This is a genomic window from Bacillus sp. FSL L8-0167, assembly GCF_038630295.1.
Classification (GTDB): domain Bacteria; phylum Bacillota; class Bacilli; order Bacillales; family Bacillaceae; genus Bacillus; species Bacillus safensis.
Genome location: NZ_CP152027.1, coordinates 3,455,003 through 3,570,345 on the forward strand (window position 1 = coordinate 3,455,003; position 115,343 = coordinate 3,570,345).

Annotated in this window: 110 protein-coding genes, 1 pseudogene and 3 riboswitches (1 of these 114 cut by a window edge); of the genes and pseudogenes, 26 read left to right on the forward strand and 85 right to left on the reverse strand. The window is 42.6% G+C overall.

The genetic code is table 11. From position 1 onward, the window contains the following. Positions 1–467 precede the first annotated feature (467 nt). Positions 468–1,553, forward strand: coding sequence for a Rap family tetratricopeptide repeat protein (locus MHB66_RS17890; protein ID WP_046312813.1), 1,086 nt, complete (start codon positions 468–470; stop codon positions 1,551–1,553). Positions 1,554–1,572: 19 nt separating this feature from the next. Then, positions 1,573–1,713 (forward strand): hypothetical protein, encoded by a 141-nt coding sequence (locus tag MHB66_RS17895; RefSeq protein ID WP_162860197.1) that lies wholly within the window; start codon positions 1,573–1,575, stop codon positions 1,711–1,713. A 45-nt stretch (positions 1,714–1,758) separates the two neighbouring features. Here MHB66_RS17895 and MHB66_RS17900 read toward each other — a convergent pair whose 3' ends face one another. From MHB66_RS17900 to MHB66_RS17920, 5 genes are all read right to left on the reverse strand, one after another. After that, a complete protein-coding gene (locus tag MHB66_RS17900) occupies positions 1,759–2,391 on the reverse strand; it encodes a GTP pyrophosphokinase family protein (protein WP_025093809.1) in 633 nt (210 codons plus the stop codon). Between the two features lie 95 nt (positions 2,392–2,486). Then, complete coding sequence (locus tag MHB66_RS17905; RefSeq protein WP_046312811.1) at positions 2,487–3,500, reverse strand: ABC transporter permease; 1,014 nt, start codon at positions 3,498–3,500, stop codon at positions 2,487–2,489. Continuing rightward, entirely contained in the window at positions 3,497–4,993 is a 1,497-nt protein-coding gene (locus MHB66_RS17910; RefSeq protein WP_046312809.1) for a sugar ABC transporter ATP-binding protein, read from the reverse strand. The genes MHB66_RS17905 and MHB66_RS17910 overlap by 4 nt, the downstream gene beginning before the upstream one ends. Positions 4,994–5,062: 69 nt before the next feature. Beyond that, positions 5,063–6,181 carry a sugar ABC transporter substrate-binding protein gene (locus tag MHB66_RS17915; protein ID WP_034281327.1) on the reverse strand — a complete coding sequence of 373 codons (1,119 nt, stop codon included), beginning with the start codon at positions 6,179–6,181 and terminating at the stop codon, positions 5,063–5,065. 170 nt (positions 6,182–6,351) lie between these two features. Then, positions 6,352–6,461, reverse strand: a riboswitch (SAM riboswitch). 97 nt (positions 6,462–6,558) lie between these two features. Continuing rightward, the gene (locus MHB66_RS17920; RefSeq protein WP_046312807.1) at positions 6,559–7,986 is read right to left on the reverse strand and encodes a right-handed parallel beta-helix repeat-containing protein; all 1,428 of its coding nucleotides are present in this window, start codon (positions 7,984–7,986) and stop codon (positions 6,559–6,561) included. Positions 7,987–8,352: 366 nt separating this feature from the next. Between MHB66_RS17920 and MHB66_RS17925 the strand changes: the two genes are divergently transcribed. Next, on the forward strand, positions 8,353–9,444 hold the full coding sequence (locus MHB66_RS17925) for a branched-chain amino acid aminotransferase (RefSeq protein ID WP_024426445.1): 1,092 nt from the start codon (positions 8,353–8,355) through the stop codon (positions 9,442–9,444). Between the two features lie 317 nt (positions 9,445–9,761). Here the strand turns inward: MHB66_RS17925 and MHB66_RS17930 are convergent, their stop codons facing one another. The 13 genes from MHB66_RS17930 to sigY all read right to left on the reverse strand — a co-directional run bounded on the left by MHB66_RS17930 (position 9,762) and on the right by sigY (position 21,043). Next, positions 9,762–10,160, reverse strand: a complete 399-nt coding sequence (locus MHB66_RS17930; protein ID WP_034281330.1) for a hypothetical protein — start codon at positions 10,158–10,160, stop codon at positions 9,762–9,764. A gap of 118 nt (positions 10,161–10,278) precedes the next feature. Next, positions 10,279–11,607 (reverse strand): 6-phospho-beta-glucosidase, encoded by a 1,329-nt coding sequence (locus tag MHB66_RS17935; RefSeq protein ID WP_041118210.1) that lies wholly within the window; start codon positions 11,605–11,607, stop codon positions 10,279–10,281. After that, positions 11,604–11,930 carry a PTS lactose/cellobiose transporter subunit IIA gene (locus MHB66_RS17940; RefSeq protein ID WP_024427495.1) on the reverse strand — a complete coding sequence of 109 codons (327 nt, stop codon included), beginning with the start codon at positions 11,928–11,930 and terminating at the stop codon, positions 11,604–11,606. The genes MHB66_RS17935 and MHB66_RS17940 overlap by 4 nt, the downstream gene beginning before the upstream one ends. A 26-nt stretch (positions 11,931–11,956) precedes the next feature. Further along, entirely contained in the window at positions 11,957–13,306 is a 1,350-nt protein-coding gene (gene celB, locus MHB66_RS17945) for a PTS cellobiose transporter subunit IIC (protein ID WP_024423868.1), read from the reverse strand. Positions 13,307–13,320: 14 nt separating this feature from the next. After that, on the reverse strand, positions 13,321–13,626 hold the full coding sequence (locus MHB66_RS17950; RefSeq protein ID WP_024423869.1) for a PTS sugar transporter subunit IIB: 306 nt from the start codon (positions 13,624–13,626) through the stop codon (positions 13,321–13,323). A 122-nt stretch (positions 13,627–13,748) separates the two neighbouring features. After that, complete coding sequence (locus MHB66_RS17955; protein WP_046312804.1) at positions 13,749–15,692, reverse strand: BglG family transcription antiterminator; 1,944 nt, start codon at positions 15,690–15,692, stop codon at positions 13,749–13,751. A gap of 237 nt (positions 15,693–15,929) precedes the next feature. Further along, a complete protein-coding gene (locus tag MHB66_RS17960; protein ID WP_041118214.1) occupies positions 15,930–16,544 on the reverse strand; it encodes a class F sortase in 615 nt (204 codons plus the stop codon). Between the two features lie 59 nt (positions 16,545–16,603). Beyond that, positions 16,604–17,986 (reverse strand): hypothetical protein, encoded by a 1,383-nt coding sequence (locus MHB66_RS17965; RefSeq protein ID WP_046312802.1) that lies wholly within the window; start codon positions 17,984–17,986, stop codon positions 16,604–16,606. Between the two features lie 125 nt (positions 17,987–18,111). Then, positions 18,112–18,225, reverse strand: a complete 114-nt coding sequence (locus tag MHB66_RS17970) for a hypothetical protein (protein ID WP_223250414.1) — start codon at positions 18,223–18,225, stop codon at positions 18,112–18,114. Between the two features lie 82 nt (positions 18,226–18,307). After that, a complete protein-coding gene (gene gdhA, locus MHB66_RS17975; RefSeq protein ID WP_046312800.1) occupies positions 18,308–19,678 on the reverse strand; it encodes an NADP-specific glutamate dehydrogenase in 1,371 nt (456 codons plus the stop codon). A 311-nt stretch (positions 19,679–19,989) separates the two neighbouring features. Beyond that, a complete protein-coding gene (locus MHB66_RS17980) occupies positions 19,990–20,205 on the reverse strand; it encodes a hypothetical protein (RefSeq protein WP_046312798.1) in 216 nt (71 codons plus the stop codon). After that, complete coding sequence (locus MHB66_RS17985) at positions 20,202–20,513, reverse strand: YxlC family protein (protein ID WP_034281336.1); 312 nt, start codon at positions 20,511–20,513, stop codon at positions 20,202–20,204. Before MHB66_RS17985 ends, MHB66_RS17980 begins: the two co-directional genes overlap by 4 nt. Beyond that, a complete protein-coding gene (gene sigY / locus MHB66_RS17990; RefSeq protein ID WP_041118218.1) occupies positions 20,510–21,043 on the reverse strand; it encodes an RNA polymerase sigma factor SigY in 534 nt (177 codons plus the stop codon). Before sigY ends, MHB66_RS17985 begins: the two co-directional genes overlap by 4 nt. A gap of 461 nt (positions 21,044–21,504) precedes the next feature. On the opposite strand from sigY, the gene MHB66_RS17995 reads away from it, so the two are divergent. Then, on the forward strand, positions 21,505–22,542 hold the full coding sequence (locus MHB66_RS17995) for a pectate lyase (RefSeq protein ID WP_046313459.1): 1,038 nt from the start codon (positions 21,505–21,507) through the stop codon (positions 22,540–22,542). 57 nt (positions 22,543–22,599) lie between these two features. Here MHB66_RS17995 and cydC read toward each other — a convergent pair whose 3' ends face one another. The 15 genes from cydC to MHB66_RS18070 all read right to left on the reverse strand — a co-directional run bounded on the left by cydC (position 22,600) and on the right by MHB66_RS18070 (position 39,073). Further along, a complete protein-coding gene (gene cydC, locus MHB66_RS18000; RefSeq protein WP_046312795.1) occupies positions 22,600–24,333 on the reverse strand; it encodes a thiol reductant ABC exporter subunit CydC in 1,734 nt (577 codons plus the stop codon). Next, positions 24,323–26,059: a thiol reductant ABC exporter subunit CydD gene (gene cydD, locus MHB66_RS18005; protein WP_046312793.1), complete on the reverse strand. Its 1,737-nt coding sequence runs from the start codon at positions 26,057–26,059 to the stop codon at positions 24,323–24,325. Before cydD ends, cydC begins: the two co-directional genes overlap by 11 nt. Further along, entirely contained in the window at positions 26,059–27,075 is a 1,017-nt protein-coding gene (gene cydB, locus MHB66_RS18010) for a cytochrome d ubiquinol oxidase subunit II (RefSeq protein WP_041108365.1), read from the reverse strand. The genes cydD and cydB overlap by 1 nt, the downstream gene beginning before the upstream one ends. Next, positions 27,062–28,477, reverse strand: coding sequence for a cytochrome ubiquinol oxidase subunit I (locus tag MHB66_RS18015; RefSeq protein ID WP_034281341.1), 1,416 nt, complete (start codon positions 28,475–28,477; stop codon positions 27,062–27,064). Before MHB66_RS18015 ends, cydB begins: the two co-directional genes overlap by 14 nt. A 321-nt stretch (positions 28,478–28,798) precedes the next feature. Further along, a complete protein-coding gene (gene isdG, locus MHB66_RS18020) occupies positions 28,799–29,920 on the reverse strand; it encodes a heme oxygenase (protein WP_046312790.1) in 1,122 nt (373 codons plus the stop codon). 1 nt (position 29,921) lies between these two features. Continuing rightward, positions 29,922–30,935 carry an iron ABC transporter permease gene (locus MHB66_RS18025; RefSeq protein WP_046312788.1) on the reverse strand — a complete coding sequence of 338 codons (1,014 nt, stop codon included), beginning with the start codon at positions 30,933–30,935 and terminating at the stop codon, positions 29,922–29,924. After that, on the reverse strand, positions 30,932–31,870 hold the full coding sequence (locus MHB66_RS18030; RefSeq protein ID WP_046312786.1) for an ABC transporter substrate-binding protein: 939 nt from the start codon (positions 31,868–31,870) through the stop codon (positions 30,932–30,934). Before MHB66_RS18030 ends, MHB66_RS18025 begins: the two co-directional genes overlap by 4 nt. A gap of 18 nt (positions 31,871–31,888) precedes the next feature. Beyond that, a complete protein-coding gene (gene srtB / locus MHB66_RS18035) occupies positions 31,889–32,641 on the reverse strand; it encodes a class B sortase (protein WP_046312784.1) in 753 nt (250 codons plus the stop codon). Positions 32,642–32,667: 26 nt separating this feature from the next. Next, positions 32,668–33,438, reverse strand: a complete 771-nt coding sequence (locus MHB66_RS18040) for an ABC transporter ATP-binding protein (RefSeq protein WP_046312781.1) — start codon at positions 33,436–33,438, stop codon at positions 32,668–32,670. Beyond that, a complete protein-coding gene (locus tag MHB66_RS18045; protein WP_046312779.1) occupies positions 33,425–34,411 on the reverse strand; it encodes an iron ABC transporter permease in 987 nt (328 codons plus the stop codon). Before MHB66_RS18045 ends, MHB66_RS18040 begins: the two co-directional genes overlap by 14 nt. Positions 34,412–34,444: 33 nt before the next feature. Further along, positions 34,445–35,332 carry a heme ABC transporter substrate-binding protein IsdE gene (gene isdE / locus MHB66_RS18050; protein WP_046312776.1) on the reverse strand — a complete coding sequence of 296 codons (888 nt, stop codon included), beginning with the start codon at positions 35,330–35,332 and terminating at the stop codon, positions 34,445–34,447. 75 nt (positions 35,333–35,407) lie between these two features. Further along, positions 35,408–37,219, reverse strand: coding sequence for an NEAT domain-containing protein (locus tag MHB66_RS18055; protein WP_046312774.1), 1,812 nt, complete (start codon positions 37,217–37,219; stop codon positions 35,408–35,410). Positions 37,220–37,238: 19 nt separating this feature from the next. Further along, the gene (isdC, locus tag MHB66_RS18060; RefSeq protein ID WP_046312772.1) at positions 37,239–37,892 is read right to left on the reverse strand and encodes a heme uptake protein IsdC; all 654 of its coding nucleotides are present in this window, start codon (positions 37,890–37,892) and stop codon (positions 37,239–37,241) included. 20 nt (positions 37,893–37,912) lie between these two features. Beyond that, complete coding sequence (locus tag MHB66_RS18065; RefSeq protein WP_046312769.1) at positions 37,913–38,371, reverse strand: NEAT domain-containing protein; 459 nt, start codon at positions 38,369–38,371, stop codon at positions 37,913–37,915. A 369-nt stretch (positions 38,372–38,740) separates the two neighbouring features. After that, on the reverse strand, positions 38,741–39,073 hold the full coding sequence (locus MHB66_RS18070) for a helix-turn-helix domain-containing protein (protein ID WP_034281352.1): 333 nt from the start codon (positions 39,071–39,073) through the stop codon (positions 38,741–38,743). Between the two features lie 177 nt (positions 39,074–39,250). Here MHB66_RS18070 and MHB66_RS18075 point away from each other — a divergent pair, with 177 nt between their 5' ends. The 3 genes from MHB66_RS18075 to ribD are packed head-to-tail and all read left to right on the forward strand — an operon-like array spanning position 39,251 to position 41,961. Next, positions 39,251–40,105 (forward strand): VOC family protein, encoded by an 855-nt coding sequence (locus MHB66_RS18075; protein WP_046312763.1) that lies wholly within the window; start codon positions 39,251–39,253, stop codon positions 40,103–40,105. A gap of 16 nt (positions 40,106–40,121) precedes the next feature. Next, positions 40,122–40,883: a GTP cyclohydrolase II gene (locus tag MHB66_RS18080; RefSeq protein ID WP_041118240.1), complete on the forward strand. Its 762-nt coding sequence runs from the start codon at positions 40,122–40,124 to the stop codon at positions 40,881–40,883. Then, on the forward strand, positions 40,870–41,961 hold the full coding sequence (ribD, locus tag MHB66_RS18085) for a bifunctional diaminohydroxyphosphoribosylaminopyrimidine deaminase/5-amino-6-(5-phosphoribosylamino)uracil reductase RibD (protein WP_046312760.1): 1,092 nt from the start codon (positions 40,870–40,872) through the stop codon (positions 41,959–41,961). Before MHB66_RS18080 ends, ribD begins: the two co-directional genes overlap by 14 nt. Here the strand turns inward: ribD and MHB66_RS18090 are convergent. The 7 genes from MHB66_RS18090 to MHB66_RS18120 form a co-directional block, all read right to left on the reverse strand. Beyond that, complete coding sequence (locus MHB66_RS18090; RefSeq protein WP_046312757.1) at positions 41,955–42,374, reverse strand: VOC family protein; 420 nt, start codon at positions 42,372–42,374, stop codon at positions 41,955–41,957. The two genes, ribD and MHB66_RS18090, sit on opposite strands and share 7 nt — an antisense overlap. Positions 42,375–42,694: 320 nt before the next feature. Beyond that, positions 42,695–43,528 carry a polysaccharide deacetylase family protein gene (locus tag MHB66_RS18095; RefSeq protein ID WP_235362378.1) on the reverse strand — a complete coding sequence of 278 codons (834 nt, stop codon included), beginning with the start codon at positions 43,526–43,528 and terminating at the stop codon, positions 42,695–42,697. An 80-nt stretch (positions 43,529–43,608) separates the two neighbouring features. Continuing rightward, positions 43,609–43,938 (reverse strand): PTS lactose/cellobiose transporter subunit IIA, encoded by a 330-nt coding sequence (locus tag MHB66_RS18100; protein WP_024423898.1) that lies wholly within the window; start codon positions 43,936–43,938, stop codon positions 43,609–43,611. A gap of 19 nt (positions 43,939–43,957) precedes the next feature. Further along, positions 43,958–44,281: a PTS sugar transporter subunit IIB gene (locus tag MHB66_RS18105; RefSeq protein WP_024423899.1), complete on the reverse strand. Its 324-nt coding sequence runs from the start codon at positions 44,279–44,281 to the stop codon at positions 43,958–43,960. Between the two features lie 12 nt (positions 44,282–44,293). Continuing rightward, positions 44,294–45,727 carry a glycoside hydrolase family 1 protein gene (locus MHB66_RS18110; protein WP_046312751.1) on the reverse strand — a complete coding sequence of 478 codons (1,434 nt, stop codon included), beginning with the start codon at positions 45,725–45,727 and terminating at the stop codon, positions 44,294–44,296. Positions 45,728–45,758: 31 nt separating this feature from the next. Then, positions 45,759–47,069 (reverse strand): PTS transporter subunit EIIC, encoded by a 1,311-nt coding sequence (locus tag MHB66_RS18115; RefSeq protein ID WP_046312749.1) that lies wholly within the window; start codon positions 47,067–47,069, stop codon positions 45,759–45,761. Positions 47,070–47,158: 89 nt separating this feature from the next. After that, a complete protein-coding gene (locus MHB66_RS18120; protein WP_046312747.1) occupies positions 47,159–49,117 on the reverse strand; it encodes a BglG family transcription antiterminator in 1,959 nt (652 codons plus the stop codon). A 136-nt stretch (positions 49,118–49,253) separates the two neighbouring features. Here MHB66_RS18120 and MHB66_RS18125 point away from each other — a divergent pair, with 136 nt between their 5' ends. Further along, positions 49,254–49,463, forward strand: a complete 210-nt coding sequence (locus MHB66_RS18125; protein WP_046312745.1) for a hypothetical protein — start codon at positions 49,254–49,256, stop codon at positions 49,461–49,463. 47 nt (positions 49,464–49,510) lie between these two features. Here MHB66_RS18125 and MHB66_RS18130 read toward each other — a convergent pair whose 3' ends face one another. From MHB66_RS18130 to MHB66_RS18155, 6 genes are all read right to left on the reverse strand, one after another. Further along, positions 49,511–49,936 carry a DUF5082 family protein gene (locus MHB66_RS18130; protein ID WP_024423904.1) on the reverse strand — a complete coding sequence of 142 codons (426 nt, stop codon included), beginning with the start codon at positions 49,934–49,936 and terminating at the stop codon, positions 49,511–49,513. Between the two features lie 287 nt (positions 49,937–50,223). Further along, positions 50,224–50,487, reverse strand: coding sequence for a YwqI/YxiC family protein (locus MHB66_RS18135; RefSeq protein ID WP_024423905.1), 264 nt, complete (start codon positions 50,485–50,487; stop codon positions 50,224–50,226). A 37-nt stretch (positions 50,488–50,524) separates the two neighbouring features. Beyond that, the gene (locus MHB66_RS18140) at positions 50,525–50,950 is read right to left on the reverse strand and encodes a DUF5082 family protein (RefSeq protein WP_024423906.1); all 426 of its coding nucleotides are present in this window, start codon (positions 50,948–50,950) and stop codon (positions 50,525–50,527) included. A 296-nt stretch (positions 50,951–51,246) separates the two neighbouring features. Then, positions 51,247–52,653, reverse strand: coding sequence for a Na+/H+ antiporter NhaC (nhaC, locus tag MHB66_RS18145; protein WP_041118258.1), 1,407 nt, complete (start codon positions 52,651–52,653; stop codon positions 51,247–51,249). A gap of 144 nt (positions 52,654–52,797) precedes the next feature. Then, a complete protein-coding gene (gene aspA, locus MHB66_RS18150) occupies positions 52,798–54,219 on the reverse strand; it encodes an aspartate ammonia-lyase (RefSeq protein ID WP_034624136.1) in 1,422 nt (473 codons plus the stop codon). A 28-nt stretch (positions 54,220–54,247) separates the two neighbouring features. Continuing rightward, positions 54,248–55,237: an asparaginase gene (locus tag MHB66_RS18155; RefSeq protein ID WP_024427527.1), complete on the reverse strand. Its 990-nt coding sequence runs from the start codon at positions 55,235–55,237 to the stop codon at positions 54,248–54,250. 205 nt (positions 55,238–55,442) lie between these two features. On the opposite strand from MHB66_RS18155, the gene MHB66_RS18160 reads away from it, so the two are divergent. Then, positions 55,443–55,790, forward strand: a complete 348-nt coding sequence (locus tag MHB66_RS18160; protein ID WP_024427528.1) for a helix-turn-helix transcriptional regulator — start codon at positions 55,443–55,445, stop codon at positions 55,788–55,790. A 54-nt stretch (positions 55,791–55,844) separates the two neighbouring features. On the opposite strand, the gene MHB66_RS18165 is transcribed toward MHB66_RS18160, so the two are convergent. The 5 genes from MHB66_RS18165 to MHB66_RS18185 form a co-directional block, all read right to left on the reverse strand. Continuing rightward, positions 55,845–56,309 (reverse strand): helix-turn-helix transcriptional regulator, encoded by a 465-nt coding sequence (locus tag MHB66_RS18165; RefSeq protein WP_025093780.1) that lies wholly within the window; start codon positions 56,307–56,309, stop codon positions 55,845–55,847. Between the two features lie 99 nt (positions 56,310–56,408). Beyond that, positions 56,409–56,936 carry a YfjD family protein gene (locus tag MHB66_RS18170; protein WP_046312740.1) on the reverse strand — a complete coding sequence of 176 codons (528 nt, stop codon included), beginning with the start codon at positions 56,934–56,936 and terminating at the stop codon, positions 56,409–56,411. A gap of 21 nt (positions 56,937–56,957) precedes the next feature. After that, on the reverse strand, positions 56,958–57,716 hold the full coding sequence (locus tag MHB66_RS18175) for a hypothetical protein (protein WP_034281364.1): 759 nt from the start codon (positions 57,714–57,716) through the stop codon (positions 56,958–56,960). A 12-nt stretch (positions 57,717–57,728) separates the two neighbouring features. Next, positions 57,729–58,925, reverse strand: coding sequence for a glycine zipper domain-containing protein (locus tag MHB66_RS18180; RefSeq protein WP_024427531.1), 1,197 nt, complete (start codon positions 58,923–58,925; stop codon positions 57,729–57,731). 4 nt (positions 58,926–58,929) lie between these two features. Further along, the gene (locus tag MHB66_RS18185; protein WP_046312739.1) at positions 58,930–59,253 is read right to left on the reverse strand and encodes a WXG100 family type VII secretion target; all 324 of its coding nucleotides are present in this window, start codon (positions 59,251–59,253) and stop codon (positions 58,930–58,932) included. Between the two features lie 226 nt (positions 59,254–59,479). Between MHB66_RS18185 and pepT the strand changes: the two genes are divergently transcribed. Both pepT and MHB66_RS18195 read left to right on the forward strand, forming a co-directional pair. Continuing rightward, positions 59,480–60,712 (forward strand): peptidase T, encoded by a 1,233-nt coding sequence (pepT, locus tag MHB66_RS18190; protein WP_046312737.1) that lies wholly within the window; start codon positions 59,480–59,482, stop codon positions 60,710–60,712. A gap of 289 nt (positions 60,713–61,001) precedes the next feature. Beyond that, on the forward strand, positions 61,002–61,181 hold the full coding sequence (locus MHB66_RS18195; RefSeq protein ID WP_008345664.1) for a hypothetical protein: 180 nt from the start codon (positions 61,002–61,004) through the stop codon (positions 61,179–61,181). A gap of 85 nt (positions 61,182–61,266) precedes the next feature. Here the strand turns inward: MHB66_RS18195 and MHB66_RS18200 are convergent, their stop codons facing one another. Then, the gene (locus tag MHB66_RS18200; RefSeq protein ID WP_041118266.1) at positions 61,267–61,944 is read right to left on the reverse strand and encodes a DUF3298 and DUF4163 domain-containing protein; all 678 of its coding nucleotides are present in this window, start codon (positions 61,942–61,944) and stop codon (positions 61,267–61,269) included. A gap of 209 nt (positions 61,945–62,153) precedes the next feature. Further along, positions 62,154–62,266, forward strand: a riboswitch (SAM riboswitch). A gap of 88 nt (positions 62,267–62,354) precedes the next feature. Here MHB66_RS18200 and MHB66_RS18205 point away from each other — a divergent pair. After that, entirely contained in the window at positions 62,355–63,479 is a 1,125-nt protein-coding gene (locus MHB66_RS18205; RefSeq protein ID WP_034281370.1) for a 5-methyltetrahydropteroyltriglutamate--homocysteine S-methyltransferase, read from the forward strand. A 54-nt stretch (positions 63,480–63,533) separates the two neighbouring features. On the opposite strand, the gene MHB66_RS18210 is transcribed toward MHB66_RS18205, so the two are convergent. From MHB66_RS18210 to MHB66_RS18260, 11 genes are all read right to left on the reverse strand, one after another. Next, the gene (locus MHB66_RS18210) at positions 63,534–64,952 is read right to left on the reverse strand and encodes a glycoside hydrolase family 1 protein (RefSeq protein WP_034281371.1); all 1,419 of its coding nucleotides are present in this window, start codon (positions 64,950–64,952) and stop codon (positions 63,534–63,536) included. Next, the gene (locus MHB66_RS18215; RefSeq protein ID WP_034281372.1) at positions 64,924–66,831 is read right to left on the reverse strand and encodes a beta-glucoside-specific PTS transporter subunit IIABC; all 1,908 of its coding nucleotides are present in this window, start codon (positions 66,829–66,831) and stop codon (positions 64,924–64,926) included. Before MHB66_RS18215 ends, MHB66_RS18210 begins: the two co-directional genes overlap by 29 nt. A gap of 326 nt (positions 66,832–67,157) precedes the next feature. Continuing rightward, positions 67,158–67,991 (reverse strand): PRD domain-containing protein, encoded by an 834-nt coding sequence (locus tag MHB66_RS18220; RefSeq protein ID WP_034281373.1) that lies wholly within the window; start codon positions 67,989–67,991, stop codon positions 67,158–67,160. A 235-nt stretch (positions 67,992–68,226) separates the two neighbouring features. Continuing rightward, positions 68,227–69,042, reverse strand: a complete 816-nt coding sequence (locus MHB66_RS18225) for a YwqG family protein (RefSeq protein ID WP_046312734.1) — start codon at positions 69,040–69,042, stop codon at positions 68,227–68,229. 169 nt (positions 69,043–69,211) lie between these two features. Next, a complete protein-coding gene (locus tag MHB66_RS18230) occupies positions 69,212–70,051 on the reverse strand; it encodes a methyl-accepting chemotaxis protein (RefSeq protein WP_025093771.1) in 840 nt (279 codons plus the stop codon). 149 nt (positions 70,052–70,200) lie between these two features. After that, positions 70,201–70,935: an energy-coupling factor transporter transmembrane component T gene (locus MHB66_RS18235; RefSeq protein WP_046312731.1), complete on the reverse strand. Its 735-nt coding sequence runs from the start codon at positions 70,933–70,935 to the stop codon at positions 70,201–70,203. Next, the gene (locus MHB66_RS18240; RefSeq protein ID WP_046312729.1) at positions 70,925–72,523 is read right to left on the reverse strand and encodes an ABC transporter ATP-binding protein; all 1,599 of its coding nucleotides are present in this window, start codon (positions 72,521–72,523) and stop codon (positions 70,925–70,927) included. The genes MHB66_RS18235 and MHB66_RS18240 overlap by 11 nt, the downstream gene beginning before the upstream one ends. Further along, positions 72,498–73,097, reverse strand: a complete 600-nt coding sequence (locus tag MHB66_RS18245; protein ID WP_025093768.1) for an ECF transporter S component — start codon at positions 73,095–73,097, stop codon at positions 72,498–72,500. The genes MHB66_RS18240 and MHB66_RS18245 overlap by 26 nt, the downstream gene beginning before the upstream one ends. After that, the gene (gene tenA, locus MHB66_RS18250) at positions 73,094–73,780 is read right to left on the reverse strand and encodes a thiaminase II (protein ID WP_041118280.1); all 687 of its coding nucleotides are present in this window, start codon (positions 73,778–73,780) and stop codon (positions 73,094–73,096) included. Before tenA ends, MHB66_RS18245 begins: the two co-directional genes overlap by 4 nt. 87 nt (positions 73,781–73,867) lie before the next feature. Further along, a riboswitch (TPP riboswitch) is annotated at positions 73,868–73,971 on the reverse strand. A 56-nt stretch (positions 73,972–74,027) separates the two neighbouring features. Then, the gene (locus MHB66_RS18255) at positions 74,028–75,155 is read right to left on the reverse strand and encodes a hypothetical protein (protein ID WP_034281378.1); all 1,128 of its coding nucleotides are present in this window, start codon (positions 75,153–75,155) and stop codon (positions 74,028–74,030) included. Between the two features lie 141 nt (positions 75,156–75,296). Beyond that, positions 75,297–75,953, reverse strand: coding sequence for a type 1 glutamine amidotransferase domain-containing protein (locus MHB66_RS18260; protein WP_024427546.1), 657 nt, complete (start codon positions 75,951–75,953; stop codon positions 75,297–75,299). 255 nt (positions 75,954–76,208) lie between these two features. Here MHB66_RS18260 and MHB66_RS18265 point away from each other — a divergent pair, with 255 nt between their 5' ends. Beyond that, entirely contained in the window at positions 76,209–76,373 is a 165-nt protein-coding gene (locus tag MHB66_RS18265) for a hypothetical protein (RefSeq protein WP_003214630.1), read from the forward strand. Between the two features lie 34 nt (positions 76,374–76,407). Here the strand turns inward: MHB66_RS18265 and MHB66_RS18270 are convergent, their stop codons facing one another. The 11 genes and pseudogenes from MHB66_RS18270 to MHB66_RS18320 form a co-directional block, all read right to left on the reverse strand. Beyond that, a complete protein-coding gene (locus tag MHB66_RS18270) occupies positions 76,408–76,779 on the reverse strand; it encodes a DUF1304 domain-containing protein (RefSeq protein WP_034281380.1) in 372 nt (123 codons plus the stop codon). A 5-nt stretch (positions 76,780–76,784) separates the two neighbouring features. After that, entirely contained in the window at positions 76,785–77,039 is a 255-nt protein-coding gene (locus tag MHB66_RS18275) for an ORF6C domain-containing protein (protein WP_012011773.1), read from the reverse strand. Between the two features lie 206 nt (positions 77,040–77,245). Beyond that, positions 77,246–79,627, reverse strand: coding sequence for an immune inhibitor A domain-containing protein (locus tag MHB66_RS18280; RefSeq protein WP_046312726.1), 2,382 nt, complete (start codon positions 79,625–79,627; stop codon positions 77,246–77,248). A gap of 189 nt (positions 79,628–79,816) precedes the next feature. Next, the gene (locus MHB66_RS18285; protein WP_024423933.1) at positions 79,817–80,110 is read right to left on the reverse strand and encodes a putative quinol monooxygenase; all 294 of its coding nucleotides are present in this window, start codon (positions 80,108–80,110) and stop codon (positions 79,817–79,819) included. 24 nt (positions 80,111–80,134) lie between these two features. Further along, the gene (locus tag MHB66_RS18290) at positions 80,135–80,773 is read right to left on the reverse strand and encodes a nitroreductase family protein (protein WP_041118286.1); all 639 of its coding nucleotides are present in this window, start codon (positions 80,771–80,773) and stop codon (positions 80,135–80,137) included. A 13-nt stretch (positions 80,774–80,786) separates the two neighbouring features. Further along, positions 80,787–81,271: pseudogene (locus MHB66_RS18295) on the reverse strand (MarR family transcriptional regulator). A gap of 151 nt (positions 81,272–81,422) precedes the next feature. Continuing rightward, the gene (locus tag MHB66_RS18300; protein ID WP_046312723.1) at positions 81,423–82,724 is read right to left on the reverse strand and encodes a pyrimidine-nucleoside phosphorylase; all 1,302 of its coding nucleotides are present in this window, start codon (positions 82,722–82,724) and stop codon (positions 81,423–81,425) included. 25 nt (positions 82,725–82,749) lie between these two features. Continuing rightward, entirely contained in the window at positions 82,750–83,931 is a 1,182-nt protein-coding gene (locus MHB66_RS18305) for a NupC/NupG family nucleoside CNT transporter (protein WP_041118288.1), read from the reverse strand. A gap of 166 nt (positions 83,932–84,097) precedes the next feature. Continuing rightward, complete coding sequence (gene deoC, locus MHB66_RS18310) at positions 84,098–84,769, reverse strand: deoxyribose-phosphate aldolase (protein ID WP_024423938.1); 672 nt, start codon at positions 84,767–84,769, stop codon at positions 84,098–84,100. A gap of 84 nt (positions 84,770–84,853) precedes the next feature. Further along, positions 84,854–85,798, reverse strand: a complete 945-nt coding sequence (locus MHB66_RS18315; protein WP_046312720.1) for a sugar-binding transcriptional regulator — start codon at positions 85,796–85,798, stop codon at positions 84,854–84,856. A gap of 60 nt (positions 85,799–85,858) precedes the next feature. After that, positions 85,859–86,734 (reverse strand): aldose 1-epimerase family protein, encoded by an 876-nt coding sequence (locus tag MHB66_RS18320; protein WP_041118294.1) that lies wholly within the window; start codon positions 86,732–86,734, stop codon positions 85,859–85,861. Between the two features lie 226 nt (positions 86,735–86,960). Between MHB66_RS18320 and MHB66_RS18325 the strand changes: the two genes are divergently transcribed. Continuing rightward, positions 86,961–88,784 carry an acyltransferase family protein gene (locus MHB66_RS18325; RefSeq protein WP_046313457.1) on the forward strand — a complete coding sequence of 608 codons (1,824 nt, stop codon included), beginning with the start codon at positions 86,961–86,963 and terminating at the stop codon, positions 88,782–88,784. A gap of 175 nt (positions 88,785–88,959) precedes the next feature. On the opposite strand, the gene MHB66_RS18330 is transcribed toward MHB66_RS18325, so the two are convergent. Further along, positions 88,960–90,057 carry a saccharopine dehydrogenase NADP-binding domain-containing protein gene (locus MHB66_RS18330; RefSeq protein ID WP_046312717.1) on the reverse strand — a complete coding sequence of 366 codons (1,098 nt, stop codon included), beginning with the start codon at positions 90,055–90,057 and terminating at the stop codon, positions 88,960–88,962. Continuing rightward, a complete protein-coding gene (locus MHB66_RS18335; RefSeq protein ID WP_046312715.1) occupies positions 90,054–90,761 on the reverse strand; it encodes a class I SAM-dependent methyltransferase in 708 nt (235 codons plus the stop codon). The genes MHB66_RS18330 and MHB66_RS18335 overlap by 4 nt, the downstream gene beginning before the upstream one ends. A gap of 129 nt (positions 90,762–90,890) precedes the next feature. On the opposite strand from MHB66_RS18335, the gene MHB66_RS18340 reads away from it, so the two are divergent. Beyond that, on the forward strand, positions 90,891–91,898 hold the full coding sequence (locus MHB66_RS18340; protein WP_046312713.1) for a helix-turn-helix transcriptional regulator: 1,008 nt from the start codon (positions 90,891–90,893) through the stop codon (positions 91,896–91,898). A 35-nt stretch (positions 91,899–91,933) separates the two neighbouring features. On the opposite strand, the gene yidA is transcribed toward MHB66_RS18340, so the two are convergent. Then, a complete protein-coding gene (gene yidA / locus MHB66_RS18345; protein WP_046312710.1) occupies positions 91,934–92,746 on the reverse strand; it encodes a sugar-phosphatase in 813 nt (270 codons plus the stop codon). A 301-nt stretch (positions 92,747–93,047) separates the two neighbouring features. Between yidA and MHB66_RS18350 the strand changes: the two genes are divergently transcribed. Continuing rightward, a complete protein-coding gene (locus MHB66_RS18350; protein ID WP_039182663.1) occupies positions 93,048–93,407 on the forward strand; it encodes a MerR family transcriptional regulator in 360 nt (119 codons plus the stop codon). Between the two features lie 129 nt (positions 93,408–93,536). Next, the gene (locus tag MHB66_RS18355) at positions 93,537–94,520 is read left to right on the forward strand and encodes a Gfo/Idh/MocA family oxidoreductase (RefSeq protein WP_046312708.1); all 984 of its coding nucleotides are present in this window, start codon (positions 93,537–93,539) and stop codon (positions 94,518–94,520) included. Between the two features lie 39 nt (positions 94,521–94,559). Here MHB66_RS18355 and MHB66_RS18360 read toward each other — a convergent pair whose 3' ends face one another. After that, complete coding sequence (locus tag MHB66_RS18360; RefSeq protein ID WP_046312706.1) at positions 94,560–96,074, reverse strand: PAS domain-containing protein; 1,515 nt, start codon at positions 96,072–96,074, stop codon at positions 94,560–94,562. A 314-nt stretch (positions 96,075–96,388) separates the two neighbouring features. On the opposite strand from MHB66_RS18360, the gene MHB66_RS18365 reads away from it, so the two are divergent. After that, positions 96,389–97,726 (forward strand): amino acid permease, encoded by a 1,338-nt coding sequence (locus MHB66_RS18365; protein ID WP_041118308.1) that lies wholly within the window; start codon positions 96,389–96,391, stop codon positions 97,724–97,726. Between the two features lie 32 nt (positions 97,727–97,758). Here MHB66_RS18365 and MHB66_RS18370 read toward each other — a convergent pair whose 3' ends face one another. The 6 genes from MHB66_RS18370 to MHB66_RS18395 all read right to left on the reverse strand — a co-directional run bounded on the left by MHB66_RS18370 (position 97,759) and on the right by MHB66_RS18395 (position 103,847). Next, positions 97,759–98,679: a hypothetical protein gene (locus tag MHB66_RS18370; RefSeq protein WP_200896501.1), complete on the reverse strand. Its 921-nt coding sequence runs from the start codon at positions 98,677–98,679 to the stop codon at positions 97,759–97,761. 278 nt (positions 98,680–98,957) lie between these two features. Then, the gene (locus MHB66_RS18375; protein ID WP_034281397.1) at positions 98,958–100,286 is read right to left on the reverse strand and encodes a GntP family permease; all 1,329 of its coding nucleotides are present in this window, start codon (positions 100,284–100,286) and stop codon (positions 98,958–98,960) included. A gap of 24 nt (positions 100,287–100,310) precedes the next feature. Further along, positions 100,311–101,855: a gluconokinase gene (gene gntK, locus MHB66_RS18380; protein ID WP_046312701.1), complete on the reverse strand. Its 1,545-nt coding sequence runs from the start codon at positions 101,853–101,855 to the stop codon at positions 100,311–100,313. Between the two features lie 184 nt (positions 101,856–102,039). Next, on the reverse strand, positions 102,040–102,897 hold the full coding sequence (locus tag MHB66_RS18385; RefSeq protein ID WP_024423955.1) for a MurR/RpiR family transcriptional regulator: 858 nt from the start codon (positions 102,895–102,897) through the stop codon (positions 102,040–102,042). Between the two features lie 164 nt (positions 102,898–103,061). Continuing rightward, on the reverse strand, positions 103,062–103,400 hold the full coding sequence (locus MHB66_RS18390; RefSeq protein WP_046312699.1) for a DUF3969 family protein: 339 nt from the start codon (positions 103,398–103,400) through the stop codon (positions 103,062–103,064). Positions 103,401–103,403: 3 nt separating this feature from the next. Next, a complete protein-coding gene (locus MHB66_RS18395; protein ID WP_024427564.1) occupies positions 103,404–103,847 on the reverse strand; it encodes a hypothetical protein in 444 nt (147 codons plus the stop codon). 398 nt (positions 103,848–104,245) lie between these two features. Here MHB66_RS18395 and MHB66_RS18400 point away from each other — a divergent pair, with 398 nt between their 5' ends. Beyond that, positions 104,246–105,922: a hypothetical protein gene (locus tag MHB66_RS18400; protein ID WP_046312697.1), complete on the forward strand. Its 1,677-nt coding sequence runs from the start codon at positions 104,246–104,248 to the stop codon at positions 105,920–105,922. Between the two features lie 18 nt (positions 105,923–105,940). Here the strand turns inward: MHB66_RS18400 and MHB66_RS18405 are convergent, their stop codons facing one another. Continuing rightward, on the reverse strand, positions 105,941–106,837 hold the full coding sequence (locus MHB66_RS18405) for a LysR family transcriptional regulator (protein WP_046312694.1): 897 nt from the start codon (positions 106,835–106,837) through the stop codon (positions 105,941–105,943). Positions 106,838–107,009: 172 nt separating this feature from the next. On the opposite strand from MHB66_RS18405, the gene MHB66_RS18410 reads away from it, so the two are divergent. The 7 genes from MHB66_RS18410 to MHB66_RS18440 form a co-directional block, all read left to right on the forward strand. After that, complete coding sequence (locus tag MHB66_RS18410) at positions 107,010–108,005, forward strand: LacI family DNA-binding transcriptional regulator (RefSeq protein ID WP_044334886.1); 996 nt, start codon at positions 107,010–107,012, stop codon at positions 108,003–108,005. 171 nt (positions 108,006–108,176) lie between these two features. Continuing rightward, complete coding sequence (locus tag MHB66_RS18415) at positions 108,177–109,442, forward strand: extracellular solute-binding protein (RefSeq protein ID WP_046312690.1); 1,266 nt, start codon at positions 108,177–108,179, stop codon at positions 109,440–109,442. 146 nt (positions 109,443–109,588) lie between these two features. Next, a complete protein-coding gene (locus MHB66_RS18420; RefSeq protein ID WP_046312688.1) occupies positions 109,589–110,827 on the forward strand; it encodes a sugar ABC transporter permease in 1,239 nt (412 codons plus the stop codon). A 1-nt stretch (position 110,828) separates the two neighbouring features. After that, positions 110,829–111,671: a sugar ABC transporter permease gene (locus MHB66_RS18425; protein WP_012011808.1), complete on the forward strand. Its 843-nt coding sequence runs from the start codon at positions 110,829–110,831 to the stop codon at positions 111,669–111,671. Positions 111,672–111,682: 11 nt separating this feature from the next. Next, a complete protein-coding gene (locus MHB66_RS18430; protein ID WP_046312683.1) occupies positions 111,683–112,891 on the forward strand; it encodes a glycosyl hydrolase 53 family protein in 1,209 nt (402 codons plus the stop codon). A 23-nt stretch (positions 112,892–112,914) separates the two neighbouring features. Continuing rightward, a complete protein-coding gene (locus MHB66_RS18435) occupies positions 112,915–114,981 on the forward strand; it encodes a beta-galactosidase (protein WP_342490566.1) in 2,067 nt (688 codons plus the stop codon). Positions 114,982–115,264: 283 nt separating this feature from the next. Beyond that, a protein-coding gene (locus tag MHB66_RS18440) for a citrate:proton symporter (RefSeq protein ID WP_046312681.1) crosses the window boundary here: on the forward strand, positions 115,265–115,343 show its 5' portion. It continues 1,250 nt past the right edge of the window; 79 of the gene's 1,329 nt are visible here — the first part of the coding sequence; it begins with the start codon at positions 115,265–115,267; the stop codon falls past the right edge of the window.

Below are 115,343 nucleotides of genomic sequence, written 5' to 3' on the forward strand. Positions count from 1 at the left end.
ACTATACCACGCTAAAGCTATAGTGTGTGATATTTTTTATCAATACCAAAGATCCATACAATTCTAGATCAATAGTCTCTTTAAATTTTACTTTTTTGCGAATAACTCATTTTATTCTAAAAGAAGAGTCATCCACAATTATAATGTGAGATAATCTCACAAAAAAACGAGGCAGCGCCTTGATAAATGATGTTTCTCCCTTGCATACGAAAGCAAACTCAACAACTTGCTTCCTCTCTATATTGATATTGTAATATATTTTTCCCAAAACCCTCTTTTTACCCGAAAAAATGTAAGCGTATACAAAAGAGCGGTGTCTCCCTATTTCTTTCACTACTGGTTGAATTTACATCAAAAAACATGTTTTACAAACCGCACGAGAGAGCTTAAAATATAAGAAGATACTGGAATATGGGAAGTTGATTCAGAAGAACGGATATTGATAGATGAAGAAAGGAGGATAAGAATTGGCAGAAGCAGGTGTTTTGTCGTCCGTTGATGTAGCGAATATGCTCAATGATTGGTATGTCATGATGAAAAAAAGAGAGATACAAGGTGCCATCCAGTTAAAAGAAGACATTCTTCAAGCGTTTGATCGAATGGAAGAAAATCAAGACGTCTTACTTTACTATCAACTGCTAGAGTACCGTTTTAAAGATCTAATAGAAGATACAGCTTCATTAGATCATAGTCTTTTTGTTGATGAAAATGCCATCCGTACGGATGATATGCTCAGCTATTATTTCTATTTCTTTAAAGGGATGTATGAAATGCGCAGAGGCAATCAGGATACGGCATTTCACCATTTAAAATTGGCCGAGGATAAATTAGATCTCGTGCACGATGACATTGAAAAAGCCGAATTTCATTATAAAACTGGGTGTCTTTACTATAATATTAGGTCCACGCTTCTCTCCATCCACCACTTAAAGATGGCTTCATCTATTTACGACGCAGATCCATGTTATGTGAAAAAATCAATCAGCTGTCAAATGATGCTTGCTTTGAATTATGCGGATCAGTCGAAATATGATGAGGCAGAATCGCTGTTCGAAGAAGTGATTCATTCACTAGAACAGATGGAAGATCCAGATTTACTTGGACATGCCTATTGCAATGCAGCCTTTATTAAAAGTCTAAGAAATGAATACAGTGAAGCTGTGCCGCTCCTAGAAAAGGCTTTAATGATAGAATCATTCGAAACTTCTTCTCCAGGCGGCTATTTACTTGCCATGTACGCCTACACAAAAGCACTTTTTAAGCTGAAAAAGCCAGGTTTGTTCCACTATTATGTACAGCTTTCACTTCAAAAAGCAGAAAATTTAAAACAACGAAACATTTCACTTAAATTATCCATTTTAGAAACACTTATGATTCAGCCAGACAACATGATTGAGCAAATCAAGGCTTATTGCGATCAATTAGAAACAATGAATTTCCTTGTTGACCTTGAAGCTATTTGTCAGGATGCAGCAGCTTACTTAACGGATCTTGGGCTTCATGAAGAATCCTCTTATTTTAGAAACAAGGCGTTGTCCTTGAAAACTTGTTAAGAAAATGGAGTGATGTATGATGAAGAAATGGCTCATCACAAGTGCGATTTTAACCCTCTTGATAACAGGTGTTTCTGTTGGTACTTCCATTCAAAAAGACAGCCAATCTGCACAATCTCAAGATATTATTCAAAAGAGAGACCGTGGAACCAATCCTTAATATGAAAAAAAGCAGCTGTGATCAAAACAGCTGCTTTTTGATGTGCTAATCAATTTCTCGTTTAATATTCTGCATTTTTTCATCTAAGTAATGGGCAATATCTGCGGCTTCCTTCAGTTCATCAGTCAGCTGATGAGGAACATCGTTTTGCAGTTTATAATAGATTTTATGCTCTAGACTCGCCCAAAAATCCATCGCAATGGTCCGCACCTGAATCTCAACCTTCACATGCTCCACACGATTTGTTAAGTAGACAGGTATCTCAACAATTAAATGAAGGCTTCTGTAGCCATTTGGTTTTGGATGTTGAATGTAGTCCTTCACTTCAAGGATCTTTAAATCCTCTCTTTGCCTCAATACATCCATAATGTTATAGATATCTTGAATAAAAGAACAGATGATGCGGACACCTGCGATATCATGGATATGCTCCTTGGCACATTGTGTCGTGATGTCGCATCCTTTTCTTGCTAGTTTATTCACGATGCTTTCAAAGGATTTAATTCGTGATTTTGTATGCTCTATTGGGTTGTGTCCATGGATTAAATTATACTCCTGGCTGATAATTGAAAACTTTGTATCCATTTCATCTAACGCAAATTTATATACTAATAGTTCATTTTTCCAGTCTTCCATGACATTTTTCAAATCTTCTACATGAGTTGCTGACATATTCATTTTCTTTTTGTCATCTCCTTTTGGGAAACGGCAGCTGCACCGCTTTCCGTTTACTAGACGGAGAGAGGACTCGAATGGTTTTAAAAAATACGCAGTTAGCCTCGTTGTTTGTAATATGTCAGCGCCAGTGCAAGGGCCAGCACAGAACCTTTCACAATATCCATTGCATAATAAGGGACAGACATCATCACAAGCCCATTTTGTAAAATACCAATGAGTACAGCCCCGATAAAAGTGCCAAATGCGTTTGGCTTACCTGCCCCCATGACGGAAAAGCCGATAAAAGCAGCCGCTACTCCATCCATTAAATATGGTGCACCCGCATTAATTTCTGCTGTCATCACCCTTGATGCAAGTACGATTCCGCCGATCGCTGCAAATAACGCAGAAAGCAGATAGGCCGAAATTTTGTATTTGTTCACATGTATGCCAGACAAACGAGCCGCTTCCTTATTCCCACCGATGATGTACATGAATCGGCCGTGCTTTGTGTAGGTCATGAAAACATGCGCAAAGAGTACAATGGCAGCCATAATGAGAATGATATATGGCACCTGTCCAATTTTGCTGAAAAAGGCAGGAATCGTTCCCGTTGAGAACGTGCCATCGGGAAGCACCATATTTTCAGAAATAGTCGCCCCTTTCGTATACGTTTGAGCCAGCCCTTGAATAATAAACATCATGGCTAATGTCATGAGCATATCTGGAATTTTCATTTTGACGATCATCCATGCATTTAGCAAACCAACAATGATAGAAGCCGCTAGTGCAGAGAGGATTGCAATCAGTGGGTTTTGCGAGAACCATACGAACATAGAAATGACAATCGCATTTGATAGCGTAGCGACTGATCCAACTGATAAATCAAAGCCGTTTACTGCCAATGAGATGGTTAAGCCCACCGCAATGATGGTCACAATTGAGATAGACCGTAGAATATTGATGATATTTCCTGATTGCAAAAACGCTGGATTCGATGCCGCAAATACCACAATCAACACGACAATGGTTAAGATCGTCCCATATCGATAAAAGAAATCAAACAGATGAAAGGATGGCCGATGTTTTTTGATTTGCTGCACAGGGGCTGGAATTTGTTGTTCGCTCATGATTGTCCTCCTGTTGAATGATATAAAAGCTCCTCTTCAGTCGTCGGTGCGGTCATTTCCCGGGCAATGCTGCCATCATATAACACGTATACTCGGTCAGCGATACCTGCAATCTCTGACAGCTCACTCGACGCATAAATGACAGATTTTCCGCGGGCGGCAAGCTCTGCAATCAAAGTGAAAATATCTTTTTTCGCTCCAACGTCTACACCTTTGGTTGGTTCATCAAAGAGATACACATCTGCCTCAGCCAGCAGCCATTTTCCGATAGCAACCTTCTGCTGATTTCCACCAGATAGGTGCTTCACCTTTGCTTCAAGAGACGGCGTTTTGACACCGAGACGTTTGACGATGTCTTCTGCTTCCCGCTTTTCCTTCGAACGATGTAAGAAGCTGAATATCCGTGAAAATGAGTGAAGACTTGCAGCCGTTAAGTTCCACCCCACGCTCTCTTCGGTCAGAATCCCTTCTTTTCTCCGCTCTTCCGGCACAAGAGCCATTCCAGCTCTCACCGCTTGATGAGGCGATGTGATGCGGATGGTTTGACCATGAAGCTGCACGGTCCCCGTCTTTTTTTCTGAGGCACCGAAAAGGGCTTTGCACAATTCTGTTTTACCAGCACCGACAAGTCCTGCGATCCCGAGAATTTCTCCTTTTTTGACATAAAAGTGAATGTTGTTTAATTTATGTTGATCGTTTAGCTCTTTCACTTCAAGCACAATAGGTGCATCTTTCAGTGGCCTGCGAGATGGGAATTGCTCCTCTAATGGTGCGCCTAGCATTTCTTCAATGACCTGCTGCGGATTTGTGTCTTTGACAAGGTGAGCTGCGACATCCGTTCCATTTCGCATCACAGTCAATTCATCACAGATGGTGAAAATTTCAGGCATGCGGTGAGAAATAAACACGATCCCCGTCCCATTCTGTTTCAACCGATCAATCATTGAGAATAATTTGCTTGTTTCTGCATGACTAAGCGGAGCCGTTGGTTCATCTAAGATTAAAATGCTGCATTTAATGGAAACAGCCTTGGCAATGAGCACCATCTGTTTTTCGGCAAGGGTCAGATCGCTGACAAGTCGTTTTGTGGAGATGTCGATGTCCATTTCTTTTAATAGCTGAGCCGCCTTGCGATGCAGCTCTTTCCAGCTGACAAATGTTTTTTTCTCAATCTCATGCATCATCATATTCTCACCAACAGTTAAGTAGGGAACAAGAGCCGTATCCACTTCTTGATGGACCGTCTGCACACCATATGAGGATGCATCCTTTGGGGTTTGAATGGATGCCGCCTGGCCATTGATGTAGATGGTCCCGTCGAAGTGGGAATGAGCGCCAGAAAGAACCTTCATTAACGTTGACTTCCCAGCACCATTTGCTCCAATCAGTGCATGGACCGTCCCTTTTTTTAATGTGAAATTCACTTGATCTAACGCTTTGACCCCTGGAAATTCAATTGAAATATTCTTCATACGAACAAGCGGCGCTGTCATAGGTGTCCTCCTTCTCTTGATATCATCTGAAAAACGAAACACCCTCTATGGAAAGAGAGTGCACGTCGCTTATTTTGTATAATGCTTCTTCAAGGTCTTCATCCAATCTTCCTCAAAAGCAGTCGATGAACCGAATCCCTTCACTTCGTCTGCAAGATTGACCATGTTAATGGCTTTTCCTGCTTGTTGAAGCTGCTTTTGCGAGATGAGAGAGGCCTCAAGGTCATAGGAAGACGGTGTTTTCTCACCAGCTATTTTCTTCGCAAGAATCCTCACGTCGACTGCGCCGATGAGCTTCGGATCAACCGCTGCTGTATACTTCCACGGACTGTCCTTCGCCGTCATTTCTTGAAGATCCGCATTTGATACATCAATCCCATAAATCTTCACTTCTGTTCTTCCTGCTTCCTTTAACGCTCTTGCTGCCCCAATGGCAAAGGCATCCCATGTGGCAAAAATAGCGTCCAGCTTGCCCTTTGGATACTTATTCAGCATGGCTGCTACTGCATTTTGCGTTTGAACAGACGTATCAGAGGAGGCAATACCAAAGCGGTCAAGCTCCTTAATTCCTGAATGTTGTTTAAGCGTTTCTTGATAGACCTTATTTCGTCTCACCATTGGCGGGAATCCATCTACCCAGAGGTACGCAATATTTGCTTTTCCTTTAAAATCAGACACGAGCGCATCTAATGATTTTTTCGCTAATTGCTCATCATCTTGAGATGTCACTGTGACCCCTTTGATGTCCTTCAGCTTAGGATTCGAATCAAATGCTACAACTGGAATGCCTTTCGCTGTGATCTTTTTCACATCAGCGACTGTCGCCTCGTCGTCCCCGTGAGAGATGATAAAGCCATCATAATTTTCTTCAAGCGCCTGAGAGATGGCATCATGGAACTTCGCTGTATCTCCATTTGCGGTGTAGACATCTACCGTAAAGCCGAGTGCTTCACCTTCTGCCTTGGTTCCAGCTAAAAATTGAGCTGTATGATCGTCTCCTCCAATTTTGCGGATGACTTTAATTTTTGCCCCCTGTCCCTTTGCAAATCGCTTCGGTACATTGTCAAAAGAGACTTTTTCGTTCGTATTTGCCTTTGAGCCTGCACTTGATCCGGTGCCGCAGCCTGTTAATAGGACGGTTAATGCCGTTAATAAGACAAGACATGATGTAAAATGCTTACGCTTCATTGCTGTTCCTCCTCAAGTTGTTTTGATTTTTCACATCTGAAAACTAGGTAAAAGAGTGGAAATACGCCTGTAAAACAGGCATTTGATTCGAAAAAGAGACGAAAAAAAGCCTCTCTTGGAAAGAGAGGCTTGATCACCGTTGCATGAAACATGTATCGGGAAGTCTTCCTCTCTTATCTGTCAAAGCTGTAACAGCTTTGCAGGAATTAGCACCAATTTCTAAAATAGAAACGGTTGCCGGGCGTCATAGGGCCAGTCCCTCTGCCTCTCTTGATAAGAGATCCGTTATGAAATTTGTTTTCGTTGAAATGTCTTCTTTACTTTAATGTGATGTCACATCAATGTCAATGACTTTTTTGAAAATTTCTAAAATATCATCAGCTTCCGATGATTTTCTTCGCAGGTGATGATTTCTTCAGACGGAAATCATATTTTTTCTCATTCACAAATTGCGGGTTCAGATGTGCTGATCCTTTATCTTGACCGCTTTTAGAGAGATACGTTTTGTAGCCTTCCAGCCATTTCCCGTGCCATACCCACTGTGATGCTTTTGCACCTTTGCGGTCATCATAAACGTTCTTCTGGAAGGTATTCTTTTGGTTCACTTGATAAAGATTCACGACTAAGTAATGCGAGGCACTAGCGGTCATGATATTATTCGTGATTCGATTGTTCACTGCTTGATACTGCATCAGCAATTGACCGCCTTCTAAACCGGCTGTGTCATTTTTGTACAAAGTATTATGTGAGATCGTCGTATTGGTTGTACCGCCACGCTTCTTATCATAGCCGCCAATAGAAATGCCTGTATAACGGTTCAAATACACTTGATTGTGTTCGATGCGGATGCGGTCCGCCATTTTTCCTTTATGTTCGCTTGTGACTTCAATCCCTAAGTCATTGTGATGTGAGATGTTATGATCGATCACAATGTCTTTTCCGCCATCGACATAAATTCCGCCAGCAGAAATGTCGCTGCCATAGGCTGGGTTCCCTGCACTCGTAATCTCATATACTTTGTTTCTTGAGACGACACCGTTTCTGACTTGATCATACTTTTTAGAGGGTGCCACGTTCTCAAATCCAATTAAATCAATGCCAATATTATCAGTGTGCCGGACCGTATTATGTGTCACACGGAACTTTTTCACGTTCCCATTTAGCACAAGCGCTTCACTGAAGCCCAGCTTTAATTTTTCAACGGTATTTCCTTTGATTTCAATGTCTTCAATCGCTGCTGGAGCTTTTGTCCCATAGACAGCAATTCCATGTGCATTTCCATTTTCATGTTTCGTCTGAATATCATACACTCGGTTATTAAGCAGTTTGACGCCTTTGCCGCTTCCTTTGATGAAAATACCAACTGGTGTTAAATCTTCTTTATTCGTCTTAAGATGTCCTACAGTCAGGCCTTTGAGGGTGATGTAGCTCTTTTGATCGATCGTGACAAGACCGCCATCGGCTTGATTTCCTTTAAGGGAAGCCCCGCTAATCACAGGTTTTTCTTTTCCATAAGCTTGAAAGACAACGGGTGCTTTCTTTGTTCCTGAATGGCGGACAATCAATTTTTCTTTGTATGTACCGCCTCTCATGTAAATGGTTGCCCCAGCCTTCGCCATACTTGCTGCTTTTTTCAGCGTGCGGAAAGGTTTTTGCTTTGTTCCCGGGTTTTTGTCGCTTCCGTTTACCGCTACGTAATAGGCTGTGCTTTGCTTAGCGCCAGCCTCATCTGTCATCGCTTGACAGCCAAAGCTGATGACGGTCATGAATAAAATGAGTAAAATGCCTGGTATCGCTCGTTTCATCTTGTTGTTTGCTCCTTTCCCTTCTCTCCTTCCTTTATCGGTTAAAAAAAAGAGGATTAAAATATGACGATGTCCCTTGCAATGTACTAGTCAAAAGGTGTATGGTTGAAAGAATATCTTACAGGAAAACCATTCGTTTTTAAATTGTCAGATTAATCAGTCAATATTGTATTTGGATTTTATTTCTTTTTTAAAAGGGTGACATGAGCCAAACTGACAGCAGAGAGAAGGAAAGCGCTTTAACAGATTTTTCTTGTCTGAATTACAGAAAACCTATTGCTAATATTTTGTGAAGGTATAGAATAGAATCATAATTATTTCATATTATTAGAATTTTCAAATAATCAAACAGCAAGGAGATTTACAATGCCAAAACAACCCATCCGCGTTGAACTTAGTTCAACAAAAAAACCAAAACCTCAATCTGATCAACTTGAATTCGGAAAAATCTTCACAGATCACATGTTTGTGATGGATTATTCAGTTGATAAAGGCTGGTACGATCCAAGAATTATCCCTTATCAAGCCATTCCAATGGACCCAGCGTCGATGGTCTACCATTATGGTCAATCTGTTTTTGAAGGCTTGAAAGCTTATGTTTCTGAGGATCAAAAAATTCTCTTATTCCGTCCGGAAAAAAACATGGAACGCTTAAACAGATCCAATGACCGCCTGTGTATTCCGCAAATTGATACAGAAACAGTATTAGAGGGCTTAAATGAACTCATTCGTATTGATAAGGATTGGGTACCTGATGCAGAGGGAACTTCCTTGTATATTCGTCCATTCATTATTTCCACTGAGCCGTATTTAGGCGTTGCACCGTCTAGCACGTATAAGCTGCTCATTATCTTATCTCCTGTGGGATCATACTATAAAGAAGGCATTCATCCGGTCAAAATTGCAGTTGAAAATGAGTTTGTCCGTGCCGTTAAGGGTGGAACAGGAAATGCCAAAACAGCTGGAAACTATGCCTCAAGCCTTAAAGCACAGCAAGTTGCTGAAACGAAAGGATTTTCACAGGTTCTTTGGCTTGATGGGGTCGAGAAAAAATACATTGAAGAAGTCGGCAGCATGAATATCTTCTTTAAAATCAACGGCGAAATCGTGACGCCTGAATTGAACGGCAGCATTTTAGAAGGCATCACACGCAACTCTGTGCTTGAACTGTTAAAGCATTGGGGAATTCCAGTAACAGAGCGCAAAATTTCAATTGATGAGTTAATTGAAGCACATCAATCTGGCGAGCTTGAAGAAATTTTCGGAACTGGAACGGCAGCCGTGATCTCTCCTGTCGGGGAATTAATTTATCATGATCAGCCATATGTGATCCAAAATGGTCAAACAGGCGAAGTATCGAAGAAATTGTACGAAGCCATTACTGGCATCCAAAAAGGGACACAGCCAGACATCTTCGGCTGGACAGTTGAAGTTGACTCAGTCGTCAAGCAAGCATAAGCATATAAAAAGAACCTTTCAATCATGAAGGGTTCTTTTTTGTTTATTTACCTCTCTTTTATCCCTTATAATGGTAAATACACATGAATAAAGGGGAGTGATGGTATGTTTTTTACTTATCTACTAGCGTTCTTTGGAATCTGCATCGGATCGATGATCGTCGCCACTGGTTTCGACGATTCACCTTTCCTCACCCGGTTTTTATTTAAGGCTCTTGGAATCTCTATCCTTGCTCTTTCCATCTCTTTTGTAAAGGTCCGACGAAAGAAGTTACAGAAACAAAAGCGAAATAGACTTAGTTGACCCGTCTCTTCCCATCAAATCGTGCACCAAAACAAGACCGATACCCCAACAATCGCCCCTGCGTATATCCACTGTTTCCTTTTGATGCTCCGCTTTTTTTCGATCAGTAAAAAGATCTCTGGCAAAAAGATGATCATGATTTCTAGGATAAAGACAAGATAATAAACAAGCGGCATTGGCTGGAAATCAAATTTCCTTGCATCTCCTCCAATCGTTGCAAAATACATCAACAGATTGGTCACGGGAATGGTAAAACAAACGAGCAGGCGGAGAACATAGATCCACACATATTCCTTATGCCGAATGAGGCCAACAAATGAAGCAATAAGGCCATACAAAAACAAGATCACTGTACCATAACTCATGACAGGCTGTACGACAAACCCGTAAAACATTAAACCAATTGCAACCATATTCCAACAGTCCTTTCTTTGAAGCCATACATGCTGTTTTTTCTAATCATACACTTCTTTCTCCAGTTTCCATATGGGGCAATCAAAAAAATGACCCCATTAAAGGGGCCATTATGTGTTAAGCATTGACTGATTTGAAGAATTGCGGTAAATGCTCACGATGCGCTTCGAGCATTTCGTCTAAAATTTGCTTTGCAATGTCGTCAGATGGGACGAGCGGGTTGATGGTCATCGCCACAAGAGCCGTCTCGTAATCTCCAGTCACAGCCGCTTCTGCTGCCACACGCTCGAATGATTTGATTTGTTGAACGAGTCCTCTTACAGCTACAGGCAGATCACCTATCGCGATTGGTTTTGGTCCGTCCTTCGTAATGATACAGTTTACTTCAACCGCTGATTCAGCCGGAATGCTGGCAATCGCCCCTCTGTTCACTGTATTGACTGGTTGAATGTCGTGCTTATCATTATAGATAGAGCTGATTAAGTTACAGGCCGCATCGCTGTAATAGGCCCCGCCTCTTTTTTCGAGCTGCGGTGGTTTAATCGACAAATCAGGATCTTTATAAAGCTCAAATAATTCCTGCTCGACCTGCTGCACAACCTCTGCTCGTGTTCCTTTCTCTTGAGCCGCCTTTTGCTCTTCTTCCAGCATATCTTTCGTTTTATAGTAATAGCGGTGATACGGACATGGGATGACCCCTAATCCTTTCACAAAAGAAGGCTCCCAGTTTTTCGCTTCAATGTTTTTCATGGACCACTGGCTGTTTGGATTTCCTAGTTCATCAAGCACTTGATCCATAATGCTGACCCCGTCTAAATATACGTCTAATCCATAGACCATGTGATTGAGACCGGCAAACTGTACCTCGATGCGTTCAACGTCCACATCAAGCGCTTTGGCAATCCCCATTTTGATCCCAATCGGCACATTGCATAGACCGACCACTTTTTTTAGATTCGTGTAGCGTAAAACAGCTTCTGTGACCATGCCGGCTGGATTTGTAAAGTTCACAAGCCATGCGTCTGGGCAAAGCTCTTCCATATCCTTCACAATGTCTAGAATGACTGGGATGGTCCGAAGGCCTTTAAATAAACCGCCTGGTCCGTTCGTTTCCTGACCGATGACGCCGTATTTAAGCGGTATTCTCTCATCCTTTGCCCGTGCTTCCAGCAGTCCTACACGAAATTGTGTCGTCACAAAATCTGCGTCCTTCAAGGCCTCCCGGCGGTCAAGAGTCAGGTGTACCTCAATCGGCAGACCTGCTTTTTCAACCATACGTTTCGCCAGAGCGCCTACGATGTTTAACTTTTCCTGACCCGCTTCAATATCCACAAGCCATAATTCTTTTACAGGCAATTCTTGATATCGTTTAATAAACCCTTCGACGAGCTCAGGCGTATAGCTCGATCCACCGCCTATTGTGACAATTTTGATTCCTTCTTTCATGAATTGACACCTCCGAGTTGCTTCATTTTTTCATGGAGCTCGATGATTTCTGCTGCGAGCTCCTTGACGGTCATTGCGTTCATGAGATGATCCTGCGCATGAATCATTAAGAGACTAATATCCGTCTTTTCGCCCCTGATTTCTCCTTGGATCAGCTCTGTCTGTGCGTGATGCGCCTCATTTAACGCGTCTTGTGCGTCCTGCAATTTTTGCTTCGCCTCATCAAAGTTTCCTTGTTTTGCACATGTAATGGCCTCCATCGCGGAGCTTCTGCCATTTCCGCCGTGCAGGATGAGTTGAAACACAATTTGTTCCATTTCCATCGGCTGCATCCCCCTTGTTCCCTCTATTACATGCTGACGACATTTTCATCAGTTGATGCTTTTGTTTCTAGCTCACTTTCTTCTTTCAATTTCTGCTTATCCCACATTCTAAAGAATGGGTAGTATAGAGCAAATGACAGCGCAAGGTTAATCAGCTGCATGACAGCACCAGAGATTTTGCCTCCCGTGGCGAGATAGCCTGAAATGATTGGCGGCATGGTCCATGGGACAGCAATCCCGGCTGGTTTTGCCACAAGCCCTGTACTCATTCCGATATATGTGGTGATGATCATCATGATTGGCGTAAGGATAAACGGAATGAGGAGCATTGGGTTCATGACAATCGGCATTCCAAAAATGATTGGTTCGTTGATGTTAAAGATGGCTGGCCCAATGGCAAGGCGGCCAAGCTGTTTCATTTGTTTACTTCTGGCACGTAAGATCATGGTCAGCACCAAAGCAAGCGTTGCTCCGCTTCCGCCGACGTTGATGAAGATTTCAAAGAACTGCGCTGTGAAAATATTCGGCAGTACTTCTCCTGCTTGGAATGCAAGACGGTTCTCATCCATTGCACCGAGCCAAATTGGCCCCATGACGCCGCCGACAATGGTTGCTCCGTGAATACCACATGCCCAGAGGAGCATTTGCACACCCATCGCAACGATACTGCCGCCTAAGCTGCCACCAAGAATCGATAGCGGTGTGCCAATTAAGACCGTGATGATATTATGAATACTCTCAAAAGGTGTCATCTCAATCACAAGTCTAGCGACCCAGATCAGGGTGATGACCACAAAACCTGGAATAAGTGCAATAAACGATTTACTGACTGCTGGCGGTACACCATCAGGCATTTTGATAACAATGTTCCGCTGTACAATGAAGCGGTAAATTTCGGTTGAAAGCATGGCAATAATCATGGCAACGAATAAACCTTTACTGCCCATCAGTGTGACAGGAATTCCCCCGCCTACTAGGATAGCTTCTGTTGAGCCTTCAGGTGTGAAAGGTACTTGATATGGTGTAGCCAAAAGGAAAGCCGCAACAGCGATCGCACCAGATGATAGCGCATCAACGGCATACTTTTCAGCAAGCCTGTAAGCAATCCCGAAGGTCGCAACAAGTGCCATAATGTCAAAGGTTGCATTAACAGGATAGGATAGTTTCGTGGCCCATTCTGCTCCGAAGATACTTGCCATAAAATCGCTGTATCCTGGAATCGGAAGGTTGGCTAAAATGAGAAACAGTGAACCGACAATAATGAGAGGCATCGTTAAAACAATTCCGTCACGCAATGCTTGTAAATGTCTTTGAGCGGCAATCTTCCCTGCAAACGGCATGACCTTCTCTTCTAGAAATCGGTTGAATCCATTCATCCCCTCCGCCCCCTTTATCCGTTCACTAACTGTTCAGCAGATTTTAAAACCTCAGCGCCATTACAAACGCCATAATGCACAGTATTAATCACGTCTACTGGGATTCCTTTTTCTTCTCCGAGCTTTTTCATTTGTGGTAATAAATATCGAACCTGAGGTCCTAATAAAAGCACATCGGCTTGATCAATATGATTTTTCGCAGAATCTCCTGATACTGCCCAAATACGATATTCTTTTCCTTGTTCTTGTGCGCTTTTCTCCATTTTTGTGACAAGTAAGCTTGTGGACATACCTGCTGCGCAAACCAATAAGATGTTCATGTGTAAACGCCCCCTTTTCAAAGTGTGAAGCTATTCTTTACACTTTCATCATATTATGAAACCGCTTTCATAAACACCCATACTTTTTCCCTTAGGAAGCGGAAAAAGTTAATATCACACAGTTAGTTCTTGTACGAAGGAACCTTTTTATACATGATATCAAGCATGTCTTCAAATGTATCACAGGCGATCAGATGCTGAATGAATTTCACATTATGCACAAGCTCTCCCAGCAGGCGGTACATGCCTTTTAAATCTTTGGCATTCTCTTTTTCGACACAAAGCAGGCAGACAAATTGAACCTTTTTCTCTCCCCAAATGATTGGTTTTTCTAATGTACATATCGCCCAAAACGTCTCATCTGTCAGCGGCGTCATCGGGTGCGGAATCGCTGTATAATGTCCGAAAGAGGTTGGAGCAGCCTCTTCTCTTTCCATGACAGATGGTGTGAGTTCAGCTGGCGCTAAGCCCAAATCGATGACTTTTTGCGTTAAAAAGGTGATGACCTCTTCCTTTGTGTGAAAAGCTCGTTTTGTAAAAACCAATTCCTTTTTCATATATTGAGAGGCCAATGTCACCCTTGTTTCACTCGTCAGAGCTTCTTCAATTTTTAAAAAATCACTGCCTCCCAATATGGTGTTCACTTGAATGACTGGAACCGGTAAATCCATATGAATTGGGATCGTTGTAATAATCAAATCCAGAGCATGCAAAGAGACATGCGGCAGCGAATATAGCTCTGCTGTTCCTAAAATGGTCAGCTTTGACCCAAATTGTGACCGCAAACGATCCTGCAGCAGCCTTGCACTCCCTGCACCAGACGCACAGACAATAAGACACCGCTTCGGCGGGATCTCCATTTTCCTCCGCTCTAAAGCCGCACCAAAGTGAAGCGCCATATATCCGATTTCGTTCTCATGAATACTCAGCCCTTCCTCTTCTTCAAGGACCCTGCTGGCGATAATCCCCGCTTCAAAAGCAAGGGGATACCCCGCTTTTATTTCATCAAGCATCGGATTTCTTAAGTTCATTCCATATTTACATCGGTTGATGGCAGGCTTTAAGTGCAGACTGAGTCCAATCATTAGTTCCGTATCACCGGCTAAATCAAGCTGCAGTTTTTGATCAATGGCCTTCAGCATGAGCTGTACAAGCCGGCTCGTTTCATCATCTACAATTTGTTTTTGACCGTTCGAGGAAAAGGACTGTACCATTTTGGCTGTTCCTAGCAAATGAATGGTGATATAGACAATTTCCTCTTGTGGAAATGAGACATCCAGCAGCCCTTCAAGACGCTCCACCATTTTTTTAGCGACCTTATATTCCTTTGCCCGCGGAATTTCGCTGATTTCCTCTGGAAGAACAGATACATAGTTTCCGTGTCTAATTCGTTTGCAGGCAATGGCAACATGAACGATTAAATTATTCATGCAAATGTCTGATAGATTCATACCTTCCTCATTGATATAATTGATCATTGTTTTCTGAATCAATTCGAGTTCATGCTTTGGCAAAATAGTAACAGCTGTGTTCAGCATCGTTTGATAAGAACGACGTTCATTGAATAAATATTCTGACATACAATAACGGATTTTCATCTCTGATCCCTTGATTCGGCAGCCTTTGCTAGGCTTCGCTTCCAGCTTCAGATCAAAGGGCTCCAGCTTACGTTTGACCGATTTCACATCGTTGCTCATCGTTGATTTACTAATAAACAGCTGCTCCTGTAAATCCTCCAGCTTCACATAGGATTCTGCCAAAAGAAGCCTTTTTAAAATAAACCGAACACGCTCCTCTGGCAGCACAGCAAGCGGCTCTTCCTGCTCGACCTCCTCCTTCATAAAACGGCGAAAGGCATTCTCATCGTTGATCAGCAGCTCATAACCAGCTCCTCTAACAGCTGTTACAGCCGCTAGGTAAGGGGCAAGGCGGTCGTTCAGTTCCTTTATGTCTGTACGAATGGTGCGGCTTGTCACTTGTAAACTGGCAGAAAGTGCAGCGCTGGTGAGCGGGGTCTCAGCTGCCATGAGCTGACTTAAGATGTGCGCCAGTCTTTTACTCAGCATCAGATCGGCCTCCTTATGTAGGGGTGGAGAATCTGCCTTGTCTGGACAGGTTGTATCCGCTTGCAGTTCTCTTCATTACTCATATTCTACTGAAAAGAAATAAAAATTGCCAACTCATTTATATGACAAATGCCCCTATTTATACAACTAACCATATCTAATGTCCTATGAATCTTTTTGAAAGATACTTGCGAAAACCACGAAAAAAAGGCGTACACCTTCGTGTATCCGCCTTCTTTATGAAGAGATCAGCTCGGTAAAGACAACCAATCTTTTTTCATGCGTACCTGCTGCATGATCAAAGGTCCCTGTACAAGTGATTAAATTGAGATTCCGTGTAAAGGCGTATCCAAAAAACGCATTGGGCTTCTCTTCACGCGGATAGCTTCTTACTTTTATGACTTCAAAGCTTCGCTTTTTTCCTGATGAGGACGTGACGACCACCTTGTCTCCCTTTTTTAGCTCCTTTAATCGATAAAAAACCGATGGCCCCCATTTATTATCTACATGGCCATTCATGACGGCATTTCCTTTATCTCCCGGCTTTGGACCATCTTCAAACCAAGCGGTGTTGTCTGTATCCTGAGGAACACCCATACTGCCATCATTTGATAAAGATGTTTTCTCCACTTTTGCTTTGACATCAATAGCGGGAATGGCGATTTCAGCTGGTACAATGCCAGACGGCTCGTCTTTTAATGTATCGTGTGAGTGGTTCTGTTTCTCAGCTTGATGTGTAGTCATTTCCTTAGAAGCAGATATGTTTTTTGAGGATGACGAATCATCCTTTGACGGTGATGAACAGCCTGTGATGATGAGAAGCGAAAGAATACTGAGCAGCCAATTCTTCATCTAAGCCGGCCTCCTTTTGAAGAAAGGAACGGCACGATTGTGCACGTTCCCATCTGTCTTTATGAGTTAGAATTTGATGCCTTACGGCGAATGAGGAAAAATGCACTGCCTGCTAGAATTAAACTTGCGATCATACCCGCAAATGCTTCATAGGACATGCCTAAAGGACCGGCTGTGCCTCCCATACCTGTTTTCGGCATTTCATTAGGCATATTGGATTTGAACAGCTCAGGATGCTGATCAACAATCGCTGCTGCGACATCCTGACCAACCATGAACATATGACCATAAGCCTCTCTCACTGTCGGATAAAGCTGATCATATTCGCCATTATGGTAAGACGTATATGTTTTGATCAGCTCATCAATATGTGTTTTCAAACCAGCCTCTAAATCAGCTGCCTTTAAACGTCCATCTGTCGCTTGATCTAGGAATTTCGCTTGCTTCATTCGATACGCATCTAAATCTTTGACAGCCTTTTCTTTTGCTTGTTGATTCCCTGATGCATCCGCTTTGACATAATCAACTAAATAGCCGATATGGCTTGACCAAATGTCTTTGAATTGTTTGCCTGCATCCTTACCATAAACAGATGCAATCGCAGCAGATAAATCATTTGTGTTTTCATTTAAAGCCGCTGCTGCCTGCTTAAAGTCCTTACTGCCATCATTTCCTTTTTGCATGGCAACTACCGCGAGTGCCAAATGCTCTGAGAACAAGTAGTTTAAATCTTCACGAAGATCCGCTGCTGGTGTATCCACTGACTTTTGATCAAATTTCCCAGGAAATTGATCTGTGATGGCCCATGACACGCCTTTTCCTACCTCAAACATATGATGAATGGATTTTCTAACCGTTTCATAGGTCGTATCAAAATCCTTTTCAGTATAGCTGTCAAACGCTTTAAGCAGTTCATTCACATGCATCTTCAAGCCTTCTTCAAGCTCACTTGCTTTCAGTCTGCCGTCTGTTGCTTGATCGAGCATATCGGCTTGTTTCATTCGATATTGATCAAGCTGCTTCATCGCTTTCTTTTTACCTGCATTATCTTTTTTCGCTGTGGCTTGTACATAGTCAACAAAGTAGCCGATATGACTTGACCAAATGTCCTTGAATTGTTTGCCTACTTTTTTTCCATATACAGAGGCAATTGCATCTGTTAAGTCATTCGTGTTGTCATTTAAAGCCGCCGCTGCTTGATCGAAGTCTTTACTGCCGTCAATTCCTTTTTGCATTGTGATCACTGCTAAATAGGCATGCTCTGAAAACAGCTGATCTAGTGCTGCTCGAAGATCTGTGGCTTTATTTGACACCTCTTGTGACGAAGACGTCTTCTTCGCCTCCCCATGCATATGTCCTTCGTGTGCACTTGCGATATGAGCCGCTGGGAATAATAACGCTGCGCTCAGTGGAATGGTTAACATTGCTTTCTTCATGTTCATCTTTTATTTCCTCCTCTTTCCGTTTGTTATGTACTTAACGGAGAGAGGGAGAAAATAGATCATTCGATTCTATTATTTTTTTCTTACAACACAGGCTCTGTATGTTTGCATAAAAAAAAGCCGGATTATCCGGCTGATACGTTACGACGTTTAGATGCTTTTCGCTCTTTATATATTTTTCTCACCACTGGATAAATCACAGGTGCCCATTTGACAATTTGTTTCAGCCATTTTTTCATTTCTCCCGCGCCTCCTTATTGTCATTCTTAAAGGACGATTCCCCATCTTGTCATGAAATAAACAGGTGCGGGAGAGCAGGAGTTAAATCACGCCTTGTGCGATCATGGCATCTGCCACCTTACGAAATCCTGCAATATTTGCTCCAACCATGATGTTTCCTGAGTGTCCATATTCGTCTGCTGTCTCTGTACACTGACGATAAATAGACTGCATCATTTGTTTCAGCTGAGCATCTACTTCTTCAAATGTCCAAGATATTCTTGCACTGTTTTGTGCCATTTCCAATGCTGATACACCTACACCGCCAGCATTCGCCGCTTTTGCCGGCGCAAACAAAATACGATTCTCTTCAAATACTTTGACCGCCTTAAGAGTGGATGGCATATTGGCTCCTTCTCCTACAGCGATGACACCATTTGCCACAAGCTGCTGTGCATGCGCCTCTGATATTTCATTTTGTGTTGCACACGGCAGCGCAATATCACAAGGAACGGACCAAATTTGTTCGCAATCTTCAATTAATTCAGCATGCGGATGAATGTCTATGTATGCCCCAATCCGCTGATTCTCGACTTCCTTGAGCTGTTTGATCGTCTCAAGTGAAATCCCTTGAGGATCATAAATCGCTCCGCTTGAATCACTGCAAGCCACAACCTTACCGCCTAATTCGATTACCTTTTCCATTGCATAGATAGACACATTTCCTGAGCCCGACACAACAACAGAACGTCCTTCAAATTGGAGCCCATGTGCTTTCAGCATTTCCTCCATGAAGTACACCAGTCCGTAGCCTGTCGCCTCTTTTCTCGCTAAGCTGCCTCCGAATCCAGGGCTTTTCCCCGTGAGTACACCCGCTTCATAAGCACCGCGCATTTTCTTGTACTGTCCGAACATATAGCCAATTTCGCGTGCTCCTACACCAATATCACCTGCTGGCACATCTTGATCAGGTCCAATATATCGGCCGAGTTCACTCATAAAGCTTTGAACGAAACGCATGATTTCTCCATCAGACTTCCCTTTAGGATCAAAATCCGATCCGCCTTTCCCTCCGCCAATCGGCATACCAGTCAGTGCGTTTTTAAAGATTTGTTCAAACCCTAAAAACTTGATAATGCTTGCATTGACGGTTGGATGGAAACGAATGCCTCCTTTATAAGGACCGATGGCACTATTGAATTGAACCCTAAACCCTCGATTGACTTGTACTTTGCCCTTATCGTCTACCCATGGCACTCGAAATACCACAAGCCGCTCAGGCTCAATGAGCCGTTCTAAAATGCCTTGTTTTTCATACTCTGGATGCTTCGCAAAAACTGGGACGAGTGATTCCAAAATTTCTTTTACGGCTTGCTGGAACTCCTCCTCGCCGGGATTTCGTTTTTCCACCTCTTCTAACACACGGTGGATGTAGCTTTGTGCTGTTTGTGCTGCTCGATCTAAGGTCAACATGTCGCATCTGCCTCCTTGTAGATATCTCCACACATTTAATTGTTAGATTTTCTAACGCATATTGAGATTAATTTAACACCAATTGTAAAATCTGATCAATATTGATAACAGATGAAAATGATGCCGAATTGAGATAGATCAAGCAGCCGCAGCGATTGTTTTTTAAAATAAGCGCTCAAGGAATGACTAATGTGCTAGAAACGAACGAGCGGATATTTCTCGTCCCGTTTTCTTTGACAAATACATGAATCATGATGAATTTCTAGCTGGTTTTCCATTGAAAAAAGGGTCAAAAGTTTGATCGGATGCACTCAATCTTTTCGGGGCGGCTTCCCGCCTCTTTTTCGATCAGGTAACACGACACAAAGCCAATATAAAATAGAAGACGATGGAAAGTTAATGAGACCGACAATGCCCCAAAACCACTTGTAACGCCCTCTTTTCTTTGCATCTATAAATAAAAGAAAGCCCTGTGCAAACAATAACGGCAAGACGCACAATAAGATGATCATTTCCGACTGACTCATACGGAAGACCCTCCTTTGATATGTTGATATTCCTTGTAGCCAACAACAAAGCAGATGGGGACGCTCACTATTTGGAGAAGAATGAAGATGATAGGCAAATGGGTAATGGCAGCTGCAAAGAGTGCTAGAATGGTCAAACTGATCAAAACGTATGCCAGCACTTCTTGTTTAAAACGCCTTTTCTCTTTTTCCTTCGCCTGTTTCAGCATCATCATGACAGCCTGCTCACTTGGCTTTTCCACTTCAATTTGTTCGTCTAGCTGCTGCAGCTCTTCTTTTAAACGTTCGGTCAAACGATCTTCCTTCATAAATCCCACTCCTTTCGAATTTTCTTTAATCCATGATGAACCCTCGATTTCACAGTGCCTTCTCTCATTCCAAGCATTGAAGCCATTTCTGGGTAGGTAAATCCATAATAATAGTGCAGAATAATCGGTGCTCTCTCCTCAGCCTTTAATTCATTTAAAGCATCCCACATGTCATGCCATGTGTTCCCCTTTTGCTGAACGTCCCATTTAAAGCGGCGTATGGCTTCCTGATTTGCTTTTCCTTCTCTCATTTGTTCACGTTTTCTTTTCTTCTGGTGATCTAAAAATTGCCTAGATGCAATCGAAATAAGCCAGGTTGAAAATAAGGCATCTCCTCTAAATGAAGAAAGTTTCATATACGCTTTCAGCATCGTTTCTTGCATGATTTCCTCTGCCAGCTCTTGTTGAAGGGTCAGCTTCAACATATATCGGTAAAGAAATGAATAATGATGCCGATAAAGGGCTGTAAACGCGGCATCATCTCCCTGTTTTGCCCGCTGAATCAATAATGTCTCTTCTGTCTGCTCCAAGCACGCCCCTCCTTCCTTTTCTTCTCTTACTCATAAGACGACACGGATGACAATATCGTTTAAATTAGACCTTATTTTTTAGCATTCCTTCTATGATTCTCGTTTTATATCCAATTTTTTCTTATGTAATGATTATGGCATTCCTTCTTCTCTAACAAAATGATGCGTTTATAATCATCTTGATTTTCTACCAAACGGAGAGCCTCCTCTCCATAATCAAGATGTCATCCTCATACCTATCGACAATGGTCCTTATCTCATGAAGATGAAAATGAAATAATCATTGGCTTAGCTTCCCAGAAAATCATGGAATACGCTGCGCCTATCCTTAGCCGATGATACCTTTTCGCATGCTATGCTCATCCTACATTCCGAAAGAAGCGATGCTTGTGAAGGAAGGAGGAGTGGTTGAATCACAGCTTATTTTGGAAACGTTTTCATTAAAATAAAATAGAATGGAGATGTTGAGTTTGAAAAGAAAAATTCCAATGTTAGCCGGTGTATTAGCTGTTGGTCTCGTCACTTCATTATTTGCACCAAACGGGGAGGCAAAGGCAGCAGCCAAATATCCAGAAAGCCCTTCTATTATGGCCAACTTTAATCAACAAGGCTTCTCCACATTAAATGGCGGCACAACAGGCGGTGAAGGCGGTAAAACCGTCACAGTCAAAACTGGAAATGAACTATTGGCTGCCCTCAAAAATAAAGGAACAAACGAAAAATTAAAAATTGTTGTAGACGGGACCATTACCCCTTCTAATACATCAGCCAATAAAATCGATGTGAAAGATACAAATAATGTCTCGATCGTCGGTAAAGGGGCGAACGGCGAATTGAATGGAATTGGCATTAAAGTATGGCGTGCCAATAACATCATCATCCGCAACTTGAAAATCCACCACAGCAAAATCGGTGACAAGGATGCCATCGGGATCGAAGGCGGTTCTAAAAACATATGGGTCGATCATAATGAATTGTACAACACATTGAATTCCGGGAAGGATGATTACGATGGTTTATTTGATGTAAAAAATGACTCTGACTACATTACCTTCTCGTGGAACTATGTACATGACAGCTGGAAAACAATGCTCATGGGCAGCTCCGATAACGATAACTACAATCGAAAAATTACGTTCCACAACAACCGCTTTGAAAACCTAAACTCTCGTGTACCGTCTATGCGCTTCGGGGAAGGACATGTCTATAACAACTATTATAAAAACATCCTCACAACAGCGATTAACTCACGTATGGGCGCGAAAATGAGAATTGAACACAACGTATTTGAAAACACCACAAATGCCATTGGAAGCTGGGACAGCCGTCAAGTTGGTACATGGCATGTCATCAACAACTCGTATATTAACAGCACAGGCAGTCTGCCAACGTCTTCAACAGGTACGTATAACCCTCCTTATAACTACTCTTTGCTTAACGTGAACAATGTGAAATCAGAAGTGATATCAAATGCAGGTGTTGGTAAAGTAAACCCTTAAACCACAAAACGTTCGGGCAGAGATTTCCTGTCCGAACGTTTTTGTCATTTCATCCATTTATATTGTAGAAAACGGGCGATCCATTTCATACAGCTTTTGATAACGCTTGTTTTCTTTTAGTAACTCCTGATGCTGACCCTGCATCTCAATGCGTCCGTCTTCAATAAACATGATGCGGTCACACGCCTCACAGCCAGTCAGATGATGGGTGATCCAAATAACTGTTTTCCCTTTTAACACACGGAAGATGGTTTCAAGCAATTCACGCTCTGTCCGTGGATCAAGCCCGACGGTGGGTTCATCTAATACAACAACCGGCGTGTCCTGAAGCAAAATTCGAGCTAACGCCATACGCTGTCTTTCTCCACCTGAAAATCGAACCCCTGTCTCCTGAACACCTGTGTGATAACCTTCTGGCAAAGACTCGATGTCATCATGCAGCTGCACTTGTTTAGCTGCTTCTTTTACCTGCTCTTCTGTTGCCTCTGGAGATCCTAAACGAATATTGTTTAAAACAGACGTATCGAATAAATATGGCTGTTGATTCAGCACAGATACATAGGCAGACACCTTCTCTTGAATGCTTTGAACCGGTTTTCCTTGAATGCTGACAGTCCCTTGATTTGGAACAACTGCCCCTTCTAACAATTTCAAAATGGTCGATTTTCCTGCACCGCTTTTTCCTAAAAGCGCGAGTGATTCCCCTTGCTTCAGAGAAAAGGACAGGTCTTGAAGGACATATTGATGCGTGTCATACCGAAAGGACACTTGATCAAAACAGACAGCTTCATCGTGAGAAAGGGCTGATTGATCCACTGCCTTGCTCTCAGCTTCTCCTTCATATGACTGCTTTTCATAATGATGTAATCTGCTGACAGCATGCTGATAGACGGGAATATCACCTGCCGCATCTGACAGCGGAAGAAAGGCTTCTGTTAATGGAAACAGCACAAGTACAAAGGCTGCAATCAGTGTGTGTGACATGGATCCTGACTGAACGACCGAGCCGCTCCAATACACAACAAGCACGACAGCCCCTCCAATCAAGAGCTGTGCCAAAAATTGACGCACGCGGATAAATCGGTGTTTCGCTGCTTCAAGCGCTAACAGCTGCGCTTCTTTTTGTTCATATCCATCCACAAAATCTTTCTGCCTGCCGCTGAACAGCCAGTCACTAACGCCCATGACTGCATCTGTTAAATGGCTGTACAGTTCATTTCTGCCTTTTTTCATTTGAATTTGTCTTGCCCGGTTCACAAGCACTGTGACGTATGGGAAAACGAATACGAGAAGTGCCATATAAAGCAGCATCAGTCCAGCAAAAGGCCATGAGAAAAGGCCAAGTGCTCCAATGGATGCGGCATATAAAAGCAGTGCACCGATGGATGGAAAGATGGTTTTTAAATAGGCATCCTGCAATCTCTCCACATCATCTGACAAGAGACCAAGCATTTCACCTGTCCCAAGCTTAGTCTGTTTGGCACTTCGTTCAGCCATGTCATAGAGGCGTACACGCATTTTTTCAATCATTGTCAAAATGAGCTGATGGCTTGCCAGCCTTTCTGCGTAGCGGGCAGCAGAGCGCGAAATACCAAAGGTACGTACAGCCACAATTGGGACGTAGACCATGAGTATATTCTCAGGTCTTGTCGCAGCCTTTGAAATGAGAAATCCCGACGTGTACATCAGCATAGAAGCAGAGAATACCGCAATGGCTCCTAAAAATAAAACCAAGGCAAACAGCTTTTGATTCTCCTTGATATAAGGTATAAACCAGCCTTTACTGACCATGTGTGACCGCCCCCATTTGCTCCTGTACCAATTGATAATACACGCCTTTTCTTTGCATTAATGATTCATGTGTCCCCATTTCTGCGACGGTTCCTTGATCCATGACAATGATTTCATCCATGTCCGGCATCCAATGGAGTCTGTGTGTCGCTAAGAACACAAGTTTATGTTCAAACAGTGGAAGCATTGTTTTCTTCAGTTCATACTCTGTTTCAATATCGAGATGCGCCGTTGGTTCATCTAACAGCATAATGGACCGCTGGCCCAGAACAGTTCGAGCAAGCGCAATTCTTTGCGCCTGTCCTCCGCTTAGCTCTCTTCCCTGTTCTCCAATGACTTCGTCCAATCCGTTTGGCAGCTGCGTAACCAGCTGAGATAAGCCAGCTTCATGCACCGCTCTTTCCACTTCTTCCTCTGTTGCATTTGGTTCATAAAAACGAATGTTTTCTCTTAATGTCATGTGAAATAAATAGGGGTGCTGCGGCATATAGACAACTTCCTTTTGCCATTCGTTCATCTGTAAATGACCAAGCGGCTGGCCGTTTAGCGTGATTTGACCCGAAGACGGCTCAACAAAACCGCCGAGGACATCGGTTAGTGTCGATTTCCCTGAACCACTGGCACCAATGATGCCGATTTTTTTCTTCCCTTTGACAGTGAGATCCACATCCTGAATGGAATAAGGGGCATGTTCATCATGCTGAACACAAACATCCTGCAGGGTGAGCACGGATTGTTCATCCCACTTATTCAGCTGCACAGATTGTGTCTCCTGGGCGCGGAAGCCTTTTTCTTCTAGAATGACCTGCATGGCTTCATTCGCTTCTTTTCCATTTAACGTCGCATGATAATCATTTCCCACTTCACGTACCGGCAGAAAATACTCCGGCGCCAGCATAAGCGCCGTCAAAGCCGGCAATAACAGAAGCTCTCCTTCAATTAAACGTAAGCCAAGAAAAACAGCGACGGCTGCAATTGATAGCATGGAAAAGAAATCGAGGGCAAACGATGACAGAAAGGCGACCTTCAGTGTACTCATGGTCGCTTTTCGATATCGCTTTGACACCTCCGCAATATGACGGGAGTGTTTTTTGCTGATACCTAAGTAACGAAGCGTCTCAAGGCCCCGGAGAGAGTCAGTAAAATGATTGGATAATTTCTCATACGATCTCCATTGTTTGGCCGCTTTACGCTGAGCAACAAGGCCTAGCAAAATCATAAAAATAATTAAAATTGGCAGCGTCACAATTAAAATGACGGCTGATGTTTCATCTAATGTCCACACATAGATAAGGACCATCGCCGGAATCACTGCCATGTTCACCATTTTCGGCAAAAACAGCTGTAAATACTGACGGTATTGAGCAATTCCTTCCATTGCTAATGTGACAAGCTTTCCTGTCCCTTTTTTCTTTGCGAAGGCAGGCCCTAATCGAAAGAGTTGGTCTAACAGCTGCTTTCTGACGTCTGCTCCAATTCGGGAAGAGTAGGTAAACATGACCTTCTCCCGAATCAAGGTGAGACCGTGCCGCACAACAAAGGCAGCAAGAAACAGCATGACATAAGGCGTTGCCTGCGAGAGGCTTTTCCCGTCAAACAGCGTTGTAATAGCATGTGCCAGCCACTGTGCTTGGAAAATAATACTTGCTCCTTGGATGAGTGACACAATACCTAAGAGGGCAAGAAGCCCTCTCATTCCTTTTAATTGAAGCAAACGTTTATCCATTAGTAGGTCATTGGCTCCTTACCGCTTACACGTTTACGGAAGACGTAATAGCTCCAAATTTGATACCCAAGCACAAAGGGCAGCAAAGAAACAGCAACAATCGTCATGACCGTCAGTGAATAAGATCCAGATGCAGCGTTTTGAATTGTGAGATCAAATGAATGACTGATTGAACTAATCATGACGCGCGGGAACAATGCAGTAAACAGCATAGACACCGTCACCATGATGCCTGCGCCTGTGAATAAGAATGTCCAGCCATCACGTTCTTTTCTCATCAAAACAAGGGCAGCTACATAACAAACCACAATCAGCACAGTTAATGGAATGGTGATGATCGGGCGTACAGTATAAATATCTGTTTCAATGATGGACACACCGACAAATATAACAAGAACAGGGAGTGCAATGAGCAGGACACGCTGGCCTAGTTTTCTTGCACGGTCTCTTAAGTCACCCTCTGTACGAAGTGTGACGAAAATCAAGCCATGCAGCAGACAAAGAACCGTCACAGCTAACCCGCCAATCACTGAGTAAAGATTCACAAAGTCCGTAAAACCAGCGTACATGTTCATGTCTTGATCAATTGGCATCCCTCGTAAAATACTCGTGAATAACACACCGAGCAAAAACGGCGGAAGCAGACTGCCAAAGAAGATCACCCAGTCCCACGCCTTAATCCAAGAGGCTTTCTCAACCTTCCCTCGGAATTCAAAGGCGACTCCGCGCCCAATGAGCGCTAAGAGGAGAACCGCAAACGGAATATAGTATCCGCTGAACATCGTGGCATACCAGTGAGGAAATGCAGCGAAAATAGCGCCGCCAGCTGTAATCAGCCAGACCTCATTCGCATCCCAGAAAGGACCAATCGTATTGATTAAAATGCGGCGCTCGTGCGCGTCCTTTCCAAGCAGCTGCATGGACATCCCGACACCAAAATCAAATCCTTCTAAGAAGAAAAATCCAACAAACAATACTGCGACAAGAATAAACCAAATCTCGTTAAGATATGCCATGATATGCGCCTCCATCAAATGGATCTGTAGACAGGTCCGTTTCATCCTTTTGATCTGTATCCTCTTCAGAATGTGCACCTTTTTTAATTTCTCGAATGAATAAGTAGGCAAGCAAAATGGCAAGAATCAGATACATCACCGTAAAGCTAATGACTGAGAATAACAGCATGCCATACGATACGTTCGGTGAAATCGATTGAGCTGTCGTCATCATACCAAAGACGGTCCACGGCTGACGCCCAATTTCAGTCATGATCCAGCCGGCTGAGTTCGCAATAAACGGGAACGCGATCATCCCTACCATGAAGCGTAAAAACCATTTGTTCGTTTCTAGTTTCTTTCTAAAGCTCAAATATAAGCCAATCATACTAGCAAAAATCATCAGCATTCCGGCACCGACCATGATTCTAAAGCTCCAGAATGTTGTTTTCACTGGCGGAATGTAGTCTCCAGGACCAAACTTGGCTTCATATTCTTTTTGAAGTGTCAGCATGCCTGGAACATCTCCACTGAACTTCTGATACGCCAAATAACTTAAAGCAAACGGAATATTGATCTCCGCAGAGTTTTCTTTTTTATCTGTGTCAATGTTGGCAAATAGTGTCCAAGCTGCTGGATCTCCACTATCCTTCCAAAGGGCTTCACTTGCTGCCATCTTCATTGGCTGTGATTTCATTAAGTGCTTCGCTTGATCATGTCCAGAGAACGCTACACCTAAGCCAGAAATTAAAGCGAGGACCATCGCAATCTGGAATGATTTTTTGAAAAAGGCGATTTCTTGTTTTTTGATCATTTTATAGGCACTAACTCCTGCAATAAAGAAAGCTCCTGTTGCCAGTGCACCAAATAGAACGTGCGGAAACTCAACCCAAAGCTGCGGGTTCGTCACAAGAGCGCCAAAATCATTCATTTCTGCACGGCCATTTTTAATGGCAAATCCAACTGGCTCCTGCATAAATGAGTTAGCGAGTAAAATCCAAAATGCCGAAAAGATCGTACCAAGGGAAACAAGCCAAATGCACAATAAATGAATCTTCTTCGGCAGACGATCCCAGCCGAATATCCAAAGTCCAATAAATGTAGATTCAAGGAAAAAGGCCAAAAGTGCTTCAATGGCAAGCGGTGCACCAAAGACATCACCGACAAACCTTGAATAATCTGACCAGTTCATCCCAAACTGGAATTCCTGCAGAATCCCTGTTACCACACCTACTGCAAAGTTAAGTAAGAACAGGTGACCCCAAAACTTCGCCATCTTTTTATAGATGTCTTTTTTCTTGACGACATAAAGGGTCTGCATCAATGCGACGATAAACACCAAACCTATTGACATAGGAACAAAAATAAAATGAAATAATGTCGTTGAAGCAAATTGAAATCTTGCTAAAAACAGCTCACTCACAGCCTTACATCCTCCCTTACTTTCACATGCCGAACGATTCATGCTCACCACTTCACAAAATATTCACCATTTGTTCAATGTTTCACAAATAAAAGTCCATTTGAAATGGTTCGCTAGGTGAAATTTTACTCTTGATTTTCATTCGGTTAGTTATTTATACCTGTACTTTACACCCATACGCTTCAAAAATAAAGTAAATTTTACCTAAAAATTGGATGGTATTGTGTCAGTTGTTTGAATACTTTGTCAAAAATATGTGACGGAAAATAAAAAATCGCAAAAAAACAGCGCTGCATGTGGGCCGCAGCGCTGTGTTTCTTTTTAGGCTTTTTTCTGTAAAGCAGGTCTTGTCACTTGGACTTCATAGTACGTAATTTTGTTTTTTAATAGGCCTTCAGGTTTCGCTTTTCCGTGAGCGTGTGCATCTCCAAATGCCTGAGATTTTGTCCAGTTCACAAAGTCTTCTTTTCGATTCCAGCGGGTATGAATGGTCACCTCATCGTAATCAGTTGTCTGCTGCGTGACCCAGACTTCCATGCCTAAAAATCCTTCCATGAATTCTACTTGTCCCTGCTTGTTAAAACGCTTAACAAGGTGGTCTGCACTGCCTTTTTCTACTCTAACCTGGTTGTTTACAATGATCATGTTTGGTTCATCTCCCTTTTGTTGTTGGATCGAAGCGATTGGGATAATGAGCGGATGCTCTCCATCTAGGTGAACCTCTGCCTGAATCCCAAATACCTCTTTGAAAAAGTTTTCTGTTAATACATCCTTTGGTGTCCCTATTTGGTAAACCTGACCACGCTTCATCGCAATCAGGCGGTCACAATATTTTGCTGCCTGCTGCAGGTCATGAAGTACCATTAAAATGGTGATTCCATGTGTTTCATTCAGCTGTTTGAGCAGCTCTAGTAAATCAAGCTGGTGCGCAATATCTAAGTAAGTGGTAGGCTCATCCAGAATAATCGTCTCTGTCTTCTGAGCCAGTGCCATTGCAATATACGCCTTTTGCCTTTCTCCGCCTGACAATGTATGCAGCATCCTGTTTTCATTCACGCGGCTATTTGTCACATCAAGCGCCCACTCTACCGCTTCCTGATCTGTCTTCGAGCTCTTTTTCCAGATCGAACGATGCGGACTGCGTCCAAGTGCGACCAGCTCACGTACTGTCATCGATGGGATCGCCGTTCTCGTCTGCATCAGAACGGCGATTTCCTGTGCAATCTCCTGTGCTGTCATTTCTTTTTGCGGGATATCGTGAATATAAATCATGCCGCTTTCAATCGACGTAAGACGTGCGGCTGCTTTAATAAACGTCGACTTCCCTGAACCATTTGGTCCAATAATGCCTGTTACACTTCCTTTAGGCACAGCTGCTGAAATAGAAGACAGCCGAAAGCCTCCTTGACTGAGACTCACGTCATCCATCGCAATCACATCCAACTTAACCCCTCCCTTTCTTTTTTAATAAATAGAGGAAGAAAGGTGCACCGATACAGGCAAGCAGGATACCAACAGGCAGTTCAACCGGTGTAAACCATACCCGTGCTGCTGTATCAGCAAAGACCACAAGTACGCCGCCGCCAAGCATTGAGATCGGCAGCAGGTACCGGTAGTCATCTCCAATTAAAAGGCGGATAAAATGAGGGACGACAAGACCGACAAATCCAATTAATCCGCTCACGCTTACAGCTGCACCCGCCAAAAGCGCCGCCAGTGCAATTAAGAAAAATCGGGTTCGCTCGACTCTAAGTCCTAGCAGCTGCGCTGACTCATCACCTAGCAAAAGGAGATTTGCCGGCTTGATCGCAAAAAAACAAAGACACAATCCAGCAATCGCATAAGGTGACACAAAGCTCAGATGATGCCAGCTCCGTCCATTTAATCCTCCTGATAAAAAAGGCAGAACAGCCTGCACACGCTCACTATAAAGCACCATAAATCCATTCATGACCGCACCAAGCAGGGCATTAACTGCCACTCCCGCCAGAATCAATTTCAGTGGTGAAACCCCTTGATCGAACGACAACATATACACAACAAGTGCCGCTAATAAAGCCCCTAGGAAGGCAGCCGCTGGAAGCAGATAAGTGAATTGCGGAAACACAATCATGCTGAGTACAGCAGCTAACCCACCGCCGGCGGTCACTCCGATGATGCCGGGGTCAGCGAGTGGATTTCGGACGACTCCTTGTAAAATTGCTCCTGATGCTGCGAGACAGGCCCCGACGATGAAACCTATGAGAACGCGCGGCAGGCGTAAATCCATGACGATTTTTTCATGGACTGGCTGGCCTGATCCCGTCAAAGCAACGATTAAATCTGGCAGCGATAATTGAACAGAACCTAAGGCAAGCCCTAAACAAATGCCCACACCTAGCGAAAGAAGCAGTCCCGGTATCAACCATCTTCGTCTCGACTGTCTTTTTTGAAAATCTAACTCTGCATTCATCTTCATGATGACAATCGCTTCAATCTCTTCTCTAGTTCATCAATCGCCTTTATGACGTCTGCGCCTGGATTCGTCCCGAATAGATCACTAGGCAGAACCTCCACGCGGCCATTCTTGACAGCAGATACATCGTGCCATGCTGCATTCTGTTTCATTTCACTCATAAAACCTGCTTTCACATCTTCAGGATTGCTGTGTGTCATGAGCAGAATGAGATCAGGATCGGCTTCGATCACCTTTTCTGCATTGATTTGGGCGTATTGAGGGAATTTTTCGAGTGCCGGTTCATTCTCAGCGATGTTTGCACCCCCTGCGATATGCAGTAAATCTCCGCTTAAGGATTGAGGAAGCGCCGCCATATATGTGCCGGGTGCACCGTACACAACGAGTGTTTTCACTTTTTTCTCAGGCTGCTTGACCTGCTTTTTTCGCTCATCAATTTGATCATTGAGTGCTTTAGCCTGTTGCTGTTTCCCAAGTAACTCCCCAAATAACGTCATTTGACGCTGGATGTCCTTCACTGAATTGGCGCTTGTCAAAAGAAGCTGTGAACCAATTCCTTCTATTGTAGAGATGTCCTTGCTATTTAACTGTTCATTTCCAAGCACAACATCAGGCTTTAAGCTTGTGATCAGCTCTACATCAAATTGATGCGTTGTGCCAATCGTTTGTACGGACTTTGCCTTTTGTAAGCTGTCTGGTAACTCGGCAGTTGGCCGGCCGACCACCTCACCGCCTAAAGCATACACAATACTCATGTCCCCAGACGACAAAGCGACGATACGCTGAGGGGATTCATCAAACGACAGCGTTCTTCCGGTAAAATCCTTTATCTTCAGTGCTCCTTGCCCGCTCTCTTTCTCTACAGGTGCTGCCTGACTGCATCCGCCGAGGAGAAGCATCAAGACGAGTCCCGCCAAGATCACATGTGAAAATTTCAACCGCCTGTCTCTCCTTTTCTAGTAAACTTTCTTTAGCTTTGCCTGTACCACGAGACGCCCGTTTTTAGGTGCAAGCACATGATCACAGGTCGATAAGGTGAGGATGAGGTCATCTGTGGACACGTCTGTCTTCGTTTGATAGATTGATTTCTTCCGCACAGCTTGCAAGTAGTGCGCATATTCGCCAAGATCTTGAAAATCGGTTTGAATATAGTCGAAGTCCACCGTCGTTTCATACACAGCAAAAATCTCCGCTTCATAGCTTTGATACAGCGTATCGTACTGAAATGTCCGGTGCTCTTGGAAGAAATCTTTTTTTAGATAGTTTGTGAGTCCAGCGAACATGGATCCATCCCTCATCCGATGGCCGTACACGACTGTATTTGGGCTTTCATGCAGGACATCATTACGATAATCCATAAAGATACTGCCTGCCCGGGTGTCGTTTTTTAAATAATTGCGAGTTAAGTAGAACGCATTATCGCGAGATTGAACGATCGGATACTGAATCATCGTGTCCTTCATATTGATCCAGCCGACAATGTCCTCATTCACCTTCCGCAGCTCATCAAATGACGAACGGATCTTTCCCGGCTCCCGTTTTTCAGTCATTTCTTCTTGATGTCCATACATCGTTTGGGCCTTTGCAAGCACCTGGCGATTTTGATAATAACCGAAAAGTTCGAAGCCGATGGCTGTACCGCTATAAATAAACACGCCTAAACAAACAATCGTCAGCATCCGCTGCCAGAACCGTTTTCCTCGTTTCACACTGTCTCACCTGCTTTTTGCACAGCTTATATACCAACAGGCACAATATACATCCCTGTTTCTGCATCCTGTCTAATCGTGACGGACACATCATAAATGTGACGCACGTTTTCCTCTGTTAACACATCGTTTGGCTGTCCTTCACTGATAACCTGTCCATCCTTCATCGCTATGATGATATCGCTATAGCGGACAGCCTGATTCATGTCGTGCAGCACCATGACAATCGTTAATCCATGCACGGCATTCAGTTCACGGATCAGCTCAAGAATGTCAAATTGATAGTAAATATCCAAATAAGTTGTCGGTTCATCTAAGAAAAGGATTGGTGTTTTTTGCGCAAGCGCCATCGCAATCCATACACGCTGCCGCTCTCCACCTGACAGTGAGGCGAGCGGCACCTTTCGTTTTTCCGTTAGCTTTGTACTGGACAGCGCCCACTCTATGGCTCTCTCATCCTCTTCCTTGTCTCCTCCGCGCATCGTCTGGTACGGCGTTCTGCCGAATGCCACGACCCGTTCGATCGTTAAATCAAGCGGCGCTTCATTTTGCTGATGGACGACAGCGAGCTTTTTTGCCAGCTCCTTTGGCTTGAACGTATTCAGCGTTTGCCCGTCTAAGTGAATTTGCCCTTTATTTGGACAATGATTATTCGCCATTAAGGAAAGCAGTGTGGATTTTCCCGAGCCATTTGGACCGATAATGGTTGTGATTTTCCCCTTTTCAATCTGTGTTGTGACCGATTGAACAATGTCCTTCTGCTGATCATATGAGAATGACACCTCACGAATGTCCATGGAGACGGTCCCCCCTTCTTAATAAAAAGATCAGAAACGGCCCGCCAATCACGGCCATGATCGTAGAAGCTGGAATTTCATTTGGCGCCACAAGCGTCCTGCCAAGCGTATCAGCCGTTAAAATAAGCAAAGCCCCGCTTAACGCAGAAAATGGAATCAGTACCCGGTGATCCGAGCCGACGAGTCTTCTTGAAATATGCGGAATGAGCAAGCCGACAAAGGCTATCACGCCCGCTACTGCAGCTGTCACCGCCGCAAGTAAAACGGCTGTGATGGAAATCAAAAGGCGCATTCTGGTCACACGCAATCCTAAATTTTTCGCTGTCTTGTCCTGAAGAGCCAGGAGGTTGCACCATCTGCTGAAGAAGAGTGCAACGACAAGGCCGGCGACACCATAGATACCGATTAAACGGACATCTCCCCACGTTTTCATCGTGAGATTCGACTGCCCTGACTGATTAATTGTGATATTGAAATAGCTGCAAATGGTCACAAATGCTTCAGCCATCCCAGTAAACATGGCATTGATGGCGATCCCAACCAAGATCATGCGGATCGGGCTTAAACCACCCTTCCAAGACAGAACGTACACGAGGAAACACGCAATAGCCCCGCCTAAAACCGAAAATAAAGGAGAGTAGAAATAAAATTGAGGAAGCGCTGTAATCGCCATTAATGAAAAGAAGCTGGCTCCTGATGAAATGCCAATGACGCCGGCATCAGCTAACGGATTCCTCATGACCGACTGCAGCAGTACACCGGAGACAGATAAGGCGGCCCCTGTAAACATCGCGATAAGCATGCGGGGAATTCTCAAATCTTTAATGATTTCTACCTGTGCATGTTGACCGGTGATGAGCCCTTCTAATAATTCAAATGGGGTGACATGAATGCTCCCAGTAATGGCTGAATAAATAAATACGCAGACCAGTAAGAGACTGACTATCAGAAATAAAATCCCTGTTTTTTTCATCTTGAACGTCCTTTTATCATTAAGATTCGCCGCTTATGACGGATACAACATACGAGTCAATTCATCTAATGCTTCTGCTGCCTTTAAATTGCCTGTTGTCCCGAATAAGCTTTCTTCGAGGTCATACACCCGGTCTTGTTTGACCGCATTGAAATGTTTCCAGATGTCATTTGTTTTGAATTCTTGATCAAACATTTGGACGACTTCGTCTGGCATCCCATGTGCGGCACGGAGAATGATATCTGGATTGGCTTTTTGTAAATATTCCGTATTGGATGCCAAATACTCCATTTTCTCGCCTTTGACAATATTCTTTCCTCCTGCGATACGCACAAGATCACCAATATATGAATTCTCTGTCGCCACCAAATAACTGCCTGGCACACCAAGCAAAATCAGAACGGACGGCTTGCGTTTTCCTTTCGTTCTCTCTTGAATGTCTTTCTTTTTTTGCTCAAACTCAGACACAATGCGTTCAGCCTGCTTCTTTCTGTCATACTGATCTCCAAGCTTCGTGATGGCCTTCTCCATGTCAGCCATGCTCTCGAGATTTAGGTATGTGGCAGGGACACCTGCTTGCTGAAAGGGTGTCTCTAAATCATATTGAAGGGTTGTGACAGAAAGGACATCTGTCGGTTGAAGTGATTGGATGATTTCCATGTCCGGGCTCATTGGGTTACCGACTTCCGGCAGTCCTTTGTAACGAGCTGGCAAAGATTTTTGACTTGTTGGCACCCCGACAAGATCCACCTCTAAAGCATCCATGATCTCCGCAGCAGCTACAGTCGTTGCTACAATGCGCTCACTTGATTCAGCGCTTTTTTTGCCTTTTGCTGAGCTTTCAGCTGACTGTGAGCAGCCCGATAAGATCATGCACACACTGAAGGCAGCGATCAAGGTACATAATATTCGATGCTTCAAAAATAGAAGCCTCCTTTCGAAAAAAGAGAGTGGATGCGCCAGCATAAATGGCGCATCTCACATAAAATAAACAGTCTATCTTGTCCGTGTTTGATATTTTCTGACGAGTACCAATAACGAACCGCCGAATAAAAGAATATACACCCAAAGAAGAGAGGTATCTCCCGTTTTCGGATTCAGCTGTCCAGACTCAGATTTGGTTCGATCATCTGATGGCGTAAATGTCATCTGCTCCGCACCCGTTTCCTCAGGTACTGCATTCTCAAGTTGATTCGTTGGAGAAGCGTGATCATTTGGATTTTTGATAAAGCCGATACTCTCATCGTCTCCAATGACCGTTGAAATTCCGCTTCCCTCACCGAGAGCGATTCCTTTTGTGTCATAGACGAGTTTGACATCGTACTGCTCATGGTAGTTCGCAGCTGGAATATCAATTTTTACGCGTGCAGCCTGAGCTCCACTTAAACTTTTTGCTTCATATTGAATGACGCGTGTATCTGCTTTTTGATCTGTCTTCGCGACAAGTGTCTCCTCAAACTTTCCGCCTGTTCCTACTTGGAATGACGTGATCGCTGAGCTGTTCTTCACTGTATATGAAACGAAATGGCGGCCATTTTTTACAACCAGTGTCGCAGGACTCACAACGTAATCGTTCATACGAGAAAGCTCATCCTTGTCTGCTTTCTTCATTGAGAAAGGAAGCTTGTATACACCATCTTTTAGCTGAGCCGTCTCTTGATTTGCTTCGCCGTTATTTGTTTCTGTTGTTGGTGTGTTTGGTTTTGGTGTTTCTGGTGCAGCTGGTGTTTCTTCCTCTACCACCTGCCCGTCCTTCACTGGAGCGATACTCTTTGAATCAAATTGAAAACGAATATCGTAGGTTTGGTCATAGTTAGCGGCTGCTACTACAATGTGTACTTTTCCTTTTACCGCTTTTTTCAAATCATCTACATCAAATGAAACCACTCTTGTGTTCTTTGCTTCATCCTTGCTGACTGTTTTGGCTTCTTGATAAGAACCGTCTTTCTCTGTTTTCAAAGAAGCGACAGACTTATGGTCCTTCACCGTAAAGGAAATGGTTTGCTTTCCATTTTTGACAGTTAAGGATGCAGGATGTGAGAAGTAATCACTCATTCGAGATGACTCATCCGTATCCCCTTTTAGTACACTGTAATTAATACGATATACGCCATCTTTTAATTGATTTTGCGCGGAATCATCTGGTTTTGTGCCATTGTTATTACCTGGTTTTGTCGGTTGATCGTCTGGCTTTGTACCATTTTGATCATCCGGTTTTGTTTCGTTATCGTCTGGCTTTGTACCGTTTTGGTCATCCGGTTTTGTTTCGTTATCGTCTGGCTTTGTACCGTTTTGGTCATCTGGTTTTGTTTCGTTATCATCTGGTTTTGCAGGCGTAACGAGTGTGAGGCTGCTTTGATCGAATGCAAGCTGTACGTCATATGCTTCGTCATAAATAAAGCCGCCTAAATCCCAGTAAATTTTCACCCAGCCGTTTAATTTCGCTGATAAGTCGTCGACATTAAATTTGATCACACGTGTATTGGCTGTTTCGTCCTCACTGACCGTTTCAGTGGTAACGAGAGCACCATTTTGTTCGACCTTGAAATCTGTTATTTCTTTGCTTTGCTTCAGTGTGACATAGGCTGTTTTCTTGCCATTTTCCACAATCAGCTTAGCTGGCTTTTCTGTATAAGTATCCATCATGGACGCTTCTGTGCTGCCATTTTTTAAAACGGTGAATCCAACTGTGTATTCACCATCAACGAATGATGCCGCTTGAGCTGTTCCTTGAGGAATCTGAAACGCAGTCAACAAACTGAATAAAACGAGCAGAATGGCTGCCTTTAGATGAAAAAGACGTTTCAAATGGTGACACTTCCTTCCGTTAATGCTTGATGATCCACTTTCTTGCTAAAAACCCGCCTGAACATAAGACAAGCACAAGGAGCCACCCTGTCTGGCTTGTATCACCAGTTTGAGGATTTTCTTCTTGTTTCGTTGTGGATGAATCAGCTTTGTTCGTTGATTCTTTTGATGGCTGCTGACTTTCTGCTGCACCCGCTGATTGATTTGCATTGTTAGACGAAAGTGACTTGATGCTGCTTTCATCGAATTTCAGCTGAATGGTGTAATCATGATCATAATCAGCAGATTTCACAGTGACATGAATTTTTGACTTGATTGGTTTAGACAAGCTTTGAGCTTGGAACTGAACGAGCCTTGTATTGGCTTTTTTATTTGTTGAGAGAACGGTTGTATCGACATAGCCTCCATTTCCCGGTACTTTAAATTCCGTTACCCAGCTGCTATTTTTAATTGTCATTTGTATTGTCAGGTTCCCATTTTTCGCTATCACTTTTGCTGGTTTTAGCCAGTAATCATTTGCCATTGAGACCGCATTTCCTTCAGCTTTTAGCACTGTATAATTGACGGAGTATGTACCATCCTTTAATGCGGCAGCCTGTGCGTTTGAAAAAGGCAGCATAAGTGCCAGTAAAAAAACCGCCATGAAGACTGACAGCCTCATTCTTTTTTTCATCAAGCGAATTTCCTCCCTTTCTATTGAACAGATGCCGCATCAAACTTGAGGCGAATATCGTAATTGCCTGTATATCCGATAGCCGGTACAGTCACACTCACTTTTGCTTGTACGGCCTCAGTCAGGCTGTTCACATTGAATTCTACTGTTCTCTTATTCGCAGCTGTATTTGTACTAATCACCTTCGCATCTTTATAGACACCTTGATCGAGCGTTTTAAAGCTTGTGATCCAAGAGCTATTCGTTAACGTGACTTGCGCTTTGATTTTTCCATCCTTTACGACAAGCTTGGCTGGTTTTTCGAAATACGTATTCGCTGTTGAAGTCGAATCGCTATCAGCTTTCCATACCACATATTGCGCTGAATATTGACCATCTGCTAAGCCAGCTGCTGAGGCTGAGCTAACAGGAGCTAGAGCAAATAATAGAACAAAACTAAGGAATAATAGTACGGGTGACGTTGAACGAATGACTTTCATGTGAGCCCTCCTAAATGATATTGATAATTATTCTCAATAGACAATAAAAAAAATAACCTTCATAAGTGCTGGAACACACTTATAGATGATTATGATAATCATTATCAATTGAGTTGAAAAAATAAATCTTTGCTTCCTAAAGTCAAAGATGTCTGCTTCTAAATGATGGATGGATAAGAGTTTTAGGCAATCTGTCCCATTCATAATACCATGGCATAACCTCCATTCCATTACAGGGAAAAGAACCCTCTTCTCCTTGATATTATATAATGGGTGAAATAATTGTCAATATCATTTTTCATACTATTGTCTTAGTTTTCTGGAAAATCACACAAAAAAATTTCGATCAGACACACTGATCGAAATCGATTAAGAAGGAACATGTTCCTCTATTTTGCTGTTTTTACGCTCTAAAGACCATGCATACATTTCACGAATAATCGGTTCAGTTTTCTTTCCTTGCACTGTTAATTCGTATTCAATCCGCACTGGAATGTCGGGGTATACCTTTTTCTCAACAAGTCCCTCAGCTTCTAAATCCTTCAGCCTTTCTGATAGTAATCTTCCGCTGATGTTCATTTCATTTTCAAGCTGACAAAAACGCTTAGGCCCTGTCAGAAGCTGATTGATGATGAGAATGACCCACTTCTTGCCTAGAATCTCCATGGCATCTGTAATTGGGCAGCCATCTACTTGAGCCATATCTTACTCCCTCCTGCTTTTTTCTCTTTTTTTCATTATAACACAATTAATTACTTGAAATAAGTCACTAACTATTATATAGTTTAGTTACTAAAAGTAACAAGGTATTCATTTTTTATAGATTTTCAAAAACATTTGAACATGCCGATGCATATATCATGAAGGAGATGACCGAGCTTGAAGACAATTGAGCAGCTAAGATTGGGTGTGACAGAATTACAGGTGTCCAGCTTTGATCGTTCTTTACCTTTTTATACAGACATTTTAGGATTTTCTATATTAGAAAAAACAGATTCCACGGTGACACTTGGCAGCAATGCAAAGGAACCGATTCTTTTGTTAAAAGAAGATGCACAGCTCAAAGAGAAGCCTGATCATGAGCCAGGACTTTATCACTTTGCTGTTTTATTACCTACCAGAAAAAACCTGGGCACATGGCTGGCACATGTGATCAAAAAAGGCTATCCTTTAATTGGAGCAAGCGATCACTTTTTCAGTGAAGCCATTTATTTAAGTGATCCTGACGGCATTGGCGTAGAAATTTATGCTGACCGTCCTCAGGACATTTGGGTAGGTGAGCATGGAGAACTGAAAGGTGGCGGAAATGCGCCGCTTGATGGAGATGGACTCCTGCAGGAAGCCGCTGATACCACATGGGAAGGACTCCCTGCCGGCACAGTGATGGGACACTTGCATTTTCATCTCAACCCAGAAGAAGCAGATGCCTTTTATGTCCATACGCTCGGTTTTCATATCCGAATGGCTCCACCAGCAAGCCTATTTATCGCTGCTGGTGTGTACCACCACCACCTTGCCTTTAATGCATGGGGACGCGGACGAAAAGGAGCCATTGATCCACGTTTTTCAGGAATTAGAAGCTATACACTGGTTTTCCCAGAAGAAGCAGACAGACAATCCGTCATCGAACGCCTGACAAAAGCAGGCACTCAAGTCAACACGACAGGAAAAAGCAGCGAATTTGTTGATCCATTTGGCGTTCTCGTTCGTTTACAGATTGAAGAAACAGACTAAAAAGAAGGTGCAGAATATGGACAAACACACAGAACTTAAAACAGCCATATTAAAAGATAAAATCAAACGAGTACAGCAAGAAGACGGGTATATATATATCACTGGACCCATTAAACTGCCAGTGAATTTAGACGGCAGAACTGTCATGTTCAACTGGTATTCATGGTTAAAAGACGATGGAAAAGAGCCATTGACAGATGAAGCTTTAATTGAAAGCCTCTCGTCCCGCCAGCTTGCTGATCATCAGCAGTCAAGCGTTCTTGTATACGGGGATTTTGAGCAAGCTGACGAAGCCCTTATCCGCATGCATTCCATTTGCCACACTGGCGATATTTTCGGAAGCAAGCGCTGCGACTGCGGATTCCAATTGAAGCAGTCTATGCGAATGATTGAGGACAATGGGGCAGGAGCCCTGTTTTACTTAGCCAATCATGAAGGCCGCGGCATTGGTCTTTTCAGTAAAGCCATGGCTTATATTCTTCAAGAAAACGGCTACGATACAGTAGAAGCGAACGAAGCACTTGGTTTTGAAGATGACACACGTCAATACGAAGAAGCCATTGCCGTTCTTCAAACACTTCGTACAAAGCCAGTCAGACTCATTACCAATAATCCGAAAAAGACAGATGCGATCAGCCATGCAGGTTTATCTCTTTCTGGACGCATTCCGCTTTGGGGAGATGTCTCTGAATTTAACGAAAAATATTTGCAGACAAAAATCAACCGCTCAGGTCACATGAAGGCGGAGCAAGAGGTGCGTACGATTGCCACATCATGAGCGATATATGAAGCTAGCCCTTGATAATGCACGGGCAATGAAAGGTCAGACATCTCCGAACCCGCTCGTCGGGGCTGTGATTGTGCGAGAGAATGAAATTGTTGGAGTCGGTGCTCATATGAAAGCCGGTGAACCACATGCTGAAATTCATGCACTCAACATGGCCGGAGACAAAGCAAAAGGAGCCACTATTTATGTGACCCTCGAGCCTTGTTCCCACCATGGACGCACAGGCCCTTGCGCGGAAGCACTTGTAAAAGCCGGCGTCGAAACTGTTGTCGTGGCAGCACTTGATCCGAATCCGCTTGTCGCTGGCCGCGGGATTGCCATTTTACAAGACGCAGGCATTCAAGTCATCACGGGCGTACTTGAACAGGAATCCATTCTGATGAATGAAGTATTTAATCACTTTATTACAAAAAAAACACCTTTTGTGACGCTCAAAGCAGGCATTACCTTAGATGGAAAAATCGCCTCTGCCACGTCTGACAGCAAGTGGATTACATCTGAGACATCCCGTTATGACGCTCACCATATCCGCAGTATCAATGATGCGATTTTGGTCGGTGCTCAAACCGTCATTCACGATGATCCTTCATTAACTGCGCGGATTCCAAATGGGATTAATCCGATTCGAATTGTCTTAGACTCTAAGCTGTCAACACCACTGACAGCAAAGATCGTCACGGATCAGATGGCACCTACATGGATCTTTACAACAAAGCAAGCCGATAAGGAAAAACGAGCGGCTTTAGAAGAAGCTGGCGTCCGTGTCTTCATGACAGACAGCGACACGCGGGTGCCCCTGAAAGAAGTGCTTCAAGTGCTGGGAGAAAAAAATATCTCCTCTCTCATGATTGAAGGCGGCGGCCAGATTAACGCCTCATTCTTAGAGCAGCAGCTTGTAGATAAACTCGTCATCTATATGGCGCCTAAGCTCATTGGAGGACGACTTTCCCCTTCCTTTTTCGGAGGCGAAGGCATACGCCTCATGAGTGATGCCATTGAACTGGATCAACTCACCGTGGAACCACTCGGAAAAGATATCAAAATGACGGGCTATCCCGTTTATCAATAACAAACAGGCTGTCGAGAAAATCTCGACAGCCTTCTTTTTGTCTTCTTGTCTCTTCTCTCTAAAAACTCAATTCGATTCCCAAAAGGATCTTCTACATAAAACCGATTGGCTCCCTCCAATGGCTCATCTTCACTTATACGAATATGATACTTCAATAATGCCTCTTTTAATTCCGATAGACTCCTTACAAGAAAAGCCGGATGAGCTTTCTTTGCAGCTTGAAAATGTTCCTGAATGCCAATGTGAAGCTGATGATGACCGCATTGGAACCAGACACCTCCGCGTTTAGCTAAATTACTAGGCTTAGGTATTTCTTTCATCCCTAAAATTTCACCAAAAAACAAACGAGCTTTCTCTTCACTGCCTTTTGGGGCAGCTAGTTGAACATGGTCGATTCCAAAAAAGTTTGACATATTCCCTCTCCCTTTCTTTTCTCAATTGGTTTTTCTATGTAGGGTTTCTTAAGTTTTGCGTTGCTGAGCAATATTTGATTGTTACTTCATTGGCGGGCTTGATACTTTGAGTCTTTCATTGAGGTGTTTCTTACGATGTAGGGTTTGAATGACAATGCAGTATTTTTTTCAAAAACAGAACTCCCACGGTCATGAAAGTTCTGTCTATCTAAGTGTCTTGTAATGACAGTTGAAACCAAGACATATCATGTCAAGGTGTATGGGCGGTAAGTCATTTTGGCGAAACTTGTCGTAAAATGTTTCATGTGAAACATTGATCGTTACTTCCCTTCTACCAGCCTGCCAAAGCTTTCTGGTGAAAGTCCCGGTGAAATACGGACGCGGTGCAATGACATCATGCCTTGTTCCTTCTTCGCATGTCCTGGTTCAGTGGTGACAGCCATTTGATATCCGGCTTCCTTCGCCAGCTTCAACGTCTCTTCATTATAGCGCCCGACAGGATAGCTGACCATTCTCGTACGCTGAGAAAATCGCTGATCGAAGAATGTCTTTGATCCTTTTAACTCCTCTTCCTGCTGCTGCTTTGATAATCGATTGAGCTCTAAATGATGAATCGTATGACTCTCAATCGATATCCCAAGTGCCATCATCTCGTCCATTTGCTCATCCGTTAAGTGATTTGGACGGCCAATGGATTGCTCAATCATGAAAATCGTTGCTTTCATTTCATACTGCTTTAAAATCGGAAATGCCTTTGTATAGTTATCCGTATATCCATCATCAAATGTAATGAGGACACTCTTCTTACTTGGCATCGAATTTGTTGTGAAAACGCGGTACACCTCTTCTGGCGACAGTGTGACATAGTCGTTGTCCTTCAGCCATTTCATATGAGATGCAAATTCGCTCTTTGGCACACGTAACGAGTTGCCGCTTGAGATACTATGATACATCAAAATCGGAAGCTCGACCGGCTCCTTTTGCTTTATCCAGCTTTTTGTCTCTATCACTGCCGTTTCTTTTTTCTGCTGAATGTCTTTTGTTTGTATTCGACCCTTTTCCTCTTTGATGACTTGCTGGCTTCCTCCCGCCTGCTCCTTCATTCCCATACAGCCCGAAATGAGCAGCAGCATAAGACCAATCGTCATCAGCATACATGTTTTCTTCATTCACCAATCCTGCTTTCTCTTTATCTACCGAATGATTATAACAGAAATTGGTTATTCATTGACAACTATTTTGACAGGGTATTCATTTTTTTACACATTTCGATCATTTCGATGGCGAGCAGATGAATGGTCTCTGTTGTGAGCATTTGATCTTCTGCGTGTATGAGCAGTAAAGAAAAAGGAAGCTGTTCACCTGCCGCTTCTTTTTGAATCAGCGACAGATGCAGGTTGTGGATGCTTCGAAACGCTTCCTCCCCTTTTTCGATCAACTGCTGCGCTTTTTCAAAATCATCCGCTCTTGCTAGACGAATCGCTTCTACATAATGACTTCTTGCCTCGCCTGCATGGGCAATGATTTGAAAGGCTGCTCCCTGCATTTCCTCTAATACCGTCATCTGCTTCTCCTCCAATTATTCAAGATTCATTTGCTAGTTTCAGTGCATGCTCTAGAATTTTTTCTCCGTTTGCTGTTCCGTATAATCTTACATTGACGACATCGACAGGTATTTGATAGGGTGCCGCCGTTTTTTCAGCTGCTTTTTTCATAAAGCTTACTTGCGGTCCAAGTAAAATCGCCTGTACATCCTCTCCATGCTCTTCTAGTTCATCTGCAATGGCTCCTTCAGGTATAGCATAAATATAGTAATCCAGCCCTTTAGCTTCTGCGGCAGCCTTCATTTTGGACACCACAATAGACGTTGACATTCCTGCTGCACAAGCGAGAATGATTCGTTTCATTTCTCATCACTCCTATTGATAAATGACTTCTGTTTCAACCTGCAGTTCCCTTGTTTTGATTAACGTCTGGTACCAATACGCAGATGCTTTCAGCTGACGATTTCGTTCATTCTCCAGCTGGATTTCGACTAATCCGTAGCGGTTTTTAAAGGCATTCATCGGTGAGACATTGTCTGTAAATGCCCAAAGCATATAGCCTGTGCAATTTGATCCTTCTGCTTTCGCTTGAAGTGCCCGCTTCAAATGCTGGCTGATAAATGAAATGCGATACTGATCATCAATGATACCGTCTTCAGTTTTAAACCGTTCTTCCTTTTCTACACCCATGCCATTTTCGGCCACAAACCACTCAATATTTCCGTATTCTTCTTTTATTCTCATCCCCATATCATAGACAATCTTCGGGTAGATTTCCCAGCCTCTGAAAGGATTCATTTTTCTTCCTGGAAGCTCAAACATATCGTAATAATAGGATGGATGAAAAGGCGTCCCTTCGTTCCAAGCCTTACTCGGTGCCTTGACACGATGCGGATAGTACAAGTTAAGCCCAACAACATCCACCGTATGATTCTTGATGATCTGAAGCTCTTCCTCTGTGGAATCGAAAAGAATATCATGCTTTTTCAACACATCGATCAGTTCCTCTGGATACTCCCCTTTGATGGAAGGATCTAGGAACACTCGATTAAAAAACAAGTCATACATACGTGCCGCTTCTTGGTCATGGGGAGCAGACGATCTTGCATACGTCACTTCTGGATTGAGAATCACGCCGATTTTGGCTCCTGCCGATTCCTTCAAGCCCATCTCCTGAAACAGCTTCACCACTTTTGCTGTTGCCAGCGCTTTATGATAGTTCCACTGCATCCATTTCTTCGTATTTTGCTCAAACGGATATCGTATCGCATCTAGATAAACACGTGTCTGAACAACAATCGGTTCATTAAAACTAAACCAATGCTTGACTCGGTCTCCGTAGCGTTCAAACACCTTTTCTGCATAGAGAACAAACAGCTCGACAACATGCTTTGATGACCATCCGCCGTACTTCTCAAGCAAAACGGCAGGAAGTTCATAGTGCTCTAAGCAAAACATCGGCTCTACACCTGCTGCGATTAATTCATTGATCAGATCATCAATGTAACGAGCATAGGCCTCATCCACTATCCCATTCTCGTAATCTATGAGAAACCTCGACCAATTGATCGATGTCCTGTAATGTGTCAGCCCAATCTCTTTCATTAAAGCTACATCTTCAGGGTAGCGCTCGTAAAAGTTTGTCGCACCAGCAGGACCATAGCCTTCGTGCCACACGTGATATCCTTCCTTATACCATAAGTCGATGTACGAGTCCTGATGCGCCCGCTTTCCCTTCCATCCCTCGGTCTGCCAAGCAGAAGCCGCAGCACCTAGGATAAAATCAATTGGAATCTCAATTCTGTTCATGTCGCCGCCTCCCTTTTCTTCGTCTGAATGTTTATTCTGAATCTGGTGCTGCTTCTGGCTTGCGATTAGACAATAGAACAAACGGTAAATAGATGAAAACAGCAACTCCAATGCAGATAAGCTGTGTGATGACAGCGCCCATACTGCCAGCGGTGGACAGCCATGCATTCACAAGCGGTGGTGTCGTCCATGGCACCATCACGACCGCTTTTCCAGCGAATCCTGTAGCCGTCGCAATATACCCAATCGTACCGGTCACAAGGGGCGTGACGATAAATGGAATCGCCATCACAGGGTTTAGCATCACAGGTAATCCAAAAATAACGGGTTCATTGATGTTGAACAGTCCGGGTCCTGATGAAAGCTTGGCAATACTTCGCATCTCTTCCCTTCTCCCAGCAATAAAAATCGCAACCAAAAGACCAATGGTCACACCTGAACCACCGATGCTCATATACACATCCCAAAACGGCATCGTGATGATATTCGGTATCTCTTTTCCCTCTTGAAATGCTGTCATATTCACTGCAATCGATCCTAATAAGAGCGGCTCCCGGATCGGCTTAATCATCTGGTTGCCATGGATGCCGATCACCCAGAAAAATTGCGCCACAAACATCAACGTTAAAATCCCAGGCAGCCCCTGTACAACACTTTCTAACGGACGCTGCACCACGTTATACACTGCTTCATGCAAATAAATGCCTGTCACACGATGAAATGCAAAGCCGAATGAACTAATGATTGTAATTGTAATGATCGATGGGAAAAGTGACGAAAAAGATGTTGCCACATTCGACGGAACCGAATCCGGCATCTTGATTTGCAGCCATTTCACCTCGGTCAGCTTACAAAAAATCTCCACAGATACGATCGCAATGATCATCCCTAAAAATAAGCTTTTTGGATCAGAAAATTGTCTTGCCAACACGTCAACAACCTCACGCATCGATCCATCGACTTCAAGAAGAAGTGTCGTTGGAATAACAGATATAAATGAAATCAATGCCATCAATCCTGGGAACAGAGACTTGTGACCGTTGATTTTCCCAAGCTCAATCCCAATGAGGAACACAGCCCCAATGGTTAAAAAGTTCAGCGTGGCATAATTGATTGCCTTCATAATAGGCTGAAGCTCTGCTAAAAACCTGAATATCTCAAAATGAGCAAGCCCTGTCTCCGGGCTCATAATCATATTCGCCACCAGTACAGCAAAAGCTCCTGTAATGATGATCGGCATCAGTGTGACAAATGCCTGTTTAATCGCCATAATATATTTCTGGTTGGTGATGCGATAAGCCACATGCCCCATGACATCTGCCGCTTTCTCCTTGAAGCTCATGATCCGTCTCCCCCTTTGCAAAAACTCGTGATCATCCTCCTTTTTGATGTTATTTTAAAAGCGCTTTCATTAACATCTAATCTTTTTCCTCACAGATGCGGAAATGGGTGCCGCGTTTTTTCATTTGGATGCTCCAATACTTGAAGCGCAGCTGTCAGTTCTTCAAATGAAGCGGCTTTGATGAGCTGTTCCACCACTTCCTTCCGTTCTGTCAGCCGCACAAGAAATTGATAAAGCGACTGTAATTCTTTTTGATACGTCTTCTGGATGCTTAACAAGCATACGACTTGTACTCGATCTTCTCCCCACAGTACCGGCTTTTTCAACGTACAGATCGCACAAAACGTGTCATCTGTTGCCGGTTTAATTGGATGAGGAATCGCAACCAAATGACCGAAAGATGTGGGTGATACTTGCTCTCTTTCTAGCAATAATTGTTCAAACTCGTCTGGGATTCGATGCTGCTCCTTTAGCACGTTCACAAAAAATTGAAGAACCTCTTCCCTTGAATGGAGATCTTGCTGAAAAAATGTCAGCGCCGGACTCACATACCGCAAAACTCCTGTATCCTGTGAATTCTGCACAAATCGTTTCAGCCGCACAATATCATCGTCACTTAGAATCGTATGTACATCAATGACTGGCACCGGCAATGTATTCTGAAACGGAATGGTACTAATAATAAAATCAATTCTTCTTAAATCATACAAAGGAAGTTCCCCGACACTTGCAGTTCCAGCGATCTCCAGCCTTCCGTTAAAAGCTGCCGTGAGTTTATGAAGAAGAAGCTGGCTGCTGGCGACACCCGTCGCACACACAATAAGACATGTCTTTCTTACATGCTGTGATTTTGTCCGCTCGATTGCAGCCCCAATATGAAGCGCCAAATATCCGATTTCATCCTCAGGAATTTCAACACCCTCTTTTTCCTTCAGCCATCTGCCCATATAAACACCCGCCTCAAACGCAATGGGATAATGCCTTTTAATGTCTGGTAAATAAGGATTTCGGATGTTCATATCGTATCTAAAGCGATGAATCGCAGAACGCAAATGAAGACTTAAACCAACGATCAGCTCCTTATCAAACTGAATATCAAGTGACATGTGCTCTTCTACATAAGCAAGCAATTGGTGAGTGAAACGAAAATGGTCTTCGTCCAGCAGATGAAATAGCGTATGGCCAGCCTCTCCATATGCCATCATCTTTGCTCCCATTAAGTGAATCGCAATGTACGCCATTTCAGATAACGGAAAATCAATCGCTAATACGCGGCGAATATCTTCTGCCATTTGTTGAGCTACCTGAAAAACTGGCTGCACTTGAATTTCTTTCAATTCCGCTTCTGGCATCTTGACCAGCTTTTTTTCTTCAATTCGTTTGCATGCGATGGCAATGTGGGTCACTAAATTACTTAAACCGATTTCTGATAGATGAAGTCCGGTAGCTTTTGTACGTGAACGCACGATGTCCTGAATCAATTGATACGTTTCTTCAGGTAACAGTGCAGCATTCGCATGCTCCTGCTGAAACACATGCTCTGCCATACAATATCTTAATTTCATTTCATCGCCTGTCAGACGAAGGCCATATTTAGGCCGGTGCGATATAGAAAGTCCATGCAATGAAAACAAGTGCCTGACAGCTTTCAAATCATTTTTCACTGTAGATTCACTCACAAATAATTCCTCTGCCAATCCCTCTAGTTTGATATAGTCTTCTGACAGAAGCAGCCTTTTTAATAGATAAGCCACACGGTCCTCAGGCTGATTGGGAATGGACGGTTCCTTTTTCTCATTCCTTTCTCTCAGTGAGGTTTTCAAAAATGTACGAAATGCTCCATAATCTTCAACGCTCAATGTATACCCTGCCCCGCGTTTAATATGCAGTGCGGCACCATGTTCTTCTAAGATCACTTTAAGCGCTTTCATATCTGTGCGGATGGTTCGTGATGTGACTCCGATCACACGGGCAATTTCTTCACTTGTCAGTTCCTGCTCCGCTTGCATCAATCGTTTCAGAAGCTCCTCCTGACGTAGAGATAGCATGGGCTCTCCTCCCTTGGCATTTACTTTTGCCTATCATCATAAACGAAAATAGAACTCTTTGCCCAGTATTTCTTTCAAATCGGGAACCTTGATATGGCTCATTCGTATGAATATGAAACTAGAGGAGGGATGCATCATGGGTACTTTTATGTTTGTTATCATATTCGTTTTTTTAGGAGCCATCATTGCCAGCTTGTTCGCATCAAATGATAAACGTGCATCTGCTAAGCGATCTGCACATCATAGCTCAACGACAAGCACTTATACTGATTCGTATACCCATCACGCTTCTGAAGCCTCCTGTGGGAGTGATTCAGGTGACAGCGGCGGTGGTGGATGTGACTAAACAAAAAAACAGCCGCCTTTTAAGAGACGGCTGTTTCGTTTATGGTTTTAAAGAGCTTTCCAGCCCCGTTCAATCAAATGTTTAACATCCTTTGCAAAATCCTCGCCCTTTTCCATCACGTCCTGAGCTCTTCCTGCAAAGTTACTGGCAACAGCCAGCTCCATTTTTTTCAATTCAAAGTGTAAGATTTTCTGATCAATCTCTGTTATATATTTTTCATATTCATTGTTGACGACGTCGTGCATCACGCTGTAAGCATCTTTCCGGTGGCGATGAAAGTCGGTTCCTCTCTCGCCTTTCCATGACGAATCTAGTGCAGGCTTCTTAATTTCTTTGATATCTGACTGGGCAAGATCTTGTTCTGTTCGAATATTACTTTTGGCTGTCTTTAACCGAGAGATCATTTCGTCAAATTCTGCACGTTTGTTCTCAATTCCCATATGCAGATGGTGCAGCATCTCGGATAAACTCATGTCATCCACCTCTATCTGACCTCATACGAAAGCACGGCGTGAGCGCCTTTGGAAACCATCGACTCACTTGATTTTTCCAATCCTGACATTTCTATCGTTCTGCTTTCATTAAGTATAGTATAAGGCGAAAAGCCTCAGGCTTAAATAGGGAAAAGGTGTCCTTTTAGCGACGCGTTTGGAAGAAAAACGGAATAATACAAGGTCTTACACCCTGAATTTTATATGAGACTTTAATACCACAATCGCATTATGTCAATGGTACCCATAAATAAAAGCGATTGTGCTGATTATTTTGCAGCAATCGCTTCGTCTTGTTCTTTTAATGTTTTCACGTTAGAGCGTGTATCCTGAACATTTTTAATTAAGGCTTCTTTAAAGCTTGAGACCATTTCGCTCACTTCTGCTTCACGTGCCGTCCACTTGGTTACAAATTCAAGGCTGTTTTCACCCGCTTTATCTGCTGCTTTTTTCATCGCTAAAGCTTCGACGGCTTGGGAGACTTCATCTAGCTTATCCATAACTGTTTGGTAGTTTAACTTAATTTGTCCCATTGTGATATCCTCCAGATTTGTTCAGCATGAAACTCGTTTACAAGCTGCTCCATGCTTTTGAGATCAAGCGTTTTGCGTCCTCTACTGCGTCTTCTCCTTTTTCAGCAAGACGTGCGGCGTCTCCAGCTAAGGAACTGGCAAAGGATAACGCAGCTTGTTCTGCTTCTAATGTACTGATTTTGAATTCGATACGGCTCACGTAGCGTGGGTATTGATCGTTCACGATCGTTTGCAGCGCATCATGTGCTTCATTTCGGTCTGTTTTGAAATCCTGGCTTCGCTCACCTTTCCAAGAGGTCCCAAGCTTTGGCTGCTTGATTTGCTTTAAATCTGTTTCTGCCGCATCTTGTTCACGTTCAACCTTGCTTTTCGCCTTTTTGAGTCGAGCAATTTTCTCTTCAATTTCTGCTTTTTTATTTGAAATGCCACCGTTAAGGGCAGACAGCATATCCGATAAGCTCATATGGGTTCCTCCTCCTGTCCAAAAATAAAAACGCTGCTTAGAGTCCCTCTAAACGAGCGTAAGGTGAATAGCACTTTTTCCAATATTGTTATTATAAGGTTCAAAGACTCATGTTTGAATAGGGATTTGTGCCCTTTTTATGGGATAAATATGCTTTCATTCTGCTTTACACCACCCCTTTCGACCTCTTTTATTGGAGGTCTAAATTCCTGTTCGTTTGTTATATGCCACATATAGTCTCACAGTCCTAGGACAAACAAAGCCGCCCCCGTTCAGGAGCGGCTTTTGCAAACGGCTTATGAGGCCGATTCTTCTCTTTCTTGTTGATCTTTCACGTACCAAATGAATTTACCCGTATATCCGTAAATGATCGCAAGACCAATGGCGACAAAGCTCAACCACATAAATGGTAAATAAGAGAATGTCGATACGCCAAGAATTCCTGCCATGTAAATACCGTTATCTGACCAAGGAACCATACCAGACGTAAGCGTACCACCGACCTCAGAGTTTCTGGATAAAACTCGTCTGTCTAACTTTAATTTATCGTAGCTCTTTTCCATAATTTTTGGTGTAAGGATAATTGATACATACATTGCACAACCAAAAATGTTAGCAAAAAATGCAACAAGAATTGTGGAAAGAGTAACATTTCCCGCATTGTGGAGTTTTTTCTCAAAGGTTGAGACAATGACTTTCAATACACCCAGATGTTCCAATACTCCCCCGAAACCAAGCCCAAGAATAATCACTACCAAAGAGCCAAGCATGTTGACCATTCCACCACGATTGAGAAGCTGGTTTAGAAAGTCTACATCTGATTGAATTGAAAATCCATTGTATGCTGCACCAATTGCATCACTAGGATTCGCACCTTGAAACGCAAAGGCCCAGATCGCCCCAAACAAAGCACCGATTGCAATAACCGGCAGAGCAGGCTTTTTCATGACAAGTAAAACCACGACAATTAGAGCTGGAATAAGCATCCATACATTAATATTGAATGTATCGAGCAACGCATTCTTTAAGTATTCAACCTTTTCTTGATCAATATTACGTCCTCCATAGATAAAACCAGTGACCGTAAACATAATAGCAGTAATAACAAAGGCAGGAATGGATAAGACCATCATGGCTCTTACATGCGCCAGAACTTCAACCTTTGATAAGGACGAGGCGAGAACTGTACTATCAGACAGTGGAGAAAGCTTGTCTCCAAAATAAGCACCTGACAAGACGGCACCTGCAACGATTGGGAGAGGAATCCCTAAACCTTCACCAATGGCAATCATGGCAATCCCAGCTGTACCAACTGTTCCCCAAGACGTCCCTGTAGCGACAGACATAATGGCACAAATAATGAGTGTTGCTAGTAAAAAGATATTTGGATGAATAAATTCAAGACCATAATAGATCAGTGTCGGTACGACTCCGCCAGCGATCCAAGTTCCAATTAAAGCACCTACAGCAAGTAAAATCAAAACAGCATCTAATCCATTTGATATCCCTTTTGTAATAGCACCCTGTAAATCCTTGTAGGCGTGTCCTAAATGAAGACCAAGTCCAATTGCTAGAAACCATGAAATAAATAAGGCCAATTGGATATCCAAGTTAAAATAAATAGTAAATGATAAGACAATCGCCAAAAATAAACCTAGTACGGCGATGATCTCCACCATAGATGGCAAGCGAACCGATTTCAATGTTGTTTCCTCCCTTTGTGCGTGCGTTAAGCGTTTTCAAAATATTGTGAAAAAAGTGTGTCAATTCGAAAGAAAGTGAATTGCCTGTTTTTCTCTTTTTCACAGGCAATTCCACATATTAATAAAATAAAATTTTTGATATTATTATCGCTCTAGGAGCTCTGCACCCGCAATACCAGGCTTTGTCATCTCGTATGGATTTAAGATAATATCAAGTTCTTCCTCCGTTAAAACATCGTACTGCAAGCAAAGATCTCTGATCGATTGTCCTGTTAAAATGGCTTCTCTTGCAATTCTAGCGGCTGCTTCATAGCCTAAGTGAGGGTTCACGGCAGTGATCACGCCTGCACTTTTTTCTACATATTCTTTCAAACGTATTTCATTTGCTTCAATGTCCGCTAAGCAATGATCTGTGAATGAGCGGAATCCGTTATTCATTATACTAATAGATTGAAGCAAGTTAAAGACCAGAACAGGCTCCATCACATTTAACTCAAGCTGGCCTGCTTCAGAAGCAAGACAGATCGTGTGGTCGTTCCCAATGACTTGGAATGCGATTTGGTTAATGAGCTCTGCCATGACTGGATTGACTTTCCCAGGCATGATGGATGATCCAGGCTGGCGGGCCGGCAATGCGATTTCAGCAAGACCTGCGCGCGGACCAGATGCCATTAAGCGAAGGTCATTGGCAATCTTAGACATGTTCATCATACATACTTTTAAAGCGGCGGATACTTCTGTGTAAGCATCTGTATTTTGCGTTGCATCCACGAGATGCTCTGCGCCTACAAGAGGAAGACCAGATATATCAGCGAGCTTCTTCACCACGATTTCAATATAACGAGGATCTGCGTTTAAGCCTGTCCCAACTGCTGTTGCACCCATATTGACTTCATATAAATGCTGTTTTGATTGGTTGATCCGCTTAATATCACGGCTCAGCACGCGGCTGTAAGCTTCAAATTCCTGTCCCAAACGGATTGGAACAGCATCTTGAAGGTGCGTACGTCCCATTTTGATCACATGATCGAATTCTTTCGCTTTCTTTTGAAAGACGTCCTGCATGACTTGCATCGTTTCAAGCAGAATGTCTAACTGCTTGAGCACAGCAATGTGGATCGCCGTTGGGAATGAGTCATTCGTTGATTGCGACATGTTCACATGTGTGTTTGGGCTTAAATGGATGTATTCACCCTTTTGATGTCCCATGATTTCTAGCGCTCTGTTTCCAATCACTTCATTGGCATTCATATTCATGGACGTTCCTGCGCCGCCTTGAATTGGATCGACAATAAAGTACTCGTGCAGCTTGCCTTCAATGACTTCATCAGACGCTTGAACGATGGCATTTCCAATTCCCTCATATAAACGTCCAACTTCCATATTGGCTTGAGCTGCTGCTTTTTTCACGATGGCAAAGGCTCTAATTAGTTCCTCGTGCATCCGATATCCTGTAATCGGGAAATTCTCTTTTGCACGGAGGGTTTGAACCCCATAATACACGTCTGCTGGAATTTCTTTTTCACCAAGAAAATCCTTCTCATAGCGATAAGTTGCTTGAACCATCTCTTATGACCTGCTTTCTATAGAATAGTTAAATCACTAAATCTTCTGCGATTGGCGTTTCCATAATCTTTTTGACTTCTCTTGGATCTGTTGTTTTGCCTAGTGCCCACATCAGTTTCGGCACGATAGCTTCTGTATTCATATTTCTTGAACGTGCCACCAATTCTTGATTGATCTTGCGTCCTACCTCATACACACTCATGTCTTCTCCTTCTTCCAGACACTGAGTGGTGATGACAACAGAAATGCCTTCTTCCAGCAATTCGTTGATCTTTTCTAAAAGGTTTCTTCCTTCGAAAGGAATTCCGCCGCTGCCGTAGCTTTCAATGACAACGCCTTTGTACATGCTTTTGACTGCATCTAAAAACTCAGGCTTCAGGCCTGGGTGCAATTTTAACAGACACACATCTGTGTTCAAGGATGCATCTAATTTAAGCGGTTTCATTGGTGTTCTTTTTACTTTGCTATTGTATTCAATTTGATGGTTTTCAATTGATGCAATATATGGGTAGTTAATGCTTTCAAATGCATCGTAGCTTTTCGTTCTTAGTTTGATCGCACGTGTTCCTTGGATGACCCTGCCATCAAACACGACATACACGCCGCCAACACCGTCACATGCAAAGCGAATGGCATCTGTGATGTTTTTCTTCGCATCTGTTTTCTTAAAAGTAATCGGAATTTGTGAACCTGTAATCACGATCGGCTTATCAGGGTTTTGCAGCATATAAGACAGCGCTGCTGATGTATAGGCCATTGTATCGGTTCCGTGAGTAACGACAAACCCGTCATACTGATCATAATTCTCATAAATGGCTGTTGCGATATCAACCCAGTATTCAGGCTGCATATTTGTACTATCTATACTCATTAGGGACTTTGTGTCCATTGTATATTCTGCATTAATTTCGTTTAAATAGCTCAAAAGATCCTCAGCTTTAACACCTGGAGCTAAACCATTTTCACTCTCTACAGATGCAATCGTCCCACCAGTCGTTAAAAGCAATAATTTCTTCAACAGGTCCACCTCTTTCGTAAAATTACTTCGTTTGTCACACATATTATAAGCTAGCTTGTGCTATTCTATAATATACGCTTTACGCGTACCTTCATTGCCATTATAGTCACATAACGCGAATTAATCAAGAAATTGTTACGCATAACGCGTACATTCTATGTCAAAATATGATATACTGTTGTTGTAAATAAAGGAGCGTTCATGTATGATACTCGATCGTTTAACCACCCTTAGAAAAAAGAAAAAATGGTCTCTCCAGCATACGGCAGATCGCCTAGGTATCGCCAAAAGCACCTATGCCGGTTACGAATCTGGGTACCGACGACCTTCGCTTGAAGCAGTGAAGCTGCTGGCTGATTTGTATGATACGTCCATTGATTTTTTACTTGGTAGAACGGACGAGCCAGAGATACAACGCAAAATCTCTGATATCAAAATTGAACTGACGGAAGCAAAAGAAGGAACCATTTATGTAGACGGCGTTCCCCTAAATGATGAAGAAATCAAACAGCTTGTTGCCTTTATTCGGGCGAAAAACACTCTAAAAGTATAAACACAGAAAAGAGAGGCACCTTATAAACAGGTGCCTCTCTTTCCTTTTCCAATCTCAATATGGAGAAGACAGCTGGCTTAATTCCTCTAGCCGCCGCTTCGCTTCTTCTTTATTAAACGAACTATAATAGCGATAATTCTCCTCATCTAAGATGCGGTAATGCTGACTAAGTACATTTTGCTGAAGGCGAAACGTGCCTTTTTTGACAGACGTCCTCCACCAAACCTTGCCGCCAATCGTACGCTCTACTGATAGATGTAATTCATCATGTGCCACAACTTCCAAAATCTCGAGCGGGTCATCCCCTAGGGTTCCTTTCAAAATGTCACTATCTCTGAATAATGCACATACGGCCGCGGATTGCGTCCAGTTGAGACGCAGCCTGTTTTTTTCAACCTGCTGTAGATGCCGTTTCGATAGACCAAGTACCTCCGCCATACGATCCTGCGTATAATTCTTTTCTCTTCGAATCCGTGCCATTTGTTCTGTGACGAGGTCGATTACCATCTCTTTATCCATCTCTCATCGCCTCTTTCGAGTGTTCAGTCTTTACTGACATCATACACGATTTCTTCGAAAAAGTGGCGCCTCATCCTATAGAATTCTGACAAAAACAGCTTAGTCGGTCTTCTCTTCTCCTTGGCCATGCTGCTGTCTCCAATTTTCTTGGGCTGTCTGATGTAAATATGGATAGATCTCCTGTTTGACGGTCTGTTCAAATACTTCTTCATCTAAAATGCTGTACGCCGGAATTTTGATCAATTTCCCATCTACTTTCCGAATGAGCACATCCATGAAAAGAAATCCTCTTATACTGTAACGATGCCTGCGCATGTCAATTGATTGAATATCTTGAAAAGGAATCGTTCGCTCCCGGTGCAGCACAGCGCCATTCTCTCCGCGCTGAATGCGAAAAATCACATTTCCTCTCTTCGTAAAAGCAGGCAAAATCATCAAAAAGGAGATCCAGCCATAGACAATACCTAATAGTCCGCCTAAAAATAAAAACAATGTATAGTTCGATTCAAATGTAAGAGCTTCTGAAAATAACCAAATACCGATGATACCGAAGCCGCCCGTTGCTAAGAATGCCCATACTCTTAAAAAAGGTCTGCTCCTTACTTCTATTACTTCACTTGGATTCAAGTGTCATTCTCCTTTTCTCCATTAGAATATAGAACGTAACCCGTCTCGATGAGCCGTCTCAATGCGAAATTGATTTTCTTTTATTCCTGATACAAGCCACGATTGGTTCTCACCTGGAATCACAAATAGCATGGACTCCACATCAGGCGTATTATTTTTGTCATAGACGACCTTCATGAGGGAGTCCATCTTTCCTTTTCTCGTCTGTACATCAGAAACAAATGCCTTCACGAGCTCTTGATTCTCCGCTTTATTCAGAAAGGATGGCCACTCATTTTTCGCTTCGCTTGCCTGTTCTAATAGCATTTCAAATTCCTCTGCCTGCAGGCTGATGACAGGTTCAGGGTGATCATTCATCTGTATGTTGAAAAAGGCTGTCACTTGCTCCTCTGCCTGCTGATCGCCATCCAGTTTGCGAATCTGATGTACTTGTTGATCATAAAGCGTATGATGCGCATATACACCCGCTTGTGTTGTGTGAAAAGAGGTGCTGACTTCTTCATCTAAATCTCCAAATCTAGACGCCTTGATCGTGTGGGAGGCATCATTCATCGCCTGGATGAAATGACGGTATTCCGTTTTATAACGGTATTGTCTGTTTCGAAATTCCAGTACACCTTTTGCAAGCAAAGAGCGGCACGCAATTTCAAATAAAAACCCCAAGCGCTCGTCCTCTACTTCAGGATAATAAGCCTCCTTTAAGGACATACCTTGTTCAAAATAGCCTTCACTGTAAAAACTAAAGATGAGTTCCTCAATACTTAGACTTAGCTGATCCAACTTGATCTCTCCTTATCCAAAAGAAAATGCACCCTTAAAGAAATCGCCTGCACCCTTTATGAGCGAATCTGCGGTTTCTTTTGTTTTTTCTATCCCTTTATGTATTACCTGATTTGCCTGATCAATGGTATCATTCACTGCTTTCACACCTTGACCCGCCAGTTCGAATGCTTTTTTCCCTTTATCCACGACTGCATGAATCGGGTCCTTTAATTTCACTGCCATCTGTTCAGCAAAACCGGATGTCAGCTTGGCGACTTTTTCTCCAATAAATCCACCTACTGCTGAACCAATGGCTCCGCCAACCACGGTTCCAATCGGACCTGCAAAGCTGCCAAGAGCACCGCCGACAACGGCACCTGCGACAGAACCGCCAGCGATAAAGACCGTATTGTTCACTGCATTTCCAACAGCCTTTGCATTTTCACGCTTAAGAACTTCTGGCTGATCGCCGAATTCTGCATAGTTCTCGGCAATTTTCAATCCACAGCCAACCGTCTCAGTTGCACCAGTGACAACTGTTGCAATGATGGCATTTCCTTTCGCAAATCTTGCACCATTTTTCAGAACAGACTTAATCGCAGCCGTGTCCTTCCAATTAATACTTCCTTTTGTAAAATCACGAACACTGTTTGTGAACGCAACTGTATCGTCAGGATAAAATTTTGTGAATTTCTTATGAACCAAGTCAGCCATCGGCCAGTTCGATCGTTTTAATAATTCTTTTTTACTCAGCCAAATCCTTGCTAACCGGTCAAATCTCGTTCCTTCTACCCGGCTGGTCAGATCAAGCAGCAGCTTTGAATGCTGCGCTGCATATCGGCCATTCTCTTTAATGAAAGTCGTCATTCCAAGCCCGTAATATTTCGCCTGCATCATCACGATACCAGCTAAGCTCGTGAGTGTACCATATTGATCATAAATACTGTACAATTTCCGCAATATATCATCTGCTTCGACCATTTTATCCGTTGCATGACGAATGGCAATATCATCACTGCTCAATTTGCTGATTAATGCCTGTCCTGCTCCCCATGCATCCCCGACACCAGAAAAACAGCTTCTATACCGAGGATCGCAGCCTAAAATCAGCCCGTCCAGTTCACTATGTAAATCGCGGTGCTTCGTTTCAATGGCTGACAGCTCGCCTACAAAATCATTCGCCAGCCCAGTCAGCTGATCTGGATCAACCACAATGTCACGTGCCATCACATCATCTCCCTTCTCGGTTTCTTTCTCTCCGTTCTTCTCGTCTCTTTCGCTCAAGCTCTTCCATTCTGGCAATTTCAGCTTTACGCTCCTCAATTTTGACCGCTGCATCCCGCAGTTCCTGACTTGTTTCAAGCAAATCTTTTTCAAATTGATCGTAGCGTGCCGTTGTTTCTTCAAAGCTTTGATCAAATTTATCCCTTGCTTCTCCCTGCCAGCCTGTTCCTACTGCCTTCAGCCGATTTTCCAGCAGCTGCTTGGACTGCCGAATCTCATCAGCCGCTTCCTGAAACTTTTGAGCGAGTGCCAGCGTTTGACTAGAATCCAACTTTCGCACCCCTTTCTCCCAATTTAACGTACAAATGGATGATTTTATATGTCCTCATTATAAATAAAAAGACACCCAAAAAAATCACCCTAAAGAACCATTCAGCACATTACCTAATGAAAGTAGGCCTTTTTCCTCTCTAATTGCCAGAGAAAGCCTTTCTTGTTATGAAGCGCATTCAAGACGTGATAAAATGGACGTATTCTACAAAAGGAGTGACGTATAGATGAAAGAGGAAATGATTCAGCGTTTCACAAGTTATGTGAAGGTAGATACGCAGTCGGATGCAGAAAAGGAAAGCTGCCCATCTACTGAAGGACAATTGAATCTGGCGAGACAGCTTGTTGAAGAAATGAAATCCATTGGGATTCAAGAAGTAACAATGGATGAAAACGGCTATGTCATGGGAACGATCCCTTCTAACACAGACAAAGATGTGCCGACCATTGGCTTTCTGGCTCATATTGACACAGCCACTGACTTCACCGGCAAAAATGTAAAACCGCAGCTTCATGAGAACTATCAAGGCGGCGACATTACCTTAAATGAAGATCTACATATCGTTTTATCTCCACAACAGTTTCCAAATTTACAAAAGTACCAAGGACATACACTGATCACAACAGATGGCACAACCCTGCTTGGTGCAGATAACAAAGCTGGTATCGCAGAAATTATGACCGCTATGCATTACCTCATCGAACACCCAGACATCAAGCATGGAAAAATCCGTGTCGCTTTTACGCCAGATGAAGAGATTGGCAGAGGGCCGCACAAGTTTGATGTTGATGCCTTTGGCGCTTCCTATGCGTACACAATTGACGGCGGACCGCTTGGCGAGCTGCAATATGAAAGCTTCAACGCAGCGGGCGCGAAAGTATCCATTAAAGGAAACAATGTCCACCCAGGGACAGCAAAGGACAAAATGGTCAGCGCTGCGAAAATCGGGATGCTTTTTCACAACAAACTTCCTTCTGACGAATCTCCGGAGTATACAGAAGGCTACGAAGGCTTTTTCCACCTGACGAAATTTGTAGGGGAAGTAGAAGAGGCTGAGCTGCAATATATTATCCGTGATTTTGATAAAGAAAAATTCAACAAACGCAAGGCCCTGTTTGAAAAAATAGCAAATGACTTAAAAGCCACATACGGAGAAAACAGCATCACCCTCAGCATTCAGGATCAATATTATAATATGAGAGAAAAAATTGAGCCGGTGAAACATATTGTGGACATTGCTCATGAAGCCATGGAAAATCGCTCAGTAACACCGGTCATTGAACCAATTCGCGGCGGCACAGACGGCTCCCAGCTTTCATATAAAGGTCTCCCAACGCCAAACATCTTTACTGGCGGGGAAAACTTCCACGGTAAATATGAATTTATTTCCGTTGAAAACATGGTGAAAGCAACTGAAGTTATCGTTGAAATTGCCCGTTTATTCGAAAAAAAAGCATAAACATGTTTACAACCGTTCCTGTTCGGGAACGGTTTTTTAATAAAAGTTTACAATTTTCTGAAACTTTTATGACACTTATTCGTACTAATAGAGACAACCCCAGAAAAAATTCTTCTTGACGAGTGAAATAACTGGAAATATAATAGTTAAAAACAACCAGTATTTTAGACCTAAAATAGCAGATCGAATGAACCTTAAGAACTAAACCGATTCTGCTGCTTATTTTCAGTTATAAACATCACTCACCCTGTCTACACTTAAAGAATAGGATGAATTGGAGGAATGTCATATGATGATTTTATTGATTATCGCTTCACTTTGCTGCTACTTACTATTCTCTTTCAAAAAAGATAACCGCACCCAAAAAAGAAAAAGCGCAGAGCTTTCGGAGTTTGAAATCTTTCGTATGCGCCGCCACTACAACGGAAAACGCCGTCACCCACTAAACGATGCACCTAAACAAGTATAAATCCAAATAAAAGAGCCTCATGAGGGGCTCTTTTTTGTTTGCATAAACAGCAAAAAACGACCAGATTCAGTGGTCGTTTTTCTTTTTATTTATATACCTTCGCAGGAACTTGAATCATAGGAATTCCAACATAATAAGGAGAAATTTCATATGGCTGGAAGACAACAGCAATTCCCTTTTTCGTGAAGTAATACTGCGTGTTGTAGTTGATTTCAATGTCGCTTTTTTTCAGGTTCGCGTAGAATTTGCTTTTATGTTTCTTTGTGTAGTTATAAATATAATCTCTTACTTTCGTACGCTTTTTCTTTGTTTTCACAACGTCTGTCAAGAACAGCTGCTTTGTTTTTTTCTTTGTTAACACATAGTTCATGCTGGAAACCATTGTGTCTCCGTGTGCTCCACCGTTATACATGTAATCATAGTTTAAGATACTCAGTTTCTTACCATTATTAAATTTCGTTTTATACGTTCTCTCATACGTGACCTTCCCGTAGCCTTCCTTTTTCGCTTCGTCCTTTAAAAACAAGTACGTAGAATAAGAGAAGGCGATATCTTCTTTTAAATCACGATTGATGGTTTTCATATGCGCCTTGCTTAGGTTTTTCACCTGTGCATATTTGAACGTTTTTTTCTTCTTATAATAGTGTGTGCTTACTTTTGCTTTTTTTGCTTGTTTGGCATCCGCAGATCCAACTGGCGCAAACAAGGAAACAATCAGTGAGAAAATGAGCAGGCTGATCGTTAGGCCTTTTTTCATCGTCATAGTAAAAACCCCCATTTTTGTCTATTACCAGTGAGTATACCATGACAAAAGAACCAAAAGAAGTATTTTTTCCATATTATTCTTCATTTTTCCACATCGGGTTTGTTTCCCTTGATTTGTTCATTTTGAAAATTAAACGATAAAACCATTGACTTTTCCTCGAAAAGGTTGAATAATTGTGTTTATTAAGAAAATTGAATCAAAAGGTAACCTTATTAAGAGTGGTGGAGGGACTGGCCCTGTGAAACCCGGCAACCGCTGTTCCTAGGAACAGAATGGTGCTAATTCCTTAAGCAAGCAAATGCTTGTTTGAAGATAAGGCAGAGTTCTCACAGTATATGATGCTCTTCCTTATCTAAGGAAGAGCTTTTTTATTTGATTTTTTAACCTGAGGAAAGAAGGGATTCAGCATGACACAAGTACAAACCATTGGAAAGAAAACAACGAAACCGCCATTCCGCGCAGATCAAGTAGGAAGTTTACTTCGTTCAGAGCGCATCAAGGAAGCACGCAAGCAAAAAGCAGACGGTACGCTGACAGCAGAGCAGCTCCGACAAATTGAAAACGAAGAAATTACACGTATTGTAGAGAAGCAAAAAGAAATTGGGTTAGAGGTTGTCACAGATGGTGAATTCAGACGTGCATGGTGGCATTTTGACTTTCTTGAAGGACTCGATGGAGTTGAAGGATTTGAAGCAGATCAAGGCATTCAATTCCATAACACAACGACAAAAGCTAGAGGTATCAAGGTAACAGGCAAGATCGATTTTACAGATCATCCAATGCTGGAGGATTATCGTTTCCTTCACAGCATCGCTGGTGATCATACGGCTAAAATGACGATTCCAAGTCCGAATATGCTCTTTTTCCGTGGAAAGCTTGAAGAAGGAGTGTATGACAGCTTAGAGGAATTCCACCATGATGTGGCACAAGCGTATAAGAAAGCCATCCGTGCTTTTTATGATGCAGGCTGCCGCTACTTGCAGCTGGATGATACGGCATGGGCAGTGTTCTTTTCTGAAAAAGGCCACGAACAAATCAAAGCCTTTGGCCGTGAAGAAGATGAACTTCGTGAATCGTTTGCGAAGACAATCAATGAAGCTGTTGCCGACCGCCCAGAGGATTTGGTGATCACCATGCATATTTGCCGCGGTAACTTTAAATCGACATGGGCAGCTGAAGGTGGTTACGAAGCAGCGGCAGAAACAATTTTTGCCGGCTTAGATCTTGATGGTCTCTTTTTAGAGTTTGACGACGATCGTTCTGGCGGATTTGAGCCCCTTCGATATGTGAAGAACCCAAACCTTCAAATCGTACTAGGCCTTGTCACTTCAAAATACGGAGAGCTTGAGCCAGTTGAACAGATTAAAAAACGCATTGAGGAAGCGGCTCAATATGTAGACATTAACCAAATTTGTTTGAGTCCACAATGCGGATTCGCCTCAACAGAGGAAGGCAACCTGTTAACAGAAGAGCAGCAATGGGAAAAGCTGCGTCATGTGATTGAGATTGCAGATCAAGTGTGGACTTCGTAGTCCCTCAGAGAAGAAAAAAAGACAAACCGCAATATGGCGGTTTGTCTTTTTCTTTTATGCATCCAAATGTTCACCATTCGTCGCAATCACTTGTTTATACCAATCGAAACTTTTCTTTTTCTTTCTATCTAATGTACCGTTTCCTTCATTATCACGGTCGACATAAATGAAGCCGTAGCGTTTTTTCATTTCAGCCGTTGATGCGCTGACAAGGTCAATTGGGCCCCAGCTTGTATAACCGATCAGGTCAACTCCGTCTGCAATCGCTTCTCTCGCCTCTAGCAAATGGCTTCTGAGGTAATCAATTCGGTAATCGTCTTGAATGGATCCGTCTTCTTCTACTTGATCGACAGCACCCAATCCATTTTCTACGATAAACAATGGCTTTTGGTAGCGGTCATACAGCTGATTCAGTGTTGTACGAAGTCCTTTCGGATCAATTTGCCAGCCCCAATCACTTGCTTCTAGATAAGGGTTTTTCACACCTTCAAATAAGTTACCGCCAGTCACTTGTCCAAGAATCTCTGGATCTGTACTTGTCACAAAGCTCATATAATAGCTGAAGCCAATATAGTCCACTGTATGGTTTCTTAAAATATCTTCGTCCCCTTCTTGGAACTCGATGTTGATGTCATTTTCAAGGAAATAACGTTTCATGTAACCTGGGTAATAACCTCTTGCCTGTACATCTGAGAAGAACAATGTTTTACGGTCTTGCTCAATTGCAGCAAACATATCTTCTGGTCTTGAGCTGTACGGATAAGTTGTCATCGCTGCAATCATACAGCCGATTTTCGCATCAGGAATGATTTCGTGTCCTGCTTTGACAGCCAAAGCACTTGCAACAAATTGGTGATGCGCTGCTTGATATTGAATGCTTTTCTCGTCATCACCCTCTTCAAATACAAGTCCGCCGCCAGTGAAAGGCGCATGTAATACAACGTTGATTTCATTGAAGGTCATCCAATATTTTACTTTGTCTTTAAAGCGGGTGAACAATGTTTTCGCGTATGTTTCATAAAGATCCACAAGCTTACGGTTTCTCCATCCGCCGTAGTTTTTCACAAGTGCGAGCGGCATTTCATAGTGAGAGATGGTGACAACTGGCTCAATTCCATGCTTATGCAGTTCATCAAATACTTTTTCATAAAAAGCGAGGCCTGCTTCATTCGGTTCCGCATCGTCGCCATTTGGGAAAATACGCGGCCAAGAAATGGATAATCTGAAGCACTTGAATCCCATTTCTGCAAAGAGTGCAATATCTTCTTTATAGCGATGGTAGAAATCGATTGCATCATGATATAAGTTAAGGTCTTTCATTGATTCATCGAATGGGTGCATAATACCATTTGGTGATACATCAGCTGTCGATAAGCCTTTTCCATCTTGATTATATGCGCCTTCAACTTGGTTGGCTGCAACAGCGCCGCCCCATAAGAAACCTTTAGGAAATGTTTTTTCTAACTTGTTCATGTTGAATACCCTCCTCTTTTTCTTCTACACTGACTGTAAGCAGTGTCTCTTTCACTGTAATCGTTCCATCTGTTTTCGCATCAACTTGTGCAAAATCGTTTGTGTTGGTGACAATAACAGGTGTGGTGACATCATAGCCTTCTTGCTGAATGCCCTCGATATCAAAATCAATGAGTACATCTCCTGCTTGAATCAGATCACCTGACTGCACATGACTTGTAAAATACTTTCCGTCAAGTTTTACCGTGTCAATCCCCACATGAATGAGAAGTTCTGTACCTTGTTCACTCTTCAAACCAATGGCATGTTTTGTGTGGAAAATGGTTTCAACCTTGCCGTTGAAAGGTGCTACAACACGCCCAACTGTTGGTACAATGGCTGCACCTTTACCCATGATTTCATTAGAGAATGTTGCATCATTTACTTGATTGAGCGGCTTTAGTTGACCTTCAAGCGGGCTTTGTACCACTTCATTTTGAAGTGCTGCTGTGTCTTTCTTTTCTTCTGGTTTGTCTGCTTTTGTATCATCTTTCACTGGTACATCTTTGAATCCGAGAACAAGTGTCATGATCGTTGCTACGACAAAGGCGATTACTAAGCCGATGATTGAGTAGACAAATGTTGGTCCAATGAATGTTGGGAGACCTGGAAGGCCTGCTGATCCAGATATCACATATGATTTTACTTTAAAGATTGACATGAACACGCCGCCTGCTGCTGCACCAATAAGGGCTGCAAGGAACGGTTTTTTCAATCGCATGTTCACACCATACATAGCAGGTTCAGTAATACCCATTAAGGCTGTGATACTTGTAGACATCGCCAATGATTTAAATGTTTTGTTTTTTGATCTTAAGAAGACACCGAATGCTGCGCCTGCTTGTGCCATATTTGCTACAAACATCATTGGAAGAATGAAGTCAAAACCGTTTAACGTAATGTTGTTGATCATGATTGGAAGCAGTGCATAGTGCATGCCCGTAATGATCAATGGTGACATGAAGCCGCCGATCAAGAGTCCGGCCAAAAGACCTGCATGTTTGAACAATAAATCAATTCCACCTGAAAGGCCACTTCCGATAATCCCGCCAAGCGGTCCAACCGCGATGAGCATAACTGGTACAACGACTAGAAGTGTGACGGTTGGAACAAGGATGATCTTTAATGATTTCGGACTATATTTTTCTGCGAATCTTTCAACATATGAACCAAGCCAGATGGTGAGTAGAATTGGAATCACCGATGAAGAGTACACAACGGCAACCACTGGCAAGCCTAGAAATTCTGTATTTCCCGCGCCCAGTAAAGCGGTTAACTGCGGGTGCAGTGCTGCTGCTGCAATGGCAGCCGCGATATACTGATTTGTGCCAATTTTTTTGGCTACGCTTACAGCAAGCAGAATCGGTAAGAAGTAAAAGGCTCCATCTCCGATGGCTGTTAAAATCGCATACGTACTGCTTTTATCTGATATCCACTGGAATGTGAGCATCAGTGCCAAAATCCCTTTGATCATACCGGCCCCAGCGATGGCTGGAAGAATCGGTGTGAAGACACCAGAGATAAAATCGAAAAGCTTTGATATCACATTTTGCTTTGACGCTTCTTCTGTACCGCCTGACTTTACATCAGATGATAGACCTGAGTCAGCGATCATCGCTTGATAGACATTTGAGACATCATTGCCGATAATGACATGATATTGGCCTCCGCTTTGATTCACGCCCATGACGCCATCTGTTGATTGCAGCTTCTCTTTATCTGCCTTGCTTTCATCGTATAAGTTGAAGCGAAGTCTTGTCATACAATGCGTAACTTGCTTAACATTCTTTTCACCGCCGACAAGTTCTAGCACTTCTTTTGCTGTTTGTTTGTGGTTCATTGTATTACCCTCCAAACGTTGATTTCATCTTGATATAGAAAAAACCTAAACATCCATTAATGTCCGAGAAATAGCGATTCAGACATTAATCGATATTTAGGTTTTGCCTGCTTAACCAGTAACAATCCTTCATAGCGATTGATCGTTATTTAATTTTTATAAGTCTTTAGATATAAAAAAACCTAAATCACGCCTTATCATAGATAGGGACAATGATTTAGGTTTTGCCTGCTTGACCAGTAACAATCCTAAAAGATTGTGGTTATTTAGTTTATAGTTATAAATTATCATGTTAATTTTGTGATGTCAACGCTTTCTTTTTGAATTTATTTTCTTTTTATTACTCTGTCTATATGCAAAGTTAAATATAGCATTTCATCTTCTATGAGACTTCGGTTGTATTCTTTTTGAACATAATCGTTAATTTTTTCTGCGCACTGAAAAGCTGCGGTGTTTTTCTCTTTTACCACTTCATACAGAAACTCGTTTTGATTTTCCATCTGTGTTTCGTTAAACAGACGCTGACCAAAAAACTTCAAATGCGTAACAAAACGGAAATAATTTAATGATTCCTCGTCCAAATCAATTTGAAAGTGATACTTAACGATGTTTAAAATGTCTTGAATGAGTTTGGTGATTTGAATAACGTTTGGCATTTCTTCATTGAGCTCTGCATTGACAATATGCATGGCAATAAAGCCGGCTTCATCCTCAGGAAGATGGATGCTCAGCTTGTCCTCAATGATCCGAATAGCTTCTAAACCGCATCTGAACTCATCTTTATACAGCCGTTTGATTTCCCAGAGCAAGGCATTTTTGATGTCCATTCCTTTTTGATGACGTTCAATGGCAAAGGTGATATGATCCGTCAGCGTCACATAGATGCTGTCATTTAAATTTTTGTTAAGGGTTGTTCTCGCATGCTCAATAATCGCCTCACACACTTGCATATACTCGATTGGAATATCATAAAGCAGGGTTTTGAATTTTTCTGATATATCTTTATTTTGAATAGAAAATACTTTTTCGATTCGTTCTTCGTCAATCGGGTCTCCGCTTTTCTTTTGAAACGCGATCCCTCTGCCCATAATGACCAGCTCATGCTGCTCGTCATCATATGCACTGACAACATTATTATTGATTACTTTAGAAATGATCAATTGATACCCCCCAGTACATTCCGCTTTTTCGAGCATTTTATCGTTGATTCATATGTCATGTTATTATTATTTTCAAAAAAGAGGACTTTAAGATGATTTTACATTTTTTTTTGATACGGTCAACTAGAAAGAATGACATATTACCTCTCAAAAATGACGAAATAGGGGCAAAAAAGTCTAAAAAAATACACAAAAACACTCTAAAAAGAGTGTTTAAAGTGTGTATTTTACAAAATCAAGAGCAGTCCCAATTATAGACGACATTCTCGAAATTTTTTCGTTTAAGATCTTCTGGTTTGATAAAAAAGTTGGCGATTCCGCAATCTCCCCACATCAGATCTACTTCATCATCTGAGTCAATTTGCAATAACAGAACGGTATGTTCTTGATCTACATAGGTACGCGGGTCTTCTTGTGTAAACCCTGGATACCCGCCCAATTTGTGACCAAAGCCACTCGCTGTTTCATAGAATTCATCCAGCAGGGCATCTGCTTCATCGCCATTAACACCATCTGCATCTTCGAATAGGTCCCAGCTGTTCTTTCCTGTGACTTTTTCAAAGCGGAAATCTCCTACACTGATCGTTTCGCTTGATAATTCACCTGTAATCGCGCCTTCCTTCGTCACAGGAAAATAAAAATCATCTGGAATTTTCACAAAAGAAAAATCAGTCATTAACTCTTCTTCTGCCAAGAAAGGTTCCTCAATAAATTTGATGCGAAAATCTTTTTGCTCTGTTTTATGGTCAATATTCATTCCATAAAGATCATCATGCACAGAAATAAAAACTTGCATAAGTCCTGTTTCTGGATAATCCTTCAGCTTGGGCAGCTGGCCGAAATTAATTTGTGCCAAAAGTTTCATAGGATGTCCTTCGCCGTCAACTGAATATTCGTCGTTTTTGGGGAAGTAAGGATCACCAGCTATTTTGCTGTCGTATGGTCCTGTTTTTCCTTGTTTCATCTGTAATTGAATCATTGGTTTTTCCGTTTCATCTAACAACGGACGGTAGGGTGCAAGTATTTCTTTCAGCTTCGCTGATTGTGTCACGATGATCTTCCTCCTTATGAATAGGTCTAATGACAAAACTAGTCTCTCTTTTTCTATCATACAGAAGTGTATCCTGCCTGTCAGTGATAAAACGGTCATAATCCTAACAAGTTTCTCACCTTGAAATGATAAAAAAACCTCCGATTCAGCTGGAGGTTTTGTCGTTCTTTTATTTCACTTGATAGTTTACTAAGTCGTTTGCTAATGCTTTCATCGTTTCGTTTGTTTCGTGAAGACCTTCAATAATTTTTGTGAAAGTGCCTACTAGCTCTGCCTGATGCTCAGAGGAAGCGACAATTTGCGCAATTTCTTCTTCCATTCCTTTGATCGATCCCTGCACATCTTTTAGGGCTGTTTCAATATCAGTCGTCGCCTGTTTCGCGTGAGTTGACAGCTTTCTCACTTCTGTTGCGACCACTCCAAAACCTGCTCCTGCTTCCCCTACTCTTGCAGCTTCTATTGATGCGTTGAGTCCAAGTAAGTTCGTTTGATCAGAGATACCTTTGATGAGATTGGACACTTGATTGATTTTAGAGGAATTTTCGACAGTGGTTTTCGTATTTTGTAGAATTTGTTCACTTGTCGCTTGTAGTTCCTCTGAATGTGCGGCAACCTGCTGTACCATTGCGACTAGTTTTTCGGAAGCTTCGTTGCTCTCCGTCATGATGTGATCTAATCGTTGTTGATTCGTTTGGTCATATGCCACACAGAAGGCAGCAACCACTTGACCTGATTCATCATTAATTGGAACGGCTACGATATCCATTGGAATCCCGTATACTTCTTTCGGAATTTGGATAAACGATGGTTCTCTCCCATTTTTCAGCATCGCAAAGTTTTGGAATCCAGCATCTAGTGCATCACCAGCTTTAAACCCTAAATCAATATTCCCATGCTGCTGATAGTAAAGAACCTTCTCTTTCCCTAAAACAGAAAAGGTTAGCTGCTCTCTCATAGCGAGTCCAATGATTGGTAAAGCGTCTATTATGTTATCGATTCTCTGTGACATTCGCTTACGTTCATCCTCTCTTTTTCTAGTACACCTTCTTTATCGGTCCGTTATATGATCTATTACAGCCTGTAATGTGTACTAATATCAATCAAATGACCTAAGACATATAAAAAGCCCACATTCTATCAAGAGAATGTGGGTGTTTTTTAAACAAAGTTAATGCACATGAAGACACTGATACCGATGAGAAAAAGATACATATAGTCAATCCATGAGGTGCTGATGATATGATAATACGTTCGCTCTCTCGTCCCTGTGAAGCCCCTGGCTTCCATTGCAATCGCTAAGCGTTCTGATTTTCGTACGCCTTGCGTAAAAAGGGGCAATGCATAACGCATAAAGGCTTTCCAGCTGTTTTTTTGCTTGTAGCCTCTGATTTTGTGTGCAGCTTTCATTTGTTTTAATTCACTTTGAAATAACGGAATAAACCGGAAGCCGGCAAGCATGCCATACGCCCATTTTGGGGACATTCGGCATTGATGAATCAGACTCATCATAAATGCCGTCAAATCTGTTGTGGACGTAAAAAGGAGACCAAAAGTCACAAATCCCAGCATTCTAAAAGCGATGGTGAGCCCATTTCTTAAACTCTCCTCTGTGATATGAAACCACGCCCACTTCCAAACGGTATGATCCCCCTTGCCGAAGGCCGCCATCATCCAAAAGACGAGAATAAAAAAGAGCAAATAAGGGACAAGCCTTGTAACGAGATACTTCATATTCCATCCACCTAAAACAACTCCAATGCCAAGAGCAAACAGCCAAATGATAAAGGTAGTTTTAGGGTCAGAAATCGACATGAGACAGCCCATCGCAAGCAGATGAGCGAGTAATTTCATGACTGGATTCACAGTAGAAAGAAAGGATTGATTACTTTGCAATCGTCAGCACGTCCTTTCTTTCTGCCACATAGCGATAATGTAAAGGAGCTCTCAGCTGATAAGCATCGACAAGTTCTTGATTTGAAAATAAATCATAAGGGGTGCCATCATACACATGCTTCCCTTGATGAAACAGAAGCACTTGATCGGCACACTCATCGACAAGCTCCATATCATGTGTGACCATCACAATGGTCGTACCTTGGCGCTGACGCTCTTTTAAACGCCTCATCAATTCCTTCGCCGTTTTTTCATCCTGCCCGAAAGTCGGCTCATCTAACAGCAATACATCTTGATCAAAAAGGAGCATCGTGGCAACACTTAATCTTCTTTTTTGCCCTAAGCTTAAGGTGAAGGGATGTGCTTTTGCATGATTCTCTAAACCGAACTCTTTCAGCAGCTGAACCGTTTTTTCTTGTACGACTGATTCTGGCCAGTTTCGCTGTCTGCCGCCAAAGGCAATTTCATCGAATACTGTGTCTTGTATAAATTGAAGCTCCGGATTTTGAAACACAAAGCCTGCTTTTTCATATAGTTCTCGGTCTGACCACTTTTTTAGGAGTGTATCTTTTAAGAAAATGTGGCCTTTTTTCGTTGGCTCTAAACGAACCAAATGTTTGAGAAGTGTACTTTTTCCACTTCCATTTTCCCCAATGATCGCCACCCAATCCCCTGATTTGATATCAAGCTGGAGATCACTCATAATCCTTTTTTTCCCGTAGCTTAATTGAAGATTTTCTGTACGAATCATTGTCTTTCGTTCGATTGATGGCACTTTTTCTCGCTGCTCTTTTCGTGTTTTAAAGGTTTGCATAAAGGTTTGACTCAGTGGATGAAATGGATCTTGAATGATCGTGGACCATTTCTCGGGAAATAATTTGGGCCGCCAAATTCCAGCCTCTTTCATTTCTTCCTCATATGCCGTGAGCACATCTTTTGGAGCTCCATCTGCTAAAATGCTGCCTTGATCATCTAATAAAATCACCCGGTCCATCCATTCGATGACACCGTCAAGCACATGCTCTACAAAAATCATGGTCTGCTGCTGACCGGCTGCAAGCTGCTGCAGCAGTTGAAATATGTCCATTCTACCTGCCGGATCAAGCTGTGCGGTTGGTTCATCAAAGAATAGAACATCCGGCTGTAATGCTAGTAAACAAGCAAGTGCCAATCGCTGCTTCATGCCGCCAGATAACGTGTGAATCTCTGTATGCGGATCGACATTCAGTTGGACTTTTTGCATGAGCTGCTGAATGGTGTCATCCATCTCTTCACGAGGGACGGAACGGTTCTCTAAGCTAAAGGCAATTTCTTCATTGACGCGGTGCATACAAAACTGAGAGTCTGGATCTTGAAACATCACGCCTGTATGTCTTTGCAGCACCACTTCGCCCTGCATGTCTGCTTCCACATGCTCTGGAATGATTCCAGCCAGAACCGAAATGAGCGTGGATTTCCCGCTTCCGCTCGGTCCTAAAATAAGCACCTTTTCCCCTTTTTGAATCGTAAGGGAGATTTGATGCAAAACGGGCTTAGGCTGTTCATAAAAACGGACAGAGAGTTCATTGCACGCGAGAAATGAATTCATGCTGTTCACCTTTGTTTCGTTTTTCTTTCATGATGGCATATTGATTCAGTACACCTGTTTTGGATAGTGCGTCTACCACCACTTTCGCAAGGCAGCCGCCAAGTATCATTCCACTGATAATTTGAGTCACAAGGGTCATAAGTAAAACTTGAGGCGTGTAATAACCAAAGCCATTTGCCACGAGACTGTACGCCATCGCTCCGATAGCGGCAAAGGCACCAGAGAGCATCAGTGTCCACATGCGATATCGTTTATAACCAAAAAGAGCGAAGGCGATTTCTGCCCCAAGCCCTTGGCATACACCAATTAGCAGAGCTGAAAGTCCGAAGTGGCTGCCTGTCAATAATTCCACAGCCGCGGCGGCTGTTTCCGCAATCAGGGCAGCTCCCGGCTTTTGAATGATATATGCAACGATTGGACTGGCAATGACCCATATTCCAAACATGATGTTGCCTCCTGCTGGGCCAACAAGTGCTGTAATCGGTAAGTATAGCGTGGACCATCCTAAATAGATCACACCGCACGCAACGGATAAAATCACCGCAAGGACGACTTCTTTCATCTTCCATGTCATGATGAATGCACCTCCAGTTGAACTGGCCACTCTTCAACAGTGAAGGCCATTTCCCAAAACTTGTACTCTAGCTGGCAGCTTAAGATAAAGTGCTGTTTCATTTTTTCCTTTTCCTTCTCACTTGCTGCTTCCGCCAACTGATCGAGCCGCTTGCAAAGCTCACCTGTAACAGAATCGGTTAATCCTCCATAAAACGTGATCCACTCATAAAACGGATGTGAAGGGTCCGGCTGCACATCTGTAAGCATTCGTTTCCCTATTTCCCAATATGTCCAAGGACATGGAAGCAGGACAGCGATGATTTCACCAAGCGTGCCTTCTTGCGCGACTTGCAGCATGTGATGAATATAGTGATGAGCACTCGGAGCCAAAGAAGCACCTTGGAGCTCATCATATGCTACTCCTGCCACTCGGCAAAGGTTTTGATGAGGATGCGTCTCACTATCTAGTACAAACGCAATCTGCTGATGAAAAAACGCAATATCCTCTCTGTCTGTACATCTGCTGAGCGCTGCTGCATAAATTTTAATGAATGCTTGTAAGTATTCTGCATCTTGTTTGATGTAATGAATGATTTGTTCCTTTTCCAGCTTTCCTGCTGCCAGGCCTCTGACGAACGGATGCTGATAAATGGCTTCAAATAACGGTTCTGCTTCTTTCCTTAATTGTGTAGAAAATGTCATAAAAAAAGCCTCCTCTTCTTCAGTTGAATAAATGAAAAAGCCACCCCAAATGGAGCGGCCTTCTTATCAATTCAATCATGAATAAGACAAGGTCCAGCTCCACTTCCCTCCGCTAGTACGAACTAGATCAGGTTCAAAGGGTCCAAGATTTTCTCTTGTCTCAGTCATACATGACTCCCCTAGTGGACTTTTGTCATTTAATTACCTTTACTCTACACATGTGGCGTTTTGATGTCAACAGCCTTTCTTAATTCAACGTTCTGATTGTTGGCAGCTTCTCGATCCCTGCAGCATAGTAGAAATTCAGCACACTGAAGAAATCAATCGGCTTTCCTGTTTTTAAATCTACAGCTAAAATATGATCACCGTAATTTGTCATATCATCAATATCTAAGCGTCTTGGTGTTGTCTTCCCGAGTGTATCAACAAAGGTATCATGGTAATATTGCCCGCTTGCATATGATGATTGATGGTACATAAACAATGTCTCAACATCTAAGTAAACGAGGATGGCTTCTGAGGAGCTCGCATAAGGAGCTGAGTATGACACAGGAGCCGAAATGTTTTTTACTTTCACACTTGAGATTGAATGAGTTCTTTGTTCGTATTTTCCATCATAAGAGAAATAAAAAACACGCTCCCATTCATAATTTGCTGTCTTTGTTTGCTTATTGTATACTTTTGTACCATTTGCAAATACATCACCGTTTGCATACTCAGCTACAAAATATTGCAAGGTGGACGAAAGAGATACAGCCCCCGTGAAATTGGGCGGGTTTTTTGCATTTACTTGTATCGTGTAGGAATCTCCAAATTCTCCGCCGCTTGTAATACCGAATGCATAATCACCTGCTGGTAAGCTGGTCAATCCAAGCAGGCTGCCTGCCGGTTGAATCAAATCTGTCGGGTAGGCTTGTCCTGTTTCATAATCAACAACAAATAATTGAACAAAATAATCAGGGTTTGAAGAGGTAATCCGGCTGATGAGTGCCTGAGGTGAAGATGTGCTTAAAAACCATAAATCAACTGGGTCGTCCTCTGTTAAGACAGCCGATTGATTAATAGCTAGTCCATCAATGGAGCGAACGGCAGACGTGCGCATTTTGCCTTCTTTAGCAGCTTTTCGTTTGATACTGATTCCTTTCTTCTTATTCACTTTAAATGATTTTTTCACTTGCTTCTGTTGAATAGCGGTTCCTTCATCCTGCTTTTCAAACGATTCTTGCACTTGCTGAATCGCTTTTTCCGTCAGTGGTGATATTTTCCCTTCTGATTTCGGTGCTTCTTCTGCTTTTAATGCTGGTGACAACAAACCTGTTGCGACGAGTAAAACAGATAGTAAAGCTGCGGTGATTTTGACATAAAATGCTCTCACAGGAACATCCCCTTTTTCCTCATTTGGGTTTTTTACCCTGTGATTATTTTACCATTATTCTAATTACTGTTTTGGTCTTTTTTGGGACATTTTTATAACAAAAAAACCAGCCGCATGAGTCACGACTGGTTTTTGATCGTTTTATGCAATAGTTTTGACAAACAAGCGTGCTGTTTCTGCACTTGATCCCGGGTTTTGTCCAGTGATGATTTGTCCGTCAACGACAGCAAATGGCGCAAAGGCGTCTCCTTTTTCAAACGCTGCCCCCTGCTCACGAAGTTTTGTTTCCAATAAAAATGGAACCTTTGATGTCAGCTGCACGGCTTCCTCTTCTTCGTTTGTGAAGCCTGTGATTTTTTTGCCTTCGATAAATGATTTGCCATTTTGGTCCTTCACATCAACGAATGCTGAAACGCCATGACAAACGGCTCCGATCGCACCATTTTTATCTGAAACTGCTAAGATCGCATCCGCTACCAGTTGATTAGACGCAAAGTCGATCATAGGGCCGTGCCCTCCAGCAAAGAAAATTCCGTCATAATCAGCGGGATTCACATCTGTAAGCGCCTTTGTGTCTTGAAGTAATTCATATACATCTTGATATTGCGCTGGGACACCTTCAGGAATTGAATTTTTGTCAATTGGTACAGTGCCACCTTGAATAGAGACAATTTGTACTTCTAGTTCATTTTCTTTAAAGATATGAAATGGCTCTGCCAACTCTTCTAGCCATAAGCCTGTTGGATGTCCATTCATTTCTGGGCTGCTTGTCGATACTAATAACACTTTCTTACTCATCTTGATCATCCTTTCGATTTATCCTGTGGTTATTTTATATTTTGCACAATTAAATATCAAGCAATATGACTTTAGGCCAGCTCATTATGTTATACCCGATTTTCTAAAAAATATGGTATGACTCGAAATCTAATCAATATGTCACATTCTATTGGTAGGGAATTTCATGTAAAATTGTCATTGAGTGATATAATATGAGGAAAGATTGACAGATCTCTCGTCACATGAGGGGATTTTTAAAGGAGTGGAAAAGAGATGAAAACCTATTCGATTGTGATGATCATCATCACGCTCTGTATTATATTGGCCGTCTTTTTGATGAACCTAACGGGGGTCATGTACGGAAAAATCATTTTGGCCGTTGCCGTAGCCCTTTGTCTAACATCCATTATTCGTTTGATGGGTCTTCGAAAAAGATAAAAGCCGCCCTCACCAGGGGCGGCTTTATTTAAGATTAGATCGCCAGCATCAGTGCAATGAGTGCAAGCAGTGCTGGTACTCCTTGTTTGATGATAATTGATTTATTGGATGTTACACCGCCAAATACTGCTGCGATGATCACACAAAGAATGAAAAACAGCTGAATCATATATCCAACGGTATTCGATCCAAGAATGAGCCCCCAAATGAGTCCTGCAGCTAAAAACCCGTTATAAAGCCCCTGATTGGCAAACATTACTTTGACATTTGGATCTTTTTGCAAGTGTTCTGGCAGCTTAAAAGACCGCTTCGCCATCTTTGATTCCATAAAAAACATTTCTAATAACATGATGACAATGTGTTCTAATGCGACAATTCCTACTAAAATCATTGCTAAAATATTCAATTTAGTTAATTCCTTTCTGATAGACGGTCACGAATCTCTATTTTGTCCGTGTATAAATCAAAGTCTTGTATTAATTCTAGCGCTTCTGTAAAGCGACTTTGTGGAATGTCTTTCATTTTTCTCACGCCGAATTCCTTTTTAATAAAAGCCATGATGGTATTGATATGAAGCTTACCGTGGCCATCATACTCCAAATGGCTGCAAAAAGTCTGCATCGTCCCTCGAATCACCTTTAATTGCTTGGCAGTGACACAACTCATTGGTAACGCTCATCCTTTCCTTTGTTTTAACAGCTAAAAAGAATCATGGTTGAAAGAAAAACCTTCCAGTGTCTATTATATAATGGTTTCATTCGGATATCAAAATAAAAAAGAACAGACATTCGATTTAAAAAACAATCGTGCCCTCACAATCCTTTTCTCACATATCAAAAAGCCGGATTCAATGGTAGAATCCGGCTTTCTATTTAGTTACTTTTCGAAATTAATACCTTTCCAACAGAACGATCCTTACTTTGTCCAACGACTTTAAAGGATAACCCATATGTCGGTACATCGCGTCCTGCATCTGGGTTGTTTGGATTCACATAGTTCTTTTTATCACTAAATGTACGAGCCGGTCGAATGTAGCGATCTTGCAAAGTTAAGCCCGTTGTTGCTGTATAATCTATATTCAGCTTCGTACTTGGATTCAAAGAGAATGCTGCATCATGTACTTGGAACCCTGTGGCGGCAATGGAACCGTCACTCCATTTTAATACTTGCTGATCTGCATCTACTACGCCAAGGAATCCGTTCCCCGGATGTTTTCCTACCCAGTTATCACTGTATGATTGATCGACATACCAAACGACCAACCCGTTATTATAGCTCATCAGACTTGCCCCGCGTTTAATATGCTTTAAGCCTTTATCGACATCAGCATAAGAGCGCCACTCTAGTAAATAGTATTGTGCTGCATATTGTTTTCCATTAGATTTTGAGAATCCATTAAAGGTAAAAGTAGACGTGCCCTCGGCATCATCTGACCATACTTTCGCTCCATCTGCGGTGATGTTCAGGTCATCTACGAATAAGCCCGGAAGTGCATAGCCTGCATCAGTTGTGTAACGGAATTGCAGGTCGATTTTCTTCCCTGCATAAGCAGACAGGTCAAAGGCTGCATCTACCCAGCCGTCTGATTTTCCGTCGATGCCATTGCCTTCGTTTGCACCTGCTTCATTTCGATCATTCGTGATGTTACCCGCGATGGTCTTCCATTGATCAGTCCCTGTTTCACGCACTTCGACATACGCATAATCATAATCTTCTTCAATATCGTACCATGCTTTAAATGTCAGCTCTGCTTTGCTTCCTTTTGACAAATCAATACCTGTTGTCGTCATGGTTGCATTCAAATTGTCACCCGTTCCGCTGAAGTACGAATATTCCCCTTGAGCAGGTGTCGTGACGACAATCTCTTTATCTGGTAAATCGACTCGAACGGCATCATGGTTCGTTCCTTTTGTTGCTGCTTCATCAATTAATACTGTTTTGCTTTTCTTTAATGTTTTACCATCGATGGTTTGTCCAGAAAGCCAGTTGCCCCCATGCAGATTTTGAAGCATTTCTTTCGCATATGGGCTAAAGCCTGTTGGTTCCGTACCAGGAACTTTACCTGCCCAGCTTCCGCTTGACATGATCGACCAGTAAGAAACGGGCTCTCCTCTGCCTGTGTACTGTGTATCGTACTCGTCAGGAAGACCAAGATCATGTCCGAATTCATGTGTGAACACACCTGCTGCGCCATCTTCAGGCTCGATGGTGTAATCCAACGCGCCTAATTTCCCGCCTTGACCAACTTCAGATTCAGTATCCGGAATTTCAAATACATCACCAAGTGACCAGCGGTGTGACCAAATCGCATCAGCGCCAAGTTGTCCGCCGCCTGCTTCTTCACCTACGCCGGCGTGAACGACCATCAGATGGTCAATGATGCCGTCTGGCTCGTTATAAACCCCGTCGCCATCAATATCATAGCGATCCCATTGATCATACTCGCTGAGATCAATATTCGGATCTTTTGCTGCTGCTTCGAGTGCTTCTTTTACCAATTCGCGCGGTCTGCCGTCACTGCCTGAATCGTCAGGTACGTTCCCGCCGTAATAAGCTGCTTCATGCTTCGCTGTATACCATCCTGCAACTGTTCCACTAACTGTGTAACTGCCGCCAGACTGCTTTTCATAATATTGCTTCATGGATACTTTCCGTTTCCCATCTGGACCGATGTAGCCATTTTTTCCGAAAAGCATATCTTGATAGTGCTGTTGGTCGTACTTGTCATAGTACATATCAGTCTCTTCTTTTTTGATACTATTATGCTTATAATCTTTAAAATCTACTAATAAAACCAATACTTTATCATTGCGGACGTCACCTTTATACTTTTCCTTTTTGACCGGTTTTACTTGATTGCCTTCTTTTCCTTTATGCTTCTTTAATTTTTTCTTTTTGGCAAGTTTGTTATGTACCTCTTGTTTGTATTCTTTCAGGAATTCAGGCTCTTCTGTTAAGGTGCTGGCACTTTGTTTCATTGCCGATTCTTCTTTTTTCTTTAGATAGTTCTTTAATGCTTTTTGGGTTTCTGCCTCATTGGCATTCTTTTTGATCTTTCCTTGTTTTTTCAAGGCTTTGATAAGACGGTCTTCATTCACGACACTTGAGTCAAATGGAATACCTGAATAATGACCGCCATCTGAGGATGTTGATTTTTCTGTGGTGTGGGCAAATAGAGGGGTGCTGAAAGCTGTCAATGTGCCTAAACTTAGGACAGCGGTTAGTGCAATTTTCGTCCATTTCCCTTTTTTCATATTGGTTCCTCCCTATTTTGGTAATAAATAATATCTAATTCTAGCATATTCCAATATAGTTAAGTCGAAAAACATTTTATTTTCAGAAATTTTGTGGAAAATGCACAATACGTGAATGAAATGGGTGGAACCATTTGTCGAAAATAAAAGAACCCTAGGCGATAACCGCCTAGGGTGTTTGTTGTTTTTCTATGAAAGCTGCTGGCCTTGAAAAGCAACCACGTCAAGTGGAGCGGCTAAGAATTCTTTTGCCTTCGCTACGAAAGCCTGGAAATGAGCACTTGCATTATGGCTCTGAACCGCAGCGTCATCTTTCCACACTTCTACCATTAAAAATGTATTTTCCTTTTCTGTATCCTTGAACAGCTTGTAGGAAACATTGCCTTCTTCAGCCTGTGAAGCTTTCATTAATTCGTTGATTTCTTCTAAAAATACGTTTTCTTTTTCTGGATGAATGGTCATCCCTGCATGAATAATGATCATGTGATCGTCTCCCTTTTTTAAAAATTATTTCCACTCTGTGATACGGTCGATCGGTAAACGGTAAGATGCATAACCTTCGTCAGCCGCTTTCCCAATGGACAGAAGCATGACTGGTACATAACGTTCTTTATCCCATCCAAATGTTTCAGCGATGACTTCTTTATCATATCCGCCAATTGGATTTGTATCATAACCGTGTGCACGTGCAGCAAGCATAAGCTGCATAGACACAAGTCCACCGTCAATTAAGATTGTTTCACGATTCACTTGTTCTGGAAGAGCTTCAAAATGTGCAGTTAATGCAGCAATTTGTCTTTCTTTCACTTCTTGCGGCATGTAGCCATTTTCTACTGCTTTTGAATAAATTTCTTCTAAGTATTCATTGTTTTTCATATCTGCAAAAACTGCAATGACAGCTGCTGATGTTGACACTTGAGTTTGGTTGAATTTTGCAAGTGGTGCAAGCTTTTCTTTTCCTTCTGGGCTGTCAATCACCATGAAGCGCCAAGGTTGTGCATTTACTGATGATGGTGCAGTTGTTGCTTCTTCTAAAATCTCTGTCATTTCTTCTTTGCTGATTTTCACAGATGGATCATAGTTACGAATAGAGCGGCGCCCTTTCATAATTTCCATAAAATCGTTTGTTTTTAATGTTGTAGCCATGTGTAACACTCCTTTAGGTTGTTTGAATCTTTTCGATGTTTTGTTGTATACGAATGAGCACATCAGTGAGAAGCCTTCGTTCTTCTTCACTTACGTTTTCAAGCATTTCTGAGATAAATCGTTCTTTTTCTATTTTAGAAGCTTCGATTCTCGTTCTGCCTTCCTCTGTTAAGCGGACAAGTGTGACTCGATTATCTTCTGGTTTTCTTCTGCGTGTGACCATTCCTTTTGTTTCCAGCTGTTTTAAATGACGCGTCACAGCTGCACTATCAATATTTACTTTTTTCTGCAAATCTGATTGGCTGATTTCATCGGCTTGGAATAACAGCGATAGCAACTCAAGTCTTGATTGGCTGATGCCCGTACATGCTTCGAACTTCACGCCCATCATACGGTTCACGCACTGCAAACGATATAATATCTCTGCCTCTTCAGAGCAAAATGCAGTCAATGCCATCCCCTCTTTTCTATTCAGAAATCAATTACTTGATATATCAATCATTGACTCGTCAATTAATATACACCCATTGTTTGATGATTGCAAGAGGTTTGTTTCATAAAGTGAATTTTTTTATTTCAATAGAAAAAGACGCGCCTAAAATAACCATAAAAAAAGACAAAAGCGACGAATCACATTTGTCCTTTTTCTTTATTCAGTAATGACCGTGTGGATCAATGTTGGTGCATCGGCATGATCAGCAATGCGGATGTTGTCATAAATTTTCTCCATGACATTTGCAACATCTTCACGATTCGCATGCAGAGTCACAAGTGAATCTCCTTTTTCAACACGATCTCCCACTTTTTTGTTCAGCATGATGCCGACAGATAGGTCGATATCGTCCTCTTTTGTTGCGCGTCCTGCTCCAAGGATCATCGCTGCAACACCAATTTCATCCGCGACGATTTCAGCTACGACACCTGATTCTTTGGCAGGTACTTCAATTTTGTAAGGTGCTTGCGGCAGTTTTTCAGGCTGATCCACAATTGAGCTGTCTCCACCTTGGTTTTTTAAGAATTCCTTGAATTTCTCAAGTGCTTTGCCGTTTTTCATCACTTCAATCAGCTTTTCTCTTGCTTCATCAAGCGTTTCTGCTTTTTTCGCAAGAACGACCATTTGACTTCCTAAAGTGAGCACAAGCTCGTTTAAGTCTTCAGGACCTTCGCCTCGGAGTGTGTCAATCGCTTCTTTCACTTCAAGGGAATTCCCAATCGCTAATCCTAGCGGCTGAGACATATCAGAGATGACCGCCATTGTTTGTCTGCCTACGTTGTTACCGATGCGAACCATGGCTTTTGCAAGCTTTTCTGAGTCTTCTGGTGTTTTCATGAAAGCACCTGCGCCTGTTTTCACATCAAGTACAATCGCATCTGCACCAGCAGCGATTTTCTTACTCATAATGGAGCTTGCAATAAGCGGAATTGAGTTAACAGTTCCTGTCACATCACGAAGAGCATACAGCTTTTTATCAGCTGGTGTCAGGTTGCCTGATTGCCCAATGACCGCTACTTTATGACGGTTCACGAGCTCGATGAATTCGTCTTTTGTAATTTCTACGTGGAAGCCTTTCACCGCTTCAAGCTTGTCCACTGTACCGCCTGTATGCCCAAGGCCGCGCCCAGACATTTTCGCAACAGGTACATCTAGTGCTGCAACAAGAGGGGCGAGTACAAGCGTTGTTGTATCGCCTACTCCGCCTGTTGAGTGCTTGTCTACTTTAATACCGTCAATGGCAGACAGGTCAATTGTATCTCCTGAGTTCGCCATAGCGAGTGTTAAGTCTGCACGTTCTTGATCCGTCATATCTTGGAAGAAAATTGCCATAGCCAAGGCACTTGCTTGGTAGTCAGGAATTGTTCCATCCGTATAACCTTTGACAAAGAAAGAAATTTCCTCTGAAGATAATTCTTTTCCGTCACGTTTTTTCGCAATGATATCTACCATTCTCATTGTTTTCACCATTCCTTTTTTAAAATTAGAAAATTAAACCGACTACACCTGCTGTTAAGAAGCTGACAAGAGTTGCACCGAATAACAGCTTTAATCCAAATCGTGCGACGACGTTCCCTTGCTTTTCGTTTAAGCCTTTGACTGCTCCAGCAATGATACCGATAGAAGAGAAGTTCGCAAATGATACAAGGAATACAGAAATGATCGCTTCTGTACGAGCAGTGAAATGCAGACCGTCTCCAGATAAAGCGAGCATCGCAACAAATTCGTTCGATACCATTTTGGTTGCCATAATGCTTCCTGCTTGTACCGCTTCGCTCCAAGGTACACCAACAAGGAACGCAAATGGAGCAAAGACATATCCAAGTACATCTTGGAAAGAAACACCAATGACTGCTGTAAAGATACCGTTAATCATCGCAATTAATGCAACGAATCCAATCAACATTGCAGCAACAACAATCGCTACTTTGAAACCATCCATAATGTATTCACCAAGCATTTCGAAGAAGGATTGTCTTTCTTCCTCGACAACTTCAAGCATGTCTTCGTCCTTAGACACTTCATATGGATTGATGATCGATGCGATAATAAATCCACCAAATAGGTTCAGCACAAGTGCTGTAACCACGTACTCTGGTTTAATCATTTGCATGTATGCACCAACAATCGACATCGATACCGTCGACATTGCAGATGCACATAATGTATAAAGACGCTGCTGAGGTAATAATCCAAGCTGTTTCTTAATAGAAATAAAGACTTCTGATTGACCTAAAATCGCAGACGCTACTGCGTTGTAAGATTCTAGTTTCCCCATACCGTTTACTTTACTAAGCAAATATCCGATTCCGCGTACGATAAGCGGAAGAATACGCCAATGCTGCAGGATACCGATTAACGCCGAGATAAAGACGATCGGCAGTAAAACATTGATGAAGAAAGTGGACGCATTATCATTCATTAACCCGCCAAATACGAAGTTGATTCCTTCACCGGCATAGCCTAGAAGCATTTGGAATCCTTTTGCAAAGCCTCCGACTAGGAAGTTTCCAACACCTGTATTGAGCAGAATATAACCTAAAATAAATTGCAGTACAATCATGACAATTACTGGACGGAATTTCACTCGTTTTTTCCCATTACTAGCCAGCCATGCAATGGCAAGAATCACTAGCAAACCGATGATACCAATCACGTATTTCATGTTTTTCCTCCTTGAATGAATTCGTTTACATTAATGTGCTTGTATGGAACAAACCCTATTTCGTAAACAAAATGCGGAAGAAATTCCCAGAAGTGAGATCCTTCCGCATATGACTTTTTCATCATTTATGAGTCATGAATGTTATCCTACCATAGGATCGTATGAATTAATAGTCTTTCGAAGGAGCTGATTGATCCCCTTTGATAATGGAAACGCCTGCACTAGCGCCAATACGGGTAGCACCTGCAGCTGTCATTGCCTCAACGTCTTCTTTTGTTCTCACGCCGCCTGATGCTTTCACACCGATGTCAGGTCCTACTGTTTTACGCATTAATGCGATGTCCTCAGCAGTCGCACCGCCTGTACTAAATCCAGTCGATGTTTTCACAAAATCAGCGCCCGCTTTCACTGAAAGTTCACAAGCTTTGACTTTCTCTTCATCAGTAAGTAAACATGTTTCAATAATGACTTTCACTAATGCTTTGCCTTTTGCTGCGTCTACAACTGCACGAATATCTTGTTCAACCACATCATATTCGCCGTCTTTCAATGCCGCAACATTGATGACCATGTCCACTTCTGTAGCACCGTTTTCAATGGCATCCTTTGTTTCGAATGCTTTTACCGCTGTTGTGTTTGCGCCTAACGGGAAACCGATGACTGTACATACATCTACACCTGTTCCTGCTAGTTCTTTCGACGCTAGAGATACCCAAGTTGGGTTTACGCAAACAGATGCAAACTGATGAGTCTTTGCTTCTTCAAGTAACTGCATAATTGCAGCTCTAGTTGTATCTGGTTTTAGTGCTGTATGATCAATGAGCTTTGCTATCGTCATGCTTCACACTTCCTTTTAATTATGATACTTTCATCATATATGACAGATGAACAATTGTAAACACGGTTATGAAATTTTGTTCATCTATTTTGTGACATTTAAAAGAGACCTCGCTGTGTGCTGATCGATGATCAATACATTCGCATATTTTCCTCTTAGTGCGCCGTGTATAGAAGCCACTTTTCGATGACCGCCAGCGACAAGAATGGATCGTTCTTTTGTCCTTAAATCATCTAACTCCACGCCAATTGTGCGATTGTTAATGGCTTCACTGCAAATGCGTCCATCTTGATCATAAAAGCGCGAGCAAATATCTCCAACACTGGATTGCTTGAGGAGCGCTTTTTCTTCTTCACGGAAATAACCTAGTCTAAACAAAAGTGCTTCATCTCTTACCGTTCCAACAGTAAACACAGCGATATTCGCCTGCTTGCCCATTTCAATAATTCGCTGAATATGTCTGTCCTGCTCAACCATCTCTTTGACGGCAGCACTATCAAATACTACAGGAAGCGGCAAATAGCGCGGTGCTGTTTGAAAGGCCTCAGCAAACAGCTGGATGGTTTCCGCAGAATATGTATTCACTTGAGAGTGGCTGATTCCGCCCTTGAGCTGGACAACCTCTACACCTTTTACCTGTTTAGGTTGCATCTTTTGTGCAATTTGATACATAGTCGTTCCCCAGCTCACGCCAACGATATCACCGTCTTTCACCGTTTCTTGCAAGTAATCTGCACCAAATCGGCTCAAATAATCGGTGATGGTTGGATAGTCGTCCTTTGGCGAAAACACCACATGAGCTTCGAGCAGGTCATATTTTTCCTTGAGCAATGAAGAAAGCTCATTTAAATCCTCAAACGGATCCATCACCGTAATCTGGACGTACCCCTTCTCTTTCGCATATTGAAGCAGACGAGATACAGTCGGTCTCGACAGGTCGAGCTGTTTGGCAATTTCCTGCTGGCTGTAATCAGACAAATAGTAAAGCCTTGCCGCTTCAATACTCAGCTGTTGTTTCTCTCGATCCATTCATACGCCCCCTTTTTTCTTCTATCATAACAAATTGTTCACCTCAGCATGCACAAATGTTCATTTGAAGAAAATTGTATAAGCGGCATGAAAGGTCTCATTCTTTTCTAATGTTTGAATCCCAAACTTCTCTTTATACTGTCCATTCGTCCCTTCCCTATCGGCGATGCCATACCACGGCTCAATACAAACAAAAGGAGCCATCGTTCCTTTTTCTTGATCATAAGGCGACCAAATGCCAACGAAAGGAAAGCCTGTGAGATCGACCTCAACTCCGTGACCTGCACCTGAAGTCAATGACACTCGATTGATATGGCTAAAGATCATCGCATCAAGCTGAAAAAGCTCCGGTCGAAGCTGGATCGACTCAAGTTCAATACCTTTTTCTTTCTCTCTGACAAGTGAATTCCGCAGTTCATATTGCACAGGGAGATGCTCAGTGGAAGGTGTCAATGTGAGTGAATAATCTGCTGTTTGCTCGCCTTCAAGAAGAGGAATACGAAATGCTGGGTGCCCTCCAATGGAGAAATACATCGTATCCTCTCCGTCATGATCAATTTCCCAGGAAATCTTCAGTCCATTTTCCAATAGTTCATAACGAATTCGCGCTGTAAATTCATACGGGTATTGCTTCACATGCCGGCCTCTTGATTCATATTGAAAGGTCACCGTATGCTTCGTTTCTTCATATAAATCAAAATTGACATCACGTAAAAAACCATGCTGCGTGAGCTCAAAGGTTTGCTCGTCAATCTTGTATTGGTCATTCATTAATCGCCCAACAATCGGAAATAAGACAGGCGACACCCTGCCCCAATAAGCTGGATCACCAGACCACATATAGTGACGCCCGCTTTCCTTGTCAAGCACCTCCCTGACCTCCGCTCCCTTTTCATGAATCTGAACCAATAACTGATCATTTTCGATCGTTCTCATTCAACACATCCCCTTTCCTTCTTCATTTATTATGACAGGGATTTTGGTTTTGAGTATCAAATTCGACATTTCTTAACCCATCAATTAAAAAAATTTTAAAAAAGACAGAAATTCGCCAACAAAATGTAATGCTGATTCGTCTAATCTTATATAAAATAAAAGAATCGTTGCTCTTTTGAATGAACAACAAAAAGAAGCGTTTGACATTGATGGGGGATTCATTTTCATGAACAGCAAGGAAAATCGTTTTCGTTATATTTTAGGATTAGATGGACTAAGAGCCGTTGCTGTATTGGCAGTCATTGCTTATCACTTACATATCGGACCCGCAAGCGGCGGGTTTCTTGGCGTTGATTTATTTTTTGTCATTTCTGGTTACTTGATTACAACGATCTTGTTACATAAGCAGGAATTAGGCTATCAAGAGCTTTTGCCATTTTGGATGGGACGGATCAGGAGGCTTCTTCCAGCCGCTTACATCATGATTTTTATAACCGTCAGCTGGTGCGCGATTGCTGGATCAAATGCATTATTGTCCATTCGTGGCGATGCCATATCGTCCTTTTTTTATGTCAGTAACTGGTGGTACATTTTTCACCAGCTTTCATATTTTGATAGCTTCAATGCCCTATCTCCACTGAAAAATTTGTGGTCTCTGGCAATAGAAGAGCAATTTTATATCATTTGGCCGGTACTGTTGATTGCAGGGCTGAAATGGGTAAAAAACAGATCCCATCTGCCTATGATCACCTTTGGACTTGCACTTGTCTCTGCCTTATGGATGGCGATTCTTTATTCACCAGATACCGATCCAAGCAGGGTTTATTATGGAACAGATACTCGTGCATTTGCGCTCCTGATTGGATGCAGCCTGGCATTTGTGTGGCCTATGCAAAGACTATCCAGCAAAAGATTACTTCCTGTTGGCAGACGTATTTTACATATTGCCGGTTTCGGTTCGTTTGCGATTTTCCTTTTTTGTGTTTATGCAGTGGACGATTTCGATGCCTTTCTCTATCAGGGCGGCATGCTTTTATTCTGTCTGAATGCGGCCATCTTAATTGGGTGCGTCTGCCACCCTGCAAGTCTTATAGGGAAATGGCTGTCCTTTCAGCCGCTCGTCTGGCTAGGTAAGCGGTCTTATGGTATTTATCTGTGGCATTACCCCATTATCGTACTGACCACACCGGTCATTGAAATTGGACAGCCTTCCATAGCGCGTGTCACATTGCAGCTCATCGCCATTTTACTAGTTGCTGAGGCTTCCTATCGCTTCATCGAACAGCCGATCCGCCAGCATGGCTTCAGACAATATTTTTCCTCTTGGTCTATTTGGAAAAAAGGAATCAAACAGTGGTCTACATCTAATAAGGTGTTCCTTGGGATCACCGCAGCTCTTTTGATCTTATTTATCATTGGCATGTCTAACTCGTCCACTTCCTCCCCACATGTGAAGGAAGTGACGCAAATTAAGACAGCACCGAAAAAAACAGCCGAACCATCGGAATCAAAAGCGAAGAAAAAGAAAGAAAAGCACGAGAAAAAAGCAGCTGATCAAAAACAATTTCACCAAGTTCTTGCCATTGGTGATTCTGTCATGCTAGACATTGCGCCGAATCTCGAAAAAGCATATAAACAAATCACCATCGATGGGAAAGTTGGCAGACAAATGAACGAAGCCGTCAGCATTGCCCCTCAATACAAATCATTTAATCAATCTGATGCCGCTGTTATCATTGAACTCGGCACAAATGGTTATTTTACTGAGGACACGCTGAAAGCATTCATTCAAAACTTTTCTAAGGCACATATTTTCCTAGTGAATACGAGGGTTCCAAGGTCATGGGAAAATGATGTGAATGCGGTCATTCAGCGAGTGGCTGATCAAGATCAAAATGTCACCTTGGTCGATTGGCATTCAGCCGCTACTGGACAGCCATCCTATTTTCAGTCCGATGGTGTCCACCTTTCAAAAAAAGGTTCTGACACACTGACACAGCTCATCACAGCAAGCATTAAGAAAAAAGGGGATGTGTCAACGTCATCATAAAAAGACTAGCAGAATGCTAGTCTTTTTTTCAGCGTGATAGAAAACCTTTGCAGTCCTAGGAAGGGCGAGTACCGGCGCGGAGCGAATTTGACATTCGTGAGCACCGGCACGCAGACCTGACACCGAATGCGAGGGTTTGTCTGCACGCTGAGACTAGCAGAATGCTAGTCTTCTTTTATGCCGTCAAAAGGCTGGCCCTTATCGCTAATGTCTGCTCTTCCCTTGTTTTTTGATCCACCAAAGCAAAATGCCCGTTCTCATATGCTAGTGAAAATAATTCTTCAATATGAAAAATCCCTGGCTGAAACCGTTTGTTCAATAAATGCAGGGCCGCAGCACAGGCGACTTGAGCTGTTGCTTGAGACTCGTCGTGTCCTTTTATTCCAAGCGCGGCATGATGAACCTTTTTCCCATCCGTCCCTGCCGCTTCCACTTTGACCGCATATTGATCTGTTCCCACTTGAGAAGATTGTATCATTGAAATGGCTCGATCCTTCATTTTCGGTAATGTAAGGAACGACGTCAGTCCAAGGCTCCTTGTGAAGGCCAATGCACCCGTCGCTAGACGTGAATCAAAACAAAGCCTTGTCGTCACAGTTGGCACATGAATTGTGGAAGGCAATGTCTGTTGATCAGAGAAGGGGAATCGATAGGCATACCGCTTTCCAAGCTGTCCACCAAAGTTGACCGGTCTGCCTCCAGTAAAGCTTTTCACTCTTTTCTGCTGATCATGTTCAGTGAGTTCATATTCAGTATGGACATGATCAATCGTCCATTCAATTGCGGCTTTTCCATGCTGATCCCCCAATCCAAGCATAATCCCAATATCTATTTGATCCACTGATGAAAACATAGAAGCCGCTTTCGCAGCTAATAAATTTGTAAGACCGGGCGCGAGGCCTACACTGAGCAAAGCCGTTGCACTGATTTGCTGCTGATCCAGCTGTGCCATTTGCTCCATATACGCCCCTTTTGCAGAAATATCGATATAATCAATGCCTGCCCGCAGAACGGTTTCAGCAAATGACGTGTCTTCTTGATCGAGACACATGATCACCAGCTTTGTTTCATTCATCCAGTCAGAATCTAATGGCTTTCTAACATCTAGTTTGTAAGGACGGACTCTGCCTTTGGTCTGCTGTGAAAATTGTTCAGCCTTCTCATAGCTTCTCCCCGCCGCAACAATTTGCCCTTTATACACTTCACTTAACTGTAGACATATTTGCTGTCCGACATGTCCATAGCCGCCAATTACCATTACCTGTGATCTCATCTCTCATCCGCCTTTCTACGACCTCGCTTGCAAACAAGCCCTTTGATCATTCCTGCCTGAAAATAAGGTCTGATGTCTCGAAACCCCGCCTCAATTAAATGTCCCCTCATTTCCTCCTCAGGCACAGGATATGTTGCACGTCCCAGTCTGTCATGAAAGGACGAAAACACTTCTTTTCCTAGACCTTGCCGCTTCATGAAAAGAGACAGCATATGAAGCTCTTGCTGAAATGCGCTGGAATTCATCTCTCCTTGTATAAATGCTAGTACAAACGGGGCCCCTGGTTGAAGCCTTTGTGCAATCTCCTGTAAAAATGGCAGCCGATTTTCTACAAAATGAATCACGAGCAGGCTCACTGCGGCATCGTAAACAGCTTCAGCAGACACCTTGTTTAATGCGGTCTCATACCATGTGACACGCGTCTCCATATGGAGCTTTGAAACCCGCTGTTTCGCCATATCCAGCATAGATGCAGAGGGATCGACTCCTGTGATGAGCCAGTCTTCTTTTCTCTGAAGCATGTTGATGATCTCTTCGCCCCCACCCGCTCCGACAGTTAGAATACGAGAGGCCGCTCCCTTTATTTCAGTTTCTAATACATCTACTGATAACTCATGCAAAAGGTGATAGCCGGGTACTTTATGTGAAATCGTTGCTGCGTATGATTCAGCAACAGGGTCGTGCCAATGCTGGTTTCCTTTCATATGATTCTCCTCCAGTTCCTTTCCGCTTTCCATCGTTTCCTGTACACTAACGATATGACATCTTTATTGTAAAAAGAGGCACCAGAAAAAACGATCCCTAAAAGTGGGGGTTTTTGAGGAGGAGATCCTGTGGTCAATCCAGCCACTCATTTTCAGCAGCTAAGGCAGTACATTCGGGACGAACTTGCTGCTGTCATTGATTTTGATGCCGCCTGTATCACAACCATCGATCCAGCCACTCTCCTCTCGACAGGTTCCTACACTGATGAACCGATTGAAGAAATTCATGACCAGCTCTTTCAAAATGAATTTTTAAAAAAGGACGTGCATCAGCATGAGTTTCTAGCCAAAGGCCCTATTCATGCTGCGAGTCTCGTCCAAAGCGGAGAATATCTGAGCAGCGAGCGCTATCTGCATATTTTGATACCTAACGGTTGGTCTGATGAATTGCGGGCAGCCCTTGTGATCCAAGGAGAATGCTGGGGTATCGCCAGCCTTTATCGTCAACAGGGCAAGGAACCTTTTCAGAAGCGAGATATACAAGCAGTCATCGATCTAACACCGTCACTTGCAGCCAAGCTGAGAGATGAGATTTTCAAAAAAAGGGACACTGAAGATGATGATGCGGCGGAGCAGCAAGGATTTCTCATTCTTACAACTCATTACAAGCTTCTTTATGGAAATGAGACAGGGCTCCATTGGCTTCATACATTTCAAGTCTTTGAGCAAATCCATGACCAAGCCGTCATGCCCCGGCCGTTCAGAGCATTAGGCGCTAAACTTTTATACGGCGGCACCGATCAAACAGCAGCAAGCATCACAAGAATGCCTACGGGGGTCTTTCTTTCCCTTCAAGCCTTTCGATTGGCGCAGGCTGACGGGCAGGAGGAGGCTGTCATGATTCACATCAAACAAGCCCAAACAAATGATATTCTTCCTTATGCAGCGAAAACGTACAGGCTAACAGAAAGAGAGATGAACGTCCTCGACTGCTTATTAAAGGGCCAGTCGACAAAGGAAATTGCGAGTACGTTATATATTTCACCCCATACCGTTCATGATCATGTGAAAGCGATGCTGCAAAAGACGAATTTAAGCAGCAGACGTATGCTTGTTTACTTTTTCTCCAATATATAAAAAAGCGGCTACCGCACTGGCAGACCGCTCTTTTCTTATTTTCCTAAAACCAGCTCATGCAGGACATGTGCTACTCCGGCTTCATTATTAGATTTTGTTACAACATCTGCTACGGCTTTGACATCATCAATGGCATTTCCCATAGCGACGCCGCAGCCCGCAAACTCTAGCATTGAGACGTCGTTCCCGTTATCACCAATAGCCATGACTTCTTCACGAGGAATTCCCAGCTCCTTCGCTAGAAGCTTCACGGCATTTCCCTTACTCACATCAGGATGCAGGATTTCAAGGAAGAAATCTGTACTTTTCACCATCATATACTTTTCCTTCACTTCAGATGGGATGGCTTGTATCGTTTTTTCCAAACGTTCTGGCTGATCAATATACATCATCTTCGGAAGCCTCATAGATGAATCTGCCTCTTCGACAGGTAAATACTTAAGCGGCAGTTTTGTTAAATAGGATTCAAGAACTGTGTATTCACTAATATCGCGATTCGGTGTGTATAAATTGGCTGAATCGAAATAATGCATCGGTGTATCCAGCTGACGGCTCAAATCATATAAAGAAGCTAAGTCATCATAGGATAATGTCAGCTCTGACACCACTTCATTTGTATGGCTGTTTTGAACAAGTGCTCCATTATACGCGATCACATAATCTCCCTCTTGATTAAGCTGAAGATCAGCTAAATAGCGATTTACTCCGCCAATCGGCCGGCCTGTACATAAGACAATTTTAATTCCTTCTGCCTTAGCCTGTTGAATGGCTTCAAACACTTCATCCGGCACCATATGTTGATCATTTAATAACGTACCATCCATATCAATTGCGACTAATTTATACATTCACTGGTCCCCTTTTCTCAGCAAAAACGTGCTGTCACTATTTTGAGCCACCATTACGATGATGACAGGTTATTTCATTACTATTTACCTATTTTAGCCTATCGTTTTTTCTTCACGCTGTCTACTTGTTCATATCTGTAACAAATATCACATGAGTCTACTCTATTATAACGCATTCTATTCATCGCGCTGATCCCCCATTTGAAACTAGTAAAACAGAACAATTGTCCACCACTATAGAATGTTTTGAAACGAGTAAATCTAATTGTATGATGGATAGCAAAGAAAGGAGGTGCAGGGAATGATTACGTTTACGAGAGGTAAATTGTCAAAAATGTCTGGTGTACATATTGAAACCATTCGTTTTTACGAAAATGAGGGAGTGCTCCCAGAGCCAAAGAGAGCACATAACGGCTATCGTCTATATGATAAAAAATATGTACTCATGCTGTCATTTATCACGGAAGCGAGAAAGCTAGATTTCTCGCTTAAAGAAATTCGTGAAATTATCAAATCACTTTTCGAAAAACAGTCAAAAACAGAAGCTGAACAGCTGCTCGAGCAAAAAGTCGAAGATATCCAGCACTCTATTCAAGAGTTAAAAAAAAGGAAGGCAGCTATTCAATTGTTAACAAAGCAAACATTAGCAAATATCAGCTGATTGTAAGGGCTGCCAAAGGTGTGCCGGTGTTGATCACTGGCACACCTTCGCTCAGGTATCTCAGTACACGTTCAATGAAAACATCGGTTATACTAGAGTCAGCTTAAACGAGTGGAAGGGGTTTTGAGAATGAACATCGCAACCATCGGAACAGGTATCATTGTGGAGGGCTTCCTGCAAGCGGTTGAACAGCTCGACGGTGCTTCTTGTCACGCTGTCTATTCAAGAAAGGAAGCAACGGCAAAGAAGCTCGCAGACAAATTTGGGGTGCAGACAACTTATACGGATCTAACTGCTATGCTAGAAGATCCTCACGTAGAAGCCGTTTACATCGCATCACCGAATCGTTTACATAGCGAGCATGCAACGAAAGCATTGAAACACGGAAAACATGTGATATGCGAAAAGCCTTTCACCTCTAATGTGAAAGAGCTGGAAGCCTTAATCGCTCTCGCAAAGGAAAAGCAGCTTCTCCTATTTGAAGCCATTACGACCGTTCATATGCCAAACTATCATTTGATCAAAAAGCACCTTCATCAATTAGGTAAAATCAAACTGGTTCAATGCAACTATAGTCAATATTCAAGCAAATATAATCAGCTGCTAGCCGGCGAAACGCCAAATGTCTTTAACCCTGAGTTCTCTGGAGGAGCGCTGATGGATATTAACATCTATAATGTCCATTTCATCATGAACCTCTTTGGATCACCAGAGCAAGTCCGATATCAGGCAAACCGCCATCCAAACGGTATTGACACATCTGGTGTTTTGACTTTCACTTACAATGATTTTATTGCGACAAGTGTCGGCAGTAAGGATACAAGCAGCATGAACTTTGCATTGATTCAAGGAGAAAAAGGCTTCATTCATGTAAAAAATGGGGCGAATGGGTGCGAGGAAGTGCTGCTGCATGTTGATGACAGGGTCATCCCTCTCAATGCACAAACGAATCCAAACCGTCTGTATTATGAGGCAGAAGCTTTCCAGCAGATCATTGAAACAAAAAATCATGAACAGTGCTATGCATGGCTTGATGAAAGTCTCTCCGTGATGAAAGTTCTTGATGCCGCAAGAAAAGATGCAGGTATTGTTTTCCCAGCAGATCAAATTTAATGAAAAAAACCGCCTTCTATGAGAGGGCGGTTTTTTTCATTAAATACTCTTTGAATACGCCACAAGACGCTGAGACATGTGATTCACTTCATCGACTGCAGCATTCACTTGCTCTGTTAAAGCAGCCTGTGTTTGCGTAAGAGCTGTCATATTCGAGATATTTTCAAGAATTTCATCAATTTGTGTTTTCATTTCCGTTAAACTAGATTCGATATTTTCCGTTGCATTGGCACTATGCAGCGCCAGCTTCCGTACTTCATCTGCAACAACAGAGAATCCGCGGCCCTGTTCACCAGCTCTAGCTGCTTCAATTGCAGCATTTAGACCAAGTAAGTTGGTTTGGTTCGCCACTTCTTTGATTAAGTCAGAAATATTTTTCGTCTCATCAGCACTATTTTTTGCTAGATTTGCGGCAGACGTTGACTGCTCTTGAGCAACAGCAAGCTCCTGTGCTTGATTTGTCACAGAGCTAATGCCCGATACCATCTCGCTAATAGAACTTGAAAGCTGTTCTACTTGTGAAGCCATTTCATTCGCTGTTTTCTCTTTGTTTTTTTCTAACGTGATGTCACGAATGGTTCCTGCCACACGAAGAGGAACACCTTTTTCATCACGAATGGTTTCACCACCCGCATGATACCAGCGGTACTCCCCATTTTTGCGCTGCAATCTGTAATCAACATCAAACGGTGTGCGTCCAGAGTGGTCATTTAAATGATCTGCAAAGGCTTGAAGAGCCATTTCTTGATCTTCAGGATGCAGACGGTCGCTCCAGCTGCTTAACACGTTCGGGAAATCTTTTTCGTCTGTAAAGCCAAGCGTTTTTCTGAACTGCGGAGACCACCAGAATTCGTTATTTGGATTGACTGGATCACCGGCCTCTACCACCATGTCCCAAGGAGCTTCGACAAGCGCACGGTTGATTAAGTCATATCTTGTGACGAATGCTTGCAGCTCTTCTTCTTTCAATTTCTGATCATGGATATCAAAAAGAGCTCCCGCCACACGAAGAGGGACACCATTTCGATCACGAACGGTCGTTCCAGTTGCTTTGAACCAGCGATAATCTCCGTTTTTTAACTTTAAGCGATATTCGATATCATATGGCGTACGCCCTGAATGATCCAATAAATGCGAAGAAAATGCATCTAATGTATATTCTTGTTCATCCGGATGTATTCGAGATGCCCAGCTGTCTAATAGATTTGGAAAATCGTGCTCATTTTGAAAGCCGAGCATTCTGCGGAATTCATCCGTCCATGTGAATTCATTTTTTGGATTGACCGGGTCTCCAGCGATGACGACCATATCCCATAAGCCAACTTGAATGGCTTTTGTCACTAATTCCACCCGCATTTGAATATTTTCATGTGCTTCCTGCATTTTTTGCAAAGCTTCATTAATTTGCGCTACCGCTTCTATCGTTTGGCTTGAAGAGAATGCAGCAGTGTCTAATCTTGCTGAAAGGTCTCCTTTTTCGATTCTTTCTATTAATTGGCTGCTTTCACTCAGAAGGATTCCAGCCGATGAATCATTTGCTTTTTTCATAAACATCTTTCATAACTCCTTTCAACTCTTACATTTTTGAAATATTTTACAGTTATAAACAATTCTTTATTAGGACTTTAGTAATACAAAAGATATATCGACAAAAACTGAAAATTGTTTATGTCATAAATAAGGCAAATGTTCATTTATTTGAAGTTTCATTTTTAGAATATGGATGAAATAAGGGAATTATGGATATAAGTATATGTTTTGATAGAATCAACCACTATTTTTGTCTGAAAAATCTCTTTTTTTATATTGACACTGACGTCTTGAAAAAAGAAAATGGAACATAAGCATTTTTAAAAAAGGAGAACGTCATGAGCGCGAATCAGGAGCAACAAGAATTAAAAAAGCTTTTATCACCGCGTCACATTCGCATGATTGCGATGGGCGGGGTCATTGGTACAGGAATCTTTAAAGGAAGTGCCGATACAATTGGTTTAGCAGGCCCTGGGGTCATTTTTTCCTATGTATTTGCTGGATTGCTGCTCCTCATTGTGATGGCAGCATTAGCCGAAATGGCCATTGTGTATCCGGGAAATAATCTTCGCGACCTTATACAAATTGCGCTTGGTCAACGTTTTTCATTTGTCGTCGGCTGGGTTTACTGTTTTATGTGGCTCACTGTATGTGTCATTGAGATTATTGCAGCTGGCAGTCTGCTTCAATACTGGCTGCCGAACGTGCCGCTATGGTCACTATGTTTACTTTGTTCACTCTTAGTCATCGGAATTAACTTAAATAATGTAAAATACTTTGGTGAAATTGAGTTTTGGTTCGCTGGAATGAAGATTTTCGTTATTATTGTCTTTATTATTCTTGGTGCAGCATTATTATTTGGGATCATTCCAAACGAACAAAGCACACCAGCCTTTACCAACTATCAAAACTTCGTCCCGAACGGATGGGGTGCGATCTTTGCATCACTTTTAGTGGTTATTTTCTCTTATGGAGGCTCTGAATTGATCGGGCTGACCATTACTGAAACAAAGGATGCGGAGAAGGTCCTGCCTGGAGTAGTCAAAAGTATGATGTGGCGGATTATCTTATTTTACACATTGCCGATTTTGATCATCTGCGGCCTTATTCCTTGGAATCAAATTGATCCAAATAACAGTCCTTTTGTCCAAGTCTTTTCTGCTGCTGGTATGCAAGGCGCCTCTCACTTCATTAATTTCGTCTTGATTACAGCCGTTCTATCTGCGGCGAATTCCGGAATTTATGGAACGACGAGAATGATTCATTCTCTGGCTAAATCAGACGGCGGTCCGAAAAAACTGGCACGGGTCAACAAAAGAGGCGTACCCATTTTAAGTTTATGGGTTACCGTTCTATTTCTTCTTATCGGAACATTTTTTGCTTACTTATATCCGGACCAAATTTTCAGCTATATGCTGGCTATTCCTGGTTTTGCTGTTTCACTCATTTGGATCAGCATTTGTCTGGCACATCTGAAACTGCGTCCAAAATATCCACAGGAGCCGTATTTCAAGGTGTGGCTGTTTCCATATTTAACTTTATTTGCAGGTCTTGTACTCAGTTTGAGCTTTGTTTTGTTCCTATTCAGACAAGAAAACCTGCCTAGCTCCATTATCAGCATTGGTTTCTTAGTCGCTGCCATCATCGCTTCATTCTTAATGAAAAAGAAGGCTTAAACGCCAAAACCCGCCGAACTGGCGGGTTTTTTTTATGAGCTGCTATCTTCTGTTACCTCAAAATCAACCGACGCTTTTGGAATGCCGTTGATGATAATCGTTAAAGTATGGGTTCCCTCATAGTGTTTTCTCGTCGTCATATTTTGAAAGGACTGAGACCTGATAAATTCTCTATGTAACGCTGAACTTGTTTCAAACTCTGTGATTTTAAATACCTTTTGATTGCGGGTACCCCGAGCTTTGACGTAGTCTATGGCATACTCTACACGCAGCTTTAGTGGCTTAGCGGCCTGAAGTGTAAATTGAAAGGTCATTTTCTCTCCAATACGAATAGGGTCTTGCACTACTTTCAAATCTGTTACTTGAACAGATGGATCATCCCCATAACCAAACAAAGCCATGATATCTGGATCGCCTTTTTTTAGTAAAGTACGGGATGCATGTTTGATGATCCAGTTCGTATGTTCATTCGTTCCATACCAGCTTTTAGCCGTCTTCTTCATCAAATCAGGCTGAATTGCAGAAATATCATTTAGGTGGTTCGCTACACTTTTTTGCACATAGCGCGCTGGGTCCGACTTCAAGTTTTCTAGAATAGGCAGCGTAACCGAAGGATTCTTTTTAAGCGCAGGAACAGTTAATCCCCATGGCAAACGTGGTCTGCATCCTTCACTAGCCAGCCGCCGAATATGCTCATTTTGATTCTGTGACCATACAAGCATTTGCGCCAGCATTTTGTCTTGATCCTGAATCAGAAAAGGCCGAACGGCAAATTCAGAAGTGGAAAAAGGCGTAAAGAATTCGAGCGCCTTGATCGAGATATCCCAATGTGCTAGGCCATATGTTTCGACGTAGTCTGGAAATACAAGCGCACTAAGTCCTGAAAAATGCGGGGCTGTCTGACGCAGCACTTCAATGGCCTTCTCATAATCCTTAGGCAGACAGGCATGCATCGATTCAGTGACTCTTCTCATTCTGCCTTTTAACTCAAGCTGCTGCCAATCCTTTTGAAACACAAGCCGCTGGAATTCTTCAGCATCAAACCCAGTCGACGCTTGTGCAAGTTTCTCCGCTAATTCTTCAATAAATAATTCATGATAAACGTGTTTTAATGGTTCGATCGTGTCCGCCTCCCGCTTCTCAATATCTTTATTTTACCCCAATCTGACAAAGGTGGTATTGCCAAAAGCAAAAACAGCCCAATTCCGAAGAATCAGGCTGTTGCGTTTCACTATATAAACATATTAATGATCATAATAAATGCAATAGCACTAACAGAAATGATCGTCTCCATAGCCGTCCATGTCAAAAACGTTTCTTTAATGGTCATACCAAAATACTCTTTGATCAGCCAAAAACCAGAGTCATTGACGTGAGACAAAATCAACGAACCCGCCCCTGTTGCTAACACTAGAAGCTCTCTGCTCACATCCGGCATAGTTGCAGCAATCGGTGCGACAATACCTGCTGCCGTCATCATGGAGACCGTAGCAGAACCTGTTGCCACACGAATAACCGCAGCAATCAGCCAGCTAAGCAAAATTGGCGAGATTGGCGAATGCTTGGCTAAATCCGCAATATATTCACCAACACCCGAATCGATGAGCACATTATTGAAAGCCCCGCCTGCTCCAATGACAAGCAAAATGGAAGCAATCGGTCCTAAACACTCATTACTAAAGGAAAGCACCCGGTCACGGCTCATCCCTTGCACAAAGCCAAGACTGAAGAAAGAATACACCGTTGCAATCAGCAGTGCTGTAATTGGATCTCCAATGTACTTAAATACCTGATACCAAATATTGTCCTCTGGTAAAATAATATCCGCCAGTGTGGCAAGAAGCATTAAAATCACTGGCACCAAAATCGTAAACATCGTATTTGCAAAGCCGGGAAGTTTTCGATCTTCATTGCGTTCAGTAAATTGCTTTCTCAGCAGCTCTGGAACTGGTTTATGAATCCGCTTTCCAATCCACTTTCCATACAGCGGCCCAGCAATAATAGCTGTCGGCAAACCAACAATAATGGAAAAGAAGATGGTTTTCCCCACGTTGGCATGATAGATGCCGACAGCTGCCATGGCAGCTGGATGAGGCGGCACAAGACCATGAACGACAGACAATCCAGCAATGAGCGAAATCCCAATTGTCACGAGCGAGATGCCCGTTTCAATCGCAATCGTAAACAATAAAGGAATGAGAAGAACGAATCCGACCTGGAAAAAGACCGGTATTCCCACAATAAAGGCAACAAACATCATCGCCCAATGCACATTTTTCGTCCCAAACCGGCCGATTAATGTGTGAGCAATCCGCTCAGCTCCACCTGATTCAGCCATCATTTTCCCAAGCATGGTTCCAAGCGCTAGAACTATGGCCAGCAATGATAACGTATTGCCTAACCCCGTTTTGATGGATTGAATGATTTCCTGCAGGTCCATCCCTGTGGCAAAGCCGACTAACATAGAGGTAATAATTAAACTCACAAACGGATTCAACTTAGCAACTGTTATGAGGATGAGTAAAAGGACAATTGCGGCAATCACGATGAATAAAAGCATGCTCTCCCACCTTTTCCCTGATGTTTAATGATTTTGTTTTAATTGAAGCGCACTAATGACATCAAATTCATCCTTGAGTTTGTCATAGAGACGCTCATATAAGTAAAACAGTTCTATGTATGTTTCATTGTTCTCCATATTGGGTTCATGACGGGCAGAGATTCGAATCCAATCTTGAACCTCTTCTATCTCTTCCATATAACCTAAACTATGAAGTGCGAGCACAGCCGCCCCAAGTGCTGATGCCTCGTAGCTTTCTGGAACAAGTACTTCCCTGCCCATCGTATCCGCTAAAATTTGCCGCCACAGCGGAGATCGCGCAAATCCGCCCGACGCCCTGACATCCTTTGCTGAACCGGTTAAATCCCTTAAGGCCACACCGATTGAGAAAACACTCATAATGACGCCTTCTAACACAGCTCTGATAAAATGCTCACGCTTATGCTGAAGACCAATCCCAAAGAAAGTGCCTCTCGCATTTGGATTCCAATAAGGTGCTCGCTCACCTGTTAAAAATGGCAGAAACAGCAGCCCCTCTGAGCCGGCTGGAACTTTTTTCGCAATGTCAATCATCAGGTCGTAAGGGTCCACTCCAAGGCGCTTTGCTACCTCTACCTCCGAGGATCCAAATTCATCCTTCAGCCATCTCAGCATGATCCCGCCATTATTCGTCGGTCCTCCAACCACCCAATGCTTATCAGTCAGCGCATAGCAGAACGTTCTTGATTGTTCATCTGTTATTGGTTTGTCCACGACCGTACGAACTGCACCGCTTGTCCCAATCGTGACAGCCACCTCACCTTTTCCAATCGCTCCCACACCTAAGTTCGCTAGAACCCCATCATTCGCACCAACCACAAATGGTGTATCTTCCGCAATGCCCATTCGCAGGGCGATCTCTGGCTGAAGCCCTCTCAGCTGATGCGTCGTGGGAACAAGTTCAGACAATTGACTGGCATCAATTCCAGCAATGCGAAGCGCCTGCTCATCCCATTGAAGCGTTTCCAAACGGAACAGTCCCGTTGCTGAAGCAATTGAATAATCGACGACATACTGACCGAAGAAATGATAAAGAATATATTCTTTGATGGAAATGAATTTCGCTGCCTTCTTGAAGACATCAGGTGCCATTTCCTTGATCCACCGTATTTTTGAAAGCGGTGACATTGGATGGATCGGTGTACCGGTTCTTTTATACACTTGGAAGCCGTCCATGTCCGAAGTAATTCGCTTCGCTTGCTCCGCACTTCTGTTGTCCGCCCAAATGATACTATTCGTTAACGCCTTGCCATCCTTATCCATCACAATCAAGGAATGCATCGCTGTACTAATCCCGACGCCTATGAGCTGTGTTGCATCAAATGCTGCTTTCGTCAACGCACCTCTGACACTTGCAATGACGGCTTCTAATATATGTTCAGGGTCCTGTTCAACCCATGCTGGCTGGGGCTGAATGAGATCATAAGGAACTGAATGCTTTGCTATCACTTTCCCCTGTGGTCCAAACAGAACCGCCTTTGTACTTGTTGTTCCAATATCCAAACCAATTACCGCCTGGTTTCCCTTCATCTGTATCACGCCCAATCATTGATTTGAAATCATATTTATTGTTTTGATATACCTGTTAAATCCCATTATAGGAATAATTTTTTCGACATTCAACGACTAAAAAGAAAATTATTTTCACTTAAAAGCTCAAAATCGTTACCACAACGGCATTTTTCACTAATAGAAAAATTTATTTTTGAAACCATTACACCCTTTTTTGTGAAATGGTTTCTCTCATTTGTTTTAAATTGGTTAAAGTTTCCTGCTGTCTTAAGTGAGCAAGTGCAAAGTATAGTACGTCAATGACAGTGAGCTGAGCAAGTCTTGCAGACATCGCTTCTGTTCGAAAAGCCGTTTCTTGCGTCGAAGTATACAGCGTGACATCAGCAAGCTGGCTCAATGGAGAGCGCTGATAGCTTGTAATACCGATGGTTTTCGCTCCTTTTTCCTTTGCTGTTTTCATCGCATCGAGTAAATCTTTATTACGGCCGGAATGAGATATACCGATCACTGTACTGTGCTGGTCGAGAAGACCGGCAGACATCGCTTGAAAATGAGAATCGGTGTGAACAATACAGTTGATGCCTGTCCTCATAAATTTATGAAAAGCGTCTGTTGCAATAAGTCCGGACCCGCCACTCCCATAAAACTCTAAGCGCTTTGCTTCATGAATGATTTGAATGGCTTTTTCTACATCCTCTGGATTCAGTAATTGAAAGCTATCCTTTAATGCGGATATATTCGCCTGAAAAACCTTTTGCATAAAAACGGCTGTATCATCATCAAGACTCATTTCTTCATCTACATAATCAGGCTTTGTTTGATCTATTTCCTGGGCAATTGCGATTTTCAAATCTTGAAAGCCCTCAAATCCAAGCCTTTTACAAAGACGAAAAATCGTCGCCTCTGAACTCGCTGTCTTTTTGGCAAGCTCAACAATAGACAAATGAATAATGTCGCCGGGTTCACTCGTAATATGTTCTGCAATTCCTTTCAGCTTTGGCGGCAATCCTCTGCTTGCTGCTCGTATTTTTTCAATACTACTTAAACTGACAGAAGCCAATTGACTTCACTCCTCCCTTATTCATGTGAGCGCATACATTTCCTCATGTTCCCATCTTATAAAAAAGAAGCCTGTTTGCACAGACTTCTTTATTTATGAATTCATCGTTTTGATCAATAGATGAAAACAGATTTACTCAAAATTTAATAATATACACTTTTAGCTCAATAATCTACCACATTATTTTCAACTTCATTTTCTGTATTTCTTTCCAGGAATTTTAAGCATTTTACCCTTATTTCTTCAAAACTATCACTTAATTCTTGTGGTATTAAACTTTCTACATCTTCAAGTTCTGTTCCCAAATGAAGTATATTTATCAGTTCTTCATTTATCCCTTTCTTCTTTAAAACATCGATTGTTCGTGGACTGAACATGAGCTTTTCCGCTTCTTCTATAGTGATTAAACCTTCTTTTAGCGATATGATTATACCAATGATATTTATAACAATAATCCTATCTAAATCTTCATGTGAAGAATATCTTAGTTCTATTTTATTCATAAATCATTTCACACTCCAACCTTTTTTAACTTTCACATCATACACCAAACCAGATTTACTTTGAAAATAATGTACAGAAACCTTTTTTCCGTCTTTATAGCCATCTTTATATACTTTTTTCCAAGTCCCTCCTTCAATCTGTTTTAACTCAGATAACAACTTCTTATTATTTACTGTAACTTTTTTAGTCCCATTTTGAACAGCTTTAAAACCAGCAGGATATTTAGGGGCATATTTTATTGATTTATACAAATGTTTACTTGCTTTCACCCCGTTTACAAAAATAGTTCGAATGACAAGACCCCATACAGCATCGGCTTCTTTATAACCAATTTGGACACTTTTGTCTCTTGAAGAAGCCTCTCGATTAATATTGAATGTTACAGACGGTGAAAATAACGATACAATTAAAGTAAAAATAATGAGAAAAGGGATACGTCTTTTCAATTTAAATTACCTCCTAATATTAACTATATAAAAAATAATATAACATAATAGGAATGTTATAACTATTTCATTCTGTAGAAAATTAAAATGAATCTTTATACTGTTTAAAAGATATCTCTGTCTTTTAACATCTTATTTATTACAATATAAATTCATAAAGTAATGAATAAAAAGAATATCCACTCCTCGGAGATAAAAATTAATGTTTACGTCCACAAAATATTCACTAAAATCTAATCATCTAGCGCAAGGACAATATCATTTAACCTACCGAAATATTAAAAGGCCCTTTTCAACTCATTTTTTCATAAAATCGAATTGGTATGATTCTTCTGAATCTTTTCCCCCTCACACTCGTATATACTAAAAGAGTGATTGATTTGAAAGGAGATCTGTTTGTGGGATATATTCTGTTATTTTCGGTTGTGATCGGTCTTGTCTTGACCCTTTTGCTCACACCGCTCAGGTTGATCGTTAGAAAGAAAGGGACAGAGCAGCAGGTGCCGCTCATGTGGATTGCAGGCCTTGCTTTGCTGTTCATGATCGGTATTTTTGTTTTCTATTACATCACCAATTTAGACCGGAACCCTTCATCCCTATGGCTGATTGGACTTGTTGTGACAGCAGCAGGCGCCTTTTTGTCGGTTGGATTGGAGCGTAAAATCAAAGGCGTGCTGTTTCTTATTCTATTGCTGCTCGGTGTTTACATGGCGACAGCTTTTCTATTCAATGCGAATGAGAAATTCGATGTCTCCAAAATGGAGCAAAAAGTAGAAATCAAAGCATTTGATGAAAAAGAAACACCTGCGAGTGTGCCGCCTCAATTTGCCCGGAACAAAATGAAGAAATCGTTCGGACAGGTGCCAAACACAAGCTACTATGAGCTTGGCAGCTTGCAAATTCAGAAGGTCAACGGTGAGTATGTATACATCGCTCCAGTGGAGTTCTCGGACTTCTTTAAATGGATTCGTGCAGGCAGCACGCCGGGTTACTTTACATTAAGTGCGACCGACTCCTCTGCTAATCCAAAGTTCGTGAAAACGGAGATGGTCTATACGCCTTCCTCCTATTTCAACAAAGAAATTGAGCGGCATATCCGTCTCCAGTACCCAGATTTGATTTTCTACGGCGGTACACAGCTGGAAATCAATGATGACGGCAAGCCTTATTACATTCAAACGTATGGCGATTTCATCTCTGCCCGAAACGGCTTTAAAGCTTCCGGTGTCGTCGTTGTTGATGCCAAAACGGGTGCAACGAAGAAATATGCTCTAGATCAAGTACCTGCCTTTATCGACGGTGCTGTTTCACCAGAGGCAGTCAGTCTGCAAAACAGCTATTTCGGAAACTATATTCACGGGTTCTGGAACAGTATGTTTGGAAAGTCAGATGTAAAGCTGCCTTCAGATGAAGGAACGGAAGCCAATGTGAGCCCGGTATTTGATTCAAAAGGAGATATGTATTACTTCACAGATTTCACAAGTCCGAAAGAGGGCGTTGATTCCATGCTCGGATATGCCCTGACCAATGCCCGAACAGGAAAAGCGACTTATTATACCGGAAATCTTGAAGAATCCTACATGGATTCTCAGGGCGCTCTGCAAATTATTGAGAAACGATTCATCGAGAAGAAATGGAAAGGGCGCATGCCGATTCTCTATAATTTCTATGGAGAAGCCAGCTGGCTCACACCGGTTCTCGATTCAAATGGATTCCTGCAAAACTACTTTATCGTTTCTGCAGCCAATCCTGAAATCGCCGCGTATGCTTCTACACCAAACGAAGCACTGAGAGCCTATAAGACAGCTCTTCAAAAAGGCGGCGGTACCGTTAACAGTTCCTCTAAGCAGGAAAAGAAAGAAGCGGCAGGGAAGGTCAAACGAGTCTACAAAGAAAAGACCGGTGATTATACAACCGTCACCTTCCTGCTAGACGATGGAAAAAGCTACACTATGTCATCTGAAAAGGAACCTCTCGTCATTTATTTAAAAGAGGGCGATCAGGTCACCATGAAATATACAGATACAGGTGAGATCTTCCTTCCAGTCGATGAAATCACAATTAAAGGGTTATAAAAAAAGAAGCTTCTCCTATTACGGAGAAGCTTCTTCTTTCTCTTTCCTTAACAATTCAACGAGCAATTCCTTATTTTTATTTCCCCCAGTCATCGGTGACTCGACATAGGAGAATTTTCGTTTGAAATCCATGCCTCTCACAGAAATAACAGCCAATTCACCGCCAATGCTGCCTCGCTGGAGGACATATTTAGATAAAACAGAAAGACCCATTCCATGGATCACAGCTTCTTTAATCGCTTGATTGCTGCTAAAGGTCACAAAGGTTCGCGCTTTCAGTCCATTTGATTTCAGGACATGCTGTAAATATTCTCCTGTCCCTGATCCCTCTTCTCTCGTAATCCATGTTTCGTTCTGTAATTGATCAATGGTGACATCTTTTTTCTTGGCAAAAGGATGATCTAATGGCGCCACAATATAAAGTTCGTCCTCTAGAAAAGTTTCTACAGAAAGCTCCTTGTCATTGGTCTGTCCCTCGATCAAACCGATGTCGACATGGAATAAACGGACATGTCTGGCGATCGCCTCTGTATTATCAATGACCACCTCAATATCAACATGCGGATAGAGCTGATGAAACTCTGCCAATATTTGCGGCAGCACATACTCACCAATTGTGAAGCTCGCCCCGATGGTCAGCTTTCCTCTTGCCAAATGATGATGCTCATAAATGTCCTGCTTCGCCTGTTCATAGAGACGAATGATTTGTTTTGATCGATGGTACAGCATATCCCCAGTTGGTGTAACGGTTAATTGCTTTGGTGAACGATTCAGCAGAACGGTCTGGAATTCCTGCTCCAAGTTCTTAATATGAAGACTGACACTCGGCTGAGAAATTCGCAGCTTTTGGGCTGCTTTTGTAAAGTTCTTCTCCTCCACCACTGTCACAAATGTCTTCAGTGCATCGTAATACATCGGTCCCTCTCCTATCAGAAATCTTAATCCAACACCTTACCTATATATATCTTACTAATTCCTCTCCAGCACGTAAAGAACCGCCTAAACGAAAACAATTTAATAAAAATATTTACTAATTTTTTTAAAGACTCTATACTAAGAGGAGATATTTTCTATAGGAGGTGCTGATTTGGCAGCTAAAATAAAGGACATTGCAGAAAAAGCAGGCTTATCCATTGCAACGGTGTCTCGCGTACTGAACCAAGATCCCAACCTATCCGTCACCGATCAAACACGCGAAAAAGTATATGCCGCCGCAGAAGCTTTGTCCTACCAAAAGAAGACATTCAAACATTCATTAAAAAAAATCGCCTTTCTCTATTGGATGACCGAAAAGGAAGAGCTTGAAGATATTTATTTTAAATCCATTCGACTCGGCATTGAGGAACTCACCAATACTCGGAGCTTAAATGTCACCGCTTACAATCCGTCTGATGGGCTTCATTCCATTGATTCTGCTACAGAAGGAATCATCGCCATCGGCCGCTTTAAAACGTCAGAGCTTGACCAATTATATGCGATCACTCCGCATATTGTCTTTATTGATACAACGCCAGATGAAGACCGTTTTGATTCTGTAAAGCCGAACCTGAAACGAATTGTTGAAAAGATCATCGATTCCTTTATCGAAAAAGAGCACCAATCCATTGGATTCATTGGCGGTACAGACCTTGATCTCAATACGAACGTGCACATTCCAGATATTCGTGAAACGACTTTCCGTGAATACATGCTGGCCCGCCATATGCTTGATGAGCGATTGGTCTATATCGGCCACCATTTCTCAGTAGATGAAGGCTATTCGCTGATGATGAAGGCGATCGACGAGCTTGGTGATGATCTGCCCACCGCTTTTTGTGTCGCTAGTGACCCTCTTGCCATCGGCTGCTTACAAGCATTAAATGAGCGCGGATTTTCTCTGCCGAATCGCGTCAGCGTCTTTAGTATCAACGATATTCATGTGTCTCAATATGTGTCGCCGCCGCTCACCACGTATCACATCCATACGTCATTACTTTGTGAGACAGCGATCGATTTACTTTTAGAAAGACTTGTGGACGGCAGAACATTGCCTAAGACTGTTCTGATTGCCTCAGAGCCTGTCTTTCGAAAAAGCACCATATAAACAAACTGGAAGTCCTGCCAAAGTGGAGGGCTTCTTTTCTCTCTATAGAGTAAAAAATTTTACTTAATAAATTTAATAAAATGTGTTTACTTTTTTTACTTAAGTTGATATTCTCACATTAAGAAAGCGTTTTCTTATCATCTGTGAAAAAAGAACGAGAGGGGATTACCAATGAAAAAGGGAAAATGGGCGACATTATCAGCAGTCGTTGGTACTGCTGTGCTTCTGCTTTCAGCATGCGGGCCAGGAGATGACAATTCAAGCGGGACACAGCCAGCATCTACAGGTACAAAGACCTTGCTAGTATGGGAGGATGTCAAAAAGTCTGATGGGATTCAAGACGCTGTAAAAGAATTTGAAAAACAAAACGATGTGAAAATCAAAGTGGTCGAAAAAGCGTATGCCGACCAAATTGAAGCTCTCCGCCTTGATGGAGCAGCTGGGACAGGCCCAGACGTCATCACGATGCCTCACGATCAAATTGGATCAGCTGTCACTGAGGGGCTGTTACAGGAAATCAAGCCTGATCAAAAAGTGATCGATTCCTTTACAGACGAATCCATTCAATCACAAACGGTAGACGGCAAGCTGTATGGCCTTCCTAAATCCGTTGAAACGACAGTGCTTTTCTATAACAAAGACCTTGTCAAAAAGGCACCAACTACACTTGATGGCTGGTATGACCTTTCGAAAAAGCTGACAAAAGACGGGAAATACGGTTTTGTAGCGAAATGGGATGAAATTTACTATGCACAAAGTGTGTTAGGCGGATCAGGAGGCTATATTTTCAAACAGAAAAGCGATGGCTCCTATGATGTCAATGATATTGGTCTTAATAACGATGGCGCCATCGAAGGCGGAGCATACATTCAAAAATTCTTTAGCGAAGGACTTTTCCCGAAAGGCATCATTGGTGAACAAGGAATCAATGTCCTCAACTCCTTATTCACAGAGAAAAAGGCCGCAGCTGTCATTTCTGGTCCATGGTCATTTGGTCCATATAAAGAAGCAGGAATTGACTATGGCGTAACAGAGCTGCCAACACTCCCTAACGGAAAGCATATGAGCTCATTCTTAGGTGTAAAGAGCTACAACGTCTCCTCTTATTCTAAAAATAAAGAACTTGCTGAGAAATTTGTTGAGTTTATCACGAATGAAAAAAATTCGAAGAAGCGATTCGAAGTGACAGAGGAAATTCCACCAGTGAAAAAGCTGATGAAAGATCCAATCATTACTAAAAACGCAAATGCGGATGCTGTTTCAAAACAAACAAAATATGCCACGCTGACACCGAATACCCCTGAAATGGCAGAGGTGTGGAAGCCGATTGACAGCGCATTAGGTCTCATTGCAACCGGCCGGACAGATGTGAAAAAGGCATTTGATGATGCCGTCAATCAAATCGACTCTCAAATTAAAGCAAACCATTCTAAATAATCATCAAACACGGGTAGCCTTTAAGTCTATCAAGCTGCCCGTATTTGAGCTAATTTCATATGAAGTAGGTGTTAGACGTGACGGGTAACCTTGAACTAGACCGCACACACATAGTGGAATCAAAGACACACCGGAGACGGGCGCTAATGTTCTCTCTTATACCCGGTATGGGGCAGATGTACAACAAGCAGTACGGCAAAGGGGCACTTTTTTTCCTGTTCGGTGTTTCTTTTTTCATCGTATTTTATGATTTATTCAATATTGGCTTCTGGGGGCTGTTCACACTTGGTACGATGCTGCCTCGTGACAACTCTGTTTTTCTTTTGGCAAAAGGGATTATTGCGCTGTTAACAGCTGGTTTTGGTATCGGCTTTTACGTACTCATGATGCGTGATGCTTTTATGAACGGAAAGAAACGTGATCAAGGGGTTCCGCTCCATTCCATCCGAGCTCAATATCATCAGCTGATCGACCAAGGCTTTCCTTACTTAATGAGCACTCCTGCTTTCTTTTTACTTCTTTTTTCTGTTGTCTTTCCTATTATGTTCAGCTTTGCGCTTGCCTTTACGAACTACGATTTATACCACTCGCCTCCTGCCAATCTGATCGATTGGGTAGGGATCAAGAACTTTCAAAATATCTTTTCAATTGATATTTGGAGAGACACTTTCATTGATGTACTTGGCTGGACCGTCGTATGGACGCTCGCTGCTTCGACCCTTCAATGTGCTGTCGGCATCTTTCTAGCGGTTCTGCTCAATCAGAAGGATTTAAAAGGAAAACGGTTTTTTAGAACCATTTTGATTCTCCCTTGGGCTGTTCCGGGTTTTGTGACCATTTTGGTGTTTGCCGGACTGTTCAACGATACATTTGGAGCCATTAACAACACACTTTTTGCATCGATTGGAATTGATCCAAAACCATGGCTGACAGATCCATTTTGGAGCAAAATTGCCCTCATTGCGATGCAGACTTGGCTTGGATTTCCTTTTGTTTTCATTATGACAACCGGTGTTCTGCAGGCGATTCCAGAGGATCTATACGAAGCTGCGACCATTGATGGGGCAAACTTCTTTCAGAAATTCCGGTCCATCACGTTACCGCTTGTCCTTTATTCCATTGCGCCTATATTAATCACGCAATATACGTTTAACTTTAACAACTTTAATATCATCTACTTATTTAATGGCGGAGGACCGCCTGTGGCTGGCTCAACTGCTGGGGGAACGGACATCTTGGTTTCTTGGATTTACAAACTCACGATGCAGTCTTCTCAATATGCACTTGCTGCCGCTGTCACGATTTTACTTTCAATCTTTGTCATCGCCATTGCACTCTGGCAGTTTAAGAGAACGAATTCATTCAAAGAGGAGGACATGATGTGATATGGGATCAAAACAAAACAAGCTCATTCGCCTGAGCATCACATATTTTATCCTTTTCATTGCCTCCATTTGTATTCTATATCCACTGCTTTGGACGATCGGTGCTTCCTTTAACCCTGGGAACAGCCTCATGAGTACAAGCATGTTTCCGAAGAATCCAACGTTCAGCCACTTCACAGAACTCTTCTTCGGTCAAGGGGCACTTTATGCAAAATGGTATTGGAACTCAATGAAGATCAGCATTGCGACTATGCTCTTAACGTTGATACTTGTCAGCTTTACAGGTTATGCCTTTTCTAGGTTCCGATTCAAAGGACGCAAGAATGGACTGATGCTCTTTTTGCTGCTGCAAATGATTCCTCAATTTTCAGCGCTGATTGCCATTTTTGTATTGGCTCAAATGCTTGGACTCATTAACAGCCACCTTGCCCTGATTTTGATTTATGCAGGTGGACAAATTCCGATGAATACGTATTTAATGAAAGGCTATCTTGATGCGATTCCAAAGGATCTCGATGAATCAGCCAGAATGGACGGCGCAGGGCATTTCCGGATTTTCATCCAAATTATTATGCCGCTCGCCAAGCCCATCTTAGCTGTTGTCGCAATCAACTCATTTACAGGTCCACTGGGTGATTTCATCATCTCCAGTGTCATTGTCCGCTCACCCGAAATGTATACGCTCCCAATCGGTCTGTACAATCTTGTGTCAGATAAAATGGGTGCCAGCTACACGACCTTTGCAGCCGGGGCTTTACTCATTGCAATTCCAGTTGCTTTATTGTTTCTTGTTTTACAAAAACAATTTGTATCCGGCCTTACACAAGGCGGGACAAAAGGATAAGGGGAGATTTGATGAAGAAATGGTTGCTTGTCACTGTTGTCGTTTTCTTTCTGATGGGATTAGGTATTCTGCCTGAAGCAAGGGCCGATACGATTTCTGTGAAACCGATCAATGGCCTGCAAGGTGATTTCATCAAGGGAGCTGATATCTCCATGCTTGCAGAAATGGAGAGAAGCGGCGGCAGATACTACGATCAGAACGGAAAGCAGGTTGACCCGCTCAAACTATTAAAAGATAAAGGTGTCAACTACGTGCGTATCAGACTGTGGAACCATCCATATGACAATCAAGGCCGAGCCTATAACGGCGGCACAAATGATCTCAATACAGCCATCGCTTTATCGAAACGTGCAAAAGCACAAAACATGAAAGTGCTGCTTGATTTTCACTACAGTGATTTCTGGACTGACCCCGGTAAACAATTCAAACCGAAAGCGTGGGCATCCCTCTCACAAAACGATTTAGAAAAAGCGGTCGGCACTTACACAGGCGATGTGCTCAAAGCGATGAGAGCGCAAAATGCCTTGCCGAATATGGTTCAGGTTGGGAATGAGTTGAACTCAGGTATGCTGTGGCCAAACGGAAAAAGCTGGGGTGAAGGCGGTGGTGAATTTGACCGGCTCGCTGCTCTGCTAAAAGCTGGCACAAATGCCGTCCGCTCTGTCGATTCAAACATCAAAATCATGCTTCACCTTGCGCATGGCGGAGACAATGGTGCATCCCGCTGGTGGTTTGATGAAATCACAAAACGAGGTGTCTCATTCGATACGATCGGTTTATCTTATTACCCGTATTGGGACGGCGGCTTTAGCGGTCTTACGTCCAATATGAATGATATTAGTGCCCGCTATAACAAAGACGTGATCGTGGTGGAAACTGCTTACGGCTTTACGACAGCAAACGGTGACAACCTAGATAACTCATTTAACCAAGACTCTGTCAATACAGCCGGCTATCCAGCCTCACCTCAAGGCCAGGCATCTTTTATACGAGATCTATCCGAAAAAATTTCACAAGTAAACAACAACCGCGGGAAGGGGTTCTTTTATTGGGAGCCGCTTTGGATTCCAGCGAAAGGTGCTCCGTGGTCTAGTCAATACGGGCTGGCTTACATTCAAACAACCGGGACTGTCGGAAATGCGTGGGAAAATCAAGCGATGTTCGATTTCAACGGAAAAGCACTGCCATCTCTTGATGTATTTAAACAAATGACACCGTAACTAAAAGGATAGGACGTGACAAAATGGGAAAGCGTTACCCACTCGTTCACCCAAATGTGAAAGGCTTTTTGCATGGTGGCGATTACAATCCAGATCAATGGCTCCATATGCCAGAGATCATAGACGAAGATTTTCGATTAATGAAGCTTGCACACTGTCAAACATTCTCCATCAACATTTTCGCATGGAGTAAGCTAGAGCCAAAAGAAGGTCAGTATGACTTTGGATGGCTGGATGACATCATGGACCGCTTAGCAGCGCAGGGGGCACACGCCATTCTCGCAACGCCAAGCGGGGCAAGACCTGCTTGGCTGTCACAAACATATCCAGAAGTATTGCGCGTCGAAGCGAATCGTCAGCGTAACTTACATGGACTGCGCCATAATCATTGCTTTACCTCTCCGGTTTATCGAGAAAAAACGAACGCACTCAACCGGCTGCTGGCGGAACGCTACAAGGATCATCCCGCACTGATCATGTGGCACATTTCAAATGAGTACGGCGGCGAGTGTCATTGCGACCTGTGCCAGGAAGCATTTCGAGACTATTTGAAGGACAAATACAATCATGATCTTGAGGCTTTAAATCAAGCATGGTGGACAGGATTTTGGAGCCATACGTATAGTGATTGGTCACAAATCGAGTCACCTGCACCGCATGGGGAGCACATGATTCACGGCATGAACCTGGATTGGAAGCGCTTTGTCACAGCACAAACGATCAATTTTTATCAAAATGAAATTAAGCCGCTGCGGGAATTGACGCCTCATATCCCAGTAACCACGAACTTTATGGGCGACTATCCGCATATGCGTCCATTCCTTGGGCTGGATTATCATCAATTTGCAAAAGAGGTCGATGTGATCTCATGGGATAGCTATCCTGCTTGGCATAGCGGCAGAGAAACAACGGCCGAATTAGCATCAAACGTTGCCTTTGTACATGATTTGTATCGTTCCTTAAAGGACGGACAGCCGTTTCTCGTCATGGAGAGTACGCCTAGCCTTGTAAACTGGCATGAAGTGAACAAGGTCAAACATAAAGGCATGGCACACCTTTCTGCCATGCAGGCAATTGCTCACGGATCAGACTCCGTGCTTTATTTCCAGTGGCGGCAAGGCCGAGGCGCCTCTGAGAAATTCCACGGTGCCGTTGTCGATCATTCTGGCCATGAACATACGCGTGTGTTTCAAGAGGTAGCTGATCTAGGGAAACAACTGGAGCAGCTGCAGCCAATTGCGGGCACGTCCGTTCAGCCAGAGGTCGCCATCATTTGCGATTGGGAAAATCACTGGGCCATTGATGATGCGCAAGGCTTAAATAACACAAACAAACGCTATGTAGAGGCTTGTCAAACTCACTATCGAAGCTTTTGGAAAAAAGGCATCCCTGTTGACATTGTCGGAATGGAAAAAGATTTCTCATCCTATCGTGTGCTCATTGGGCCAATGCTCTACATGATCAAACCAGGCGTTGCAGAAAAAATTGAAGCCTTTGTCAAAGAGGGCGGCATTTTTATCGCGACTTACTGGAGCGGCATAGTCGACGAAAATGATCTCTGTTTCCTCGGCGGTTTTCCTGGTCCTCTCCGCCATGTACTTGGCATTTGGGCAGAGGAAATCAACACATTGATGCCTGATGAACATGTGTTAATGACCACAGGGAATGGACGCACCTATCATGTCGGACAATACTGCGAATCCATACACCCTGAGACGGCCTCTGTGCTAGGGCATTTTGAGAATGGCTGCTACGAAGGACAGCCGGCCCTGACTGTCCGTTCATTAGAAAGAGGGAAAGCATACTATATGGCCTCAGAAAATGATCAGGATTTTTATGATGAATTTTACGAAGACCTTATCGCAGGTATTGGCATACAGCCCGTCCTATCCACTGCAATTCCAGAAGGAGTCAGTGTACAAAAACGAACAGACGGTACGCAGGACTATGTGTTTTTGATGAATTTCACAGAAGAGCAGCAGAACATATCACTAGATTCAGAGGCAAGTTATGAGAATATGCTGACTGGACAGCAAGTGTCTGAGCAGCTTCAACTTGATCCTTACGAGTATGTCATCTTGAAAAAATAGTTGAAAGAAGCGTCCATTTATTGGGCGCTTTTTGATTTAATAAGTCTAAATACCCATATTAATCATTGTGAACTTTAATCGTTATTTTTATCTAAATTTTTTTACAATATTTGATGCCGCGACACGACTGGTCTCTCCATCCTTTTTTACCATTGTATAGGTATGAAAGCGGTTGCTTCTTACTCATAAATTTGATACCCTTTTTTTTCAATGCAGCTGTGGGAATGCATTGGATGAAAAGTATAGACAAATGTAAACGGTTTATTTGTAGGGGGAGGGGCTTATGTTAACGTTTGTTGGATTGATGATTATTTTAACGATTGTTGTGCTGCTGATTTGGGGGAAAGCAAGTCCAATTGTCG

What these genes read in the sequence shown, in the direction of transcription:
- MHB66_RS18365 (WP_041118308.1), top strand. Translation starts at nt 96,389, where the DNA reads ATGAGCGCGAATCAGGAGCAACAAGAATTAAAAAAGCTTTTATCACCG.
- MHB66_RS17940 (WP_024427495.1), bottom strand. Translation starts at nt 11,930, where the DNA reads ATGGAAATGGAACAAATTGTGTTTCAACTCATCCTGCACGGCGGAAAT.
- cydB (WP_041108365.1), bottom strand. Translation starts at nt 27,075, where the DNA reads ATGGCATATCTTAACGAGATTTGGTTTATTCTTGTCGCAGTATTGTTT.
- MHB66_RS18420 (WP_046312688.1), top strand. Translation starts at nt 109,589, where the DNA reads ATGTTCTCTCTTATACCCGGTATGGGGCAGATGTACAACAAGCAGTAC.
- MHB66_RS18070 (WP_034281352.1), bottom strand. Translation starts at nt 39,073, where the DNA reads ATGGCTCAAGTAGATGGCTGCCCAATTACAGATGCCATGGAGATTCTA.
- MHB66_RS17995 (WP_046313459.1), top strand. Translation starts at nt 21,505, where the DNA reads ATGTTGAGTTTGAAAAGAAAAATTCCAATGTTAGCCGGTGTATTAGCT.
- MHB66_RS18320 (WP_041118294.1), bottom strand. Translation starts at nt 86,734, where the DNA reads ATGAGAACGATCGAAAATGATCAGTTATTGGTTCAGATTCATGAAAAG.
- MHB66_RS18115 (WP_046312749.1), bottom strand. Translation starts at nt 47,069, where the DNA reads ATGAGCTTCAAGGAGAAAGCGGCAGATGTCATGGGGCATGTGGCTTAT.
- MHB66_RS17985 (WP_034281336.1), bottom strand. Translation starts at nt 20,513, where the DNA reads ATGAAGGAAGATCGTTTGACCGAACGTTTAAAAGAAGAGCTGCAGCAG.
- MHB66_RS18405 (WP_046312694.1), bottom strand. Translation starts at nt 106,837, where the DNA reads ATGTATTACGATGCACTGAAGACATTTGTGACAGTGGTGGAGGAGAAG.
- MHB66_RS18280 (WP_046312726.1), bottom strand. Translation starts at nt 79,627, where the DNA reads ATGAAAAAAGGGAAATGGACGAAAATTGCACTAACCGCTGTCCTAAGT.
- MHB66_RS18165 (WP_025093780.1), bottom strand. Translation starts at nt 56,309, where the DNA reads ATGGATAAAGAGATGGTAATCGACCTCGTCACAGAACAAATGGCACGG.
- MHB66_RS18335 (WP_046312715.1), bottom strand. Translation starts at nt 90,761, where the DNA reads ATGAAAGGAAACCAGCATTGGCACGACCCTGTTGCTGAATCATACGCA.
- MHB66_RS18110 (WP_046312751.1), bottom strand. Translation starts at nt 45,727, where the DNA reads ATGAACAGAATTGAGATTCCAATTGATTTTATCCTAGGTGCTGCGGCT.
- MHB66_RS18355 (WP_046312708.1), top strand. Translation starts at nt 93,537, where the DNA reads ATGAACATCGCAACCATCGGAACAGGTATCATTGTGGAGGGCTTCCTG.
- MHB66_RS18040 (WP_046312781.1), bottom strand. Translation starts at nt 33,438, where the DNA reads ATGGACATTCGTGAGGTGTCATTCTCATATGATCAGCAGAAGGACATT.
- MHB66_RS17915 (WP_034281327.1), bottom strand. Translation starts at nt 6,181, where the DNA reads ATGAAGCGTAAGCATTTTACATCATGTCTTGTCTTATTAACGGCATTA.
- MHB66_RS18135 (WP_024423905.1), bottom strand. Translation starts at nt 50,487, where the DNA reads ATGGGACAAATTAAGTTAAACTACCAAACAGTTATGGATAAGCTAGAT.
- MHB66_RS18300 (WP_046312723.1), bottom strand. Translation starts at nt 82,724, where the DNA reads ATGAGAATGGTAGATATCATTGCGAAAAAACGTGACGGAAAAGAATTA.
- MHB66_RS17980 (WP_046312798.1), bottom strand. Translation starts at nt 20,205, where the DNA reads ATGAGTCAGTCGGAAATGATCATCTTATTGTGCGTCTTGCCGTTATTG.
- MHB66_RS18350 (WP_039182663.1), top strand. Translation starts at nt 93,048, where the DNA reads ATGATTACGTTTACGAGAGGTAAATTGTCAAAAATGTCTGGTGTACAT.
- MHB66_RS18265 (WP_003214630.1), top strand. Translation starts at nt 76,209, where the DNA reads ATGAAAACCTATTCGATTGTGATGATCATCATCACGCTCTGTATTATA.
- MHB66_RS18125 (WP_046312745.1), top strand. Translation starts at nt 49,254, where the DNA reads ATGGGTACTTTTATGTTTGTTATCATATTCGTTTTTTTAGGAGCCATC.
- celB (WP_024423868.1), bottom strand. Translation starts at nt 13,306, where the DNA reads ATGAATGGATTCAACCGATTTCTAGAAGAGAAGGTCATGCCGTTTGCA.
- MHB66_RS17935 (WP_041118210.1), bottom strand. Translation starts at nt 11,607, where the DNA reads ATGAAAGAAGGAATCAAAATTGTCACAATAGGCGGTGGATCGAGCTAT.
- MHB66_RS18100 (WP_024423898.1), bottom strand. Translation starts at nt 43,938, where the DNA reads ATGACGGTATTAGAGGAAATGCAGGGAGCAGCCTTTCAAATCATTGCC.
- MHB66_RS18390 (WP_046312699.1), bottom strand. Translation starts at nt 103,400, where the DNA reads ATGAATAAAATAGAACTAAGATATTCTTCACATGAAGATTTAGATAGG.
- MHB66_RS18045 (WP_046312779.1), bottom strand. Translation starts at nt 34,411, where the DNA reads ATGAAAAAAACAGGGATTTTATTTCTGATAGTCAGTCTCTTACTGGTC.
- MHB66_RS18430 (WP_046312683.1), top strand. Translation starts at nt 111,683, where the DNA reads ATGAAGAAATGGTTGCTTGTCACTGTTGTCGTTTTCTTTCTGATGGGA.
- MHB66_RS18415 (WP_046312690.1), top strand. Translation starts at nt 108,177, where the DNA reads ATGAAAAAGGGAAAATGGGCGACATTATCAGCAGTCGTTGGTACTGCT.
- MHB66_RS18240 (WP_046312729.1), bottom strand. Translation starts at nt 72,523, where the DNA reads ATGAATTCATTTCTCGCGTGCAATGAACTCTCTGTCCGTTTTTATGAA.
- MHB66_RS17950 (WP_024423869.1), bottom strand. Translation starts at nt 13,626, where the DNA reads ATGAACATCTTATTGGTTTGCGCAGCAGGTATGTCCACAAGCTTACTT.
- MHB66_RS18025 (WP_046312788.1), bottom strand. Translation starts at nt 30,935, where the DNA reads ATGAAGATGAATGCAGAGTTAGATTTTCAAAAAAGACAGTCGAGACGA.
- yidA (WP_046312710.1), bottom strand. Translation starts at nt 92,746, where the DNA reads ATGTATAAATTAGTCGCAATTGATATGGATGGTACGTTATTAAATGAT.
- MHB66_RS18305 (WP_041118288.1), bottom strand. Translation starts at nt 83,931, where the DNA reads ATGAAATACGTGATTGGTATCATCGGTTTGCTAGTGATTCTTGCCATT.
- MHB66_RS18215 (WP_034281372.1), bottom strand. Translation starts at nt 66,831, where the DNA reads ATGAACCACAAACAAACAGCAAAAGAAGTGCTAGAACTTGTCGGCGGT.
- cydC (WP_046312795.1), bottom strand. Translation starts at nt 24,333, where the DNA reads ATGGTCAGTAAAGGCTGGTTTATACCTTATATCAAGGAGAATCAAAAG.
- MHB66_RS18375 (WP_034281397.1), bottom strand. Translation starts at nt 100,286, where the DNA reads ATGCTTTTATTCATCGTGATTGCCGCAATTGTCCTTTTACTCATCCTC.
- MHB66_RS17900 (WP_025093809.1), bottom strand. Translation starts at nt 2,391, where the DNA reads ATGAATATGTCAGCAACTCATGTAGAAGATTTGAAAAATGTCATGGAA.
- MHB66_RS18245 (WP_025093768.1), bottom strand. Translation starts at nt 73,097, where the DNA reads ATGACATGGAAGATGAAAGAAGTCGTCCTTGCGGTGATTTTATCCGTT.
- MHB66_RS17930 (WP_034281330.1), bottom strand. Translation starts at nt 10,160, where the DNA reads ATGGTTGCAATTGGTTTAATGTTTTACGGGTTTGTCGTACAGCCTGTC.
- pepT (WP_046312737.1), top strand. Translation starts at nt 59,480, where the DNA reads ATGAAAGAGGAAATGATTCAGCGTTTCACAAGTTATGTGAAGGTAGAT.
- MHB66_RS18180 (WP_024427531.1), bottom strand. Translation starts at nt 58,925, where the DNA reads ATGGCACGTGACATTGTGGTTGATCCAGATCAGCTGACTGGGCTGGCG.
- MHB66_RS17960 (WP_041118214.1), bottom strand. Translation starts at nt 16,544, where the DNA reads ATGAAGAATTGGCTGCTCAGTATTCTTTCGCTTCTCATCATCACAGGC.
- MHB66_RS17965 (WP_046312802.1), bottom strand. Translation starts at nt 17,986, where the DNA reads ATGAACATGAAGAAAGCAATGTTAACCATTCCACTGAGCGCAGCGTTA.
- cydD (WP_046312793.1), bottom strand. Translation starts at nt 26,059, where the DNA reads ATGGATAAACGTTTGCTTCAATTAAAAGGAATGAGAGGGCTTCTTGCC.
- deoC (WP_024423938.1), bottom strand. Translation starts at nt 84,769, where the DNA reads ATGACGATAGCAAAGCTCATTGATCATACAGCACTAAAACCAGATACA.
- aspA (WP_034624136.1), bottom strand. Translation starts at nt 54,219, where the DNA reads ATGGTTCAAGCAACTTATCGCTATGAGAAGGATTTTCTTGGTGAAAAA.
- MHB66_RS18210 (WP_034281371.1), bottom strand. Translation starts at nt 64,952, where the DNA reads ATGAACAAGTTAGAAAAAACATTTCCTAAAGGTTTCTTATGGGGCGGC.
- MHB66_RS17925 (WP_024426445.1), top strand. Translation starts at nt 8,353, where the DNA reads ATGCCAAAACAACCCATCCGCGTTGAACTTAGTTCAACAAAAAAACCA.
- MHB66_RS18095 (WP_235362378.1), bottom strand. Translation starts at nt 43,528, where the DNA reads ATGCTGATGACGATTGGTCTTATGCTGCTGCTCATTTCGGGCTGTATG.
- MHB66_RS18195 (WP_008345664.1), top strand. Translation starts at nt 61,002, where the DNA reads ATGATGATTTTATTGATTATCGCTTCACTTTGCTGCTACTTACTATTC.
- MHB66_RS18160 (WP_024427528.1), top strand. Translation starts at nt 55,443, where the DNA reads ATGATACTCGATCGTTTAACCACCCTTAGAAAAAAGAAAAAATGGTCT.
- MHB66_RS18105 (WP_024423899.1), bottom strand. Translation starts at nt 44,281, where the DNA reads ATGAAACGAATCATTCTCGCTTGTGCAGCAGGAATGTCAACGTCTATT.
- MHB66_RS17970 (WP_223250414.1), bottom strand. Translation starts at nt 18,225, where the DNA reads ATGAAAAAATGGCTGAAACAAATTGTCAAATGGGCACCTGTGATTTAT.
- MHB66_RS18285 (WP_024423933.1), bottom strand. Translation starts at nt 80,110, where the DNA reads ATGATCATTATTCATGCAGGGATGACCATTCATCCAGAAAAAGAAAAC.
- MHB66_RS18425 (WP_012011808.1), top strand. Translation starts at nt 110,829, where the DNA reads ATGGGATCAAAACAAAACAAGCTCATTCGCCTGAGCATCACATATTTT.
- MHB66_RS18200 (WP_041118266.1), bottom strand. Translation starts at nt 61,944, where the DNA reads ATGACGATGAAAAAAGGCCTAACGATCAGCCTGCTCATTTTCTCACTG.
- MHB66_RS18130 (WP_024423904.1), bottom strand. Translation starts at nt 49,936, where the DNA reads ATGAGTTTATCCGAGATGCTGCACCATCTGCATATGGGAATTGAGAAC.
- MHB66_RS18275 (WP_012011773.1), bottom strand. Translation starts at nt 77,039, where the DNA reads ATGAGTTGTGTCACTGCCAAGCAATTAAAGGTGATTCGAGGGACGATG.
- MHB66_RS18290 (WP_041118286.1), bottom strand. Translation starts at nt 80,773, where the DNA reads ATGGCTACAACATTAAAAACAAACGATTTTATGGAAATTATGAAAGGG.
- MHB66_RS18120 (WP_046312747.1), bottom strand. Translation starts at nt 49,117, where the DNA reads ATGCTATCTCTACGTCAGGAGGAGCTTCTGAAACGATTGATGCAAGCG.
- MHB66_RS18230 (WP_025093771.1), bottom strand. Translation starts at nt 70,051, where the DNA reads ATGTCACAGAGAATCGATAACATAATAGACGCTTTACCAATCATTGGA.
- MHB66_RS17910 (WP_046312809.1), bottom strand. Translation starts at nt 4,993, where the DNA reads ATGACAGCGCCGCTTGTTCGTATGAAGAATATTTCAATTGAATTTCCA.
- MHB66_RS18140 (WP_024423906.1), bottom strand. Translation starts at nt 50,950, where the DNA reads ATGAGCTTATCGGATATGCTGTCTGCCCTTAACGGTGGCATTTCAAAT.
- MHB66_RS18315 (WP_046312720.1), bottom strand. Translation starts at nt 85,798, where the DNA reads ATGGATCGAGAGAAACAACAGCTGAGTATTGAAGCGGCAAGGCTTTAC.
- gntK (WP_046312701.1), bottom strand. Translation starts at nt 101,855, where the DNA reads ATGAAGGGAAACCAGGCGGTAATTGGTTTGGATATTGGAACAACAAGT.
- MHB66_RS18065 (WP_046312769.1), bottom strand. Translation starts at nt 38,371, where the DNA reads ATGAAAGTCATTCGTTCAACGTCACCCGTACTATTATTCCTTAGTTTT.
- tenA (WP_041118280.1), bottom strand. Translation starts at nt 73,780, where the DNA reads ATGACATTTTCTACACAATTAAGGAAAGAAGCAGAACCGTTATTTGAA.
- MHB66_RS17895 (WP_162860197.1), top strand. Translation starts at nt 1,573, where the DNA reads ATGAAGAAATGGCTCATCACAAGTGCGATTTTAACCCTCTTGATAACA.
- MHB66_RS17905 (WP_046312811.1), bottom strand. Translation starts at nt 3,500, where the DNA reads ATGAGCGAACAACAAATTCCAGCCCCTGTGCAGCAAATCAAAAAACAT.
- gdhA (WP_046312800.1), bottom strand. Translation starts at nt 19,678, where the DNA reads ATGTTGACCTTAGATCGAGCAGCACAAACAGCACAAAGCTACATCCAC.
- MHB66_RS18080 (WP_041118240.1), top strand. Translation starts at nt 40,122, where the DNA reads ATGGACAAACACACAGAACTTAAAACAGCCATATTAAAAGATAAAATC.
- MHB66_RS18435 (WP_342490566.1), top strand. Translation starts at nt 112,915, where the DNA reads ATGGGAAAGCGTTACCCACTCGTTCACCCAAATGTGAAAGGCTTTTTG.
- MHB66_RS18090 (WP_046312757.1), bottom strand. Translation starts at nt 42,374, where the DNA reads ATGTCAAACTTTTTTGGAATCGACCATGTTCAACTAGCTGCCCCAAAA.
- isdC (WP_046312772.1), bottom strand. Translation starts at nt 37,892, where the DNA reads ATGAAAAAAAGAATGAGGCTGTCAGTCTTCATGGCGGTTTTTTTACTG.
- MHB66_RS17955 (WP_046312804.1), bottom strand. Translation starts at nt 15,692, where the DNA reads ATGCTGAGTAAAAGACTGGCGCACATCTTAAGTCAGCTCATGGCAGCT.
- MHB66_RS18370 (WP_200896501.1), bottom strand. Translation starts at nt 98,679, where the DNA reads ATGCATGCCTGTCTGCCTAAGGATTATGAGAAGGCCATTGAAGTGCTG.
- MHB66_RS17920 (WP_046312807.1), bottom strand. Translation starts at nt 7,986, where the DNA reads ATGAAACGAGCGATACCAGGCATTTTACTCATTTTATTCATGACCGTC.
- MHB66_RS18325 (WP_046313457.1), top strand. Translation starts at nt 86,961, where the DNA reads ATGAACAGCAAGGAAAATCGTTTTCGTTATATTTTAGGATTAGATGGA.
- MHB66_RS18205 (WP_034281370.1), top strand. Translation starts at nt 62,355, where the DNA reads ATGACACAAGTACAAACCATTGGAAAGAAAACAACGAAACCGCCATTC.
- MHB66_RS18330 (WP_046312717.1), bottom strand. Translation starts at nt 90,057, where the DNA reads ATGAGATCACAGGTAATGGTAATTGGCGGCTATGGACATGTCGGACAG.
- MHB66_RS18360 (WP_046312706.1), bottom strand. Translation starts at nt 96,074, where the DNA reads ATGTTTATGAAAAAAGCAAATGATTCATCGGCTGGAATCCTTCTGAGT.
- MHB66_RS18260 (WP_024427546.1), bottom strand. Translation starts at nt 75,953, where the DNA reads ATGAGTAAGAAAGTGTTATTAGTATCGACAAGCAGCCCAGAAATGAAT.